The sequence below is a fragment of the Rhizobium sp. BK399 genome (assembly GCF_014194695.1).
In the GTDB taxonomy this organism is placed as follows: domain Bacteria; phylum Pseudomonadota; class Alphaproteobacteria; order Rhizobiales; family Rhizobiaceae; genus Rhizobium.
The window spans coordinates 901,260-1,013,383 of sequence record NZ_JACIAH010000001.1 but is presented as its reverse complement, the minus strand read 5'-3'; the positions used below and the strand labels follow the sequence as shown (position 1 = coordinate 1,013,383).

Sequence of the window (112,124 nt, the reverse complement as noted above, 5' to 3'; positions counted from 1 at the left end):
CCTGCGATGACGATGTCGTCGGCGCCCTGGGCGATCTTCGCCGCGCCGAAATTCACCGCGTCGAGACCGGAGGCGCAGAAGCGGGAAATCTGCATGCCGGGTGCCTTGGTGGAATAGCCTGCCTCGAAGGCCGCCCCGCGCGGGATCACCGCGCCGGCTTCCATGACAGGATCGACGCAGCCCATGACGATGTCGTCGACAGTGGCCGTATCAAGCCCGTTGCGGTCGCGGATAGCCTCTAGCGTCTTTGCGGCAAGGCGCACCGACGGTACCTCGTGCAGCGAGCCGTCCTTCTTGCCGCGACCGCGTGGCGTGCGCACGTGGTCGTAAATGAAAACCTCGGTCATTCCTCTATCTCCCTATCGGCGCGAGCGCCGTTGAACTCAAAAGGCCTCGGCGGCCAAGGTCATCATCGTTTCCGCACCGGTTTCGATCCGGGCCTTGCGCAGCGCCGTTTCCGGCATGATCCGCTCCATGAAGAAGCGCGCGGTGATCAGCTTGTTGCGAAGGAATGCCTCGCGATCCGCGTCTCCCGTAGCAAGGCCGTCCTCGGCAGCCTTCGCCATCTTCGCCCACATGTAGCCGAGCACGACGAGGCCGAAGAGGTGCATGTAGTCGGTCGAGCCGGCGCCGGCATTGTCTGGCTTGGCCATGGCGTGCTGCATGAACCACATGGTCGCCGCCTGCACGTCGTTCAACCCCTTCTTCAGGTTCTTGGTGAAGAAGGTCATCTGTTCGTCGTTACGGTTCTCCTCGCAGAAATCGCCGATTTCCTTGAACAGTGCCATGACGGCGCGGCCGCCGTTCTGGCCGAGCTTGCGGCCGACGAGATCGAGCGCCTGAATGCCGTTGGCGCCTTCATAGATCATGGCGATGCGCGCATCGCGCACATACTGGCTCATGCCGTGCTCTTCGATATAGCCGTGGCCGCCGAAGACCTGCTGGGCCATAACGGCGTGGTCGAAGCCCTTGTCGGTCAGGACACCCTTGAGGATCGGGGTGACGAAGCCGAGAATGTCGTCGGCGGTCTGGCGTTCCTTCTCGTCCGCCGAGCGGTGGGCGATGTCGGATTTCAGCGCCGTCCAGAGCAGGAAGGCGCGGCCGGCCTCGTTGAAGGCACGGATCGTCATCAGCGAGCGGCGGATATCCGGATGCACGATGATCGGGTCGGCCTTCTTCTCCGGCGCCTTCGGGCCGGAGAGCGAGCGGCCCTGGATGCGCTCGCGGGCGTAGTTGACGGCGTTCTGGTAGGCGATTTCCGAGATTGCCAGTCCCTGCAGGCCGACGCTGAGACGCGCCTCGTTCATCATCACGAACATGGCGCTGAGGCCCTTGTTCTCGGCGCCGATGAGGAAGCCGGTGGCCTCGTCATAGTTCATGACGCAGGTTGCATTGCCGTGAATGCCCATCTTGTGTTCGATCGCGCCGCAGGAGACCTGGTTGCGCTTGCCAACCGTGCCATCTGCCGTGACGAGATATTTCGGCACTATGAACAGCGAAATGCCCTTGGTGCCCTCGGGGGCGCCCTCGATGCGCGCCAGCACCAGATGGACGATATTGTCCGTCATGTCGTGCTCGCCGGCGGAAATGAAGATCTTCTGGCCTGATAGTCTGTAGCTGCCGTCTGCCTGCGGCACCGCCTTTGTACGCAGCAGGCCGAGATCGGTGCCGCAATGCGGCTCGGTGAGGTTCATGGTGCCCGACCATTCGCCGGAGACCATCTTCGGCAGATAGGTCTGCTTCTGCTCGTCCGAGCCATGCACGAGGATCGCCGCGATCGCACCCTGGGTCAGCCCGGGATACATCATCAGCGACATGTTGGCAGCGGACGTATATTCGCCGACAGCCGCATGCAGTGCGTAGGGGAGGCCCTGTCCGCCGAATTCCTCGGGAACGGCAAGCCCGATCCACCCGCCCTGGCAATAGGCGTCGTAGCCGCCCTTGAAACCATCAGGCACGGAAACCGAGCCGTCTTCGTGGCGCACGCAGCCTTGCTGATCGCCGGAATAGTTGAGCGGGAAGAGCGCTTCCTCGGCAACTTTCGCAGCCTCTCCGAGGATCGCCTCGATCATGTCAGGCGTGGCGTCGGCAAACCCCGGGAGATTGTTGTAGCGTTCCAGGCCGAGCACGTCATTCAGCACGAAGAGCGTGTCGTTAACCGGGGCCTTGTAGACTGGCATCGTTCGAATTCCTCCAATTCGGCACGCCGGATGACACCGGCATTCGAGAGTCTCTTACAAAATATTGACGTTTGCGTAAACGTCAAATTTTGCGCAGACTCGAATTTCTGATGACGATTGTGTGTGCGCTGTCGGGAAGGGCGGGCCAAGAACGTCCTAGGGCTGTCGAACCCATCATCGGAGCAGCAACGAGGAGGACAATCCATGCTCAAGGTCAGTTCGAACCTCTGGTTTGAGAAGGACGTCCGGGAGGCCGTCGAATTTTATGTGGCGACCATCCCGAATTCGTCCATGGGGCGCACGACCATCCTGCCGGCCGAAACGCCGAGCGGCCCTCCGGGCAGCGTCATCATCATCGAGTTCAAGCTCGGGCATCAGGATTTCGTGGCGATGCAGGCCGGCCCGCTCGATGCGTTCAACCACGCCTTCTCGGTCTCGGTACAGTGCGAGACACAACAGGAGATCGACAGGATTTGGCGCGCCTTCCTGGAGAACGGCGGCGTCGAAGAACAGTGCGGCTGGCTAAGGGATCGCTGGGGCTTGTGCTGGCAGATCGTTCCGCGTGTTCTGTCGGAGATGGTTGCAGATCCCGACCGCGAACGCGCCAAGCGCGTCACCGAGGTCATGCTCGGAATGGTCAAGCTCGATATCGCGAAGCTCGAGGCAGCGTATCGCTAGTCGCCCGGCTCGCGACTCCCTCCCGCAACGGCTCGCAGTCGCTGCGGGAGAACTGTTGGAGCGGCATACTATAAGGGTGCTATCTTTCGCGGGTGGCTGTGTATACAAGAAGGCGCCCACCGATAATGCGGATGCCTGATGACTTCCACCGCTGCCTTCTACCGTTCCAGTTTGATCATGCTCGCCGTCGGGGTGCTGATCCTGCTTGGCATTGTTGGCTCGTCGATCTGGCTGGTGCGTGCCAACAACAATTACTCCGAGGAGACGGCCTCGCTTCGTCGCGTGCGGAGTTCGATCGTTGGCCTTCTGACAACGGTGCAGGACGCGGAAACCGGCCAGCGAGGCTTTCTGCTGTCGAGCGACCTCAGCTATCTCGAGCCATACGACAAGGCGCTGCAGGCGTTGCCTGAACGCCGCAAGGCTCTGGTCGACAACGTCTCGCCGCTGCCAAACTACGCCCTGCAACTCGATGCACTGAGCACGGCCATAGACGGCAAGCTGCAGGAGCTTTCGACCACGGTTGCGCTTGCCAAGGAAGGCAAGCTCCCCGAGGCCGTGGCCATCGTTCGCGATGACGCCGGCCGCGAATACATGGATAAGGTGCGCGCGATCCTCGGCGATTTCCTCGAGCAGACCGACGACCGTCTGCGCGTCCTCGTGCAGGCGCAGCTCTCGGCCGCCGGCAATCTGCAATGGGTGACGATCGGCGGCGCGGTCGCGATCCTGATCGTGCTCGGCGGCGCGATCCTGATCATCGTGCAGCATGTGCGCGATCTGCAGGCGGCAACCGACGAGGTCGAACTTCTCAACGTTGGGCTGGAGACACGTGTGCGCGAGCGCACGGAGGAGGTCATCCGCGCCAACCAGGAAATCCAGCGTTTCGCCTACATCGTCACCCACGATCTGCGCGCGCCGCTCGTCAACATCATGGGCTTCCTCAGCGAGCTCGACTCTGCGATGAAGTCGGTCACGGCTTACATTCTTGCAGACGACAAGTCGCCGACTGAGGAAGAAATTCGCGAAGCGCGGCAGGCGGTCGAGGAGGACCTGCCTGAAGCTCTCGGTTTCATCCGCTCGTCGACGCGCAAGATGGACTCGCTGATCAACGCGATCTTGAAGATCTCCCGTGACGGCCGCAGGAAGCTTCAGCCGGAGCGTATTGACCTCAAATCCCTGCTGGAAACGGCGGCCGCAAACGTTCAACACCAGCTGTCCGAATCCGACGGAGCGGTGGACATCCGCGTCCGCGCGGGCGCGGTCATCACCGATCGTTTTTCGCTTGAACAGATTTTCGGCAATCTTTTCGACAATGCTGTGAAGTACCAGATGCAAGATCGGCCGCTGGCGCTTGAGATCGACGCCCGTCCGGATGGACCGGGCCGGGTACGGATCGACTTCAAGGACAATGGACGCGGCATCGGGCGTCAGGACCTCGAACGGGTGTTCGAGTTGTTTCGTCGGGCAGGGGAGCAGGATCAGCGCGGCGAAGGCATTGGCCTTGCGCATGTGCGCTCGTTAATACGAAATTTGGGCGGAGACATTACGGTCGAAGCCGAACTCGGCCAGGGCAGCACCTTCATTTTGACGCTGCCATCCGACCTCACGAAAATCGTCCGGAGCATGGAATCATGAAAGCCACGGGTCAGGAAGTAACGATCGTCATGATCGAGGATGACGAGGGCCACGCCCGTCTCATCGAAAAGAACGTGCGCCGCGCCGGCGTGCACAACGAGATCGTGCCCTTCACCCTCGGCAAGAGCGCGCTCGACTACATCCTCGGGCCGAGCCGCGATGGCGTGGTCAGCAAGGATCGTTATCTGCTTGTGTTGCTCGATCTCAACCTGCCCGACATGTCGGGCCTCGACATTCTCGAGCAGATCAAGAGCAACGAATACACCCGCCGCCTTCCCGTCGTCGTGTTGACGACGACGGACGACGAGCGGGAAATCCAGAAGTGCTACGATCTCGGCGCAAACGTCTACATCACCAAGCCGGTCGACTATGACGGTTTCGCCACCGCGATCCGCAATCTCGGCCTGTTCTTCTCCGTCATCCAGATCCCCTAACGAGTAGCCAATATCTGTGCGCATTCTTTACATCGACGATGATCCGGCTCTAGCCCGTCTTGCCACACGGGTCCTTGCGCGCAGTGATTTCGAAGTCATTCATGCCCCGTCGATCACCACCGGGCTCGAACTGTTCGAAGCCGAGGAATTCGAGGCAGTCGTTCTCGATCACTATTTCGAGAACCAGACGGGCCTGCATTTCCTCGAGGCAATCGCCGAAACCCATCGGCGAACGCCGGTTCTTTATGTGACAGGGTCGAGCGACGCCGACGTGGCGATCAAGGCGCTGAAGGGCGGCGCTGCGGACTACGTCGTCAAGACCGCGACGGACGACTTCTTCCCGCTTCTTATCAGCGCGCTCGAGCAGGCGCTGGAAAATGCGCGCCTGCGCAGCGAGAAGGAAGAGGCGGATCGACAGCTCGTGGTCGCGAAGGAACGCGCGGAACTGCTGCTCGCCGAAATGAACCATCGTATCGCCAACAGCCTTTCACTCGTTTCCGCGATGATCCGCATGCAGATGCAGATCGCTCGCAGCGATGAAACGAAGACGGCGCTTGACGAGACGCAGAACCGGATCACGGCGATCGCCGGCGTCCACCGCAGTCTCTACACGTCAAGTGACGTCGGCGAAGTGCAGCTCGACGTCTATCTGCGGCCGCTGCTGGCAGAGTTGCACGGCACAAGCAGTTTTTCGCGCGGCATAGCGGTCCAATCCGACCTTTGCCGCATATCAACGACCGCCGACAGGGCCGTTGCACTCGGCGTGATCCTGACAGAGTTGGTAACCAACGCGATGAAGTACGCCTATCCCGAGGCGGAAGGCGAGGTGCGCGTTGTCCTGCGAAGAACCGAAGACGACGGCAATGTGCTGTCCGTCGAGGACGATGGCGTCGGCTTCGATCGGGCGAGCGGGCCAAAGGGGACCGGCCTCGGCACACGCCTGATCAACGCCATGACGACGACACTCGGTGCGGAGATCACCTACGGCCGTGATGGTAAGTCGACGGGCACATATGTGGCCGTGCGCTGGCACTGAGAACGCGATCACGAACGGTCGCGACCGGCAGACCTGGCCTGTCCATGTGTTCCATCGATGCGTCGGGGCGGCGTGTTGAATCGGACAAAGCCCATAGCGCGACACAGAAATGATAATGATTGCCATGCCTGTGCGTGAAGCTTTCGTCTAACCTTTGTCGGAACTGTTTGCTTCCGGGAGAAGACACGCTAGATTTCGCAGGCAGACTGATGAAAGAGCTTTGGAGGAGCGATTTTATGAGACGGATGTGGCCGGAGGAGTTCAATTCCATTCTCGATGGAGCCGAGGAAGTCACGCTGGAACTGCCGGCTGTTGAGCACGAAGACGGCTCACGCAGCGAAGCGGTGAGCCGCAAAGCCCTGAAGGTCCGCATATCCATGGAGGACTATGAGCGCATCTGGCCGCTGGCCGAAATGCGTTACCGTCTCGACGGCAAGATGGCCGGCAAGGCGATCACCCTGATCACGACAAGCCCGCACTATCATCGCTGGCATCCCGCCGATGGCGGCAGTGTCGACAAAGTGTCCGACAGCGGCCGCCACTACACGACGAAATATGTCGTCGTGCATTTCCTGCTCGACGATGTGAGGGAAACGGCGGCCGCCTAGGCCGCCGCCCAAATCACGCGGCGTCCAGCGCCTGTTGCAGATCGGCGACGAGATCATCCGGATGCTCGATGCCGATCGACAGGCGGATCGTCGATTCCAAAACGCCGATCCGTTGGCGCACGTCGGACGGCACGCCGGAATGCGTCATCGTTGCCGGATGGCTGGCGAGCGATTCCGTGCCGCCCAGGCTGACCGCGAGCTTGAAGATCTGCAGGGCGTTCAGGAACTTGAAGGATGCCGGCTGACCGCCCTTGATGTCGAAGGAGAAGGTGGATCCGGCACCGGTGCACTGCGCCGCAAAGGTCTTTCCAAGCGGTGAGTTGGCATCGTGATAGGGCAGGTAGTGAATCTTCTCGACCTTCGGATGCTCGCGCAGGAAATCGGCAGCGACGCGGGCATTGTTGTCAGCGCGCTCCATGCGGATCTGCAGCGTTTCCAGCGAACGACCGAGCATCCAGCAGGAGTGCGGGTCGAGCTGGGTGCCGATGGCGCCGCGTAGCGCCTTGACCTGCTTCATGACTGCCTTCGAGCCGAGGGCTGCGCCGGCGATCAGATCCGAATGGCCGCCGACATATTTGGTCAAAGAATAGAGCGAAATGTCCGCCCCGTGCTCAATCGGTCGCTGGAAGACCGGACCAAGCAGCGTGTTGTCGCAGGCAATAACAGGCGTATGCCCCTGCTTCCTGCCGATCGCGTCGGCGACGCGGCGGATCATTGCGACATCGACGAGGCTGTTGGTCGGATTGGCTGGCGTCTCGACGAGGATCATTGAGACCCGGCCCTTGGCCATGGCTTGTTCCGCAGCCGATTGCACCGACGCTTCGCTGACGCCGTCGGCGAAGCCCACGGCAGCAACGCCGAGATTGAGGAAGGTCTTTGCCAGCAGCGTCTCCGTTCCACCATAGAGCGGTTGCGAATGCAGGACGGCATCACCCGGCCGGACGAAGGCCAGCAGTGTTGTCGCGATTGCCGACATGCCTGACGAAAAGAGGGCGCAGCTTTCGGTCCGTTCGTAGACCGCAAGCCGGTCCTCGACGATCTCGCTGTTGGGGTGATTGAAGCGGGAATAGACCAGCCCGGCGCCCTTGCCAGCTGGTGGCTCCTTGCGGCCGGAGACATAATCGAAGAAGTCGCGGCCATCCTCGGCAGACTTGAAGACGAAGGTCGAGGTCAGGAATACCGGCGGCTTGACTGCCCCTTCCGACAATTCCGGATCGTAGCCATAGTTCAGCATCTGCGTTTCGGGATGCAGGGCGTGGTTGCCGATGTGGGTCTTGGAAGGGTGCGGTGCGGTCATTGTCGTCTCCTCGCGCGATGCCGTGATGCTGGCAAATTATATCAGAATGCGACGGCTGTTCTTGCTATTTGCCGCGCGGTTATGCGCTTTGAAGCAACTTAGTGCGGAGAATGAAGCATTGTGACGCAGAAAATTGCTGACGAGATGGATCGGAAGATCCTCAAGGAGTTGATGAATGACGCCCGTCTGCCAAACAACGAACTTGCCGAGCGAGTCGGACTTTCTGCATCCGCTTGTCTTCGCCGTCTGCGCCGGCTGGAGGACGCGGAAATCATTCAGGGCTATACGACCCTCGTCGATCCGGCGGTCGACGGCTGGACGATGACGGCGCTGGCTTCGGTTCGGCTCAGTCGCCAGCACGAGGATGAAATCCAGATGTTCGAGAGTGCGGTTCGCGGATGGGACGAGGTGCTCGAGTGCCATCTTGTCACCGGATCACGGGACTATGTGCTGAAGGTGATGAGTTCGGGTCTCGAGGATTACGAGCGCTTCATCAAGGAAAAGATTGCCCGGCTGAAATGCGTCGATACTATCGAGACCAGCTTCGTGATGAACACGATCAAGGCGCGGCGGGTGTGATATCCGCGAGAGCTTGATCTTGCGCCCAGGTTTCGGACAAAACGACCGGAGGATAGCGATGACCGAGTTTCCCTACCGTTCCGCTTTGATCGTCGGTGCAGGCCCGGGTCTCAGCGCCTCGCTTGCACGTCAATTGACGCGGCGCGGCGTCAAGGTCGCGCTGGCGGCGCGCAACGTTGACAAGCTGAGCAAGCTCACTGACGAGACCGGGGCGAGGATGTTTGCGGCGGATGCCGCCCAGCCGGCGTCCGTCGCGGCGCTTTTCGATGAGGTCGCGGCAGCCATCGGCGATCCGGAGGTTGTCGTCTACAACGCCAGCGGCCGGCTACGTGGCCCCTTGGCCGAACTCGATCCGGCAGCGGTCGAGCAGGCAATTGCCGTCAGCGCCTATGGCGGCTTTCTCGTCAGTCAGCAGGCGGCAAGGCGCATGCTGCCGTATGGGCGCGGCGCAATCCTATTTACCGGAGCGACGGCGAGCGTGAAGGGATATGCCCAGTCGGCCGCGTTCGCCATGGGCAAATTCGCGCTTCGCGGCCTTGCCCAGAGCGCTGCCCGTGAACTCGGGCCGAAGGGCATTCACGTCGCCCATTTCATCATCGACGGTGGAATCCGATCGGAGATGCGCCGGGAGGATCCGGCCAAGCCGGATGCGATGCTCGACCCCGATGCCATCGCGCAGACCTATATCGACGTCCTGCTGCAGCACAGGAGCGCCTGGTCGCAGGAAATCGAGGTGCGACCGTGGACGGAATCGTTCTGATAGCGGCCTAACATGCGCACACCGCCTAATGTTGCGGACGCGGCACGCGCAGGCCGGTTTTGACACGGAAACCGGCCGAAAATCCTCAAAAGTTAAAAAAATCTCACGCCGATTAACGGGTTGTTTACCACGTTTCGTGAATGGTGCTGTCTGAGCATTGGCGACTTGCATTCCTTTTTTCAGTCTCGCGTTTCATGGGAATGCCGCTACGCCGTACAGGTTGAGGAAAGTCTAATTGATTATCCCTTCATGAACGGTGCTCTCGTCCGCATTCCGGTGCGGCGGTGACGGAAGCCAATGATCGGCCCTGACGAGGGCTCGGACAGATGAAGCGAGCAAGAAGATGAACGGATCGCGATCAAATTCCCCACGGCATTCCGACAGGGCGTCGCTCGATGCGCTGAACCGCACCATCGAAGGTCTGGAGGCGAGGATCGAGGGCTTGATCGGCACCAATCCACGCGATCAGCGTCAGCGCGCTCCCGCGCCGGAGCGTGAGATCTATGCCGATCCCTATGTCGCCCGCGCGCCCTATACGGCCGAAGCGCGACCCGATCCTTTCGCCGAAATTCGCCAGCGCCAGCGCATCCTCGAAGCCAGCCGCGAACGCCCGGCAGCGCGCGAGCCTGCCTCCTACACGCGCGAGCAGCCGGCGGCCGCTCCGCGTGCACCTCTTCCGGTCGCCGAACGCGCGCCGCGCGCCCCGGCTCCGCAACCGGGCAACAGAGCCGCCGAAGACACGATGACCGAGATCGCGCAAGCGCTGGTCAACCTTCGCCAGGACCTGAAGCGTGACATCTCCGATGGCGTGACCCGGGAAATGAATGCGCTGCGCGACGAAATCCGCAGCATCAAGGTTGGAGCGGAAGACCGCCGCTTCGCCGATGACATCCGCGCCGATATGAGCCGTCTCGCCAGCAGCATCGACCAGCTTGCCGGCCGTTCCAACGCGCCTGAGGCGCAAGGCTTGCGAGGTGAGTTCGAAGAGCTGCGTTCGCTGATGGACGGGCTCGCACGCGAAGATTCGATCCGCCACATGGAAACCCGCTGGGACGGATTCGAGAACCAACTGCACGCGCTCGACACCGCAGGCCTGCAGGAGGAGCTTGTCGCGCTCGCCTACCGGCTCGATGACATCAAGCGCCATATCGGTGGCATGGGCGATAGCCCGGCCGTGCGGGTTCTCGAAGACAAGCTTATCTCCATCGCGACGGCGATGGAGCAGTTCGGCAGCATGATCCAGCCGCACGACCGGGCGATGTCCGAGCAGTTTGCGGCGATGGACAGCCGCCTCGACGAAATCAGCCGCGCCATCGCCGCAACCAGTCGTGCGGCCGCAAGCGGCGATCCGGCCATGATGCATCGCCTCGAAGGCCGCCTGAATGCGCTTGGCGACCAGATCGACATGATGGGCCGCAGCGTTGCCAGTCGGGCCGCGCCGACGGATGCCCTGGCGGATCGGCTCGAAACTCTGACGCTGCGCGTCGAGGAACTTGCCAACGCCGAGGCAACGTCGCGCCTCGATGAACGTCTGGAGCACTTGTCCTACCTGCTCGAGCGAAACCACAAGGCTGCGCCGCAGCCGGAGCTGACAGGCGCACTTGCCGACATTTCGCGCAAGATCGATGCGCTCGAGACCGGTTCGGTCAATGATGCGCTGGCGCAGCGCCTCGACTATCTCGCCCGCCGCATCGACGAGATGGACTTCCAGCCGCTTCAACCTGTCGCGGCCCCAGTGGACGACAGCGCCTTCCGCCGCATCGAAAGCAGGCTTGGCGATATCGCCGCGCGCCTCGAGGAGAGCACTGCAGCACCGGCGGCCGACCCGCACGCGCTGAAGAGCCTTGAGGATCAGATCGCAAACCTGTCGGCGCTGATGAGCGAGCCACGACCTGCGGCCGAGCTGCCGGCGGAGTTCGACAGGCGGATGGGCGCCATCGAAGACTACATGGCGACCAGCGACGAATATATCATCGAGGCTGCCCGCCAGGCGGCGGAAGCAGTGGTCGAGGCCTATGCGAGAAGCGGCGCCCTGCAAGGCGGTGCACCGGCAGCCGCCGACATGTCGGCGCTGAATGCGCTTGCCGAAGACCTGCGCCAACTGGAAGATTTGAGCCGCAGCAGCGAGGAGCGCACGCACAAGACCTTCCAGGCGCTGCATGAAACGCTTGTTCAGATCGCCGAGCGCCTCGACACCATGGAAGATCGCGCCGTCGCAAGACCGGCGCCGAGAATGCCTATCGCCGATGTCGATTTCGCGGTCGATCCCTACGCGATGATGCAGGCTGGCGCCGAAGACGCCCTGAAGCCCGTTGCGTTCGGAACCCGTACATCGGTCAGCCGCGAGCCCGAGGTTGCCGAGGAAGCACCCCTCGTTCCGGTCATGGCGGCAACGGATACCAGTGTGATCGCGATCGAGGCAGCGACGAAGACGGCAGCCTCTCCCTCGAAGGGCAGCCTGCTTTCCAGCCTTGGCAAGCGTCTGCTGCCCAGCAAGAAGGCGACGGCGGAAACGGCCGTCACCGAACGGACCGTTGTCGATCCTGCGCCGTCGATCGATCCGGTCGATGTGATGCCACCGGAGGCCGCCAATGAGCCGCTTGAACCGGGCTCGGGTGCACCTGACATCAAGAAGATCCTGGAGCGGGTGCGCGCCAGCCAGAACGCCGCCCGGACAAACGCCAAGCCGGCAACGGAAAACGAGCGCGCCGACTACATAGCCGCCGCTCGTCGCGCCGCGCAGGCCGCCGCCATGGAAACCGAGCCGACCGCCAAGCCGCAGCTGGCGAAGGCCGAGAAGAAGGCAAAGGACAAGGATACGACCAAGGGCGGCGCTTTCTCGCGCTTCCGCCGTCCGATCCTGCTCGCCGTCGGCGCAGTCCTGTTGGCGATCATGGCCTTCCCGTTGGCCCGCACGCTGACCAGCGGCCAGCCGGCGCCGTCCGCCGAAGTTGCAGTACTGACGGATTCGTCCAGCAATGTCCTTCCGGTCGATAGCGAAACCGCACCCGACCAGGTGGTAGCAACCGCTCCGGCAGTCCCGGCCGAAGAAGCCCCTGTCGTGCCGCTCGCAAGCGCCGATCCAACGCCCGCACCGGCCGTACCCGACCACTTGACGGCGACAGCACCATTGAATGGCGATGCGGCCGCTCCACTTGCGCCCTCCGGCACTCCGCAGGATGCCTCCGGCTTCGTGGCCAAGGATACGGCCCCGGTTGCCGCTGGCGTGGCCGCCGCGCCCGCCCCGGCGGTGGAAACAGCCGGCATCGCCATTCCGGACGTCGTGCAGCCGAAGTCGCTTGCCGATGCCGCCAAAAGCGGCGACCCGCTGGCGCTCTTCGAGATCGGCGCCCGCTATAGCGAAGGTCGTGCCGGCATTGCCGCCGATCCGAAGGAAGCGGCACACTGGTACCAGCTTGCGGCCGACAAGGGCTTCGCGCCGGCTGAATACCGTCTCGGCAACATTTATGAAAAAGGTACGGGCGTTGACCGCGACGTCGCCAAGGCGAAGCAGCATTACGAGCAGGCCGCCAACAGCGGCAACGCAAGCGCGATGCACAATCTCGCCGTGCTTTATGCATCGGGCGCGCTAGGCCAGCAGGACTACAAGGCGGCCGCGGACTGGTTCATCAAGGCGGCCGACCTCGGCATCGCCGACAGCCAGTTCAATTTGGCGATCCTTTGCGCTCGCGGCAACGGCGTCGTGCAGGACCTGACCGAATCCTACAAGTGGTTTGCGATTGCTGCCAAGGGCGGCGACAAGGACGCCGCACAAAAGCGCGACGAAGTGGCGAACGCGTTGAAGCCTGATCAGCTGGAGAAGGCGCGTGCCAAGGCTGACCAATGGAAGGCGGCACCGCTTGACAGCAAAGCGAACGCTGTCGACGCTCCTGACGAGTGGGTCGGCAACGCCACCAAGACCTCGACCGTCGACATGAAGAAGGCGATCCGCAACATCCAGGCGATCCTCAACAACAACGGCTTCGATGCTGGTCAGCCGGACGGCGAGATGGGCGCGAAGACGGTCGCGGCGATCAAGAACTTCCAGAAGTCGGTCGGCCAGGAGCCGAGCGGCAAGATCAACGACGATACGGTGAAAGCTTTGCTGGAGCGCAATAAGGGCCCTGCCACCAAGGTCTGATGGCAGCGCGCCAGGCTCTTGGGGCGACGCGCCTGCTCGCGTGGGCAGGCCCGTGCAAGCTTCGCCGAGTATTTATGGGCAAGCTTGGAGTCCGTTCATGCGGCTCAGAGGCGGGCGGTTGTATCTATCGCAGCTCAAGAAGAATAAATTTCGCATTTGGCGCGTGTTGTTCCAAAAATGCCATTTGCAAAATATTGCAACTATGATTCTTCTTGCTGCGTAAGTGCTCTGCGTATCGTGATTCGGTGAATGTCTTTGATGCTGAATGATTTGGCGGAGATTCCGAATGATTAGTCTTGATATTGAGAGTTGGGCGCTGACGCGAGCTCACCATATCGTCCTGAACGAGGGGTTGAATCTTGCGAAGGCGGCGCAAGATCTGGATCGCAAACGGTCGCGCACACTGGTTTACGAGCTTCAGAAAGTCATTGCTGCCGCCATCCTTGAAGCGCATGCGGCCTCTTTGAATTCCGACAGGCAGCTCGCTGCCCAAGAGACCTGATCGCAGTCCGTCGCGGGAGCCGCCGGTCCAAGGGGTAGAGCCAGGCGCCTGCTTTGCGTCTTCTTCGTTGCGATTCTTTTCTGGCAGCTTGCATCGGTCGACTGGACGATCGTCTGCCTATGGTTTGCCGGCCTCCGCGTCGAGGGTATCGATCAATCTGGCCATGACGAGCCGGGCTGCCTCGAGCTCGGTGGCGATGAAGGACTGCCCGAGCCTGTCGGCCCAACCTGCTTGCGCTATTTCGATAGCGGCGAGGCGGGCTTCACCCTCCTTCGTCAGCTGTACGAGCTTGGCGCGCTGATGCTGCGGGTTGTCGACGTAGCTGATCAGCCCATCATCCTCCAACGTGTCCGCCAGCCGCTGCACACCCTGCCGGGCGACCCCGAGCATCCGGGCGATCTGCGCGACGGAATGTGTGCCGTTTCGCGCCCCCGCGAGTACCTGCCAGCGAGCGCTCGTCTGCCCGGCGGGCTTTGCCAACTCATCGCCGGCGGTGGTCAGGCGACCGGCAAGCCGCAATGCGGTGATAGCAAACAGCGAGAACGCATCGCCTTCCACCGTCCGCTTCGAATGGTTACGTTTGACAACATGTTGTCGCTTTGCTATCTCGTCAATCATGACAACATATTGTCATTATTGGGAGCTCTTGCAAAGGGCCGGAGGAGGAATTCCATGAAGAAGACCTACACGGGCAGCTGCCATTGCGGCGCGATCCGCTACGAGGTCGATGTTGACCTGCAGGCTGGCACCGGGCGTTGCAATTGCTCGGTCTGCGGCAAGCGGCGTTATTGGGGGGCCATTGCTAAGCCCGAGGATTTCCGTCTGCTATGTGAAGAGACGGCGGCTGGCGATTATCAGTTCGCAACGATGAGCGGCCATCACCGCTTTTGCACCACCTGCGGCCTGCATGCCTACGGACACGGCCATATCGAGGAGATCGGCGGGGACTACGTGTCAATCAACGTTGCCTGTCTCGACGACATATCACCAGAAGAGCTTGCCGCACTGCCCGTCCGCTTCATGGACGGGCGCCACGACAACTGGTGGAACGAGCCCGCTGTGACGAGTTACCTCTAGACGCTGAAAGGCTCTAGCCGCAGGCCGGGACTCTCGCAGCCCGGCCGCGCTCGGCGCGAAGACCGAGCAGCCCGGCTCCGCTCACGAGAATGATCGCCGTTGCATAGAGGTCGGCGGTTATTTGGTAGCCGAGCGATTTGGTCAGGAAGCCGGCGAGGATGGCCGGCAGGCTGAAGGCGAGGTAGCTCTGGATATAGAAGGCGGACAGGAGGCCGGCACGCTCATCAGCCTTTGCAAGTGGCATGATTGTGCCGATTGAGCCGAGGAAATTTGTGCCGAAGCCCGCGCCTGTCAGGAGCGTGCCGATAAGCAGCAGCGGGACGTTGCCGAGATGGACGCCTGCGACGACGGTCAAAATTCCAAGTGTGGTCGCGGCTGTGCCGAAGCCGAGATTGGCGGCGCCGGACTTGTTCCTCCTGCAATAGACAGCCACTGCGCCCGATACCATCAACGCGGTCACGATCGAGCCACCCGTGAGCGGCGCCCGGCTGCCGGTTGTGCTGGCAACCAGTGAGGGGACCAGCGAGAGGTAGAACCCGCCAAGCGTCCAGTTGGCGATGTTGATCGGCGTCACCAGGGCGAGCGGGCGTTTCACCTGCGGCGGAATTGAGATCGTCGGTTTCAGCGAGTTCCAGAAACCCGGCCGGCGACCACCGGTTTCGCCGGTCGCCCAGATCGCGGCGGCCTGTCCTGCGAAAGCAGCGAGCAGGATCGCATAGACGAGGTGAAGCGGGAACGGTCCGTACTGGATCAGAGCGCTGGTGCCGATGGCGCCGACGGCCATGCCGGAAAGCGGCGCGATCGAGTTGACGAGTTGGCCCTTGGCGCGGTCGATATCGACAAGGGCTGCGCCGATAGACGCGCCGGCAACGCCGGTTGCCAGTCCCTGGACGATCCGCGCGGCAACCAGCCAGCCGGGACCGCTTGCCACAACGAACAGCCCCATGGCGATGATCTCCAGAATGAGCGCCGTGAAGATCACCGGCTTGCGACCGAGGTGATCGGAGATCGAGCCGGCGATCAGCAATGCTGCGAGGAGCGCGAATGCATAGACCGCGAAAATGACGGTGATCAGCACCGGCGAGAGGGCAAGATTTTCCTGATAGATCCGGTAAAGCGGCGTCGGCGCGGCCGATGCGCCGAAGAAGGTTGCCAGCGTAATCGCGTGGAAGCGGATCGGATTGCGCGAGGTCTCTGTGGAATTGGCGGCGCGGAACATATAGCCTCTTAAAGCTAATTCGATGCGTTAGCCATTTAGGTCGACTCAACGCTAAAAGCAAATAATTTGCGTTAATGGATCGGTCAAAGATTTTGAACCATGCGCCGGGCAGGAAGACAGGACTTAAGAATATGGCAGCTAAGGAAAATCTCCGCCCCGGTGGCCGCAGTGCCCGAGTGCAGGCGTCCGTGCATCAAGCGGTGCGCGCGCTGCTTGCCGATATGGACCGGGCGGATGTCACGATCCCGCTGATCGCCGCAAGGGCTGGTGTCACGCCCTCAACGATTTACCGTCGCTGGGGCGATCTGCAGGAACTGCTGGCGGATGTCGCTGTCGAGCGCCTGCGCCCCGACATGCAGCCAATCGACACCGGCAGCGGTCGCGGGGATCTTCAAGCCTGGGCGGAGCAATATGCCGAAGAAATGTCCTCGGGCATCGGACGCGAGATGATCCGTGACGTGCTCGCCGCGCAAGACAACGCCAACGCCTGCCAGTGCTCTGCCTTCACGCGTGAACAGATGCAGCTGCTGAGCAACCGGGCGCTTGCCCGTGGCGAAAGCTTTCCGACTGTCGATGCCGTCATGGATCAGGTCGTTGCACCTATCGTCTACCGCATTCTGTTTGACGACGCGCCGAGTGCGGAGCGCGTGCGTGGCCTTGTGGCCGAGGTAATGACCAAGGCCTAGCCGCTCACTCGGCTGCCGCGCGTTTGTGCGCCGAAATCTGCGTAATGTGGGCCCTGAGCGCCGCCGGGCGTACCGGCTTGTGTTGGATGCCGATTCCGTGTCGCTCCGCTTCGGCGCGGACCTCCGGCGTCCGATCCGCCGTGACGATCAGCGCCGGGATGAAGGCGGCGAACCGTTCCCTCAGCGTCAGAATGGCGGCAACGCCTGTGCCGTCGCCAAGGTGGTAGTCGGCAATAACCAGGTCCGGAGGCGGCTGACGGGCACCGAGCCCGCTGATGGCGCTTAGCGAATCGACGCACTGGACCTCGCAACCCCAGCCGCTGATGAGGAGCTGCATGCCTTCCAGGATGTGCGGCTCATTGTCGACGCAGAGGACCTTCAGTCCCTTGAGGCTCTGCGCCGAATGCTCGACCGGCTGCACGGCGCCAACCGATTCGACCAGCCTGGACGTCTCGCGCGGCATGACGATGCGGAAGTCCGTGCCCTTGCCGTGCGTCGAATGCAGTTCCACCGGGTGATTGAGAACGCGCGCGATGCGGTCGACGATCGACAGGCCGAGGCCCAGTCCAGAGGCCGTCTTGGCACCCTCGTCGAGCCGAGCGAACTCCTTGAAGACCGTCCGGAACTTCGACGGCGGGATGCCGATCCCCGAATCCATCACCTGGATCACCACCTGGTTTCCGCGCCGCCGCGCGCCGACCAGCACCTTTCCGTCGACTGTGTACTTGATCGCGTTGGAAACGAGGTTCTGCACCAGGCGGCGCAGCAGGTTCGGATCGGAACGGACCCTGAGCGTGGTTGGCATCACCACCAGTTTCAGCTTCTTTTCGCGGGCGATCGGCGCGAAGTCGGTCTGAATCCGCTCCAGTAGATCGGAAAGCGGCACCGAGGCTAGCCGTGGCCGCATGGCTCCGGTATCGAGCCGCGAAATATCCAGCACGGCTCCAAGGATGGTCTCTACCGATTCCAGCGCGGAATCGATGTTGCGAACGATGGCGCTGCTGTCGGACTGGCCCATGCGCTCGACCAGCGCCGATGAGTAGAGCCTGGCGGCATTGAGCGGCTGCAGGATGTCGTGGCCGGCGGCGGCAAAGAAGCGCGTCTTGCCGAGATTGGCTTCATCCGCCGCTGCCCTTGCCTCGCCGAGTTCGTGGTTGACGCGAGTGAGCTCGGCGGTTCGTTCGGCAACGCGCTGTTCCAGCGTTTCGTTCGCCTGCTTCAGCGCCCGGTCGGCTGCAACGCGTTGGGTGATATCGGTAAAGGTCGCCACGATACCTTTGTCCGGCATTGCGTTCGAGCGCACTTCGATGATCCGCTCGCCGCCGCCGAGCACCAGCGCGAAGGGCTTGTCCAGCGTCAGGAAGTGACGGACGGTGTGGTGCACGTCGCCGGCTGGAATATCGCCGCGCTGGCTGAGGATCGCCACGATGTCAGCCAGCGGGAAGCCGACTTGTCCGGCGTTTTCGGGCAGATCGAGCAGTTGTCGGAAGCGTCGGTTCCAGATCGTCAGGTTGTTCGAGCTGTCGAAGACCGCGATGCCCTGGTCCATCTGCGAAAGCGCTGTCTGCAGCATGTCCTGGTTATATTGCAGCGCCTCGCTTGCCTGGTCGAGCAGCCAGGCCGTATCGGCGGAGGCGTCCTCCATCTTCTGAAGGATCAGCGACAGAACGAGCCGGGCGGAGGAGGATCCGATGGCGCTGCCGAGCAGCTGCTCGGTGAAGTGAATGAGCGCCATGTCCGCCGGCTGATCGTCCTCCAGCTTGCGGCCCGAATTCTGCTGATAGGTCTGGAACGACCGTTCCATGCGCTCCTCACCGAGGTAGCGCGAGATTGTCGCCTTCAGGTCGGCGATGCTGATGCGAGTTTTCCAGCCGCGCGTCGCAAACTGCGAGCGCGACTGCCGCTTGACGAAGATGCCGGCCTGGATGCGTTCGAGCGGTCGCGCATTGCGGGTCACCGAACCGATGATGAAGAAGGCCGTGTTGACGAGCAGGCTCATGACCGTGGCATTGACCAGCGGGTCGGCGTCGGGCCCGCTGAAAACCGTCGTGCCCGGAAACAGGAATCCAAGGACCGCCCTTGCGACGGAAGAGTAGTCCGGTCCGCCAAGTGATGGGAGGAACAGCAGGTAGATCCAGATCACGAAGCCGGAGGTCAGCCCCAGGATGGCGCCGCGCGCGTTGGCCCGCCGCCATAAGAGGCCGCCGAAGAGCGAAGGCGCCATCTGGGCGATGGCGGCAAAGGAGAGCAAGCCGATCGAGGCAAGCCCGGTCGTGCTGTCGGTCGATCGATAATAGGCGTATCCGAGTAAAAGCACGGCGAAGATCGCACTGCGCCTGACGTTGAGCAGGGTTTTGGCGAAGTCGTTGCGCTGTCCGGTACGGTCGGTCAGCTTCCGGTGCAGGAAGATCGGCATGATGATGTCGTTGGACACCATGATCGACAGCGCCACCGATGCGACGATCACCATGGCCGTTGCTGCCGAAAACCCGCCGATAAAGGTGATCAGCGAGACAACAGGCATCTGCCCGGCAAGCGGCAGCGAGAGCACATAAAGATCCGCATTGCCCCCACCGCCGAAGGTTAGCAGGCCGCCGATCGCTACCGGCAGCACGAAGAGATTGATGACGATGAGGTATAGCGGGAACAACAATCCCGCGAGCCGGAGCTCCCGCGCCGTCCTGTTCTCGACAACCGTGACGTGGAATTGTCGCGGCAACATAATGATGGCGAAGGCCGACAGCAGAATGAGGGTGATCCAGCGGCTGAGCGGCGTCTGATAGTGGAGAGCCGAGAGCACCAGCTGGTTTTCGGCGGCCCTCTGCCAGAGGTCGGACGGGCCGTCGAATAGGAACCAGATCACGCAGACGCCGGCCGTCAGGAAGGCGAACAGCTTGACGACCGACTCCATGGCAATGGCGAGGATCAGCCCGTCCTGGTGTTCGGTTGCATCGGTGTGGCGCGTGCCGAACATGATCGCGAAGCAGGCGAGGACCAGAGTGACCAGCAGCGGCAGGTCAAGGAAGTAGAGATTGCCGCTGCCGATGCCGTAGTCCGACGGATCGAGCATCGCCGTTACGGTGGTGGACACCGATTTGAGCTGCAGCGCGATATAGGGGATGGCGCCGACCAGCGAGATCAGCGCAACGATGGTCGCGACCGTGGAATTCTTGCCATAGCGCGCAGAAATGAAGTCGGCGACGGATGTCAGCTTTTCCGCCTTGGCGAGCTCGATGATCCGGCGCAGCAGCGGCATGCCGAGCGTGAACATCAGGACCGGTCCGATATAAATCCCCAGGAACTCCAGCCCGCGCTGCGATGCCTGTCCGACGCTGCCGAAGTAAGTCCAGGATGTGCAATAGATCGCAAGGCTGAGTGCATAGACGACCGGCCGCCCGCCTGGCGGCGTGCCGAACATCCGCCGCTTGCGATCGCCATGGCTTGCCACGGCAAAGAGCAGCAGCAGATAGCCGAATGCAGATGCGAGTATGACCCAACCTGGCAGCATCGAACCTCCGCCAGCGCACCACGCGCCGGCTCTCCCGGATGCTTCGAGACTACGGCAATTCCCCACCTTTGAACATCAGGGGGCATCTAGGCATTAAGTCAAAGGCCGCTCACCCCAGCCGATATTCTGTAATTAGCGATTGAATAATTGCATCGAAGATGTAGCTAATGAAAACAATGACCTGTCAGTGAAACTGCATCAGAGGGAGACGGATCGGATGCTCAACGAGTTCAAAGCATTTATCGCCCGCGGCAATGTCATGGACCTTGCAGTCGGTGTCATCATCGGCGGTGCGTTCGGCGGTATCGTCAAGTCGTTGGTGGACGACGTCATCATGCCGATCGTCGGGGCTCTCTTCGGGGGCTTCGATTTCTCGAACTACTTCATCGGTCTGTCGTCCAACGTCAATGCGCCGACTCTGGCCGCCGCACGCCAGCAGGGTGCGGTTCTTGCCTATGGCAGCTTCATCACGGTCATGATCAACTTCCTCATTCTCGCCTGGATTATCTTCCTGATGGTCAAGGGCGTGAATACGCTGCAGAAGCAGGTGGACAAGCAGCTGAAGCTCAAGCAGGCCAAGGAAGAGGACGCTCCGCCACCGGCCGATGTCGCGCTTCTGACTGAAATCCGCGACCTGCTGGCCAAACGCCCGGCCTGATGGCCTTGAGCCCGCCGACGAAGGCCGGGCTCGTCCATCCATCACGAAAAACGATATTGCATCACCGATTGTCATGGGATTTGCCGCCGCTTTTGCTTTAAGTAGGCGCAAACCGGAGTGATGCATGTCGATTGTGAGCAGCCTTAGCCCGCGCGCCGTCCTGGCGCCCGAAAGCGGGATCGTCGAAGTCGTCAACTATGCCCGTGGCCGTGATGGCCTGCTGCCGCTTTGGGTCGGCGAGGGGGATTTGCCGACGCCCGAGTTCATCAACAAAGCGGCGATGGATGCGCTTTCCGGCGGCGAGACCTTCTATACCTATCAGCGTGGCATTCCCGAGCTGCGTCAGGCGCTCTCTGATTACTACGCCAGGCATTTCGGCGTCACCCTGCCGGTCGAGCATTTCTTCGTCACCGGTTCCGGCATGCAGGCGATCCAGATCGCCGTGCAGGCGCTGACCTCGCCAGGCGATGAACTCGTCTACTTGACCCCTGCTTGGCCGAACATCGCGGCAGCCCTGGAAATTGCCGGCGCGCGTTCCGTCGCAGCCCAGCTGAGTTTCGAAGGTGGCAAATGGGCGGTCGATCTCGATCGCATCGCGGCGGCCATCACGCCGAAGACCAAGGGACTGTTCATCAACACGCCGTCCAATCCAACTGGATGGACCGCAAGCGAAGACGACCTTCGGGCCATCCTGGCGCTGGCGCGCACGCATGATCTCTGGATCATGGCGGATGAGATTTATGCCCGCTACTACTTTGCTGGCGGTCGCGCGCCCTCTTTCCTCGACGTGATGGAGCCGGACGACAAGGTGATGTTCGTCAACTCCTTCTCGAAGAACTGGTCGATGACTGGCTGGCGTGTCGGCTGGATTGTCGCCCCGCCGCAGGCCGGTCAGGTGCTCGAAAACCTGATTCAATACTCGACGTCGGGCGTGGCGCAGTTCATGCAGCGTGGCGCTGTAGCGGCCCTGAATGACGGCGACAGCTTCGTGCAGTCCAACATCGACAAGGCCAGGCGCTCCCGCGACATCTTGTGTGACGCGTTGATCGCCACGAACCGTGTCGAGACGCTGAAGCCGGACGGTGCCCTTTACGCATTCCTGAAGATCGACGGCGTGACCGACAGCCGCAAGGCGGCGATCGACATCGTCGACAAAACGGGTGTTGGCCTGGCGCCGGGCGCGGCCTTCGGTCCGGGCGGTGAGCTCTTCCTGCGCGCCTGCTTCCTGCGCGATCCGGCCCAAGTCCAGATCGCCGCCGACAGGCTGTGCGACTACATCCTGAAGCTCTGAGCGAATTTGCGGCATATCACGCGGCGCCAGCCAGCTCATGAGCTGGCCTCGCCGCTCCACTCGGCCCCGTCACTCTACTCGGCTTTGCCGCGACCTGCCGCGTCAAGCGCCTGCACGCTGGCGGCAGCAACTAGGCCGGTCAGGACGATTCCGGAGAGTCCGATCGGCAGGATGAGCATCCGCGCCACAGTATGCTTGGGCGCAAGGTCGCCATAGCCGATCGTGAGACCAGTTACGAAGGTGAAGTAAAGGGTTTCACCGATCCGCCAACCCTCGATCCGACCGATGACAAACCCGGATCCGATCATGATGACAAGGACTCCCGAGAAGATAGGCCAGAGTACGCGAACCTGCTGAAGCAGCGCGGCAAAGAACAGCCGTCTCATCCGTTTGGCTTGGTTCCTGGAGCCTGCCGACATCGTCATGTGCCTTTCGAGATCGCGTGCGATGCATGCTACGCCTGCAAACGGATAAATGGCCCTGCGCGACGTTGTGTCATGGAAAGGGTGCCGAGAAGGTTTCAGTCACCAGGACCGTCATCATAGTCATCGTCGTCGTCATCATCGTCGAACTCGGTAGGGTCGACCACGGCGACTAAGTAGACTCGCCAGCTTCGGTCGTCGTCGGACAAGGACGCCGTTGCTGTCGCGGGCCGCTGCTGCCAAATCTCAAGCTCCGGTGGCGAAGGTTCCCGCAGCCCTATCGGCGAAACGCCGTCCCAGAGCGAACGGCCCTCATTTTGCAGCACGCGGAGATCGCGCAGCAGTGTCCTGTCGGTGAGCCGGGTTGCGGCATCGACATCGTTTGCCGCTTCAAAGGCGATGACACCGCGCCCCGAGACTTCGGCCACATAGACGGTCATTTTCGATCCTTTCGCGAGATGACTGGACGGCATGCGAAGGCGAAGTAATTCGGCGACACGCTCGTCAACCCGCCTGCCGTGGGATGGCCCCGTGGCATCACGACGGATTAGTCGGAGGCAAGACAAATAACGTGAACGCGAAAATTGCATAAAGCGCCAGAGCCATGACGCCGACATACCAAGCCCCACGGCCGCCATTGGACAAGAGGGCCGCGGCCAAGGCGGCGACGATCATCATCGTCACGGCGCCCCGCCAAAACTGCAATGTCATGGGTTCCGGGCCGATGAAATAGCTGACGAGCACCAATACCGGCGCGACAAACAAGGCAATTTGGGCTGCACTCCCCAGCGCAATCCCGACACTGAGGTCCAGCCGATTTGCACGAGCGGCGGAAAACGCTGTGGTCATCTCCGCCGCCGCACCTACCAAAGCGACGACGATGAAACCCACAAATGCCGGCGTCATCCCGAGGTGCTCGGCGGCAGCCTGAACAGAGCCGACAAAGATCTCGCTGACCAGTGCGACCAGCAGCGTCACGACAATCAATATGGCGATGCTCAGGCCAAGCGGCCATAGCTTTTCGTCTTCTTCCGCGTGGCTGACGCTTGCGAAAAGCTCGCGGTGTGTCCGCAACGAAAACAACATGCCCAGCGCATAGACGGCAATGAGAAGGATCGCCAATCCAAGGCTCAGCTTTTGGGAGACGTCAAGTGCGGGAGGCTGGTCCACCTCGCTGATCAGTGAAGGAACCAGGACAGCAATCGTCGCGAGGAATAGCAGGCAGGCCTGAAAGCGAGCATTGACCCGGTTGAATTCCTGAACGTGATGCTTGAGCCCCCCGAGCAGGAACGACCCTCCCAGCATGAACAGGGTATTGGTGACGATCGCGCCGGCGAGCGACGCCTTGACCAACAGGTATTGTCCGGCCTGCAAAGCCGCGAGCGATATCACGAGTTCGGTCAGGTTCCCGAGCGTAGCATTGAGCAAGCCGCCGACGGCGTCTCCGGTCCTGGCCGCAACCGCTTCGGTTGCGCGGCTGAGGAGCGCGGCCAAAGGTACGATCGCGACGACCGAAGCAAGGAACAACAGCGTGTGGCGATCGGGAAAAATCCGTTCCAGAAGAATGACGACAGGTACGAAAACGATCAGCCCGAGAACCGGTGCGTGACGGATTTCGTCGATGACAACTCTTCCCACCGAAGACGGCGGCGCGATGGAAGGCCTTTCCCCAAGATTGCCCATATCTTTTGTCCGGAATCGGAGCGACCCAAGACGAAGCCTACCACCTTTCATAATTGCTGTCGCGACGTCTTGAACGTGTGGTGCAGCCTATTTCAACTTGACGACGTCATCCGGTTTCCATGTCTGGTCGAAGAACTCGACTCCAGTTCCATAGAGACGCACAGCGGCAATGAAGTCACGGCCCGCGACCGTCTGGATCCAGTTGCTGTCAGGAGCCTCCGCTGGTTTGGTCGCTCCGAAATAGAGGTCGACCGATCCGTCATCGTTGGTCTTCACCTTGTAGAAGGCATTGATCGACGGCAGGAGCTGCTTTGTCTCGGGCATCGAGCCATCGGTAACATTGTACGCTGTGACGGCCCAGAACAGCGCGGCGGGCGGGTGCGGCGGCAGGTGTAACTTGTAGGAATTCGAGCCGTTCAGGAAATCGCCATCCGCATCGCGGGCTGTGAATGGATACTTCGAACCTGCGTCGAGAGTTCGCATGACCATGGCGGGAGCTGAGGAATAGGCGAATTGGAAGTAAGAGGCGCGCTGCAAGACATCCAGATAGCTGTCCTGCATCCATTCGGCGGTGCCGCCCGCCCAGATGTTCTCGTACTGCCGATCCGTATAGTACAGATTGCGCTTATCGGGACGGCCGAGCTGGCGGCTTGCCAGGATCATCTTGGGTGCGGTTTCGATAGCTTTCTGCAGGGCGGCGTTCTGCTTGTCGGTGGGTTCAAACGGCTGGCCCTTGATGATGCCGACCGAGGCGAGCACGCCGCGGGTCACAGGATCGATCGAGGCAACGGGCTCGTAGTCGACGAACGCCTTCAGTTTCGTCCAGTAGGTGCTGCCCGTCGGATACATCATATTGACGCGCTTGCCGCTGGCGTCGGGAAACTGCATGGGCTTCACGTCCTTCTCCGGAGCCCAGAGGGGGTAGACGCGCGTCCGCTCGGCATTTGCGGCGGCGGGAGCCGGGTCAGGTCCGTTCTCTCCCTTTGCCATGATGGTGCGGAAGAACAAGAAGACGTTGTATGTCGGCGACTTGAATGCGAAGTAGCCCTTCGGTACTTCCCCGTCATAATCTGGCGGCAACAGCAGATATAGCCCGCCCCGCGCCCTGTCGGGACCAATCGCGCCGACATCGGTGAGTGTGTGCTGGTAGAAGTCAGTAAACATGCCGATGACGTTCGGGGGCGCAGCCACGACCAACGGCCCGTCCTTCTTGAGGTCGAGATAGCTCATCGAGTAGATGACGTCGGCGTTGGGTGTTGGAACCCATGTACGGCTGTCCATGCGCTCCTTCCAGATCGGCAAGACATTGTAGCCGGCGCCGAAGGTTGCTTCCGAACCGTCCCGCATGCCGATGGTGTTGAGAATGGGCAGCGTCAGGACATAGGCTTGTACGGCGTTCTGATAGTAGAACTCATCGCGAAGCGACTCCGCTTCCTGCTGCGGCAGCCAGTTTCCCTTGTTGATCTGCTCCATGAGAGGAGGGATTTTACTGTCGTCCTGCGCACGGAGCGACGAATTGCTCATGGAAAGTGCAACGCCCGTGAGCGACGTCAGAAGCGAGGCATACGCCAAAGCCGCAAGCCGGTTCATTGGGGAACTCCTAAGAATGAGGAACAGATCATTCGCCGGTGGATCGGGCCATTCTTTTCGCGTTCGCGTAAGTACGTTACGGTAAATTTTGCAACGGGTGGACGATCGTGGACGCTCGGAGCGCCGGGAGCCCGAAGACAGCGCCCTACCCAAGACCCGTCACCTCGTTCAGCCTTCGGACCCCAGACAGCCGGCATACCGGCTATACAGCTTGGACATGTTTGGTGTAGCAATTCCCTTAGAGGTTTAGGGGGTGCATCTTGGTCAGGAAGATAATTTCCCTTGTTCTGGGGACCGTTTTGGTACTCGCCGGGATCTACGGCCTTCTGTATCTGCTGTTCTTCACCGTTGATCCCGTCAGAACTCTGTACTTCCTGGTTCCCATCGGTTTGTTCGCCGTTGGGATAGCCATTCTCTGGGAAGATCTGACGGCATTCATTCGACGCGATTGAAACTTGGAAGGTTGGTTGTCGCCAACGGCGTTCACATCGCCGCTTAGGCGACCGGCGCCCCGATGGTGCATTGTCTGGTCCGTAGCAACAGGCGGTTGATCGGAGCGACGGATTTCGAAAATAGTCCCCCCGAAACGGCACATCCATAAAATTGTAACAGAGCTCGAAATCCGCCCCTAACCAAGCCGTCAAACTTACCGGCGTGGAAGCCCCTCGGGGCTCATTCGATAGGAGATTCTGAAAGGAAAAACGGCGTCAGATGCCCCGCGTGAATGAAGCGGGGATGTGGGATATGGCAATTTTAGTCACGGGCGGGGCGGGCTACATCGGCAGCCACATGGTCTGGACATTGCTGGATGCAGGCGAAGACGTCGTTGTGCTGGACAACCTTTCGACCGGGTTTCGCTGGGCGGTGGCTCCGCGCGCACGCTTCTATCTCGGTGATGTCGCCGATGCCCAGTTGCTGAAGACGATCTTCATCGAGAACGACATCGAAGCCATCATTCATTTTGCCGGCTCGGCGATCGTGCCCGTATCCGTTTCAGACCCGCTTGCCTACTACGACAACAATTCCGGCAAGACGCGGGCGCTATTGAGCGCCGCAATCAATGCGGGCATCCGTCATTTCGTCTTCTCCTCGACGGCAGCGGTTTACGGTCCGCAGATGACGTCCGAGCCGGTCAAGGAGACGGCGCCGCTCAATCCCGAAAATCCTTACGGCCAGTCGAAGCTGATGACGGAATTCATGTTGCGGGACGCGGCGGCGGCCTACGATTTCGACTATGTCGCGCTGCGCTACTTCAACGTCGCCGGCGCCGATGCGCTGGGGCGTACGGGCCAATCGACATCTGGCGCCACCCACCTGATCAAGGTCGCCTGCGAGGCGGCTCTTGGTAAACGCAGCGGCGTGCAGGTTTACGGCATCGATTATCCGACCCATGACGGCACCGGCGTCCGCGACTACATCCACGTCAGCGACCTCACCGCGGCTCACCTGAAGGCGCTGCAGCATTTGCGCCATGGCAGCGGCTCACTGGTTGCCAATTGCGGCTATGGCACCGGCTATTCGGTGCTCGACGTGCTCAACATGGTCACACGCCTGCACGGGCATTCCTTCAAGGTTCACATAGCGCCGCGGCGTCCAGGCGATGCGGCAAGTGTCGTCGCGGACTCAGGCCTTGCCCAACGCGTTCTGGATTGGAAGCCGAAGCACGATTCGCTGGAGACGATCGTGCAGAGTGCGCTCGACTGGGAACTGTTCCTGATGAACCGCAACGTCGACGATCTGCAAAGCCTTCACCGGGCGCTCGCCGCCTCGTTCTGAGAAACAAAGCCCATCCCCAGTCCCAGCCATCGACTATGCCGTCGAGTGCGTTAAGGTGGCATGACGCTTGGTAGCGCCGTTTTCGTCAAGGCGAGCCCGGATCGTGATACCAACGCGCAACGGGAAACGAGGAGGTCAGCATGCGGGACGAGGTTCAGCAGAGTGAGGTGATTGTCGAACGGCGTGCCTCGGCCGGCATCATCCGTCTCAATCGACCGCGTGCGCTGAACAGCCTGACACTCGACATGGTCCGCGCCTTTGCCGATGCAATGGACGACTTCGCGGCGGACGCCAATATCGCCACCGTGATCGCCTCGGGGGAAGGGGACCGCGGCTTCTGCGCCGGCGGCGACATCCGCGCACTGCATGAAAGCGGCCGGGCCGGTACTGATCTGGCTATGACCTTCTGGCGCGAAGAATTCCGCCTGAATCACCGGATTGCCACCTATCCGAAGCCCTATGTGGCGCTGATGGACGGCATCACCATGGGCGGAGGTGTCGGCCTCGGCTCGCATGGCCGCCACCGCGTCGTGACGGAGCGAACCAAGCTTGCCATGCCGGAAACGGGTATTGGGTATTTTCCGGATGTGGGGGCAACCTGGCTGCTGCCGCGCGCACCCGGCGAAGCCGGTACCTGGATGGGTCTCACGGGCCTGACCGTCGACGCGGCTGATATCATCTATGCCGCGCTGGCCGATCATTACATCGCGTCCTTCCGGCTGCCTGACGTCGTTGATACGCTGGCGGAATTGCCCCGAAACGCAGGGACGCGCGATGTCGAGGCGGTCCTGAAGAACCTTTCCAGCGATCCGGGGACGAGCGCCATAAAGAGCAACCGCGACCTGATCGAACGTTGCTTTCATTTTGGCACTGTCGAGGAAATCATCCATGCGCTCGAGAAGGAGCCCGGCGAATTTCCCGCCGAAACACTGCGGGTCATTCAGACGCGCTCCCCGACCAGTCTGAAGCTTGCGCTTCGTTTGTTGCGTCAGGGAAGGCAGAGCAGAAACATCGCCGAATGCCTGAACCACGAGCTCGGCGCCTGTCAGCAGATATTGAAAAGCCCGGATTTCTACGAAGGCATCCGCGCAGCCATCATCGATAAGGATCGCAACCCACACTGGATGCCGGCGACACCGGAAGCGGTCGACCAGGCGGCGATCGATGCCTTCTTCCGGCCCGCCGAGCCGCCGCTCGCGCTCTGAGCTTCAGCGCCACATGCCGCGCATGCGCGCGCCGACATCGACACGCACTTGCCGCGCCTGGTGCGACGCGCCGCCGTCGGCTCTCGATTGCGGCCAGCCGACCACCTCGAAGAACTGCAGCAAGGTTGCCGGGATGAAGCGCGTGCGCGAGGCGTAGACATGCTTATCACCCTGCGCGTTCTGGCCGTGCGTGAAGAAGCGTTGCGGCACGACGAGGTCGAGATTGTCCTTGGCGCGCGTCATCGCGACATACAGCAGTCGCCGCTCTTCCTCGATCTCGGCGCTCGTGCCGACCGCAAGGTCGGAGGGGATGCAGCCATCGACGACGTTCAACATGAATACGCGTGTCCATTCCTGCCCTTTGGCGGAATGGATCGTGGAGAGGATAAGATAATCCTCGTCGAGCAGCGGCACGCCTGCCTGGTCGCTGGTGGCATCCGGCGGGTCGAGCGTCAGCTCCGTCAGGAAGCGCTCACGGGAAGGATAGCCGCTGGCAATCTGCTCGAGTTGCAAAAGGTCGGCCTGGCGGGTCGAGGCGTCGTCGTGCAGGCGTTCGAGATGCGGCGAATACCATTCGCGGACAAGGCCGATCTCCGCCGGCCAGCCGGCCTTTCCGGTCTTCACCTCCTGCAGCATCGCAACGAAGGCCGTCCAATCCTCGCCCGAACGGGGAGGGGCCGGCAGTTCGGCAAGCGCCTGCATCGGGCTCGCATCTGCCGCCATCTGGTCGATGACGCGCTGCGCCGTCGAGGGCCCGACGCCGGGGAGCAACTGCATCAACCGGAAGCCGGCGACGCGATCGCGGGGGTTCTGGGCAAAGCGCAGGGCAGCCATCATGTCCTTCACATGGGCGCTGTCGAGGAACTTCAGCCCGCCGAACTTCACGAACGGGATGTTGCGGCGGGTGAGCTCGACCTCCAGCGCGCCGCTGTGATGCGAGGCGCGGAAGAGCACCGACTGCTGCTTGAGCGTCACGCCTTCTTCGCGGTTCTCCAGCACCTTGTCGGCGACATATCGCGCCTGTTCGGTTTCATCGCGCACGGTGACGAGCCTCGGACGCTGAGCCGACTGGCGCTCGGTCCAGAGGTTCTTGGTGAAGCGTTCCGAGGCGAGGTCGATCACGGCGTTCGCCGCAGCGAGGATTGTCTGCGTCGAGCGGTAGTTGCGATCAAGCGTGATGACGTTGGCCGACGGACTGAACGCCGCGGGAAAGTCGAGGATGTTGCGCACGGTGGCGGCGCGGAAGGAATAGATTGACTGCGCATCGTCGCCGACGACAGTCAGGCCTTGCCCGCCGGGCTTCAATGCGAGCAGGATCGACGCCTGCAACCGGTTCGTATCCTGGTACTCGTCGACAAGGACATGATCGAAGCGGTTGCCGATATCGTCCGCGATCATCGGTTCGCTGACCATCTGCGCCCAGTAGAGCAGCAGATCATCGTAATCCAGAATGTTCTGGCTCTGCTTGGCCTCGACATAGGCGCCGAAGAGGTCTCGCAGCTGGTTCTCCCAGGCCGAGCACCAGGGGAAGGCGTCGCGCAGAACGAGACCAAGTTCACCTTCCGAATTGACGACGCGCGAATAAATCGCAAGGCAGGTGCCTTTGGTCGGAAATCGGCTCTCCATCTTCGAGAAGCCGAGTTCGTGCCGGATGAGGTTCATCAGATCGGCGCTGTCTTCCCGGTCATGGATCGTGAAGGCGGGGTCGATGCCGATCTGCTCGGCGTAGTCGCGCAGGAGCCGCGCCCCGATCCCGTGAAAGGTTCCGCTCCAGGCCAGCGCATCCGCCATGATCCCGGAATTGCTGCCGAGTACCTGGGCGCAGATACGCTCGACACGCCGCGCCATCTCGGCGGCCGCCCGCCGGGAGAACGTCATCAGAAGGATACGGCGTGGATCGGCGCCCTTGACGATCAGGTGCGCAACACGGTGCGCCAGGGTGTTGGTTTTGCCCGAACCAGCGCCGGCGATCACCAACAGCGGGCCGGCAACGTGGCTGCCGTCAGTGAGCGTGCCGTATTCGACGGCCGCGCGCTGCTGCGGATTGAGCTTTTCAAGATACATTCAGCCGTCCGGTTGCTTCGGCGGAGAATCGCCCCGCGAAAATATTCGACGTTCCTTGAATGTTCTCGAACGGCGCGTGTGTCAAGAACCGCCTCGTGAGGGGAAATCGGGCACGATGACGCGTCGCACGAGCTTCAGGCTGCGATCCGGTTGAAGGATATAGGTCTCTTTGACCCTGCTGCCGGTGGAGTCATAGAACGAATTGTAGATGGCACTGCCCGGCGGAGACTTGGTCAGCTTCGTGCGCGGCTGCCCGCCATAGGTGATGCTTCCCGGAATTGGCTGAACCTCGGTCGAACTGTCCGTCGTGCAGCTCGATAGCATGACGAGCGATAGAATTGTCGGAAGCAGACGTCTCATCGTTGCAACCCCCACCCAAGCCGTTGGTATATATGGCCCGGCCGGTCGAGACGCCAAGTAGCTTGCACCGGCATCGGTGAGATTCTTTCGAGTATAGATTGGTGCAGCCCGACTAAAGCGCCAGCATGGCGTCAGTCGATGCGGGCTTTTCTATCAGAGGAAGGGTTACGTCGGACGGACCGTTTGGTCTGGCGGGAGCCTTGCTCGCAAGGGGCTATGCCCAGGGCCGCAGCTGCGGGCATTAGGCGGCCTACCCAAATATAATACTGTAAGGTCATCCGTTTTGGCGCGCGCATACAGCATGTAGCTGGGTGCCCGGAAACATCCGACTATCATTATGTAAAATCATACAATTTAGCCTGATCGAAAATACGAAGAATTAACTGTGCGAAAGTAGTAGCGGCGGCACTGGAACTAAAAGCGCTTTTCATTAGTTAATGCTTGTAATCAAAACACGGGAGAAGCGCATGCAAAGACTTCTTCGATTGGGAGTGCCGGCATTTGCGCTGGCAATAGGGACCTTCATCACCCCAGCTTCGGCTTCGCTCGAGATTACGAGCGACTACTCCGCCCTGCCTCGGGATGAAATGGCAATGAACGAATACACTGGCTCCGTGTCCTGCACCGAGCCGGCGACACACTATGTTCCCTCGTTCATTCGATCGTTTGACGGCACCATTATCGGTGTCGGCTATCTCGAGGTGCAGAGCGACGATCGTTGTTGATCGCCTCATTTCGTCATGGAATCCCTGAAATAAGGTAGCCAAGGTCGGCGCTTCCCAAGGGCGTCGATCAACTTTTCTGGTTGCGCGTTGTGCATTGCAGCACATTGCGTTAGCTTCCCGCGAAGCTGAGCCTCAACCAGAAGGATACCCTATGATCATTGAGAGCAAGCGGATCGGATGCCTCGACGGGCTACGCGGGCTAGCCGCGCTCTGGGTCCTCCTCGGCCACAGTCTGCAATTGACGGGCTGGCACCTTCCGATCCTTTCGTCGCCGGATTTGGGCGTCGACCTCTTCATTATGCTGTCCGGCTTTCTGATGGTCTTTCACTATCGGCTGCGCGAGACGGCCAACCCCTGGGAAAAGCCGGCCACCTGGTTCGGCTTCTGGTTGAAGCGCTTTTTTCGCATCGCGCCGCTCTATTATGTGATGCTGTGTGTGGCGCTGCTTCTAGGTCCGCAGCTCTATCAAGCCCGCATGGTCATCGACACGTTTCTCGCGCATGGCCCGCAATTGCCGGAGCGCTATCTGGACGACAGCCTGCGTAATCTTCTCATGCACCTGAGCTTCCTCTTCGGGCTGCATCCCGCTTACGCGTTCCGCACGGCGTTGCCGGATTGGAGCCTCGGTCTGGAAATGCAGTTCTATACCGTGTTTCCGATTGCGATGCTGCTCTTGAGGAAAACCAGATGGCTGCCGGGCGCCGCCTTGATTGCGCTTATGGGCTTTGTAATCGCAAAGGCGATCCAGGCTGCGCATATCGACTTTCCGATGCCGTCTTTCCTGCCACTGAAGATGCACGTTTTCCTGTGCGGCATGCTGATCGCCAATGGGTTGTTCGTGACGCCGCGGCAAACCGTCATGAACGGCCTCTTGGCAGTCATTCTGGTGATGATTCCGATCGGCGGCGATATGACCACGACGAAGATCGGCGTCCGGCTGCTTCTCGTCGTCGGCTTCTTCGCCTTGGTGCATTACCACCTGCTGCCGGGCCTGATTGGAAAGCTTGGCGACCGCGTTTCGTCACTCATGGGAAATCGCTTCTGCCATTGGCTGGGCGAGCTTTCGTTCGGCGTTTACCTGATCCATCTGCTGTTGCTGCAGCCGATCGCCGCGTTCGTCATCAGGCATTTCGGGGCTGGGATTTCCGCACCGGAACGATTTGCGATCGTTGTCGCCGCTCTTTTGCCGACGGCCTATGTGCTTGCATACCTGGGCTTCACCCGTATCGAGGGACCGGGTCAGAAGCTCGGGCGTAAGGTTCTTGAAAGGATCCGCGGGCGCCGGCTCGAGCCGGCGTGATGGGGCGAGCTATTGCAATCGAGGCTCGTCTGCTTTCGCAGAGGGTGACGAGCCTCTGACCATCATCATGATGGCTGCCGATGTTCTATTGAGGGACGTGCCTGAATGGCAATGAACTTCACCACGATCCCAACAGCTGGCGTCGCCGAGGGTTAAATAAAAATAAACTATTGGCCTGTTCCGGCACAGGCTATCGATAATGATGGGCCGGCGACCGCCGGCTGCTGTTGCTCAATTGACCTTCAGCTTGGCTTCTTCTGCCGCCGCTACAAATTCCGCGCGCGCCTCTTCGACCGTCTTACGACCATCGAGGGCTGCCCTGCATGTGCTTCTTGCCTTCAGGTAGCGTAGTCCGCGGGCGTTCGGCCACAGGTCCGCCAAGCACTTCAGCGCGTCCAAGGGCCCGAGGATCGTGCGCGCGCCGGTGCTTTCGAACCCCACGTGGATAGGGTCATTCCATTTCTCTACGGCCATCGGCGTCTTTCCTCCATGCTTAGGCCAAAACGTGCGAATCGGCCTCCGCGTTCCTCTAGAAGGCCTCATGCAGAAGGTATTTTAGCGATATTTTCGACGTCCGCAAACGGGAAAACCGCTGCCCGGGTCTCCCCTCATTCTCCGGCCGCCTATCCGATCTTTTTGCGTCGCGAAGCGTTATTTTCTCGTTGGCGATAGCGGATCTGTTGCTTGCACTTTTAACTGGCTGAATCCGGCACTTTGTGCAACCATCAAAAGCTCAACGTCAGTCGCCCCTTGTCAGCGTTGGAGATCGGTAATGCAGGACCTCAAAAACGTGCTGAATGCGGAATGCCAGAAGTATGTTTCCATGGTGGTATCCATGCGGCGTGGCAAGCAGCGATGGCTCGAAGTCGACGAGGCAACGGGCAGCAACGTGGACGTCACCGACGCCAAGCTTGCGACATTCGAGGAGACGGTCCGAACCCTTAGGCAGATGATCCAGGACCTCGATGCGTCCGATTATCTGTCATCCCGCCCCACGAAGGATTGGCATTTCGACGCCTGATCCTGTCGTCAAATCAGTTTGGATGTTAGGCCAACGACTTTGCGGTGCCTTCAACTCCGAATGGAAGTTGTAGACGGAATCCGGATCGTAGACGCAGGTGTAGTCGAGTAGGCATTGCTTTCCGCTGGCATCTCGCAGGCCGGTCGTGTCGCGCTTTCGGCCGGGCCGGCAGGCTTGTTGATTACGGGATAAATGTCGCCTTGTAGACCGCCACCGCGCCTCCGATCGCGACCACGACCGCAAGTGCCATGGCCACAACAATAATTGCTTTCCCTACCCATCCGGTGTTTGATGGCTGATCGTCGTTGTCATTGCTCATAGGGTCGACTTTCAGTCAGCTTCTTGTCTACACGGGCATGGGATCGCTACGCAGCCTGTGATCAGGTGTCAGTCGCTTTCGAAGCTCCCAATGCCCCTACCGCAGCCCGTCAAGTGTTGATGTCGGCCGCGTGAGGTCGAGTACCATCTCAGAACGCATGACGGCAAGCGTCTGCGGTCGCTGGACGAGAGCTATACGACGTGATCTTCAGGTTCGTGAGTGCTGTTTTGTCGATTTCGCGGGAGAAAACTGGTGCTGCCGAGTGGGATTGAACCACCGACCTCACCCTTACCAAGGGTGTGCTCTACCACTGAGCTACGGCAGCAAGGACCAGACGCGCAACCGAAGCGGCTGCATTGCGTGAACGGGGGGGCTATTGCCACAGCTTCATGATAAGCGCAAGCCGCAATTTCCATCTTTGTGTAGATTGAGGTCGGGCCACTTTTGGATTGGCGCAAATTCGGGTAAGGCTGCGGCATGACCGAGAACACCGAAAAAGGCCAGAAGAGCCGGAAGGCGGCGATCGAACGCCAGGCGGAGTTGCGCCGCGAGCGTGCTGCCGAAAAACTTCGCGAAAATCTGTCCCGCCGCAAACAGCAGACCCGCGCCCGCCGTTCGGGGCAGGCAGATGAGACGGATGGCCTGCCTGCCGCAAAAATGGACGAATCGTAATGTTCCGTTCACGGCGAATTGAAGCCCCCGCTAATTTCGTCTAAACACCCGCATCTTTTTTCAGACAGCCTTTCAGAAAGGCGGGCACCGCCCGTAAGCGCCCATGGATCGTATTAGAATTGTCGGCGGTAATGAGCTTAACGGCATCATTCCGATTTCCGGCGCCAAGAATGCCGCCCTGCCGCTGATGATCGCCTCGCTGCTCACCAGCGATACACTGACGCTCGAAAACGTGCCGCATCTGGCCGATGTCGAGCTTCTGATGCGTATCCTCGGCAATCACGGCGTCGACGTCGCCGTCAACGGCCGCCGCGAACGCCAGGAAGACGCCTACTCGCGCACCATCCACTTCACCTGCCGCACCATCGTCGACACCACCGCTCCCTATGAGCTGGTGTCCAAGATGCGCGCCTCTTTCTGGGTCATCGGCCCGCTGCTGGCGCGCGAAGGCCAGTGCCGCGTCTCGCTGCCGGGCGGATGCGCAATCGGCACGCGTCCCGTCGACCTGTTCCTTGATGGCCTGACGGCGCTCGGTGCGAACCTCGAGATCGACGGCGGCTATATCAATGCGACGGCCCCGCAAGGCGGCCTGATTGGCGCCCGCTATACCTTCCCGAAGGTATCGGTCGGTGCGACCCACGTGATGATGATGGCTGCAACCCTTGCCCGCGGCACGACCGTGATCGGCAACGCCGCCCGGGAGCCCGAAGTCGTCGACCTCGCCAATTGCCTGATCGCCATGGGTGCAAAGATTTCGGGTGCCGGCACGAGCACGATCACCATCGAAGGTGTCACCTCGCTCTCCGGCGCGCGCCACCGCGTGCTGCCAGATCGCATCGAGACCGGCACCTACGCCATGGCCGTCGCCATGGCCGGGGGGGACGTGGTTCTCGAAAACACCGATGTCGCTCTGCTCGACACGGCGCTTGAAACGCTTCGCCGCGCCGGCGCGGAAATTTCGCCGACCAACAACGGCATGCGCATCCGCCGCAATGGCGCCGGCATCAAGCCGGTCGATATCGTCACTGATCCGTTCCCGGGCTTCCCGACCGATCTGCAGGCGCAGTTCATGGCGCTGATGACGCGTTCGACCGGCATCTCGCATGTCACCGAGACGATCTTCGAAAACCGCTTCATGCACGTGCAGGAACTGGCGCGCCTCGGCGCCAAGATCTCGCTGTCGGGCCAGACCGCGAAGATCGAAGGTGTTCCGCGGCTGAAGGGTGCGCCCGTCATGGCAACCGACCTGCGCGCGTCTGTTTCGCTCGTCATTGCCGGCCTTGCCGCCGAAGGCGAGACGATGGTATCCCGCGTTTATCACCTCGATCGCGGCTTCGAACGGCTGGAAGAAAAGCTCACCCGCTGCGGCGCCATTGTCGAGCGCGTCAGCGAGTAACCAAAAGGGCGTCAAATTCGCCCTTAAGCCCGGTTGCGCATCGCGTTGCCGCGCCTTATGTCCGTTGTCTGACGCATCGCCATTCCGGCGATGCATTGGCGATGGGGTAATGCCTGCATGACTGATCTGAGGCTGGTTGCGCTCGATAGCGAAGATCTTGCCGTTGTCTCCACGCATTTGCAGGATAGCGTCTTCAAGGTCGCCGATATCGCCTGGTCGCCGCGCGAGGGGCAGTTCTCGGTCGCGGTCAATCGCTTCGCGTGGGAGGAAGCCGGCAAGAAGCGCAAGGGTTTCGAGCGCCGCCGCGCCGCTGTTGTCTTCAAACGCGTGCTTGCGGTGCGCTCCACCGGCATCGATCGCCAGAACCGCGACGACGTCTTGTCGTTGCTGGCCGTCCGCTTCGAGCAGAAGGGCGAGGGGCCTGACGGCACCGTTGAACTGGCGCTCTCCGGCACGGCGACCATTGCGCTGGATGTCGAATGCATCGAGGTTCAGCTTGCGGATATCGGCGGGGCGTGGGAAACCGCTTCGAAGCCCCGTCATCCTGGCGCTTGAGATCTGGTTAGTCTGTTATCAAGAGGAATATCGCATTGGCAATCTGGCTGGATCAGGCATCGGAAGGCTTCGAGCAACGGTTTGCCGCCTTCCTGACGACCAAGCGCGAAGTTTCCGAGGATGTGAACACGGCGGTCCGCGCCATCATCGATGACGTCAGGGCGCGCGGTGACGAGGCGCTTGCCGAGTATTCGAAGAAATTCGACGGCATCGATTTTGCCGTGACGCCGATGCGCGTGAGCGAGGCGGAGATTGACGCCGCCATCGAAGCGGTTCCGGCGGAAGTCCTCGGCGCGCTGAAGGTTGCGCAGGTGCGCATTGAATCGCACCACCGTCGCCAGCTGCCGAAGGACGATATCTACGAAGACGACATGGGCGTAGGCCTCGGTTCCCGCTGGACCGCGATCGAGGCAGTCGGCCTTTATGTGCCGGGCGGCACTGCGAGCTATCCGAGTTCGGTGCTGATGAATGCGGTGCCGGCGAAGGTCGCAGGCGTCGATCGCATCGTCATTGCCGTTCCCGCAACAGGCGGCGCCGTCAATCCTGCGGTGCTTGCCGCGGCCAAGCTCGCGGGCGTCAGCGAAATTTACCGCGTCGGCGGCGCACAGGCGATTGCCGCGCTGGCTTACGGGACGGCGACCATCGCGCCCGTCGCCAAGATTACCGGTCCCGGCAATGCCTATGTCGCCGCCGCCAAGCGGCATGTCTTCGGCACCGTCGGTATCGACATGATCGCCGGTCCCTCGGAAGTGCTCGTCATCGCCGACAAGGACAACAATCCGGACTGGATCGCCGCCGATCTGCTGGCGCAGGCCGAGCATGATGCGAGCGCGCAGGCAATCTTGGCAACGGATGATGCCGAATTCGCCAGGTCGGTGGAAGCAGCCGTCGAGCGGCAGCTGAAGACGCTGAATCGCGCCGAAACCGCTGCCACCAGCTGGCGCGACTATGGGGCGATCATTCTGGTGAAGTCTCTGCAGGACGCCATTCCGTTGGCAAACCGCATCGCGCCTGAACACCTGGAGCTTGCCGTTGCCGATCCGGACGCGCTGCTGCCGCGTATCCGCAATGCCGGCGCGATCTTCGTTGGCGCCCATACGCCCGAAGTGATCGGCGACTATGTCGGTGGTTCGAACCACGTTCTGCCGACGGCCCGCTCGGCGCGGTTCTCTTCAGGGCTTTCCGTGCTCGATTTCGTCAAGCGCACCTCGATCCTGCGCCTTGGTCCCGAGCAGCTGCGCACGCTGGGCCCGGCCGCCATCGCGCTCGCCGTGTCCGAAGGACTGGACGGGCATGCGCGATCGGTTGCGATCCGCCTCAATCTGGAAGGGTGACAGATGGCGGCGGGCGACTTTCGGCTTTGCGACGTCGTCCTTGACGACACCATCGGCCGAGCGACGCCCGACGTCGAGCACGAGCGCGCCGTCGCCATTTTCGACCTTGTGGAAGAAAACAGCTTCACGCCCGTCGGTCATTCCGGCGGCCCCTATCGCCTGAACATATCCCTGGTCGATTCAAAGCTGGTGTTCGCGATCACGACAGAGAATGGCGGTGCCGTCGCAACCCACATTCTGTCGCTGACGCCGTTTCGCCGCATCGTCAAAGACTATTTCCTGATCTGCGAAAGTTACTATGAGGCAATCCGGTCGGCTTCGCCGAGCCGCATCGAGGCGATCGATATGGGTCGGCGCGGTATTCACAATGAGGGCTCGCAGACGCTGAGGGACCGTCTGAACGGCAAGATCGAGATCGATTTCGATACGGCACGCCGGCTGTTCACGCTGGTCTGCGTGCTCTACTGGCGCGGCTGACGCCAATGGAAACGCCGGTCGGGGCAGGCGAAGGGAAGAGGCCGGGTGCCATCCTGTTCATGTGCGGCATGAACTGTATCCGCTCCCCGATGGCCGAAGTGATTGCCCGCAGCATGCTGCCGGCCAATGTCTACATCAGGTCGGCGGGCGTCCGTGCCGGAGAGCGTGATCCTTTCGTTGACGTTGCGTTGGACGAGATCGGCCTTTCGCTCGGCCGGCATCATCCACACACGCTGGAAGAACTGGAAGATGACTATTTCGACCTCATCATCACGCTCTCGCCGCAGGCGCACCATGCTGCGCTGGAACTGACCCGGTCAAACGCCATCGAAGTGATGTATTGGCCGACCCTGGATCCGACCGTTGTTCAAGGCACGCGGGAGCAGATTCTGGACAGTTACCGCGAAGTCCGCGACCACCTGATGGAACTGATTGAGAGCCGGCTGGTGAGACGAAACTCCACCGCCGCGCAATCGGCGTGAAACAAATGACAGAAACACGATCAATTAGGTTCACAAACCCCCATTGATTGTGTAGTTTCCGCGCAAATTTTTGGGCGGCTGTGGCTGCCATCTCAACCGACAGGAAGAAAACCAATATATGCCTAAAGAAGAAGTCCTCGAATTTCCGGGTATTGTAACCGAGCTTCTGCCGAACGCGACGTTCCGCGTAAAGCTCGAAAACGAACACGAGATCATCGCCCACACGGCCGGCCGCATGCGCAAGAACCGCATTCGCGTTCTGGCAGGCGACAAGGTTCTCGTCGAAATGACCCCCTACGACCTGACCAAGGGCCGCATCACCTACCGCTTCAAGTAGGCCTGGTCTCGAAAGGCCGTTGTCTCCGTCTCCCGGTGGTCGAGGTTCCATGGCGCTGAAATACAAACTCATTCTGGCTTCCGGCTCGCCCCGCCGCGTCGATCTGCTGAACCAGGCAGGGATCGAGCCCTCGCGTCTGATGCCGATGGACATCGACGAGACGCCGAAGAAGTCGGAGCACCCGCGATCGCTTGCGCGGCGCCTGTCGACGGAAAAAGCCGAGGCGGCCCTTGCTGCCATCAAGGGCGACATGACGTGGAAGGGCAGCTATATCCTCTCTGCCGATACCGTAGTTGCCGTCGGTCGCCGCATCTTGGGGAAGGCTGAGTTCGCGGATGAGGCATCGGCCTCGCTCTATCTCCTGTCTGGCCGCAGCCACTGGGTTTACACCGGCGTCTGCCTGGTCACGCCAGACCGCAAGGTCAGGCAGAAGATCGTTGAGACCAAGGTGCGCTTCAAGCGCCTTTCCGGTTTCGAGATCGAGAACTACCTTGCCTCCGGGCAATGGCGCGGCAAGGCCGGCGCTTATGGCATCCAGGGGCTGGCCGGCACATTCGTGCAGAAGATGGTCGGTTCCTACACCAATGTCGTTGGTCTGCCACTTTATGAAACCATCCTTCTGCTGACCGGCGAAGGCTTTGACGTGCACAGCCGGTGGCCCGAGGGCTGATCCTCGAAGGGACGCTGATGTCTGACGAAAACAAGACCGCCAAAGTCGAGCCGCTGCGTAAGACACGGCCCTGCCCGGAATGCGGCAAGCCGTCGAGCCGCGAACACTATCCGTTTTGCTCGAACCGCTGCCGTGAGCTCGATCTTTCACGCTGGCTCTCCGGCTCCTACGCCATCCCCGTTGCCGACGACGAAGCAAAAGCGGAGCATGAGGACAACGAATAGGCTCGTTTTCCACGGGCGAAGCCATTAAATTCGTTGATGAATCCGGAAAAATCCAAGGCGTCTCAAAAAACTGTCATTTTGACGCTTGCCATGTCCGGACAAGATGCTATAACCCCGCTCGCTTCCGGGGCGAACCAAGGTCCCCGGTTCTTTCTCAGGAAAGAATCTGCATGAAGCGGGTTAGCCCAGATAGCTCAGTTGGTAGAGCAGCGGATTGAAAATCCGCGTGTCGCTGGTTCGATTCCGGCTCTGGGCACCACTCCAAAACTTGCTTCCAAATGTTTCCGAACGAAACGCTCAGAATTAGATCCCGTTCTTTCCGAGCGGGCTGATTGACCCTTCGGGTGTCGAACAACCTACTTTGATGTTCGGCTCAGCGCTTCGGCACGATACCCAGGCTGAGGACCCACATTTCGCGGTAGCAGAAGTCGGGGTCGGAAATCAGGCGGTCCGGCTCTTCGCCAATCGCCTTCCATTGGTCATGATCCGCTTCCGGCAGGTCACAGGTTCGAGCGAGCCTGGATAAGAATTCGAGGTTGTTGCGGATATACTCGTGCTCCACGGGCTTTAGCGGCTGACGTCGCTCTGCGAGTGTCGTGATGGCAGAGACGCGCTCAAGGCCCGCCGCTCGAAACCAGGCTGGCAAGCGCGTTCCCCGCATGGCGCCGGAGATCTGCGTATCGCCGGATAGCGCATCGAGCAGCCGCCACATGAGTTTGGGATCTTGCGGCTGATATTGCCAAACCGAGATGTCGACCTCTTTCACGGCCACGAGCCCGCCTGGCTTTACGACGCGGCGAAACTCCTCGACTGCGCGGGCGAGCTGTTCGTCACTCAGATATTGGCTGGCGTTCGCGCTCCAAACCGCATCAAACGTTCCCGTCTCTTGTGGCAGCGCGGTCATGTCTCCGGTTCGCGTGCTTATCGGACAGGGAAATTGTTGATCGGCAATCAGGCTTTCGATTGCCTCGATATTTTCGGGTGCCAGATCCAGAGCCTCGATGTGTCCCTGGCTACCCAGCAATTCCGCCATCAAAGGCAGGAAGACCCCATTCCCGGCACCAGCGTCAAGCACCGACCAACCGGGTCGGATGCCGGTGGCGCGAAGCGTAGCATCGTACTCGTCCTTTAGCGCCAGGTAGTGAACATCGAGATGCCTGCCGCCACTGAGCCTGTGCCCAGCCGATGTAACGCGTTCGGGACTTGAGGCGTTGTTCATCTTGTCCCCCGGTCTGGATCCGAATGACAGCTCTCAACGCCATATTGTTATGGATATCTCGTACGCAGACAATCCCCATCCAGAGCGAGTCACGGCACCCTGATCGCTCTGCTACGATCGACCGCCAGCATCGGGCCCGATAGTGCTATTCGCGGTTGAGCCGCTGGACGAGCTCCTCGAACAGCGCTTCGCCTCGCCTCGTCAGGACAAGATCGATTGCGGCGGTAAGGGCGCGATGCCCTTCACTGCTGTCAACGTCGATCCGTTGGGCGGAACACCATTGCCGAACGGCATCGGTAACGCGCGCAACATCATGGTCTGTAAGCGATATGAGAGATTGGAGCATTTTTGTGCCCTTCGCTAAAGCGGCAAGAGCACGTAAAAACTCCCAAGCAGTCCCCGCCGATTAATCTTATGGGGCCGATTTCATTAGTGTACTCTCATTCCACGGGAATGATACAAGCTCTTCGAGCAATTTTTACGAAGGCAATTGCGACCGCCGGTGGTCCGCTGAGGTCGAGCGGAATTACGCCATCCTGCGCAGCACATCGAGCAGTGTCTGCGCGTCATCATTGGCGCCGATCCGCCTTAGGGCGTCGTCCGCGAGCGTGATGATGGCCTCGAGCGCTTCATGCTCGCTCCAGCCCGCCTCGACCGATGCTGCGACAAGATCGCGGAAGGCAAACTGCAGGGCGTCCTGGCAGCGGACGTCCCGATCGGGGTCGTCTGTGGTGACGAAGGGTTTGTAGATGTCTCTCATCTCGCTCTCCGCGAATGTGCCGACGAGACAGAATAGCGGGAATGAGTTTAAGAAAGTGCTTAAGAAATAGCTACTGGGCGGGGCTGTGGCACTTCCGCGCGGCGATGCCGGCGCGCCGCCTTCGGGACATGGCTCACGCGATGGTAACATGGTGATTTTCCGAAGGTTAAAACTCCGTTCATCTGCCGTTCTCAATCCGCTTTTGCAATGATAATACTAACGGCGCAAACGGAGGGGGATACTCTATGCCACGCATCTCGCAGCTATACTTTAAGACCGCAATTCTATTTCTGATTATCGGCATTGTCATGGGTCTCAACATGGCGATCTCCCAAGATCACACCGTCATCGGCGCCCATGCGCACTGTAATCTGTTAGGCTGGGTGACCATGGCGATCTTCGGCGGTTACCATGCGCTCAATCCACAGAAGGCGGAGACGCGCCTGGCCATGATCCAGTACTACGTCTACACGGCCGGCATCGTCCTTATGGTGCCGTCGCTCTATCTCATGCTGCAGGGCAATGCGGCGATGGAGCCGATCGTCGCGCTCGCTTCTGTCGTCACCTTTGTGGGCGTCTTGCTCTTCGCGTTCATCATCTTCTCGAGCGGAAAAGTCGTCGTCACACCGTCGGCACCCTCGTATCGCTGACATCACCCAACGCGGTGTTCGGCGGGGCGTGATCGCCTTGCCGAACGCTCTTGGTGCAGATATCCGCTCGTGATCTCAGGCTCTGACGGTGTGGTGCCGTCGGACCGGAGCTTCAGTGGATGATCTGTATGCGGATCTGTTCCTTGGCCGCGTAGTCATGGCAATCGCTGGCGGCGTCGCCGACAAAGATCACGTCGCCGTCGGAATCGAAAAGACCCCAGCAGGGGTCTTCGTCGACATAGACTTTTCTGACGTAGCCGAAGGGCTCGGCATCGATGATAACGCTGGGTGCAACAGGAACAGCCGCAAGTGCTCGCATGGATAACTCCAATGAGTCGTTTCTGTTTTAGTGCATTTGCATATTGCGCCTTGAAGCTGACTCGGAGCTATCCTCAGAAATCGGGATGGGAAACTGAGGTTGACGAGCGGGCCGATTGTCGCCGGCCGAATCACTTTTGATTGTCTGTTCCCGCCGCGAGCAGATCAAATGCGCGTTGCCGCGGCGGTTCAAAATCCCTATCTAGAGCAGGCTATCATCACCAAAGGATTTTCCCATGGCCGACCTCAAGGCGCGCCCCCGTCCCGTTGGCGCAACCGCCGTTCTCGGCCGCACCGGCTTTCCGCATGTCACGTCGGCCACTAAGGGCGAGTTGCATATCGTCACCGGCGCTTCGCAGCCTGGTTTCAATCCGCTGGACCTTCTATATGCGTCGCTGTCGGCCTGCCTGGTCCTCAGCGCCCGCATCGCTGCGAGCCAGATGGGCATTCTCGACCGCGTAACCGAGATCACTGCAGACGTGACGGGCGAGAAGGCAAGCGAGGGTCCGTCGCGGGTTCAGGCATTCAACATTGCCTTCGCGATCAAGGGTGACATCGACGAAGAGACGCGCTTGAAGATCGCTCATGCGGCCGAAGAGATCTGTACGGTCAGCAACACCATCCGCGGGACGCCCGAATTCTCGACCGTCGTTTCCGGTTGATGGGCGCAGTGCTGCAAATGCGCATCGGCGGACAATAAGATTACGCTTTTGCCTACCCTTGTCGCTCCTCGGCTATCCACTCGGTACAGCTTCTGATAGGCCCGTTCCGTCGCCTGTCTCCAGGCGGCTCAGAAAGCATCGAGAGTCATGTCGCAGGCCGCTTCCACAATCGCAGACCCCCCTACCTCCAACCGGTTGGCTCTTGCCGCCCTGATCCTCGGCGGCGCGGCGATCGGCGGCTCGCCTATCTTCGTTCGGCTGTCGGAAGTAGGCCCAATGGCAACCGCCTTCTGGCGCGTGGCGCTTGCCCTGATCCCGCTCTTCATTTTTTCGCTTGCCAAGGGCAAGAACGCCGGCCCGAAGCCTGAAAAACTCTCGGATTATGCCCTGCTGATCCTGCCGGGCGTGGTTCTCGCGATGGATCTGGCGGCCTGGCATCTCTCCATCACCATGACGTCGGTGGCCAATGCGACGCTGCTTGCCAATCTTGCCCCCGTCTTCGTCACGGTGATCGGGCTTCTCTTTTTCGGCGCGTCCGTCACCCGTGTGTTCGTTCTCGGGCTGATATTGGCGCTTGCAGGCGTGGTCATCCTGAAGGGAGGCCCTGCGGCACTCGGCAATGGCGACCTGCGTGGCGACGGTGTGGCGGTCATCGCCGCCGTCTTCTATGCCGGTTACATCCTGGCGATCGGCAAGCTTCGCAGCCGTTTCGATACTGTCCGTATCATGCTCTGGAGCACGGCATCCGCCGCTGTCTGCATCTTTCCGCTTGGATTCTTCTACGAAGGCCACATGCTGCCGCCGACGGCCTATGGTTGGGCAATCGTCTTCGGCCTTGCCTTCGTCAGTCACGCGGGAGGGCAGATGGCCATCGCCTACGCGCTCGCCTATCTGCCAGCCGCCTTCTCCTCACTGACGCTGCTGCTGCAGCCGGTGGTGGCGGCAATCCTCGCCTGGGTGCTGCTCAGCGAGCCGATCGGTCCGATGCAGGCGATCGGCGGCATTGTGGTGCTCGCCGGGATTCTGGTTGCCCGGCGAGGCTGATCTCAATCAGGCGACCGCTGCAGGAGCGACACGTCGCGCATCGAGGATCGCAAGCGCCTCGTCGACTGTCGAGGCAAGTTCCGCCTTGTCGCTGTTGCAGGTGCCCCAGGCCGCGATGAAGCTGCTGGTCTTGCCATAGCTGTTATCGAGAACGCAGTGATCCGCGCCGAGAAGCACGCACATGATGTGTCCGTGCATACGGTCGGTAATGACCTGGCGTGCCGAGCCCAATAGAGCCACGCCGCGGTCGAAACGCTGCTGCGCCCGTTCGCGATAGGCTAGCTCCGTCATCCGCGCGCGACCGCCGATGCGGCCGGTCAGAAGGCCCTTCAGGATCGCGGCGTGCTTCGTCTGGCGCTGGAAATCGGCAGGCTCGTCGGGCCAGTCCGATTTCACGGTGCCCGGACGCAAGGTTGCTGCTGTCAAGTCCTGTGCGGTACCGACCTCCTGGTCCTCGCGCAGATTGAGCAGCAGTTCGTGCTGCGGCGTCGGTCGAGCGACCGGACCGATGCAGAAGGCCATGTCGGGGCAAAGGCGCGTTTCGCACTGGAACCAGCGCTGGGCAAATTCCAGGCTTCGCTGGTCGCGGACGAGCAGCGTGAACTGACCGTGACGCTCGATCGCGCGCGCGGTGCTGTCGACGTTCGCCTGTTCCTTGAAATGAATGGTCTGCGGCATCTGCACGATCGGCCGGCCCTTGTGCTTGTCGAGCAGACCTTCGCGGAACTGGCGGTAGCCGGCCCAGATGTCACCGAAATTGCCGCCGCCGTGCAGGAAGATGCGACCGTTGCCGATCGCGCTGAGCATCCGGCCTTCATCGTAGGTCGGGATCTCGGTCACGTAGGTCGGACGGGTGCGCTTCCGGTCAAAATAGGCCAGTTCGCCAAGCCAGATGGCACTGTCGCCGATGTTGTAGTGGTTCGGGAAGTCGAGAAGCGCAAAACGCTCGGACGGATCAAAGAGATCGGAAAGGCAATTGGCGATCACACCCTGAAGACGGTTGATGATCGTAATATTGGATTCCATGGAATGCTCCTTGTTTGCGGACACTTGGGTCCATGCAAGCGGCTAGGCTTCGGCCTGTTTGCGGAATGGGTTGAGGGACATGGCAAGCGCGATGTACGGACGGATGACCGAGCGGCCGAAGATCGGCAGGAAGGCGAGGTAAATCAGTCCGCCGAGACCGATGCTGAGGCCGAGCGCCAGCCAGCGGTTTTGAATATGTGCGAGGATGACTGGATGTGCGAACCAGACGCAGACCGCCATCAGCGCCGCGCCGCAGAAGGGCAGGGCGACAGCCTTCAACGTGCTCTTGGCGTCGATATGCGCATATCGTGCAAGCACATATTGCTGATAGGGCATCGTCAGCCAGGCCCGCAATGTGTAGCCCGCGGCAACGGCCACGACGCCGTAGGGGACGAGCAGCCAGGTGAGGATCAACGTCGTCGCGAGCTGCAGGGCAGCGACGGACAGGATCGATTCCGCCCGGTTGACCGCAGAAAGCGCCGACGAGGCGAAGAAGTTCATGACGAAGGGAACCGCCATCAGCACGAGAACGGTGGCGATATCGCCGGCATTGCCCCACTTGTCGCCGAAGAGCAGGGCGATCATGTCGTTGGACAGAGCGCCGAAGCCGAGCAGCAGCGGGATGGTTCCGAGCGCGGCAGCGCCGACGATCTTGTTATAGGCATTGCGAAAGGCCGTGTGGTCGTTCTGCAGGCGCGACAGCGTCACGAGCGACACGCTGCCGATCGGCGCCAGCACCGCTTGGCCGATCAGCTCGATCAGTCGCCAGGCAATGCGGTAGCGGCCGACTTCGACCGGGCCGAACCAGCGCGAAATGAAGATGTCCTGCACGCGGGCAAGCAGCATCCACATCAGCTGGGTGACCACGAGGCTGATGCTGAAGAGGAAAACGGACCGGAACATCGGCACGTTGAAGCGAAACTTCGGCATCCAGGGATAGTAGAACCAGCCGAGGAGCACGGTCACGGCAGCGTTGACCGCGGTCTGCGCCACGAGCGCCCAGACGCCCCAGCCGAGGAAGGCGCAGACGACGGCGGTGATGCCGGACAGCAGGCTGGCGGCGATCGCCTGCCCGGCAAGGCTCTTGTGGCCGAACTCGCGGGCAAGGCGGGCATTGTGGATGACTGCCAGCGAGGAAATCGGAAGCAGTGGCGCCAGCCAGCGTAGAATGCCTGAGACCGATGGGTCGCGCACCAGATCGCCGTAGTAGGGCGCGAAGAAGAACACCAGCGAGGCAACGATGCCGCTGAAGGCGATCGTCGCCCAGAAGGCCGTGTCGGCAAGCTCCTCGTCGAGATCGAGCTGGCGCGTGACGGCATCGCCGAGGCCCGCATAAGCCAACACGCGGCCGATTTCCACGAACAGGCTCGCAAGCGCGAAGGTCCCGAAATCGCCCGGCCCGAGAATGCGCGCCAGGATGACGAAGATCACAAAGGTTGCGATCGTGCTCCAGGCCACGCGGACGACCGACCAAAGGACGGAGAGCGCGGTTTTCTTCTTAAGCTCGGCGTGCGCAATTGCCGTATCGGCCATGCATTATCCAATCGAATCTGGCTCGCGATCGGTCTCGCGTGTTTCCGTTGACGGTGAGGCGGGCGCCCTAGGCGGGCTGCTTTGCCTTCGGCGCCCGCCAGTAGGCGAGCATGCCGGTCAGGTTGTCACGAAGCTGGCTGCGATAGGTCAGGCCAAGGTCCTCGTTGAGTTTCTGGCGCCCCATGGCTTCCATGAGCGCCTGGCGGATTTCCCAGCGCAACATGCCGCGCATGTTCGAGCGACGATCGAAGAGATATTTGGCGTACAGCGCTCCGTTGCCGAAGGCGTAGCCGGTCTGCAGGCGCTTGATATCAGCGAGATCACGCCGTCCATGAAAGTGCTTGACGGCAAAATCGGGCAGATATTCGACGCGCACGCCGGCATTGAAGGCGCGGTGGACATAATCCGTGTCTTCGCCGGAGCGGAAAGGCGTGCCGGCCCCGAAACGCGTGTCGAAGAGGCCGATCCTTTCGACCAGGCCATGCGGAAACGCCATGTTGGCGCCATGAATGAAGCCGCCGGCGTGCAAGTCGCTGGTCAGCACCGCGGGTTCCATCTCAGGCTTGATCGTCACCGGCAGGTCGCGGGCATCACCGAGTTCGATCCGTCCACCGCGCATGACCATCTCGGTATCCGAGCTGAAAAGCGCCGCAAGCGTCGTGAAATAGTCTGGGAAAATCTCGCAGTCGTCGTCGGTAAAGGCAAGGATGCGGCCCCTCGCGGCGTTCAGGCCCGTGTTGCGGGCAACGGCGAGGCCGGGCTTCGCTTCGTAGATCAAGTTGGTCTTGATCGGCGCGGTCGACGCCCATTGGCGAACGACGTCCGACGTCTCGTCCGTGGATCCATTGTCCACGAAGACCAGCTCAACTCTCAGATAGTCTGCCTGCCGGGCGGCAACAGACACGGCATCCAGGCAGTTCGTCAGTCCATAGGCCCGATTTCTCGACGAGATAATCAGGCTGATGTCCACGGGCCGAGGAGGCATGCAATTTCCCCTTCTGCGATCGATGTCGAGGCGAGGATAGGGCTGAGACCCCGCTTCGGCAAGGAGCTTTTTGCGCTGCAGCAAAATAGAACAGTTGGAGCAGTTCGCAGACGAATGTGGTAATTTCTTGCCTCAAGAAGACAGAAAATAAATACAAATATAGATTTTGTCACAAATCAAAGTTAATCGTAAAAATAACAATGAAAAATAATCTTATGTAGTTCTATCTAAGCACCAAAGAATTTTTAGCTTGCCAAAATTAAAGAAGATTGGCGTGGCTTCGGTTGTTTCTATAGTATTCCCCTGTCAAAATGCAATAAGAAGTATTTTGTCGATAAGTGCTTGCAATAATCGTTGCGGCAGTCGGTAGTCCTTAACAGAAACGATCACAAACACCCTTCTGGGTAGCATTGGCCATTGCCAACGGCATGGCGCGATCACTGTGCAGATTCGAGAATAGATAGCCATCGGATCTGTTGGAGTGCCATTTCGCATGTCTTCATCGTCGTCTCATGCCGCCAACGTAGTGTTGTCCGCTACCGCCGCTGTGCGGACGTTAAAACACTACTCTGCCAACAACTGGCAAAACTGCGGGCGCCTGGGCATGGGTCGGAGCACGCGGGCAAACGCCTTGCTCGCAAGGGGGCTATTATCCCCAGTTATACCAAGGCGCTGTAGCCGAATCGCTCGACGCTGATGCCCTTCGCCACAAGGCGCTCTGCTCAGTTGATTTGCTGCGACAGCCATTTCTGGATGATCGAGACGTCCCCCTCTCCGAGGTCGTGTCCGCCGGAGATGACATCCGAATCGACTGTCGCGCCCGATTGCTTGAGGCGCGTTTCGAGTTCGTTCGCATACTTTCCGTAGGCATCCGTCTTTCCGCTGATAACAAGAAGATCCGTGCCTTTTAGATCGGCATGCGGATAGGTCTTCAAAACAGGCATGGAGCGCAACAGCACCGCACGGTGCACCAGATTCGGATGCAGATAGAGCAACGAGTTGAGCAGGTTCGCGCCATTGGAATAGCCGACATAGACGATCTTCTTGGGATCTAGACCGTATGACGACACGGCGCCCTCGATAAAGGCGGCGAAGGCCTCTGCTTCGCTCTTGATGTCATCCTGGTCGAAGGAGAACGGCGTGATGCGCTTGTACCAGCGCGGGATGCCTTCCTCGGTCGCCCGTCCGCGCACACCAAGCAGCGTGGCACGCGGGGCAGCCTCATGCAGGAGCGGCATCAGCGTTGTTTCGTTACCGCCCGAACCGTGCAACAGCACGAACACGCTGCCGTCAGGATTTGGCGGCGTATAGAAGCGGTGCACGAAAGGCAGGTCGCGATAATTGACGCGCGGCTCGCCCGGCATCGAAAACTGCGGCAGCACGACCTTGAGGTCCTTGAGGTCAGTGATCGGATCCTTGGGGACGAAGAGCTTGGTGCCGAGTGTGGCCTGCGGCTCGTCCACCATCATACCGGGCTTGTCAGTCGCCAGTTCGATTAGCGTGCCGCCCGGCTCGCGGGCGTAGAGCGATTCGAAATATTTGCGATCGTGCAGGTTCGTCGCTGCCGCGCCGCCATCCTTCAGCGCATCGTGTACCTTATGGAGCTGCTTTTCGTTGGCGGCGCGGAAAGCGACGTGGTCGGCAGTCCCTGTGCCCGGCGCGCCGGCCCAGAAGCCCTGAGCGTTTCTGACGTCGACAATATCGCCCGATTCAGAGACAAGCCGTTCGATGTTGCCGCGGCTCTCCTGGAAGCGATAGCCGAAATGCCGCTCCACGAAGTCACGGCTTTCGGCCGGTTTTTCCGTCAGCATGGTAACGCCGCGCACCCGCTGCACGGCATGCTCGATCGGCACGCCGGCGCCATCCCAGGCGGCCGGGGACTTCAGATTACGAGCACCGGCAAGCTTGACGATGATGTTGTCGGGGTCTTTCAGCCGCAGCACGGGTTCGCCAAACTCGTCGGCCGGACCTTCGGAGCGAAACCCGAAACTCATAGAGCGGGTGAGCCAATAACCGATACTGGAGGGATCGATGGCAAGCGAGAGTTCGCCGATCTGGCTATGGCCGACACGACCGGGCGAACCATCCTCCCAGACGAGGAAGGTCACCAACGAGCCGGGGCTGCCCACGGTGTCTCCGTAGAACAGATGAAGCTGCGTGGCGTCTTCGAAGCCCGCGGTCTGCTTGACCAGCCGCATGCCGAGAAACCCCGCGTAGAAATCCACGTTGGCCTGTACCTTTCGGGTCAGAAGGGTCACGTGATGGATGCCAGATACCATTGAGTTCAGTCCGGATGGCGTGGAGGGCGTCGTAAGCGCCAGAATCAGTGCGAGTATAAACGTCATGCCGTTACAATTGGAGTTTGCCTCGAAGGTTCCGCATAAAGAACTAGGCTATCTCCGCGCGGCTTCAAATCCAAACTGTCCAGTCCGGCCAAGGCCTCCTGAAACTGTTGGAGGGTTGGCGGCTTGGTCATGTAGGCGCTAGCGCCAAGTCTTTTTGCCTGCTGGATGTCGCTTTCGTCGCTAGAAGTGCTCAGGATGCAAACCGGAATGGTCTTCAGCCGCGCGTCCGCCGAAAGCGCCCCGAGAACCTCGAAACCGTCCATGATCGGCATGTTGATGTCGAGCAGCATGAGGTCGATTCCAGGGATGCCATCTGATGTCGCCCGCTCCTGCAGTAGTCGCATGGCATCGCGGCCGTTGCCGGCGACATGGAGGTTGAAGTTCACCTTGGCGCGTTGCATCAGCTTGATCTTCAGCAGTTGAACGTCCGCAGGGCTATCCTCGACGAGTAGAACCTCGGCAAGCCTGGGCGAGCCTTCGGGTGCTGGCGACAACACATTGGCAGCATGTCCATACGGCACATTTGCCGAAGCGGAGGCAGCGGGTCTGGCAAGCGGCAATTCGACGACGAAGGTCGAACCGGTGGCCTGCCTGCTTTCGCACCAGATCGCGCCGCCATGCAGCTGCGCGATGCGCCGGCAGATTGCAAGTCCGAGCCCCGTGCCCTCGATGCCGCGTCCCACCAGTCGTTTGAACGGCTGGAAGATGACCTCGCGATGCTCCGCGTCGATACCTGGACCGTTGTCCTGGACGGCTAGGCGGCATATCTCACCATCGCTTGCCGCGGAGACATGGATTTCTGGCCGATCGACGCAGTAGCGGATTGCATTCGAGACGACGTTCTGCAGCAACTGCACCAATAGCGTTGTATCGCCCATTACTTCGGGCAGGTCGCCATAGGAAAGCGACGCGCCGGAACTGGCGATCTGTTCACGAAGGTTGCTCTCCACGCGTTCGATCACTGCCGCAAGCGCGATGGGCTTCAACTCCAGCTCGCCCGAAACCTCGAGCTTGGTAAAGCCGGAAACCTTTACGATGAGATCTTCCATGTGACCCGCTGCCCCGACGACGTAGTCCAGCAATTCGCGGTCCTCGTCTGACAACGTCGGGGAAACCTGCAGGATCTTGCTGAACGACCGGATCGTGCGCAGCGGCTCCTTCAGGTCATGCGCCATCGCGCGGGTAAAGATTTCCAGCGACTGCCGCTTCTGCTCCAGCTTGGCTTCGAGGTCGCCATGCATGATGGCGTTCTGGATGCACCAATGAAGAGTTTGCGGGGAGAGCGAATCCTTCGTCAGGTAGTCGCGAGCTCCGGCCTTCATCACCTCGACGGCGATGGTTTCGCTTCCTTGGCCGGTCAGCATGACGACGTTTGCGGTCGGATCCTGTTTCAGGATTTCTTCCAGCACGCCGATGCCGTCGCGGCCGGGCAGAGAGTAGTCCAGCAAGATGCAGTCAGGACGTTTCTGAAGGCTAAGTGCGACTCCCTCGTCGCCGCTTTCGGCCTCGCGAACACTGTAGTGGGCCTCGGACACCCGCGAGAGCATGCGTCGATAGAAATCGCGGTCGTCGACGTTGTCATCGACGATGAGTATGGCGCAGTCGTCAGCCACGGTCGTCCCCATCGGCGGGTAGGATGGCGATCTCGAACCAGTATTCCTTCAGCCGTTGTATGGCGGCGAAGAGGCCATCGAGATCCACCGGCTTCTGCACATAGGTATTGGCGCCGAGCGCATAGCACCCTTCGATGTCGCGCTCGTCGTCGGATGTCGTAAGGATCACGACCGGGATCTTGCGCCATTCCGGATTAGATTTGATCGCCTCCAGCGTCTTGCGGCCGTCGAGGCCCGGCATGTTCAGATCCAACAGGATCAGGCCGGGTCGCGGCATCATGGCGGCCAGCGCTTCCAGGGCATCCTGCCCCGACGCTGCCCAGCGGATAGGATTCTTCAGCTTGGCACGCTGAAAGGCGCGCAGCGTTGCCTCGAAATCGTCTTCGCTGTCCTCGACGATGAGGATCGGCTGTGATTCACGCTGTGGCATTCTGGTCCTCTCTTTTGTGGCCCAAGGTGAAGTAGAAGGTCGTTCCACGCCCCACCTCGGACTCCAGCCAGATATCGCCCTCATGCCGGGCGATGATCTTGCGCACGAAGGTCAGCCCGGCTCCGGTACCGTCGTCGGAATCCTTAGGCTTTTCCAGCCGTTTGAAAATACGAAAAATGTCTTCGTGGAACTCAGCCGGAATGCCCTTCCCATTGTCCCTGACGAAGAAGACGTCGCGTGCCGAAGTGCCATCATTGCCCGTGAATTGCTGGAGATGTCCGATTGTTACGATGGGGTCGGGCTTGTCGTTGTACTTGACAGCATTGGTGATCAGGTTGCGGTAGACCTCCGTCAGCCGCAGAGCATCGCAGACGATCTCCGGCAGGCGACCTTCGACCTGAACCTTGGCATGGCGCTCCTCCAGATAGAGTTCCATGGTCGAAACGACGTCCCCGACGATCGCGTTGACATCGCTGCGCTTGATTGCCAGCTGCTGCCGCCCGATGCGCGAAAAATAGAGGAGGTCGTTGACAAGCTTCTCCATCCGCTGGCTAAGGAGAACGAGCCGGTTGAGACGCCTGGTGCCGTCCTCGTCGAGCTGGCTTTGATAGTCTTCCAGGAGAAAACGGGAGTGATTGTGCAGACCGCGCAGGGGCTCCTTGAGGTCATGCGAGGCGATGTAGGCGAACTCGTCGAGATCCGCATTGCTGCGCTCTAGATCGGCCGTATAGGCCTGCAATTGGCGAAACATCGTCTTCAGCTGCTCCTCATGCGCGACGCGATCGCTAATGTCGCGAAGGATGCCGACGAAGGTAATGGTCGTGTCCGTTGCCAACCGACTCACTGAGAGATCGAGAGGAAATACCTCGCCGCCCTTGCGTCTGCCGGAAACGGACCGCGTTGTTCCGAGGATATGCTTTTCGCCGGTCCGGGCGTACCGAGCAAGATAGCTCTCATGCTCGGAATGATAGGGCTCCGGCATCAGCAGTCGAACGTTCTGGCCGATAGCTTCTTTGGCGGCATAGCCAAACATTTTCTCCGCTGCCGGATTGAACAGCGAGATTAAGCCTTCCGCGTTTATGGCGATCACGGCGTTCGGCGTGTTTCTGATGACGCTGTCGAAGCGAATGCGCTCCGCATTCAGGCTGCTGTCCTTGCGGAGAAAATAGAAGACGAGCAGGGCGACCAGCCACAGCGTCGCTATGGTGATGGCCCGGTTGGTGGCCTCGTACCAGTAGCCTGCGCCCGCCCGATCGACCGCAAAGAACCCGAGTGACACGAGAACGGAACAAGCAAACGCGAAGGAAAAGGGTGCATTCTTGTTGCCGAACCACAAGGAGGCGAGCACGAGAGGCACATAGAGAATGCCGTTGGCCACGCCGAGCGGCGTATAGAGATCGACGAATAAGCCGGTAAGGCAAACGACTGCCGGCAACCAGATCGGCATGCGGCCGCGACTTTCCGGATTCAGCCACCAGGAGCGTGCCAGCATCGCCGACCCGAACAGCACCAGCCCAGCCGCGGTATGGACGGCCATGCCGATATTGGCACCCCATTGGTATCCTTGCTCAGACCGCGTCGCATAGCCGGCAAGCGCTGCCATGCCGAGCCCGATGACGACGTAGCCGACAAGCTCCTGCACAAGCTGTGTTCGCTCCGCTCGCCCGGAGAGCGCGAAAGCGAGCGAGAGGTTGGCGACGAAGAAGATGACCGCCGTATTCGGGGCCATGCCGCGATTGACCCTCGCGGTAAAGGCGGGGTCAACGATCAGGCTTGCGAGAAAGCGCTCGACGATCTGCGCCTGATTTCCGACAAACAGGATCTCGATCAGCCGCTGTCCGCTCATCGCTGCCGCAAGGCTGAAGAGCAGGAATGCCAGCATGTGACCGCGGTGACCGGGTTGAACGGAGGAGATGAGACCGAGCCCGGAGAGCGCAAAGCATAGGGCCGTGTTCAGGGCCATTGACGAGAAGCCGGGCAGCACTGAGAGAATACTCTGGACCTGCGCGATCCAGGCGACGATCACGACCGCGCCGAGCGCAACGAGGAGGGCGCTGATCGCTATAACAACGAACCGGTACTGCCGTTGGCGGCGTAGTATATCGGCGCTGGCGGCCTCGATCGGCTTTGGCACGCGGTCTCTCCCATTTGCGCGCTCATCTAGTTCTGGAAACTGGGAACTTTCAATATGGTTCGTTGCGGTTACGAGAGCTTTCCCGCGCGCTGCAGGGATGGCGTATTTCGGTTTTCCCGCCACCCGATCCTAAGGCATAGTGGCAGCCTCATGGTTCGAACGGATCGATATGCCGACGGTATTCTACGTAGATGACAACGCCGACGACCTCTTCTACGCCGATTATGTGCGCAAGAAGCAGCAGGTTGGCGTCACGCTCCTATGCTTCTCCAAGGCTGAGGATGCCGTGCAGGCGCTGGAAGAAACATATGCGAAGCATGAAGAATTGCCGGACGCCCTGATCGTCGATCTCTATATGCCGCTCGACAGCGGCCTCGACCTGATCATGCGACTGCGCGCCGACGCACGGTTTTCGCAGGTTAGGCTCGGTGTTTGCACAGGCTCGGATGCGGATGAGGATCGCCGGCGCGCGCTGGCCGCGGGTGCCGACTTCTATGTCGAGAAACCGATCGATCTCCCGGCCATGGTGGCGCGGATAGGCTGATGTTGGAAGAAAAAGCTGAGAGAGCCGGGCAACCTTAAGTTTGACGCCACAAACACAGCCAACCCCTTGACTGAAAGGCTGCCGGCTCCCTCCAATGCCGCTACGGCACCGCCTTCCGCACTCAAGGGGTGTTGGATGCGGAAAGACAAAAGACTGGGAGGAGACGGCGCGGGCCCCTAATCCGAAGATCGAGGTCTTGTTTCACGCTCTTCCTGCAATAGTCTTGCTGGTGGTAATAACTGTGCCGGTCTAGGACGTGTATCCTTAGATCTAGGGATAAGGCCGCCAAACCCGAGAGGCCCAGGACGTGCAATGAGCAGTGCCGCCGCCATTCCTTTCCATCTCGGACCGGAGCTCGGTCGGGCGATAAACCGCACCGATTTCTTTCGGTTGCTGAAGTCCGCAGCACAGCACTACCGCTTCGACTGCTTCGCCCTGGCGCGTGTCTCCGAAGCTTCGCCACCGTTCAGCAACCGCGAGATCATCATCACAAACGTTGCCGAACGGCGCGTCGCCCTGTTTCTCTACGGCATGCGCCAGGCTCTAGGCCTGCTGAAGACGAAAGCCGCGCAGTTTCTGGCGATGCCGCTCACCGGCAGCGGCAGTTTGCGGGAAGATTACCCGCGCGATCTCGTCCTCAACGAATTTGACAGTAATTCCTTCCTCCTTGTTCCGTTGTTCACTCCGGAGGGCAAGCGCTATTGCGTCGCCTTCAGCGGCAAGCGGGCGGAGCCGGATCAGGGCGAGGTCGCCGAGGTGCTGCTCGACACGATCCGAATCTTCGATAAGTTTTATGAGGAGATCCTGGCGCATGAAATGTCTGCACGTCTTACCCAGCGCGAGACCGAAGTCGTGAAGTGGACCAGTGAGGGCAAGACATCCGCCGATATCGCGATCATCCTTGGCCTGTCGGAACACACGGTCAATTCCCACATAGCGGCCGCCGTGAGAAAGCTTGAGGCTGTCAACCGCGTCCACATGGTCGCAATCGCGCTGAGGATGGGGCTGGTGTCGTGATCGGAGAAACGGGAATGACAGCCGGTGAGGGCCGCAGGGCGGTAAAGGTGCTGTTCGTCGACGACGAGTTCATCGAGTTTCGATCGCTGAAAAAGAAGCTCTCTACGTTGACCGAGCCGCCGGTCGAGATCGACTATGCACAATCGATCGGCGACGCTTTGGGCAAGCTCGGTGGCGACAGGTTCGACCTGATCCTCCTCGACAATCGGCTGCTGCCGAATGCCGATTTTCGCGAAACAATGCCTAAGCTGCGGGGCAGCGGCTATACCGGCCCGATCGGCGTCATTTCCATGGACATCTCGGACGGCTACTTCCAGCAGTTCCCAGACTACGGCGTCGACTTCCGGATCGGCAAGGACGAGATAGACGCAGACACCTTGCAATACATCATCCGCGAATATGTGACCTACAACATGCCCGACATCTGGAAGGACGACTACACCACGTAGCTCGTTTTTTATGCTCGCGAGGCGGGGAGGCGAATGGCAAAGCGACTGCCGCCCGCGTCCGACCGCTCCAGACGAATGCTGCCGCCGAGCGCCCGCAAGATTTCGCGCGAGGCCGTCAGTCCAAGCCCAGGGCCGACCGGCAGGCCCTCCTGCGGCAGCTTCCAGAAAGCATCGAAGATCTTGTCTTGATGAGTCGGGTCAATACCGGGACCGTTGTCGGAAATGCGGATTGTCACTTCGGCGGCTTCCCGCTCGGCTTCGATTGTCACGACCGGAACCAAGCTGCCGCGATGGGTCAGTGCATTGGCAATCACGTTTGTCAGCGCGATCCTGACGATCGCACCATCCGAAACGATCGTCGGGAGGCGATCGTGCTGCAAGGTCGCACCCGATGCGATCACGTCGCTCTCCATAGCGGCCCAGATCTCCCTGACAAGACCGTTTAGATCGATCTCATCCGCGGTCACCTGAGGCATGCTGGTGGCAAAGCCGATCAGCGCCTTTGTCAGTCGCTGCGCCGTCTCTGCTTTATGGAGAATGGTTTGCAGGCTTTGCAACTGCTCGCTGTCGAGCTTGTCACCCAGGTCGTCGAGCAGGATTTCCGCATACATCGCAATATGCCGCAGCGGCGACTGCAGATCGTGCGAGGCGATCGCGAGGAAGCGGCGAATGCGCTCCTCGTTCTCAGTCGATGCAAGCGATTGTTCAGACGACATGCCGCGGAATCTCCTTGCGTCAACATAGAAAGAGGGCGCCGGCTCTGCAACCGGCGCCCTCTTTTCAAGTCACGTCAGCATGTTCTCAGCCCGCGGTCTTGCGCGACTGGCCCTCTTCCGGAGGGATGATCTCCGGCGCGCTTTCTGCGGCCGCGACAGCCTTGCCGTGGCGACGACGCCAGTCGCCGAGGAAGAGCAGGATGGGTGCCGCGATGAAGACGGACGACGCGCCGGCAACGAGGATGCCGAAGACCATCGGGATCGCGAAGCTCGAGACCGCGCTGCCACCCCAGATCGCCATCGGCAGCAGGGCGAGGAAGGCGGTCGCGTTGGTGTAGAGGCTACGTGCCAGCGTCTCGTTGATCGACCGGTCGATGATTTCGCGGAGCGGCATCGACTTGTAGAGGCGCATGTTTTCACGCATGCGGTCATAGACCACGACCTTGTCGTTCACCGAGTAGCCCACCAGCGTGAGGATGGCGGCGATGGCGGTAAGGTTGAAGTCGAGGCCGGTCAACGCGAAGAAGCCGATCGCCTTTGTCACGTCGAGGATGAGCGTGACGATGGCGCCGACTGCAAACGGCCATTCGAAGCGGTACCAGATGTAGAACAGCATCGCGAGGCTGGCGATCACCACCGACAGGATGCCGGCCCAGGCAAGTTCGCCGCTGACCTTCGGACCGATGACGTCGGTGCCGGTGACAGTTGCCGACGGGTCGATCTTGATGATCTCCGCCTTCAGCTTTTCGACGGCTGCCGTCTGGGCTTCTTCACCGCCGTCCTGGCGTTGCGCGCGCACCGCCATGGTGTTGTTGTCACCATAGGACTGCAGCGACACCTCGCCGAGGCCAAGGCTGTTCAAGCCTTCGCGGAAGCGGCCAAGATCGCTGGCTTCCGCGGTCTTCACCGACATCTGGATACCACCGCGGAAGTCGACGCCGTAGTTGAGGCCCGGATGGATGAAGAGGACGACCGAGGCGATCGACAGAAGCGCCGAGACCGTCACGCCGAAGAAGCGAGCCTTCATGAACTGGATGTGGCGGCCGTAAGGGTTGAACATCATCGGGATCAGCGGCTTGATGTTCAAAACCTTCAGCTTACGGCGACGCGTGATCTCGATCATCGTGACGCGAACGAAGGCAACCGACGTGAACATCGAGATGATCAGGCCGAGCGCCATGGTGACCGCGAAGCCACGAACCGGACCGGTGCCGAACCAGAACAGGATCGCCGCTGCGATTAGCGCCGTCATGTTGCCGTCGATAATCGTCGAGTAGGCGCGGCGGAAGCCGGTGTCGATGGCTGCAAAGGCGCTCTTGCCCTTGCGCGTTTCTTCGCGGATGCGCTCGTTAATGAGAACGTTCGCGTCAACCGCAAGACCGATACCGAGAACGACACCTGCGATACCCGGCAGCGTCAGCGTCGCGCCGACGAGCGTCAGCGCCGAGAAGGTCAGGATCGTGTGGATGAGCAGCGCGAAGTTCGCGAGGAAGCCCCACTTGCCGTACAGGATGAAGATGAAGACAGCGACCAGCACGAAGCCGACGAGGCCGGAATAGATACCCATGCGGATAGCGTCCGCACCGAGGTCGGCGCCAACGGTGCGTTCTTCGATGACGGTGAGCTTGGCGGGCAGGGCGCCGGCGCGCAGCATGGCGGCAAGCGTCGTTGCGCTGTCGGCCGAGAAGCTGCCGGAGATCTGGCCGGAGCCGCCGGTGATCGGTTCGCGGATAACAGGCGCGCTCAGCACCTTGTCGTCGAGAACGATGGCAAACGGGTTGCCGACGTTCTGGCGGGTGATGTCGGCGAAGCGGGTTGCGCCGGCGCTGTCGAAGCGGAAGCTAACGACAGGCTCATGCGTGTTCGGATCGAAGGAGACGCGGGCATCCGAGAGGCGGTCGCCCGAGATTTCGACGCGATCGAGAACCGGATAGCTGTTGCCCTGCTCGTCCTTGAGCATCGTCACGCCCGGTCCCGGCTGGTTGTTCGGAGCGAGCATGTGGAAGGACATCTTCGCGGTGGAGCCGAGAAGCTGGCGAAGGCGGGACGGGTCCTGTGCGCCCGGAAGCTGCACGAGAACGCGGTTTCCGCCGATACGCTGGATCGTCGGTTCGGCAACGCCGACCTGGTCAACGCGCTGGCGAATGACTTCAAGGCTCTGCTGGACCGCGGAATCGACGTTGGCTGCGATACCGGCCGGCGAGAAGGCGACGAGGATGTTGCCGCCGCTGGTCGTCACCGCGAGATCGGACTGGCCGGCGCTGAGGCCGGTGGCGATGGCGTTGCCGAGCGTCTTCAGCTGCGTGACGGCTTCGTCGGTCTGGGCAGTATCCGTCAGGGTGACGACGATCTGGTTCTGATTGCGAACAATCGACTTCGTCTGGATATTCTTTTCACGAAGCACGCGACGCGCGTCCTGCAGAAGCGATTGCAGGCGCTCGCGGGTCAGGTCCGCCTCGTCGACTTCGAGAACGAGATGCGAGCCGCCGCGAAGGTCGAGACCGAGGGAAACCCGGTCGTGCGGCAACCACGAGGGCAGGCGGTCGAGGGTGGACTGCGGCAGTGCGTTCGGCAAAGCGATCAGAATGCCGAGGAGAATGATCACCGTATAGGTGAACACCAGCCATGGTGAATTACGCATGTTGTTGTTTATCCTTGATAACGCTTGAGCCTGCGCTCCTCGCGCAGGCGGCGTGTCTTAAAAGCCATGGAAAGCGCCGGAGGGCGCGCATTCATGCCGCGGCCGCAGGCGGGCCGTGCGAATCGTAAGCCTTCGCATCGGCGGCACGAAGCTGCGGGTGGAAGGCGACGGGATATGTAGGCTCCACGAACGAAAGGAGCGCAATTCCGGGGATTGCTCCGACTGCGGCGTTGGCGGAATCGTAAGGAATATATTTCGGTGCCGCTTTGCGCTCGGCGGTCAGAATACCGCGGACGGCGTCTCGCACGCTGAGCTGCAGCGGCTGGCCATCCTTGCTGGACGAGGAGACAGAGTTCGGGCCGCGCGTCGGGCCGATGACAAGGTTGCCACCGAACAGCAGGCCGAGATAAGCGAAGACGGCAATGACCAGAGAAATCGCAACGCGACCGCTCATGCGGCGTGCGTCGAGCCTCATCTCGTGGTCACCCAAATTTTCGGCCTCGTACCGGTTCAACGGCGCAAAAGTCTCTCATTCTTTGTCGGGAGAAGGCGCTTCCTTGGCTGCAATTGTAGCAGTCTCGGCCTCGTCTTCATAGCGCACACTGTCATGATGCACTTGAGCGAGCCGGTCAACCATGCCCATGGCAATTTCCCGTTCGCCCATGATGACGGTATCGGCGCCGTATTCCTTCAGTTCCTCGACCTCGGCGTCCGAATGCGCACGCGCGACAATCAGGATGGACGGGTTGATGTCGCGGCCCTGTTCGGCGATGCGGCAGGCCTCGAAGGCATTGGGGATGGCGATGACGAGGCTGCGGGCGCCACCGATGTTGGCAAGGTCGAGCACCTCGCGCGATACAGCATTGCCGCTGATTGCCTCGATCCCTTGATCCCTGAGTTCTCCAATGCGCTTGTCGGAGTCCTCGATGACAAGGAAGGGCGTACCTGAAGATTTCAGGTTTTGCCCGACGATGCTGCCCACACGGCCGTAACCGACGAGGATCGCGTGCCCCCGAAGCGCCGTCGGGTGCACATCGTCTTCTTCTGCCGCGGGCTCGTCAGCCGGCTCTGGTGCCGTCTCAGCAGTCAGCTCGGCGACAGGCTCTTCCCGCTTGCCACGCTCCAGCATCGGGCGCAGACGATCGCAGACGTAGAAAAGCAGCGGATTGAGGATGATCGAGATGATCGCGCCCGCCAGGATGAGGTCGCGCCCTTCCTCCGGCAGCAGGCCGAGGGCGACGCCAAGCGTTGCCAGGATGAAGGAGAATTCGCCGATCTGCCCGAGGCTTGCCGAAATCGTCAGCGCCGTGCCGACGGGCTTGCGGAACAGCAGTACGATCAGGAAGGCGGCGATGGATTTGCCGATGACGATAATGAAGATGGTTGCAAGCAGCGGCAGCGGCTTGTCGACCAGGATGTTCGGATCGAACAGCATGCCGACGGAGACGAAGAAGAGAACCGCGAAGGCATCGCGAAGCGGCAGGCTTTCCTGGGCGGCCCGGTGGCTGAGTTCGCTTTCGGCCAGAACCATGCCGGCAAAGAAAGCGCCAAGAGCCAGCGAAACGCCAAACATCTTCGAGGCGCCGAAGGCAACGCCGAGCGCAATGGCAAGCACGCCGAGGCGGAAGAGTTCGCGCGATCCGGTGTGCGCGATGCGGTGCATCGTCCAGGGAATGATGCGCCGCCCGAAGACCAACATCAGCCCAACGAACAGCGCGACCTTGATCAGCGTCATGACGATAATGCCGCCGATGCCGAGATCGAGGCCGAAAATTCGGCTGACAGCGGCTGAGAGCGGCTCGACGGTCGCATGCTCCCCACCGCCGATGCTGGCCGCGGCCGGGATGAGAACCAGCGCCAGCACCATGGCGAGGTCCTCGACGATCAGCCAACCCACCGCGATCTTGCCGCGATCGGTTTCGATCAGCCGTCGCTCCTGCAGCGCCTTCAACAAGACGACCGTCGAAGCGACGGAAAGAGCGAGTCCGAAGACGAGGCTCCCGCCCGTCGGCCATCCCATCAACGCCCCCAGTCCCCAGCCGAGCAACGTCGCAAATCCAATCTGCACGATGGCGCCCGGAACGGCGATCCCGCGAACGGAGAGGAGATCCTTGAGAGAAAAGTGCAGCCCGACGCCGAACATCAGCAGGATGACGCCGATTTCGGCGAGTTCAGGAGCAAGGTTTTGATCGGCAACGTAGCCGGGGGTATGCGGGCCGACGAGCACGCCGGCAATGAGGTATCCGACCAAGGGGGGCATGCGGAGCCTGTTGGCAAGCGCGCCGAGGATGAACGCAAGCACGAGACCTCCGACGATCGTCGAAATCAAAGGTGTGTCGTGCGGCATCACGTTCTCCTGTACTGGAAATCCCGGTTCAATTATGACATATATGGCTTATATCAACCAATATGGGTGGTTTGACATTATGGGTCAAGGCGCGAAGGAAACAATTCTGACCCCGGCACTCTGCCGGGCCGCTCGTGGATTGCTCGACTGGACGCAACTCGATCTGGCAGAGCATGCGGCCGTGTCGCGCAGCACCATCCGCGACTATGAAGGAAAGCACCACGAAATCCACCGCGCAACCGAGGCGCAGTTGCGGCTTGCTTTCGAAAACGGCGGCGTCGCGTTCGTGGATGTCGAAGGCATGGGGATCTGCCTGGGCCTGTCAGCGCCAGACGATCGCTAGATGTTAGCCTCACGAGGTTGTCCATGCCGCTTCCCGGCAGGGACCTTCGGTGCGGTATAAGGGGCACGCCGCGCCGGACCGTTAGCCGGAAGCGAGTGTAATGTCGCGAATGGCCTCCCAGTGGTCCAATGGTGCGGAGCCGAGTTCAAAGCAGACCGATACGTGACCGTCAGGCAGGTCAATGACAAGCTGGTGGAAATTGCCGTATCCGATCACGACGAAGCGCATGCCGCCACAATCGAGGTCGCCGCGTTGGCGCGCCAGCTTGAGCAGCGTGGGATTGACGAACAGTTCCTCGTATTTGTCCGATTCCGATGCAGAGGCGCCAGCCACCTGCGATTTCTGTCGCGAAACCAATTCGCCCCTTCGGTAGAGGGCGACATAGCGGATCCCATCGGACACCTCGAAAATGCGATCGATCAGCAGTGCGTCGGGCGAACTGGATGGCATGTCTCGCTCCCTCTTCGCTGGAATGTCGGTCGGCTGCGAAGCCTAGCGCTCAAGAGAATCGTGTCAATGTCAGCCCCGACGGGTGACTACATCAGCCTCCGGTCGCTGGCCGTTGCGCTTAGCGACCTCTCGGCAAGCCCTTTACGCAAATGACAGCGATAGCTCCTCCAGCCGAGGCCTTGGCGTCCGAAACCGATATACTCACTCAACGCGGTTGGTTAGGTACCGCAAGGCAATTCGGTGAAATCCGGTAAGCGAAGATCGTCTTGCCGCGATAGTAGCCTTCCGCCGGCTGCCAGCTCCGGACGAGTTCAGGCGCTTGCGCACAGTCCACCGGATGGATCGTTATGTAGAGCACGTTGTCCGCGATTTGACTCGGCAGCGCGAAGGTCTGCTCGTAATAGTTATCAGGCGCGTCGACCGGTGGCTTCGCATAGATGTGGACAGGATCGTTCCGCAGCGTATGGAACATGTCCGCCAGAAGGTCGCGGCTGTCGCTGACGATCACCGGTGTCGCCGACTGCCGCGCCAGCTCGCCGGCCTCGCGGCTTATCGCACTGCGGCCCAGGTAGCGCTTCATGACTTCGCTGCCGTTCGGCAGCACCAGCTGATGTGCAAAGACCGCGGCGAGGGGAAACAGGAGGCTGGCCGTGCCGTTGATCGCGAGCGATAAGCGCAACCCCTTCGGCCAGAGGCGGTCAAGCACCCACACAGCAAGGATCGTTCCAGCAACATAGGCGGTCACACCCCAGTTGGCGTAGGCCTTGGCGACCAGTGCCTGAAGCGTGATTAGCAGCACGACCGGGATCGACAGCCAGATCAGCAACCGTTCCTGCGGCTCGCTCTCCCCCTTGAGCGCACGCGCAACGCCCCACAGCATGGCGAAGAAGATGATCGGCCCGACAACGCCGAATTGCGCGGCGAAGAATTCGAGGCCACCGCCGATGTCAATGCCGAGCTTGCTCCAGTGTGCGATGTTTGTCGTGTGCCGGACGGTCGTGGCGTCATGCGCAAGGTTCCACCAGAGATTCGGGGCGGCGACGGCGAGGGCAACAATCACGGACAGAAAGAAGTCGCGCCAGGCGATCCGCGCGTTTGGAACAAGGATGAGCGCGATCAGCCCGCCGGGGACGACGAAGAGGATGGCGTATTTCGACAGAAAGGCGCAGCCGAACGCAAATCCCATCAGGAGAGCGAGACCGACAGAGCGCTTCTCGGTCAGGCCGAAATAGGCCCACAGCGCCACAGTCAGGAAGAAGAGAAGGACCACATCGGTGGAAAAGAACACCGATGAAAGGGCAACGCCCGGCAGCGTGATGAAGGTGGCGCCGGTCCAGCCTTCAATCTTTGGTCCGACAAAGCGCTTCGCCGTCTTCATCAGCACAATTGCCGTCGCCATATGGATCAGCGGTCCGCTGACCCTGATCCAATAGATCGATGTCGATCCGGCGATCTCGGTCATCACGCGAATGACCCAGGCGATCATCGGCGGTTTCGAGTAATAGCCGAAATCCAGATTCTGCGACCAGAACCAGTACTGCGCCTCGTCGACGAAGAGGTCGGTGGTGTCAAAATGAAGGGTGAGAACTCGCCAGAGTGTCACGCCAAGGATGATGAAGAGGCCAAGTCTGGCAGACATGAACGGAAATTCCGCTGAACGCAAACAGTAGTCGAGCCGAGGTTTAGCGCGCCGGCGTGCCGGGCGCGTGGCTGGTTTCTACTGGCGTATTATGGAAATTCAAAGAACACGGAGGGCGATTTGGCCGCGGGTCGCTTCGATGCGGTCCAGCAGCGTAACGGCTGCGAGAACAGCAATTGCGAGGAAGCACGACCCCAATCCGAGAACAATCATTGCCCAATCCTTCTGACGTCATGTCACGGTTATTTTCGGGGCTATAGCACAAAGCTTGCGCCGGACTTGTAGCAGCGCGGCAACGCAAGCCCAGTAATTCGTAGATGGTTATTAGGGTCTGCCGGAAAGTCGACATTCATAAAATACGCATTAACCTTCAGGCAAGGAATTAACCATAAACATTGCATGACACGTCGGAATGGGAAAACTCACTCGTTCCCACCAGGCATGACGCCGCACCGCCGTACCGGTCAATCCGGAATCCATCTCTTCAAGTAGCTCCGAAGTAGAAACTACTGATCGGGAGGCTTCAGGCCGCCGGCGGCCGCCGGAGGCAAGCCATCAATCAGCAGTGTGCCTGCCGCTCGGAGCGGTAGAATTATGACGGGCACCCGCCCGGCATGTGGTTGGGGGCAGGCGTTGGGGCAGGAAATGCCATCAGATCAGGCACGAGGAGCGCAGGCAGGCAGCTTGCGCGACAGGCTGCGTTTTGCCGGTCTCGATGCCGAGCACTGCGACCTGGTGCGGCGTCGCCGCCTTGATCTCCAGCAATACCTGGCTGCTGGTCTGCGCGATCTTTTCCAGCGTTTTCAATCGTTTCCCGATGCGGCCCGGAACTTCGAGAGCGAGCGCCAGGTTGAGCGGCTCCACGATCTCCAGGCGTCACACTGGGACGTTTTGACGGATGCACGCTTTGACAGTCTTTATGCCGAGCGCGTGAAGGTTCTCTCGGATTCCGAAAGCAAGATGGGTCTTGACCCGCGCTGGCATGTCGCCGGCCATGGCGTCGTTCTCGAGCACATCATTGGCGGCCTCGCCGGCGAGCTCGCGGGACGTTCCTTCCTGCCGAGCGGCCGCCGTCGGGCAAAGGAAATCTCCGACCTCATGACCGCGGTCGTCCGCCTAGTGATGGTCGATGTCGAGATTGCAGTATCTTTGCGTTTCAATGCCTTGCGGGCTAGCCAGCAGCGCGCCCTTGCCGATCAGCGCAACCATGACAAGGCCGATATCACCCGCGTTTTCGCCGATGTCATCAACGGTCTTGTCAATCGCGACCTGACGGTCAGGGCAAACGTTGAGGAAGAGGGTGCCCATCGGGACATCGCGCAGGCACTCAACGGCGCCCTCGATGCCATTCAGTCCGAATTCCAGTCGATTGCCGAAAAGACTGCGGCCGCGGAAGCGTCGGTCGGGACGCTTGGCGATTCATCAAAGCAGTTTGCCGGCAATGCCTCCGCGCATGCCCAGCGGCTGCTCTCATCTGCGGCCGCCCTTGCCGATCTCTCGGAGAGCGTACGTCACGGTGCCGCGGGCAGCCGTGCTGCGGAGCAGGCGGCAGCGTCGACGCGCACGGCAGCCGAAGAGAGCGGCCAGGTCGTCGGTCGGGCAATCGCCGCCATGGCGGACATCGAGCAGTCGGCCGAAAGGATCGGGCAGATCATCGGAGCGATCGACGAGATCGCTTTCCAAACCAACCTTCTAGCGTTGAATGCCGGCATCGAAGCCGCTCGCGCCGGTGATTCCGGACGCGGCTTCGCGGTCGTGGCCCAGGAAGTGCGCGCCTTGGCGCAGCGTTCCGCGGATGCTGCGCGGGAGATCAAGACGCTTGTAAGCACCACCAAATCGCAGGTGGGTGCGGGCGTCCAAATGGTCGGCCGAACGCAGGATTCCATTGGCAACATCGTTCGTCAGGTCACCGACATCAACGCGGCGATTGCGGCGGTCGCCAATCAGGCGGGCGAGCATGCCGCAAACCTTGATCTGGTGACGACCGACGTCAAGGATCTCGGTGTTCAGATGACCGGCAGTGCTGCCTCGGCGACACAGTCCGCGGAACGCGCCGACGACCTGCATACCGTCATTGTCGAACTCGGCCAGACGATCCGCGAATTTCGAATTGCACGGCAAAATGCCGAAGCTGCGCGCTCTGCGCCGCTGTTGTCGGCGACGCTCGATGTCAGACGCCCTGTCGACGTCGTGGCCGAGGAAGACGATTTCGGATTTGTGCAGCCCGTCGCCTCGGTCGGAGGGCGGATTGTTTACTAACACACCAGTATATGAGCCCTGCTCACCTTCGGTGAGTGGGAACGAGGAGACAAGGACGAGCTGATGGCGGCAAGAAAAACTGGGAAGACGCTGAACCTGTCGGCGGTGCTTGATCTGAACGAAGCGACCACGCTTCGCGACAAGCTTGCTGCGTTGCGCGGCAACGATCTGGCCATCGACGCCTCTGCGGTTGAACGCGTCGGTGCGCTCAGCGCGCAGGTCCTGATGGCGGCTGCCAAAACCTGGGACCAGGACAAGCTGGCCTTCAAGTTCAGCAAGGCTTCGGACGCATTTCAGAAAACCATGCAGCTGATTGGTGTCGATATCCACCATCTGCTTGCCAAGGAGATCCGGCAATGAAGAAAAAAGTGCTTACCGTGGATGATTCACGGACCATCAGGAACATGCTTCTCGTCACCCTCAACAATGCAGGGTTCGAGACAATTCAGGCGGAAGACGGCGTCGAAGGCCTCGAGGTTCTGGAAGAATCCAACCCTGACGTCATCGTCACTGACATCAACATGCCGCGCCTAGACGGCTTCGGCTTTATCGAAGGCGTTCGCCGCAACGACAAGTACCGCGCGATCCCGATCCTGGTCCTGACAACCGAAAGCGATGCGGAAAAGAAGAACCGCGCGCGCCAGGCCGGTGCCACCGGCTGGATCGTCAAGCCGTTCGACCCTGCCAAGCTGATCGATGCCATTGAGCGCGTAACCGCTTAAACCCAGGATTTTCTCCTATGGATATGAACGAAATCAAAGAGATCTTTTTCCAGGAGTGCGAGGAGCAGCTCGCCGAACTGGAATCGGGTCTTCTGAAAATGAATGATGGCGATCGCGATCCGGAAACCGTCAATGCGGTGTTCCGTGCCGTCCATTCGATCAAGGGCGGCGCTGGCGCCTTTGGTCTGGATGATCTCGTCGCTTTCGCGCATGTGTTCGAGACCACACTTGATTGCGTTCGTTCCAACAAGCTTGAGCCGACCCAGGATGTCCTGAAGGTCATGCTGAAGTCGGCAGACGTCCTGGCCGATCTGACCAATGCTGCCCGCGATGGCGGCAGCGTCGATGAAAGCCGCAGCCGCGGCCTGGTAAAGGAACTGGAAGCGCTCGCCAACGGCGAGCTGCCGATGCCTTCCGCAGCCGTGGAAGCTCCAGCAGCAAAGCCGGCGCCGGTCGCCGCACCGGTTGCCGCCACTCCAGCACCCAAGCCCACCGATGATAGCGGCTTCCAGCCGATCCCCTTCTCCTTCGACGATTTCGGCGACGAAGAGGACGGTTCCGATCTGCCCGCCTACGAAATCACCTTCAAGCCGCGCTCGGACCTTTATTCGAAGGGCAACGACGCAACCCTCCTGCTGCGCGATCTCTCCCGCCTCGGCGAGATGAGCGTCTATTGCAACATGGATGAGCTTCCCGGCCTCGACGAACTCGATCCGGAAGCCGCTTATTTCTACTGGAACGTCACGCTCAAGACCGACAAGGGCGAGGACGCGATCCGCACGGTCTTCGAATTTGCCGAGTGGGATTGCGACCTGCAGATCTCTGCCGTCGAGGAAAAGGCGGCTGCCGCCGAGACCGAAGAACTGCCGATGATCCCGGTGCCCTTCGACCTGTCGATCCTCGACGACGGCGCGACCGGTGCGCCGGCCGAGCAGCCGAAGTCCGATGTTGCTGCCGCGGTTGCCGCCGCCGAAACAGCGTCCAACGTCACGCAGATGGCTGCTGCGGCTGCTCGCGTCGAGAAGAAGGAATCGGCTGCCGCTGCTGCCGCAAGTGCAGCTGCCGCCGCCCAGAACAACGCCGCTGCCGGTGCTGGCCAGACCATCCGCGTCGATCTCGACCGCGTCGACCGCCTCATCAACCTCGTCGGCGAGCTCGTCATCAATCAGGCGATGCTCTCGCAGAGCGTCATCGAAAATGACACGACCGGAACGTCATCCATCAACATGGGCCTCGAGGAGCTGCAGCAGCTCACCCGCGAGATCCAGGATTCGGTCATGGCGATCCGCGCCCAGCCGGTGAAGCCGGTCTTCCAGCGCATGTCGCGCATCGTCCGCGAAATCGCCGACATGACGGGCAAGACGATCCGCCTGATCACCGAAGGTGAAAACACCGAAGTCGACAAGACGGTTATCGACAAGCTGGCCGAGCCGCTGACGCATATGATCCGCAACGCCGTCGATCATGGCATCGAAACGCCGGAGAAGCGCGCTGCCAACGGCAAGAATGTTGAGGGTACGGTTCGCCTGACGGCAAAACACCGCTCGGGCCGCATCCTGATCGAACTGGCCGACGACGGCGCGGGCATCAATCGCGAGAAGGTGAAGCAGAAGGCGATCGCCAACGAGCTGATCCCGGCCGATGCCAACCTCACGGACGAGGAAATCGACAACCTGATCTTCCTGCCGGGCTTCTCGACGGCCGACAAGATCTCCGACATCTCCGGACGCGGTGTCGGGATGGACGTCGTCAAACGCTCGATCCAGGCGCTCGGCGGCCGCATCAACATCACTTCGCGGCCGGGGCAGGGCTCTGTCTTTACCATGAGCCTGCCGCTGACGCTCGCCGTTCTCGACGGCATGGTCGTCACTGTCGCCGGCCAGACGCTGGTCGTGCCGCTGACGGCAATCGTCGAGACCCTGCAGCCGGAAGCGTCCGCGATCCACTCCTTCGGCGCCAGCCATCGCCTGATCTCGATCCGCAACAGTTTCTGCCCGTTGGTCGATGTCGGTCGCATCCTGAACTTCCGGGCCACCCAGGCCAATCCGGTGGAAGGTGTCGCCCTTCTCGTCGAATCCGAAGGTGGCGGTCAGCGCGCCCTCATGGTCGATGCGATCCAGGGCCAGCGTCAGGTCGTCATCAAGAGCCTTGAAGCGAACTACACGCATGTTCCGGGCATCGCTGCGGCGACCATCCTCGGTGATGGCCGCGTGGCGCTTATCCTGGACGTCGATGCGGTCGTCGGCGCTTCGCGCGGTCAGGCCTTGAAGCCTGAAATGTCTCTGGCAGCAGCGGGATAGCATCATGTCTTATGCCGCAAAAAATCTGAGCGCCGGCAGTCGCGAGTTGATCGCCTTCCGCATCGGCGATCAGGAATTCTGCGTCGACATCATGTCGGTCCGCGAAATCCGAGGCTGGACGCCGGCCATGGCCATGCCGCACTCCCCATCTTACATGCGCGGTGTGATAAACCTTCGCGGTGCCGTCCTACCGATCATCGACCTGTCGGCGCGGCTCGGCATGAAGGCCACCGAGCCTACGCAGCGTCATGTCATCATTGTCGCGCAGGTGTGCCGCAAGGTGGTTGGGCTGCTCGTCGAAGCGGTATCCGACATCCTGACGGTGACGGATGAAAATGTGCAGCCGACGCCGGAGATCGCTTCCGAACTGCAGCGGCAGTTTGCGCGCGGCATCCTGGCGATCGACAAGCGCATGATCTGCCTGCTCGAACTCGACGCAATCTTCCCCGATACGGAAAGCGAAGCTGCATGAATGTCATGAGTGCAAAAGACGTGCGGCAGGGAAGCCCGGACGAGGTGCTGGCGAGCGGCGAGTATCCGCTGACTCGTCGCGACCTCACGGAAATCGCCGCGATGATCTACTCGGACGCAGGCATCTTCCTGAACGAGACGAAGGCCTCGCTCGTCTACTCGCGTCTGTCGAAGCACATCCGCAACCTCGGCCTGTCCGGATTTCGGGAGTATTGTGCACTCGTCTCCTCGCCGGCCGGCGCGGCGCCGCGTCGCGAAATGCTGTCGCATCTGACGACGAACTTCACGCGCTTCTTCCGCGAGAACCACCACTTCGAGCATCTTCGCGAGCATGTGCTGCCGGAGTTGTTGCAGCGCGCCAAGATGGGTGGTCGGGTCCGCATCTGGTCGGCCGCTTCCTCGGATGGCCAGGAGCCCTATTCGATCGCGTTGACGGTTCTGTCGATGATGCCCAACGTCGCCGACTACGACTTCAAGATCCTAGCCACCGATATCGATCCGAAGATCCTGGCGATTGCCCGCGCCGGAGCGTACGATGAGAGCGCGCTTGAAACCGTGTCGCCTGCCATGCGCAAGCAGTGGTTCAGCGAAGTCGAGGTGCAGGGCCGCCGCAAGTTCCAGGTCGATGACCGCGTCAAGCGCCTGATCACCTACAACGAGCTGAACCTGATGGCGCAGTGGCCGTTCAAGGGCAAGTTCGACGTCATCTTCTGTCGAAATGTTGTGATCTATTTCGACGAGCCGACTCAGATGAAGATCTGGTCGCGCTTCGCCGAATTGATGCCGGAAGGCGGCCACCTCTACATCGGCCATTCCGAGCGCGTCTCCGGCGACGCCAAGCACGTCTTCGACAATATCGGCATCACGACCTATCGCTATACGACCAAGGGCGTGGGGAGGAAGGCATGAGTGCACAGGCACGTGTTCTTGTCGTCGACGACTCCGCCACCATGCGTGGCCTGATCACCGCAGTTCTCAGCGCCGATCCCGAGGTCAACGTCATCGGCCAGGCCGGCGATGCCCTCGAGGCCCGCGAGGCAATCAAGAAGCTTAATCCCGACGTCGTTACCCTCGACATCGAGATGCCGAACATGAACGGCCTCGACTTTCTTGAGAAGATCATGCGGCTCCGCCCCATGCCCGTCATCATGGTTTCGACGCTCACCCATCGCGGCGCCGATGCCTCGCTGGCGGCGCTTGAAATCGGCGCGTTTGATTGCGTCGGTAAGCCGCTTCCGGGTGATGCACGCCCGTTCGGCGATCTCGCCGAAAAGGTGAAGGCAGCCGCCCGTTCGCAGCGCCGCCAATATACGCAGCCGACGCCGGTTGTACCGCCCCCTGCGGTTGCCGACTTTCGCGTCGGACGCAAGATTGTCGCCATCGGTTCGTCGACCGGCGGTGTCGAGGCGTTGATTGCCGTGCTGCAGAAGTTCCCGGCAAACTGCCCGCCGACCGTTATCACACAGCATATGCCGCCGACCTTCACGAAGAGCTTCGCGGAACGCCTGAACCGCCTTTGCGCGCCGGTCGTGCAGGAAGCAACAGACGGGGCACGTCTGGAGATCGGCAAGATCTACCTTGCCCCGGGCGGCGAACGCCATCTGCAGGTTGTCAACGCTCACGCGCCGTGCTGCCGCCTGATCGAGCGCGATCCGGTGAATGGTCACCGGCCGTCCGTCGACGTGCTGTTCGACTCGGTTGCCGAACTGGCGGGCCGCAACGCGGTCGGCGTGATCCTCACAGGCATGGGTCGCGACGGTGCCGCCGGCCTGTTGAAGATGCGCCATGCCGGCGCGCGTACGCTTGGCCAGAATGAAAAGACCTCAGTGGTCTACGGTATGCCGAGGGTCGCCTACGAGCTCGGCGCCGTCGAGCAGCAATTGCCGTTGAATGCCATCGGCGAAGAAATTTTGAAAATGACAGCCGCCCGAAAGGAAGGAACTGACTAATGTCTATCGCAGAGAAAATCAAAGTTCTGATTGTCGACGATCAGGTTACCAGCCGTCTGCTGCTCAGCGACGCTCTGACCCAGCTCGGCTTCAAGCAGATCACGGCCGCCGGCGACGGTGAGCAGGGCTTGAAGATCATGACCCAGCAGCCGCATCACCTCGTAATCTCCGACTTCAACATGCCGAAGATGGATGGCCTCGGCTTCCTTCAGGCGGTTCGCGCCAACCCGGCGACGAAGAAGGCGGCTTTCATCATTCTGACGGCACAGGGTGACCGCGCCCTCGTCACGAAGGCAGCGCAGCTTGGCGCCAACAACGTTCTCGCCAAGCCCTTCACGATCGAGAAGATGAAGGCGGCTATCGAAGCCGTATTTGGAGCATTGAAATGAATCTCGAGGTTGCGGCCCGCCGCGTCAATATCATCCAGGGCGAATGGAAGGTCCTGAATGATCCGAACGCGGTTCTGACGACCATCCTTGGATCGTGTGTGGCTGCATGCCTGCGAGATCCCGTGGCAGGCGTTGGAGGAATGAACCACTTCCTCCTGCCGGGGACAGGAAACACGCCGATGACGGGCGGCGACGCCACGCGCTATGGCGTCCATCTGATGGAATTGCTGATCAACGGCCTCCTGAAGCAGGGCGCGCGCCGCGACCGCCTAGAGGCCAAGATCTTCGGAGGGGCGAAGACGATCTCGACATTCTCGAATGTCGGCGAACAGAACGCCGCTTTCGCCGTGCAGTTCCTGAAGGATGAAGGCATTCCCGTCGTCGGCTCCAGTACCGGTGGTGACCACGGGCGCAAGCTCGAATATTGGCCCGTTTCCGGGCGCGCTCGGCAGTACCCGTTGACGGGTGCCGAAACGCAGAGAACGGTCGCGCTCGAGCAGCGTCCGGCCGCTCCGCAGAAACCTGTCGAAACAAGCATCGAATTCTTCTGAGGGCGAGGACAGTAGTAATGACCGTGAATGCCATGACAGAGCAGCCGTTGCCGGCCGAAGCCCTGCCTGAGATCCTGATGCGCATCGTCTCGGAATTGCATGACGTCGCCTACCTGATCGAGCGGATCGAGCCGCAACTCCTTGACGTTGGAGGAGGCGCCGAACTGCTGAACTCGCCGGAAAGCATGAAGGTCATGCAGGGCATTGACCTTGCCGTGCAGAAGACGCGCGGTCTCGCAGAATTCATCGACACCATCACCGGTGAAATCCCGCAGGACTGGGCGGTCGATGTTGCGACTGCATTGAGCCTCGTGAAACTCAGTGAAATGCAGCGTGCCCTGGGTGGTGCCAGACGTCATGGCAACGTGCAGCCGCTGGCGAAGGCAGCCGGAGACTTCGACTTCTTCTGATCCCGCATTTACTCGCACGATTTTACGAAACGCTCGCACAAGTTTCGGCATCTATCGTCGGACATGAGGCAATAAGCCTGCTTTGTCGGTGACGGTCGTGCGAGAACAGAATGAATCTGTTAAATCAATTAGTTCAAATTTTTAAGAACTTCAGTTCGCTAGGGCGGAATCGCCTGTTGGCGCTGGCTGGCGTGGGCGTCGTTTCTGTCGCGCTCATCCTGGGGGCGGCCCTTTTGGTCAATAAACCGGCCCAGGAAACCCTTTATGTCGGGCTTGATCAGCCGGATCTGAACCAGATCAGCATGGCGCTTGCCGAGGCAAATATCGGCTTCGAGGTAGGAACCGACGGCTCCAGCATCACGGTTCCGGCCGGCATGACCGGCAAGGCACGCCTCCTGCTCGCCGAGCGCGGTCTCCCGAACAGCGCCAACGCTGGCTACGAACTTTTCGACAACGTCGGCTCGCTCGGCCTGACGTCGTTCATGCAGGAGGTCACGCGCGTCCGCGCACTTGAGGGTGAGATTGGCCGAACGATCCAGTCGATCTCGGGCATCACCGCAGCGCGCGTCCACATCGTCATGCCCGAAGTCGGAAACTTCCGCAAAGCCGAGCAGAAGCCGACCGCTTCCGTCATGATCCGCGCAAGTGCCGCGACAGGCCGCACGGCAGCGACATCAATCCGTCATCTGGTTGCATCAGCTGTTCCCGGTCTTGATGTCGGCGATGTCACTATCCTCGATTCCGCCGGACAACTGCTCGCCTCTGGCGACGAGGCCAGCAACAGCTCGCTGAACCGCTCCCTGAACATCGTTCAGAACGTCCAGGGCGAAGTGGAATCCAATATCGACAAGGCGCTCGCACCGTTCCTCGGCATGGACAACTTCCGCTCCAGTGTCACCGCCGAACTGAATACCGACGCACAGCAGATCCAGGAAACGACCTACGATCCGGAATCGAAGGTCGAGCGCTCGATCCGCACGACCAAGGAAGCCTCGCAGTCGCAGCAGAAGCAGTCCGACAACGCGACAACTGTCGAGCAGAACATTCCGCAGGCAGCGCCCGACTCCGGCGGCCCTACCGGCCCGGAATCGCAGGACAAGTCTGACAAAAAGGAAGAGCAGACCAACTACGAAATCAACAGCAAGACGACCGCCACGACGCGCAACAGCTACAAGATCGAAAAGCTCTCCATCGCTGTCGTTGTCAACAAGGGCCGCATTGCTCAAATGGTCGGCGAGCCGGCTGACCAGGCGAAGATGGATGCCTACCTTGCTGAAATGCAGAAGATCGTGGCATCGGCAGCCGGCATAAGCACCAATCGCGGTGACGTCGTCACCGTCACGGCCATGGACTTCCTGGAGAACCAGCTTCTCGAGGAAACGGGCGGTGGGGTTCGCGTCATGGATATGTTGAGCCGCAACCTCGCCGGCATCATCAACTCTCTCGCCTTCGTCGCGGTTGCCTTCCTGGTGATCTGGATGGGTGTACGACCGATGGTTCGCAGCGTGACGGGCAGTGGTGCCGCCGTCCTCGGCGACACCTCGCCGGAAAGTGCTGGACTCGAACTTCCAGACTTCGCTCCAGCAGCGGGCGGTGGCGCCGGTGGCGCGCTGATGGATGGCTTCGGCTCGGACTTCGGCTTCGACAGTACCGAAGACCTGCTCAGCCTTGGCGACGACGACGGAAACTTCAATCGTCGCGTCAAGGAAGGTCCAGAACGCAAGCTGGCGCGCATGGTCGAGATCAACGAGGAACGCGCTGCGAAAATCCTCAGGAAATGGGCGGTCGACAACGCCGCATAAAGAGAGGCCGGGAGACCGGCCTTTTTCTTTGTCTACGCCTACACGGCGATCCTAGTCATCTTTTGCCATCGGTCGAATGCGGGCATGAAGATTTCTGAGGATAGACTTGACAGAGGCCGGATGTAGCCACGCGTTTTACGCGAATCGTATTGTCAGAATTCCCCGAATCACTTTAAATTAAGAATTCCTTAACAAGCGGAATTTGCGTGCGAATCAGGGCACAAAAAGCAGGTAATGTAAATCCCAAGAACTCGGAGATGGTGCATTATGCTACCTATCGTAATCTTGGGTGATTCGCGGAGAGGTCGTAATTTGTTCAGGAGCATGCGGATCAAGCTTCTGTCGTAAGTGGTTTACAGCCGCGGGGTTTTGCCTATGGATATGCATATATTGCAGGCTCTCAAGAGCGATACGCACAAGGCAAACTTTGTTGGCATTGCAGCGACAAACCTCTCTTCACGTGACGAGCTGATCGCGCAGCTTTGTGAGATCTCAAGCACGGGACGGTTGCAGCCGGGGCTGCGGGCGCTGACCGATTATGTCGGCGCTTCGCATTATCTCCTGGCGCGAGCGGACCTGGTGCAGGAAGCCGGCCTCGACTTCGTGGTCTCCTCCGACTGGCCATTCGATCTTGTCACCAACCTGGCGCATGCCTTCGTTGGCGGCTTCGCCCGCGCGACGGAGCTCGAAAAATGCATGCTGCTCTTCCAGCCGCATTTCGCCCTCCTACCGGATGAGGCCGACGCGCCTGATGGCGCGAGCCGTCAATACTGTTCGCTGATGTTCAACATCGGCCGTTCGCGCCTCGTGCTGATGTTCCTGTTTGACGACGGCTTCATCCTGTCACAGGAGCGGCTGCGGGACGTGGGACTTTTAACGGCTTACTTCGCAAGCTTCCTGCAGTGCGGCGCCACCAAGGCTGACCGGGACTTCGAACTGACCGATCGCGAACTGGAGTGCCTTTTCTGGATCGCCGAGGGAAAGACCAGCGACGAGATCGCGATGATCCTCGGTATCTCCCGCAACACCATCAACAACTACATCACCAGTGTCATGCGAAAGACGGCCACGAAGACTCGTTCCGAGGCCATCGCATTCGCGGTCAGGAATAATCTCGTCTAGGGGGACGGCGTTATGGGGCAGTCATCCGGTCGCTCGATGGGACATTCAGAAACGATGCGCGCGGTGCGCGTCAACAAGGTTGCGAGCCGATCGGACCTGTTTCCACGCCTGATCGGCATGCAGAAACTCGCCGACGCTCAGAATTTTGCGGTTTACCGCATCAGCGGCGCGGGCGTGCCAGGAAAGCAGCGGCTGGTTTGCGAACTGGAGAACTGGGGTTCGACGCATAGCGGCTTCAGCCGCGCATTCGTCGACGCGCATGGCGAGGCGCTGCTCGATCATATCGAGAAATCGCTTCTGCCGGTCGTATGGGCCGGCGGGCTTGATCGCGCTGCCCCAAGACCTGCCAGCATTGCCCCCTTCATGACGCGCCTGAAGGACGGCCTGCTGCCGTTCTCGGGCATAGCTTTTCCGGTTCGCCTCGGTGCCGTCGGTAACGGCTTCATCGTCTTCACGGGCGATGATCTCGAACCAGCTAGTGATATGATCGTCGAACTGCATGCGAGGTCCTGTCAGGTCATGATCGATCTGCTCTCGCTCGACGAGCGCAGAGTGGCGGCCGCCGAAGCTCTCAGCGAACGCGAGATTGCCTGCCTGCAGCTTGCTGGAGACGGGCGTATCAGCGAAGAGATCGCCGACAAGCTTGGCCTCTCGGTGCATACCGTCAATGCCTATCTCGGCTCGGCGACGATCAAGCTGGATTCGGTCAACCGAATCCAGGCGATCGCGAAGGCCATTCGCCTCGGATATATCAGCTGATATGAGGGCGAGGGCGTCTTAGCCCGCCAGTGCCCGCAATGCGTCGACGTTATAGCGCGCGTCGCGCAGGCTCCGCTCGAGGAAAACGGTGTTTTCGTCCGGATCAGCAGATGGATCCTGGAACGCGATGTGGTTGATCTCGATGCCGGCATGTTGCTCGGCGAGCGTCAGCTGTGCGTAAATCGTGACGCCGCGTGGCTTGATTTCGAGGTCGATCACCACTTCAGGCTTGCCGCCCCATTCAAGCGTATAGCTACCGCCATGGCCAAAATTGACCGTGCCGGGGTGGAAGAAGAGCTCCGCAGCTGACGATACCAGATCGGAAAGATTGCCATAGTACTCGAAGCGCAGCAGCGAGATGAGGTCCGAAGCGTCCAGAAGCCTTAGTTCGGTGGCTACCGGGCTGATGGCTTCCGCCAGGATTTTTTCACGCTGGGTAGAGTAGGGGCATTTTTTCATTCGGCTATCTTACCCGTTTGTTCTTGGCATGCGTCGCGTAAACCCGATGGATGAGCTCCGCGACTGCCTTGTAGAATACAGACGGTATGACACTATCGACCGAGACTTGCGCAAACATGGAGCGCGCAAGAGGCGGGTCTTCGAAAACCGGAATCCCGTTCTTTTCCGCGATCTCTCTGATTTTCAACGCAATTAGATCCTGGCCCTTGGCGACGACGACAGGCGCGTCGTTCTCCTCGCGCACGTAGCGCAGGGCGACCGCAAAGTGCGTCGGGTTTGCAATCACGAGCGTGGCGCGGTCGACATTGGCAATCATACGGCGGCGGGCCCGGTCGCGCATCAGCGAGCGCTGGCGGCTCTTGACGAAGGGGTCGCCTTGCGACTGCTTGTTTTCTTCCTTGACCTCGTGCCGCGTCATCTTCAGTTCGGTGAACCAGTGGTAGCGCGTCCAGAAGAAGTCGGCGATCGCGACGACCGCTGTGGCGATCAGAACGACGATCGTGATCTTCTGCATCGACGTCATCATGCGGGTGAAGATCGTTTTCGGATCGGAAAACATCGCATCGATGGCGCCGAAGTATTCGCTCTTCAGCACGAAGAACATCACGACACCGACGATCACGATCTTCGTCAGCGATTTGCCGAACTCGACGAGGCCGGGCAGGCTGAACAACCGCGACCACCCCTTGGCAGGCGAGATACGCGAGAACTGCGGCCTGATTCGCTCGAGCACCGGCGTCGGCAGGTTCTGAGCGATGGACGCGCCGACACCAAACACCATGAACAGGATGAAGGCGGGCGCAAGCAAGGTCGCCGAAACCCAGCCGAGGTGAACGAACAGCGAAAGCGCGTCCGGCCCCGTTTCGAGCTTCCATTGGTCGGGTTGCTCGAAAATGTCCTTCAGCGCCTCCCCGACCTTACTCAGCCCGCTCGGCAGAAAGAAAATGATGTAGATGAAGGTGGCAAGAACAGTGGCAAAGAGCGGCACCTCTCGCGAAAAAGGGACGTTACCTTTCTCGGCAGCGTCACTTTTCTTTTTCGCTGTCGGGTCTTCTGTTTTGCTGTCCTTGTCGTCGTCGGCCAAGGCCGAAGCCCTCCATCAAAAAGAAATGGCCGCGCCAGGGCGCGGCCTTTCCGGAAGGGTATCTCCCTTTCGTCGCCGCGATCAACCACGGTGACCGGGAGGAGACGCTTCGTGCACAACAACAGCGGCTTAAGCCGCTGCCGAGTCTTCCGCCTCGGTCTCCTTGAGCTGGATCTGACCGGAATTCGACAGGCGAATCGCTTCCTGGGCGATGGCGCGGCGCGCGATCGCGATCTCGCGCGGGTTGATGCCAGCCGTTCCGCTCTGCAGATCCGATTCGATCATGCGGCGCTGGCGCGGGCTGATCGAGGCGAGAACCGCTTCGCGCATTTCGGTGGACGAGCCACGCAGTGCCATGGTCAGGATGTCCGCCGAGATATCGTTGAGCAGCATGACGCGGCTGCGCTGCGGCATGAGCATGAGGTCGTCGAAGAGGAAGATCTTCGGGCGCACCTTGTTGACCGATTCGCGGCTGATCGATTCGAGCGAGGTGAGCAGGGTATCGACCTGCGGCTTGTCCATCTCGTTCATCAGTTCGGCAACCTTCGTCGAGCCGATCGAGTTCTTCTCGGCATCGATCTCGGCCAGCAGGGTCATCACCTGCTTTTCGATGATCTGCGCGGCCTTTGGGCTGACGGACTTGAGATTGACCGTGCGGTTCATGATATCCGCACGGCGGCCATCCGGGATCTGCATCAGAACCTTGGCGCCAAACGACGAGGGCATCATCGAGAGAATGTAGGCAACAGTCTGCGGGTGCTCGCGCAACAGGAACTTGCCGATGAAAGCCGGATCGCCTTCGCCGAGGCGGTCCCAGATCGACGTCTCGTAGGCCTGGAACGTCGTGCGACGGCCAAGCAGACTGTCGACCTCGTCAGGGGTCAGGCCTTCCTCGAGAATGCTTTCGATCGCCTTGGCGTTGTCCATGAGACCCGCACCTTCGGTGAACAGGTCCTCGAATTCCGCGACAAGTCCAAGCAGCTCATCCGGTGGGATGGCGCGCAGCGTTTGCGCCGAGTTGATGATCGTTTGCAACTCGGCCTGCGTGAAATACTTCAACAGCCTGCCGGCGACCCCTTTCCCCATTGCGAGGAGAACGGCCGCCGCCTTTTCAGCCTGGGTCAACGGTTTCTCGGCTAGAGCGCCGCCGAAATCGTCAAAGTCCATCATGGTCTAACCTCTCCGTCCCTGCACCGGGATCAGGCTTTTTTCGTACTCAAAACTTCTATCAGCTTGACGCCAAAACGCGTGTCGTCGTTGTCCAGAACGGTGATCTCGCCGCGCGCGATCTTGCGGCCGTTCACCATGATTTCGACCGGTTCGCCGATCTTCTTGTCGAGCGCGATGGTTGCGCCTTCATTCAGGTTCATCAGGCCGGCAACCTGCATGCGGCTGCTGCCGAGCATGATTTGAACGTCGATCGGAATATCCATGATCAGGTCGAGGTTCGACTGCATGGCGCTGCCAAGCGGCGCCGGCTCGGACGCGATCGCACCGAAAGAGCTGTCGCCGAAATCGGAAGAGCCGCCAAAGTCGGATGTTGCGCCGAAATCGCTTCCACCGAATGCGGAATCGCCGGCGGTATCCTCGAAATCGCCGCCAAAGGTCGACAGATCGGTGCTGCCGCTGAACGCGTCGCTCTCACCTGCGAAGTCCGGCAGGCCGCCGTCCGCGTCGGTCTTCAGGACGCCGCGCAGGTCATCGATAGCCTGATCAAGCTCGGCCTCGTTGCCCGGGAGCTCCGTTGAAAGGTCGCTGGTCTTGGGTGTCTTCTTCGTCGCCATGAAATCACTATTCCAGTTGAAACTTGCCTCAAGCTGCCGTGCGGCGGCTCGGTTGGAAAATGGGCTAATTCATCAAGTGGCGGATGAGCTCGTCATCCGAGTTAATCGTATCCTTGACCCGGACGGTGTAATTCTCGCCCGAACGTCCAAACTCGCAGATGTACAGTTCCTTGCTGTTGGCGCTGACTTCGACGCGAACGTCGCCGCGGTCATAGAAGGGGATAACGTCGCCGGCAGCGAGCTTTGAAATGGTCCTCAGCGTCAGGTCCTGCAGACGGATTTTGGCGTTGAGCGTTACCTGCGAGCGGCGCACCTGCTCGCTGAGCTGGTCGGTCCATTCCGCGGACTTTGCCGACTGTCCCTTGGCTTTTGGAGGCGCCACCGTCGTCTTCAACAGGGCGGCCTGGGGTACGATCAGCGAGAAATCCGAAGTGATGCCGGACAGCGTGATCGACATGTTGATTGCGGCGGCAAACTCGTCGGGTTTGTCCTCGGCGGGCTTGGTTCGCGTTTCGAAGGCGTAGGGGAACTCCATGGCAGGCTCGAATCCACCGGGCGCGTTCACCGCCGAGCGGAGAACATTGGCGATCTTGTCGAAGACCATGACCGCGAGTTCGAGCTCGATTATGGAGAGCAGGCGGTCGGCCGGCTGCTCGACTGTCCCGGCATCCGCACCCAGCAAATGCTCCATCAGCGTGATGACAAAGCTGTTGCCGCAGGCGAGCGTGATATTCTGCGACCAGTTGCGGAGTGTCGCGTCGACAAGCGTGGTGTTGCCGCCCAGGTCGGTAATCAGGTCGTTCTTGTGCCCGCTGTCGCAGCCGAGATAGGTGACTTCGACGTCCAGGTTGGTCTCGCTCTTGATGACGTCCGGCAGGAAGGCCGTATAGACATCGCCGAATGCGCCGCAGATCTTCTCGATGGTAGCCTTGTCGCCGAGCCGGCCAGTCAGCTTGGCAAGAAGGGCTTCATCCATGAGGGGTTTCTTGAGGATAGCGTTCATGACCGTTTACGCCGCCTTGTTCTCGCCGCCGGGGTTCATCATTTCCTGCTCGACGGCGTCGATTGACGGACGTTCGTAGGCCGAGATGGTCTTGCGGCCGTATTCGAGCGCAACCTGCGGCACCGAGCCGTTCATGTAGGCAAGCAGTGTCTGCTTGACGATGACATAGAGGCGGTGCTGCTTGTTGCGGACGATCTTGATCTGAGAAACGATCGGCGAGCAGACGCAATAAGACAAGAGAATGCCGAGGAAGGTGCCGACGAGTGCCGAGCCGATCAGGTGGCCGAGAACTTCGGGCGAATCGTTGATGTGCGCCATCGCCTTGATGACGCCGAGAACGGCGGCGACGATACCGATCGCCGGGAAGGCGTCGCCCATGGTCTGGATCGCGTGATAGGGCTTCATCTTGTCGTGAAGGATCGTGTTGATCTCTTCGTCCATGAGCGCTTCGATCTCATGCGAACGGGCATTGCCGATGATGATCAGGCGGACGTAGTCGCAGATGAACGCCGTCAGTTCCTTGTTCTTCAGGATCGTCGGCGCGGATTGGAAGATCGAGGATTCGGCCGGATTGTCGATATGGGCTTCGATCTCGTTGCGCGATTTCGTACGAAGGTCGCGCATCAGGGAATAGAGGACACCAAGCGTATCGAGATAATTCCGTTCCTTAGGGACCGTGTGCTTGAAGGCTTCGCCGAGCGCCTTGCCGGAATCCTTCACCACCTTCATCGGGTTGCCCATGACGAAACTACCGAGGCCCGCGCCGCCGATGATGACGAGCTCGAAGGGCTGCCAGAGCGCTTCGACGTGACCGCCCATCGCCATGAAGCTGCCGATGATGCAGCCGCAGGTAATCACAAATCCGATAATGATATTCATCGTCAGTCCAAACCTGATCGTTATTTTCAACCCAAGGGATAGGGCTGCTGGCTTGCGTGAGGCTGATGGTTGCCCCTGTAAACCAAGCTTTTGCATGCCAGCTTCGCGCAAGCATTTGCTGTCAGCTTGTCGGTGACGAATGGGCATCCGTGCCCGTTTCTGAGATGCCGCCTCAGCGAGATCCGTGGTCGAACCGACTGCAAACACCCGGATCTCGTACCGTTCATCGCCAATGCAGGAGCCTATCGGGATGCAATCTGGTCTTTATGTTTCTTTGTCGTCGCAGATCGCACTCGAACGTCGCCTCACAACCATCGCCGACAATATGGCGAACGTGAACACGACGGGCTTTCGCGCGACGGAGGTGAAGTTCGACGAGATGCTTGGCGAAACAGGCAACAAGATCAATGCCAAGATCGCCTATGTGTCACAGGGCAACGACTATCTCTCTGGTGATAGCGGCGAGCTCGAGCACACCGGAAACATGCTGGACTTCGCAATCAAGGGCGACGCCTGGTTCTCGGTGGACACGCCGGCCGGCAAGGTTCTGACTAAGGACGGCCGCTTCACCATGAAGGATAACGGCGAACTCGTTTCGGTCCGCGGCTATCCGGTTCTCGATGCCGGCGGTGCGCCGGTGACGCTCAACACGGCTGCCGGCGAGCCAAAGGTCGGCGCCGATGGGCTGATCTACCAGGACGGCAAGCAGGTCGGTTCGCTGGGTCTCTTCGAGGCCGATATCAGCAAGGGTTACCTGCGCTATGAAAACAGCGGCATCATGACGACGGAGCAGCCGCGCGCCGTGACCGATCGCTTCAACGTCGGCGTCCAGCAGGGTTACCTGGAAAACTCCAACGTCAACGCCATGCGCGAAATCACGCAGCTGATCGAAGTCAATCGCGCCTTCGAGAGCATGACGTCGCTTTCGAAGGACAGCGAAGCGTCGTTCAGCGAAGCGATCAAGACGCTCGGCGGCAGCCGCTAATCGAGGTCTGACGCATGGGTAATACGCCGCTTACCGAAGCCGATCTCTCACCGAAGCTCGCGCATCTTGCCGGGCTCGTGTCGCGCTACTCGAATCCCGATTTTTCGGTCGCCGCCGGCGGCCATGTCCAGACGATCGCGGCCGGCCACTACACGGTCACCGGGCTGTCGCGCCATGTGAGGCTCGGCGAGTTCGTAGCACACAAATCGTCCACCGGTATTCACCTCGGTGAGGTCGTGCGTGTTGAGCCGGAACTGACCTATGTCTGCCCGATCGAGCCGGGCGAGCCGATTGGCATCCATGATACGGTCATCCGCAAGGGTGCCTTTCGCATTTCGCCTGATGACAGTTGGTGCGGGCGCACGATCAATTCGCTGTGCGAGCCGATCGATGGGCTCGGCCCCATCGTAGAAGGGCTCGGCCGCCGCTCCATTTCGAACACCGCGCCGCCTTCGATGACGCGAAAGCGCGTCGAGAAAGGCTTCAAGACAGGCGTTCGCGCCATCGACATTTTTTCGCCGCTCTGCCTCGGCCAGCGTCTCGGCATTTTCGCGGGTTCAGGTGTTGGTAAATCGACGCTGCTCTCGATGCTGGCGCGCGCCGACGCCTTCGACAAGGTCGTCATCGCCCTGGTTGGCGAACGTGGCCGTGAAGTACGCGAGTTCATCGAGGACACGCTCGGCGCCAACATGAGGAAGGCGATTGCCGTCGTTGCGACGAGCGATGAGAGCCCGATGCTGCGCAAGATGGCGCCGCTGACCGCCGTCACCATTGCCGAACACTTCCGCGATCAGGGCGACAATGTGCTCTTGATCGTCGATAGCGTCACCCGATTTGCCCACGCCATCCGCGAGGTTGCGACCGCATCCGGCGAACCGCCGATCGCGCGCGGCTACCCTGCTTCTGTTTTCACCGAGCTGCCACGTTTGCTGGAGCGCGCAGGTCCCGGCCCGGAGGGCACGGGGACGATCACCGCGATCATCTCGATCCTCGTCGATGGCGACAACCACAACGACCCGATCGCCGACTCGACCCGCGGTATCTTGGATGGTCATATCGTCCTGCAGCGCAGCCTGGCGGAGGAGGGACGCTACCCACCAATCGATCCGCTGGCCTCGATCTCGCGCCTCGCGCGCAAGGCCTGGACCCCGGACCAGGAAAAGCTCGTGTCGCGTCTGAAGACGCTCATCCACCGCTTCGAGGAAACCCGCGACCTTCGCCTGATCGGCGGCTATCGGCAGGGCGCCGATCCTGATCTCGACATGGCGGTCAAGCAGGTACCGATCATTTACGATGTTCTGAAACAGTCGCCGGGCGATGTCGATTCGCAGGATGCCTTTGCCGATCTGGCTGGGGCCCTGAAAGCGGCGGCCGGCATCGGCGGCCAGCCGAATATCCGCAGGTAGAGAGGCGTGACGTGACCGATTTCGATGACGATGAGAAGATCGCGCCGTTGAAGCCCTTGCGGCGCAAGACCGTGTTCCTCGACCGCGCCTTGACCATTGCCGGCCTCGCATTGGCCGGAGCGTCGGCTTTTTTCCCGTGGTACGTCTTCTTCAACGAGGACAAGTTCGGCATCAACGTCGCGCAGGGCGACCGGACGCGCGATCTTCCGGACTGGCCGGCGCGAAACGTCTTCAGCGTCTCGCCGCTGGCGATGGCCAACAAGAACCAATACGAGAAGAAGCCCGAAATTCCGGTCGATCCGCTGACGACCGCGACGGTCTCCAACATCGGCAAGGAGGATGACAAGGGTCCGCCGGCCGAAGATCAGCCGTTTCCCAGCAAATCCGGTTTTCGACTTCTCCACGTGGCAAACGGCCGCGCGCTGATCGAAGACCCGTCCGGCATGTACGTCGTGCGTGTCGGCTCCATTCTGCCGGACGAGAGCCGGCTGGCGACATTGGAGGAGCGTGATGGCAAATGGGTCATCATCACCTCCAAAGGCGATGTCTATCAGCATAATTGAGCACCGCCCACGAGGCAGCGAATCAACGGAAGGCTCAGCCGGATATGGTTGGAGCCTTCTTCGCGTTGTGGAGGCTGTGGCCAAAAAGCTCCGGGATTGCCGGACCGCATCCCCCGTAAGTCTGACGCAAGATTACCGCCCTAGGTTCGCATCAGTAAAAACGGAGAGTTCCCATGCAACCGATTCAACTTTTCGACTTGGCCTCGCGGCAGGCCGAATGGCTGACGATCCGTCAGGAGGTTGTTGCCGGCAACATCGCGAACGCGAACACGCCGAAATATCGCGCCAAGGACATCACGCCCTTCCAGGCCGCCCTCGACAAGTCGGACGTTACCATGGCGCGCACCAATGCGGCGCACTTGACCGGCAATGACCTGGGCACGAAGAGCGACATCGATGTGAAGGATGCAGCTCTCGATCAGGAGATCGGCGTCCAGGAGTCGGGCAATACTGTCGGTCTAGCCGAGGAACTTTCCAAGTCCGGTGAAATCAAGCGGCAATACGATCTGAACACCTCGCTGGTGAGCTCGTTCAATCGGATGATGCTGATGACGGTGAAGGGCTAAGATCATGGATCCTTTGTCGGCAGCACTCAAAATCGCAGGATCGGGACTCGAGGCGCAATCGACGCGCCTGCGCATCGTATCCGAAAACATCGCCAACGCCCGCTCGACGGGTGATACGCCCGGCGCCGATCCCTACCGCCGCAAGACGGTAACCTTCGGCGAAGCCGTCGACCGCGCAAACGGCGTCACCACGGTCAACGTCAAGAAGCTCGGGGAGGATGAATCGAAGTTCATCACCGAATACGACCCGAGCAATCCTGCGGCGGACGAGAAGGGCGTCGTCAAGCTCCCCAACGTCAACATGCTGGTCGAAATGGCCGACATGCGGGAAGCCAACCGCTCCTACGACGCCAACCTGCAGACCATCAAGCAATCCCGCGACCTGATCTCGGCAACGATCGATCTACTGAAGAGCCAATAATGATCAACAACGTCAATAGCGTCAGCTCCCTCTCCATGACCCGCGGCCTCGCCGCTATCGAACAGGACAGCTCGACGGCTTCGTCGGCAGCAGAAAGCGCAGCAAACGACGGGGGCTTCGGTGCTGCTCTCAGCAATGTTGCGACTGGCGCCGTGAACACCCTGAAGAATGCGGAAGGCATGTCTTTCGCCGGCATCAAGGGCACGGCCACGACGCGCGAAGTCGTCGATGCCGTCATGCAGGCGCAGCAGACGCTGCAGACCGCAATCGCCATTCGCGACAAGGTCGTTTCTGCCTTTCTCGACGTCACCCGGATGCAGATGTAATTGATTTAAGGACGAAGCCATGAGAGCGCTTGCCATTGCTGCAACGGGTATGGATGCCCAGCAGACCAATCTCGAAGTCATCGCCAACAATATCGCGAACATCAACACGACCGGCTACAAGCGGGCCCGCGCTGAATTTACCGACCTGCTGTATCAGACCGAGCGCGCCAAGGGCGTTTCCAACCGCGCGAACCAGGCGATCGTGCCGGAAGGTGCGAATATCGGTCTCGGCGTCCAGACGTCTGCTGTCCGCAACCTGCACATCCAGGGCGAACTCTCGCAGACCGGCAACGATCTCGACGTGGCGATGATCGGTCGCGGCTTCTTCCAGATCCAGGCGCCGGACGGCACGACGCTCTACACCCGCGCCGGCGCATTCAACAAGAACGAGACGGGCCAGATCGTCACGGTCGACGGCTATCTCGTGGCACCGAACATCACCATTCCGCAGGGCTCGACGCAGGTCACGATCAGCCGCTCGGGCGAAGTCTCGGCGAAGCTGCCGGGCAATACCGATCCGACCGTGCTCGGCCAGCTGCAGATCGCCGACTTTGTCAATGAAGCCGGCCTTCAGCCGCTCGGCGACAACCTCTTCCAGCAGACGCCGGCCTCCGGCGATCCCGTCGTCGGCACGCCCGACGAAGAGGGCTTCGGCTACATGAAGCAGGGCTACCTGGAGTCCTCGAACGTCGATCCGGTGAAGGAAATCACCGAGCTGATATCGGCACAGCGCGCCTATGAAATGAACTCCAAGGTCATCACCACCGCCGACGAAATGGCCTCCATCGTCAGCAAAAACCTGAAGTAATCGGGAAGGGCCGAAACATGATGTTTTGCCGGGTCAAAGGTATCCTCGGATGGGCGGCAGCCGCCGCCATTGCGATGGCCGCATTTGCCGCAGCGCAGGCAGCTGTTGCTGCCGGCATGGGCTTTGCGGTCGTTCCGACGACGACGATCTACCCCGGCGAAACCGTGTCCGGCGCCCAGCTCCAGGAAGTGGAAGTAACCAACCCGAACCTGGCCGGCGACTACGCAAAGTCGATCCGCCAGGTGGAGGGAATGATCTCGAAGCGCACGCTCCTGCCGGGACGCACCATCTCGGTCTCGGCGCTGCGCGAGCCCTTTACCGTGACACGCGGCTCGTCGATCCGGCTGATCTTCACGCTTGGCCCGATGACGATCTCGGCCGCCGGCTCGCCGCTTGAAGACGGCATGACCGGCCAGCTCATCCGCGTTCGCAACATGGATTCCGGCGTGATTGTCAGCGGCACCGTGCTCGCCGACGGCACCATACACGTGGCCGCAAAATGAAGAAGTTTTTCCGCCTTTTCGTCGCTCTCGCGTTTTTGTCTCCGAACGTCGTCGCTGTCGCGCCCGCCGCGGCGATGAATTCGCGCATCAAGGACATCGCATCCTTGCAGGCAGGACGTGACAACCAGCTGATCGGCTATGGCCTGATCGTCGGCCTTCAAGGCACTGGCGACGGCTTCCGCGCCTCGCCCTTTACCGAGCAGTCGATGCGCGCGATGCTGCAGAACCTTGGCATCTCTACGCAGAACAGCCAGTCCAACGCGAAGAATACCGCGGCCGTGATGGTCACCGCCAACCTGCCACCTTTTGCCAGCCCCGGCAGCCGCATCGACGTGAACGTCAGTTCGCTTGGTGATGCGACCTCGCTGCGCGGCGGTACGCTTATCATGACCTCGCTCTCGGGCGCGGACGGCCAGATCTACGCGGTCGCCCAGGGCTCCGTCGTTGTCTCGGGCTTTAACGCCCAAGGCCAGGCGGCAACGGTCACCGAGGGTGTCACGACCGCTGGTCGCGTGCCGGGCGGTGCCATCATCGAGCGTGAGCTGCCTTCGCGCTTCAAGGATTCCGTCAATCTCGTTCTGCAGCTGCGCAACCCCGATTTCTCGACGGCCATCCGCATCGCCGATGTCGTCAACGGCTATGCGTCCGCGCGTTTCGGTGGTCCGGTAGCCGAGGCCAAGGATGCGCAGGAGGTCATCGTCCAGAAGCCGAGAACGGCGGATCTGACGCGCCTGATGGCCGATCTGGAGAATCTCGTCGTCGAAACGGACACCCCGGCCAAGGTCGTGGTGAACGAACGGACAGGAACGATCGTTATCGGCGCGGACGTGCGCGTGTCGCCGGTCGCCGTCAGCTATGGTACTCTGACCGTCCAGGTGACCGAGACGCCGCAGATCATTCAGCCCGAGCCGTTCTCGCGTGGCGTGACCGCGGTGCAGCCGCAGACCGATATCGCGGCGCAGAAAACGGGCGGCAAGGTGGCGCTGCTGGATGGGCCTGACCTCAGGACACTGGTGGCCGGCCTCAACAATATTGGCGTCAAGCCGGATGGCATCATCGCCATCCTCCAGGGCATCAAGTCAGCCGGCGCGCTGCAAGCGGAGCTCGTTCTGCAATGATGAAGACCATGGCTTTGTCAGATTTGCTTCAGCGTCTTGCCTTGCCGGCCATGGCCGTCGTGGCGCTGTCCATTCCCGGCGCCTTCGCACAGGAGCAGCCGGCGCCGAAGGGCGAAATGACCTCGCAGGAGGAGATCAAGCAGTTCTGCACGAACATTGCCGATCCCGCCCGCGACCAACGCTACCTGCTTCAGAAGCAGGAGCTCGAGAAGCTTCGTGCCGACGTCGATTCGCGCATCGCCGAGATGAACAAGCGCAAAGAGGAATATCAGGACTGGCTGAAGCGCCGTGATGTCTTCCTCAAGCAGGCCGAAGCGGGCCTCACCGATATCTACAAGAAAATGAAGCCGGACGCAGCCGCATCACAGCTGCAAGAGGTCAAGATCGAAGTCGCAGCGGCGGTCATCATGCGGCTGAACCCGACCCAGTCGAGCCTGATCCTCAACGAGATGGATCCGCAGAAGGCTGCGGTCATCGCCAACATCATCGCCAGCGCGTCCGATCCAAATACGTCGAAGGACCCCTCATGAACAAGCGTTTCCCGGCCGCGATTGCCGCTGTAGCCCTCCTTGCAGGCTGCGCATCGCCGCAGGCCGTCAACGAGATCGGTCGCGCCCCGGCCATGAGCCCGATCGGCAGCGGTCTCGCCTACGGCCAGACCCCACAGATGGCGCTTTATCCGAAGCAGCCGCGCCAGGTGGCGCAAGGCTATTCGCTCTGGAGCGACTCGCAGGCCGCCCTTTTCAAGGATGCCCGCGCTCTCAACGTCGGCGATATCCTGACCGTCGATATCAAGATCAACGATAAGGCGAAGTTCGAGAACGACACCAGCCGCAGCCGAACCAATTCGAGCGCCATGAACTGGGACGTCAACGCCAACGTCATGGGCTGGAATCCGTCGTCGAAGACCGACCTGACCTACGGCTCCGACACGAGCACCGACGGCAAGGGTAAGATCGACCGCTCCGAAACGCTGAAGCTGCTGGTCGCCGCGGTGGTCACCGGCATTCTCGAGAACGGCAACCTTGTGATCAGTGGCTCTCAGGAAGTTCGCGTCAACCAGGAGATCCGCATTCTCAACGTCGCCGGTATCGTCCGTCCGCAGGACGTCGACGCCGACAACCTGATTTCCTACGAGAAGATTGCTGAGGCCCGCATCTCCTACGGCGGTCGCGGCCGCCTGATGGAAGTGCAGCAGCCGCCGCGCGGCCAGCAGGCCGTCGATCTCTTCTCGCCGCTCTGAGGCAGAACATCATGGCAGAGACAGAAGCCGCCGAAGGCCAGCCGAAGAAGAAATCGGCCGCAATCATGACCATCGCCGGGCTTGCGATCCTGACGCTGCTTGGCGCCGGCGGCGGCTGGGTGGTTGGTGCCATGGTCGCGCCCAACATCAAGGGTGCCGAGCAGGCGGAGCAAGCAAAGGCGGCCAAGGACGAGGCCGCGCAAAAGAAGGAAGGCGAGGCGGGACTGCCTCACATTTCCACGGAAGCCAACAACGTCGTTCAGCTTGAGCCGATCACGTCGAACCTCGCCTATCCCTCGGAGAACTGGGTTCGTCTGGAAGTCGCACTGCTGTTTTCCGGCCCGCCCGACGTGAAACTCGCGGAGGATATCCATCAAGATATTCTCGCCTATGTCCGTACGGTTTCGCTGCAGCAGATCGAAGGGCCGCGAGGCTTCGAATATCTTAAGGATGACATCCAGGAGCGTGTTGACCTTCGCGCGCAAGGCCGCGTATCGAAGGTCATGTTCAGGACCTTCGTCGTCGAATGATTCGATTCCTATTGCTGTTCGCTGCCATGATGGCGGCACCGGAGCTGGCGCATGCGCAGCAGCTCCCGACAAACCTGTTGAACTTGCCGGTCGACGGTTCGGTCGCGGCATGGATCATCAGAACATTCGGCCTGCTGACCGTCCTTTCGGTCGCGCCGGGCATTCTGATCATGGTGACGAGCTTCCCGCGCTTCGTCATCGCCTTCTCGATCCTGCGATCGGGAATGGGCCTGTCCTCCACTCCTTCGAATATGATCTTGCTGTCGCTTGCGCTGTTCATGACTTTCTATGTCATGCAGCCGACCTTCGACCAGGCATGGCAGACGGGCGTTCAACCGCTCCTGTCGAACCAGATCGACGAGCAGCAGGCCATCACGCGCATTGCGGAGCCCTTCCGCACCTTCATGACAAGCAACACGCGCGACAAGGATCTGGCGCTTTTCGTCGATTTGGCGCGGGAGCGCGGCCAGAGCGTCGAGACCGGTGAGAAGATCGACTACCGCGTCCTCATTCCTGCCTTCATGATCTCAGAGATCCGGCGCGGTTTCGAGATCGGCTTTCTGGTTGTTCTCCCATTCCTCGTCATCGACCTGATCGTTGCCACCATCACCATGGCGATGGGCATGATGATGCTGCCGCCGACATCGATTTCGCTGCCGTTCAAGATCCTCTTCTTCGTGCTGATCGACGGCTGGAATCTCCTGGTCGGAAGCCTGGTCCGCTCCTTCCACTAGAGTAGGTTCACGGCGCAACAGGCGGTCCAAATACCACGAAACAGTAAACCCGCCGCAGAGACGCGGCGGGTTTTCTGTTTGTCGGGTTGGCTCACACGGTCGTGATGAAAGGCGTTGTCCGCGGCGGCAGCGCCGGGACGTCGAGATGATCCGGCTCCAGGCCACGCTTGGCGCGGTCGATCATCATTTCGTAAGCCGTCTCGAGATGCTGCCGGAAGCGATCCGCATCAAAGAGCGGCATGATGCCGGCGTTTTGCTTAAGGCGCGCCTTGTAGGCGACGACGCGTTGCGCGTCGAGCGCCATCTCCACAGCCATCTCCTCATAGGCCTGCGTATCGGCGGCCACGAGTTCCGGCAAGCCGATGGCATTCAGCAAGCTCTCGCTGACGCGCGACGCAAAGTTGGTACCCTTGACGGTGAGGACCGGCAAACCGCCCCAGAGCTGCTCCGACGTTGTCGTGTGGCCGTTGACCGGGAAGGTGTCGAGGCCGAGATCGGCGCATTGCTGTCGGTCGATGTGCTTTTGATAGGTGACGCGTGGGCAGAAGATGATGCGGTCCGAAGTGATTCCGCGCTTGTTCGCATAGTTCCGGATATTCGTTTCGGCGCGCACTGACGACAGCATCAGCCAGAGGACGCTGTTCGGCGCCCGCCGGAGGATGTTGCACCAGATATCGAGTGTCTCAGCCGTGATCTTGCGGTTGCCGTTGAATGACGCGAACACGAATGCATCGTCCGGCAATCCGACCGCCGCCCGCGTGGTGGGGGTCGGCTTTGGGCGGTTCGTCGGATCGTTCGGCTGGTAGCTCTCAGGCATCCGAACAAATTTCTCGTGATAGTGAGGCTTGGCGCGATCGGGGAGAACAAAGTGATCGCCGACGATGTAATCGAGGTCAATGTTGACAGTGCTGCCGGGAAAGCCCAGCCAGGAGACATGGATCGGGGCGACGCTCTGGTTGAGGATATCCGGCCGTCCGTCAGTGGTATGCCCCTTCAGATCAACCAGAATGTCGATTTCCAGCTCTCGGATTTTCTCGGCGACCTCCGCGTTGGTCAGATCACGGATCAGGCAGACATTGCCCCAGGCGGATCGGTCGGCCTTGTTCGCCGCCAGATACGCTTCTCCGGAGTGGCAGAAGAGGGTAATTTCAAAGCGGTTGCGGTCATGCAGCTCGAGCACGCGCTGGAGAAGCTTCATCGTCGCATGGTCGCTCCAGAAGTCTGACGAGAGATAGCCGATCCGGATTTTCTCTCCCCACTTGTGAGGCAACGACCGCCGCTTTGCCGCGAGTTCCGGCAGTGAAAGGAGGGGGTTGAGCGAGACGATGCCGTTCAGCGCCTCGTCTCCGCACCAATGCAGATTGTAGAAGGGATTGTCCTTCCGCAGAAACTCGAGATCGCGCTTCGCGATCATGTCGGCGATCGGACCAAAGAGGCTGGCGACGCGGCCGTAGTCGCAGGTCTCCCGCGCAAAGACGAGATTGAGCAGGCGGAGCGCCGGCATTTCCGGAAATCGCTTGAAGAGGTTCGCTACGAGGGCCTCGTTCGTCGGATCCAGAATGTGGTCGGTCAACGCGTGAACCGCGAGCGCGATGTGTTCCGGATTGGAGCTTTCCGAGATGACACGCCTGAAAGGGCTGATGAGATCAAGCCGTCCCTGCTTGATGTAGATTGAGACGAGGACAAAGGCGAGATCGGCGTCGTTTTGCGCCAACTTCATCACGCGCAAGGCATGCGCCAGCGCTTCCTGTTCGTCGCCGCTCTGGAAATACAGGATTGCTGCTTCGCGTGTGTAGATCGACTCCGCCTGACCATCGAGCTTCCCGGCGAGCGAATAGGCGGCGGCGGCTTCGGCCTTGAAGCCAAGCTTTATAAGGTTTTTGGCCAGAAGCACGTAGGTCTTGACGTCCTTCTGCGTGTCGACGAGTTGGTTCAGCACCTCAAGCGACTTGAGATAGAGGCCCTTCTGGTAATCCTTGGAGGCCGCTGCGAATGAAATGCTACTGTTCAAGACCCACTCCATGCCGGGATTTCGTCGACGCACCGGACCACGAGCATATGGGCACGGTCCTAGCTGTCTCATTCTAAGCATTTGAAGCTTGCATGAAGCCGGTGTTGCAGCGGGGCGAGGCGATCTCTTCAGTCATCGTTAACCACTGCAGGCGTCGGCGGCGGTTTCCTAATGATCTTAACTGCTTGGCAATCAATGGCTGCGAAATTCAGATGGACATGACGGGTTTGGTTGCAAACAAAACGGCACCGAGTGGCATGAAGCTGGTCCGTCATCGCCGGTATAGAAGTCCGGTATGTCCTCCTTTTGTATTTTGTTTTTGGGGACAGACTTATGACAAGCATTAACACCAACAATTCTGCAATGGCGGCACTCCAGACGCTGCGCAACGTCAACAAGGGCTTGAACGAGACGCAGGCGGCCGTTTCGTCTGGCCTGCGCGTCGGCAAGGCTTCCGACAACGCTGCTTACTGGTCGATCGCCACCACGATGAAGTCGGACAACAAGGCCCTTTCGGCCGTTTCCGACGCCCTCGGCATGGGTGCTGCAAAGATCGACACGGCTTACACCGCTGTCGACAGCGCCATCGATATCGTTGGCGAAATCAAGGCCAAGCTCGTTGCCGCAACCGAAAAGGGCGTCGACAAGGCGAAGGTTCAGGACGAAATCTCCCAGTTGCAGGCGCAGCTCTACAGCGTTGCTCAGTCTGCTTCGTTCAACGGTGAAAACTGGGTCAACAACTCGGGCGGTACCGTCAGCGTTGTTTCCTCCTTCGTCCGCGGCACCAACGGCACGGTCAGCATCAAGACCACCGACTACGCTCTCAGCGCCACGAACACCCTGTTCAACAGCGCGACGGGCGGTATTCTCGGCTCGACCGGCACGAACTACACCGCCGGCTCGATCTACTCCTTCACGATCAGCTCGACGACGACCCAGGGCCAGATCGACAGCCTGCTCAGCGACGTTGAAAGCGCTCTGAAGTCGATGACCACGCTTGGCTCGCAGCTCGGTTCGCTGCAGAAGCGCGTCGACATCCAGTCCGACTTCGTTTCCTCGCTCAGCGACTCGATCGACTCCGGTATCGGCCGCCTGGTTGACGCCGACATGGAAGAAGAGTCCTCCAAGCTCAGCGCCCTGCAGACCCAGCAGCAGCTGGCGATCCAGTCGCTGTCGATCGCGAACTCCTCTTCGCAGAACATTCTCTCGCTGTTCCGCGGCTGATAACAGCCTCGCGCAGTATCAGAGAAAAGATTTACGGCCGGGGCTTGCCCCGGCCGTAAATGTTTTAATTTCCGGTTAATGCGGTGCCGCTAAGCGTTGGATTTTTTTAACTATTTTTAATTTTTCGGTTCAGAGTTTCTTAACCATGATGGGGTTTTATGTGCCTATCGAAACGGCGAGTTGACTGCGCACAGTGAGCGGTCAACAGGCATGAGGCTGACCGTCGTTCCCGGTAGTCCGGAATGTCCCTTCCTATCAATTATGCCAAAGGGGCAAATTAAAATGACCAGCATTCTGACCAACAATTCCGCAATGGCCGCTCTCCAGACGCTGCGTGATGTCAACAGCGGCCTGTCGAAGACGCAGGGCGCCGTTTCGTCTGGCCTGCGCGTCGGCAAGGCTTCCGACAACGCTGCTTACTGGTCGATCGCCACCACGATGAAGTCGGACAACAAGGCCCTTTCGGCTGTTTCCGACGCCCTCGGCATGGGTGCTGCAAAGATCGACACGGCTTACACCGCTGTTGACAGCGCCATCGACCTCGTCGGCGAAATCAAGGCCAAGCTCGTTGCCGCGACCGAAAAGGGCGTCGACAAGCTGAAGCTGCAGGACGAAATCACCCAGCTGCAGGCACAGCTCTACAGCGTTGCCCAGTCTGCTTCGTTCAACGGCGAAAACTGGGTCAACAACTCGGGCGGCACCGTCAGCGTTGTTTCCTCCTTCGTCCGCGGCACCAACGGCACGGTCAGCGTCAAGACCACCGACTACGTCCTCAACGCCACGAACACCCTGTTCAACAGCGCGACGGGCGGCATTCTCGGCTCGACCGGCACGAACTACACCGCCGGCTCGATCTACTCCTTCACGATCAGTGCAACGACGACCCAGGGCCAGATCGACAGCCTGCTCAGCGACGTCGAACTCTCTCTGAAGGCGATGACGACGCTCGGCTCGCAGCTCGGTTCGCTGCAGAAGCGCGTCGACATCCAGACCGACTTCGTCTCCTCGCTCAGCGACTCGATCGACTCCGGTATCGGCCGCCTGGTTGACGCCGACATGGAAGAAGAGTCCTCCAAGCTCAGCGCCCTGCAGACCCAGCAGCAGCTGGCTGTACAGTCGCTGTCGATCGCGAACTCCTCTTCGCAGAACATCCTCTCGCTGTTCCGCAACTAACACTAGGAGCGCCTCCGGGCGTTTCGGCAGACAGATCGCCAATCGAAAGCCGCGCTTCCCAAGCGCGGCTTTTTTAATGCTTGTTAACTTCGCGTTAACCAAACTCATGTTTTCTGCCGTCAACGAAACGGTATGTTAACCAACCTTAAGAAGCGGTTAGCGGGCATGAAGCTGATTGCCGTTCCCCGGTGGCGGACCGGAATGTCCCTTTTCAATATTTGCCAATAAGGGGCGATAATTTCATGACCAGCATTTTGACGAACGTCGCGGCAATGTCCGCCCTCCAGACCCTGCGTAGCATCAATGGCAGCCTGGAAGAGACACAGAGCCGTGTTTCGTCCGGCTACCGCGTCGCCGAAGCCAAGGACAACGCTGCCTATTGGTCGATTGCAACGACGATGCGCTCTGACAACAAGGCGCTTTCGGCCGTTTCCGACGCGCTTGGCCTTGGTGCGGCAAAGGTGGACACCGCCTATTCGGCGATGGACAGCTCTATCGACGTCGTTAGCGAGATCAAGGCGAAGATTGTTGCGGCGACTGAAAAGGGTGTCGACAAGAACAAGATCCAGGATGAAATTGCGCAGCTCCAGCAGCAGCTCTTGAGCATTGCCCAGTCTGCTTCCTTCTCGGGAGAGAACTGGGTTGCAGGCAACACGACGAAGAGCGTCGTTTCGTCTTTCGTCCGTAACGCCAATGGCCAGGTTTCCGTCCAGACAACCCAGTATGTGCTCGATGACAGCACCAGCGGTAATGTCCTCTTTGGCATGACCACTACGGGTGCCATCAGCACCACCAGCGGCATCATCGGGACGTCCTCGGGCAGCGTCGGTTCTATTTACAGCATGAACATCAGCAGCTTCAGCCCGAGCGACATCGACCTTGCCCTGACGACTGTCGAAGCCGGCCTCAGCGCAATGACGAAAGCCGCCTCCCAGCTCGGCTCGATCTCGACCCGCATCGACCTGCAGGAAAGCTTCGTTTCCGACCTCAGCGACTCGATCGACTCGGGCGTTGGACGCCTCGTCGACGCGGATATGGAAGAGGAATCGAGCAAGCTAACGGCCCTGCAGACGCAGCAACAACTGGCGATCCAATCGCTGTCGATCGCGAACTCCAGCGCGCAGAACGTTCTGACGCTGTTCAAGAACTAAGCCGTCCAGCAGTATCATAAAGAGATAGGAAAGCCGCGTCGTCGATGCGGCTTTCTCTTTGTTTTTGAAGCAATAATCAAGATTGCGCGAGGCTTGCGACACTGAAGCCGCTGCACTTGCGCCCGTGGAAGGCCTTGGTTAACTTCGTTTAACAGTTGATTTGTTTTTGCGACAAACCGGACCTGGGAAGCCAGCCGGGGGCATGACGCCAGGTCAGTCGCTGCCGGTCGCCGGCCTGTCCCGTTTCCCTACTCAGAGCCAGAAAATGACATACAAAATTACCAGCTCGGCCCAGGTAAACGCCCTCGCGGCGCTGCGCATCATTAACAAGGACGTCGCAACGACACAGCAGCAGGTCTCATCGGGCTATCGCGTCGAAACGGCTGCCGACGATGCGACCTACTGGTCTTTTGCAAGCGTCATGCGCTCGGACAGCAGCTCGCTGCAGAATGTTCACGACGCGCTCGGCGTCGGCGCATCGAAGGTCGATACCGCCTATACGTCGATGGAAAGCCTCATCGACCAGTTGGGCGAGATCCGCAAGACCTTGGTGACAGCGCAGGAGGCCGGCGTCGACAAGACGAAGCTCAATACGACGCTGACCGAGTTGAAGGGACAGTTGCAGACGACTGTCCAGACGACGAATTTTGCCGGTGAGAACTGGCTGCTCAACCGCGATACGAACCTGCCGATCTCGCGCTCGGTGATCGGCGGTTTCGTGCGTGGCACGAGCGGTGAATATCAGGCGCAGACCATTGATTTTCCGGCCGACCAGACCGTCATGATCGATATGACTGACGCCAATCGCGGTCTTCTCACGAAGACGGTCGACGCGAACACGTTGAATTCCGATGGCACGACGACTGCGCGCAACTACTACCTTCTGGATGCGGGCTCGACGACGCCCGCGAGCGGAACCGAAATAGCGCTCGACGCCAACACGACGCCGGCGCAATTGAAGGACATGATGGCGGTTGTCGATTCCATCCTGTCGAAACTGACAACGACCGCGGCCGGCCTCGGCACGATGAGTGCCCGTATCAGTGATCGTGTTTCCTATACCGCCGACATGTCCGATTTGATCGACAAGGGCGTTGGCGCGCTGGTCGACACCGATATGGATGAAGCCTCGACCCTTCAGAAGGCGCTCCAGACGCAACAACAAATGGGCGTTCAGGCAATCTCGATCCTGAACACAGCCGCCAGCAAGGTGCTGATCCTGTTGCAATAGTGGCCGGAGCTGTTGAGCTTGTCCGGCTCCACCCTTCATCCTCGCGCAAGTTTGACACCCTAGTTTCGATACAAAGGCGCAGTGCGAAAACCGTGCCGGATGAGTTGTCAGTTTCATGATGGGGTACGGCATGTCGCAGTCCTCTGCAGCGAAAGGGTGGATTCGGTGAGCGCGCTGCTCTCTCGGTACCTCAAGGATTTTGGCGAGCCTGCCGTCGTCGCTCCCGTTACGGAAGCGGATGATTTCGCGGGCGACTTTGGCGGGTTTGCCGACGTCGCCTCCGAACCCGTGATTGATCTCGAAGCAGAACGCCACAGCGCTCATGCGGACGGCTATGCAGAAGCCACCGCGGCGCTGACGGAGAAATATGAGCTGGAAGCGCAGACGGTGGCACTCGTGCACCAGCGTGAAGTCGAAGAGCTTCGCGACCGGTACGAGGTCGAGGCCGCAGAGCTGATCGCCTCCCGTCTCGACGCGATGGCGGGCGATCTCGCCGAGCTCGTCAGCGCGACGGTCGCAAAGGCGCTTGCGCCTGTCATGACCGATGTTCTGTCACAAAAGGCTGCCGTTGATCTTGCCGGCATCCTGCGTGAGGCGTTGCTGGAAGGTGATGTCGGCACCGTGACGGTCAAGGGGCCGACGCGACTGTTCGACGTGCTGAAGAATACACTCGGCGAAAAGGCTGGTCTTCTGCGCCATCATGAAACGGCTGATGTCGACCTGACCGTCGAGTTTGACGACGCCGTCCTTGTCACGCGCATGTCAGCCTGGGCGACGAGCCTGAAGAAAGTTCTGGAATGAGTGATAGCGAAAACCACCATCACGGCAAGAACGAGATTATCATCGTCAAACGGCATGGCGGCGGTGATCACGACGGTGCGCATGGTGGCGCCTGGAAGATCGCCTATGCCGACTTCATGACGGCCATGATGGCGTTCTTCCTCGTCATGTGGCTGGTCAACGCTGCGAACGAGGAAACCAAGGCCTCGGTCGCGACCTATTTCAATCCGATCAAGCTCGCCGACGAGAAGCCCACGCAAAAAGGCTTGAAGAAGCCGGTCGACCAGGCGGATGGCGACCAGAAGCAGGACAAGTCGAAGGAAAAAGAGGACGAACCGACCAAAGGCGCATCGGCCGCCAATGGCGATGACCAGACCTCGACCTCCGGCGACCAGACGAATTATTCGGAAGCCGACTTTTTCGAGAACCCCTATTCCGTGCTGGCGGAGATTGCGCAGGAAGTCGGTCAGCAGGCAAATGTCAGCGCCAAGGGCGAGGGCGGTGCCAGCGAATCGGGTCCGGCAACTGGTGCCGACGGCGGTCAGGCCTATCGTGACCCCTTCGATCCTGATTTCTGGACGAAGCAGGTGGAAGTCACGCATGCCGACAAGAAGCAGCCCGCCTCGAAGGATACGCCTGTTGATGGTGCGGCAGACGCCACCGAAGTTGCCAAGGCGGAGGCCGAGAATCCGGCGGATCTGACCGGCAAGGCTCAAAGTGAGCACGCTGAGGAAGCGGCCGAAAGCCAGTCTCCACAGGCTGAATCGTCCGTGGACACGGCGTCTGAGAATGTCGACGGCAAGGAAAAGCCGCAGACTGAGGCACAAAAGGCCGCCGAGCAGAAACGGGCTGAAGAGCTGCAAAAGGAAATCGCCCAACAGATTAGCGGCGTAGCCGGCAAGCTCGCCGAAGGTCTGACGGTAACATCATCGGAAGGCGGCCTCCTGGTCAGCATTTCCGATCAGAGCGACGATTCCATGTTCAACATCGGATCGGCCGTCCCACGCAAGGAAATGGTGCTTGCGATGGAGAAGATCGGCGAGGTCCTCAAGGGCAAGCCCGGCGCTGTCGTCATCCGGGGTCATACTGACGGTCGCCAGTACAAGGGCGAGAACGAGAACTGGCGCCTGTCCATGGATCGCGCCCAGGCTGCCTATTACATGATCATTCGTGGCGGCCTCGACGAGAAGCGGGTTTCGCAGGTCTCAGGCTTCGCTGACCGCAAATTGAAGGATCAGGCGGATCCGTTCAATGCCACCAACAGACGAATCGAAATATTGCTGCAGGCGGATCAAGGATAGTCATGATCCGTCACCACCAACGTCTTCTGCTTATGCTTCTCGGCCTCGCGGTGGGGCCTGCTGCGGTCGCGCATGCGGAAGATCAGGAGGACATCGCGCCTTACAAGATGCTGCGTTCGTTGCAGTTCGTGCAAGATTCCGTCGTGCTCGGCGATCACTCGGCCGCCGAGATGCAGCGTTTCATGCTTGGCACGATTGATCAGCGCCTGCGTACGATCGACCAGTCGGTGTTTGACGATGATCGCAACGTCGATGCGGCACTCATCTATGCGATGAGTGGCGGCAATCCGGAGACCCTCGAATACCTGGTCGCCCGGGATGTAAACGGTCACTTCGACAACCGCATCAGCGACGTGCTGCGGAAGTATCTCAGCGGCAAGGGATTGCTCGTCGCCAAGAGCCTTGTCGAGACCGCGAACGAATACAAAGACAAGAAGATCGGTCCCTATCTTGCGCTGGTCGGCGGTAACGTCACCATCGCCAAGAGTCCGATGGAAGCACTGAAGCTTTATGATCAAGCGCGCCTCACTGCGCCGGGAACGATCGTCGAGGAGGCGGCATTGCGTCGCTCCGTTTCGATCTGTGTTGAAGCCGGCATGGTGGATAAGGGACTTGATTATTCGCAACGCTATGTGCGCCGCTTCCTGCATTCACCCTATGCCAGCCAGTTCGCGGACTTGTTTGTAAGGCTGCTCGTCTATCACGATCACGAAGTGAAGGCGGACGACGTCATCAGCATCCTCTCCTTCATGGATGAGGCGAGGCAGCGTGAGGTCTATCTTCGCATCGCCCGCGCGGCTGCGATCGCCGGCAAGGGCGATCTCGCACGGATGGCCGCGGCCCGCGCCCAGACGCTCTCCGGCGATTCTGACAATGCCTTTGGGGCGCTGGCGGATTTTTATGGCGGCATGGCGTCGATCCCGACGGACAAGATCGACGCGGCCACGAAGAACATCTCATCCATCCCGGACCAGGAGTTGTCGCCACGCGACCAGGCACTGCGGGCCGCGGCAAAAGCTATTGCGGAACAAGTGCTTCGTGCGCCCGATCCGGCAAGCTTGACGCAAGCGACGACCCCTAAATCTTACAGCCAAGAAATTACTTCTGAACAGGCAGCAGCCTCACCGGAGGCGGAGCAGGGGGATATACCAAATCCAGCTCCAGGTCCTGTTGTCGGAGACGCGGATCTAACGCCGCCATCCAATGTTGGGGGACAGCAGGACGCCGACCCGTCATTCAGCGCATTCGTGACGTCAAGCCGATCGCAGCTGGATGAAATCGACGGCCTCTTGAAAAAAGAAAGTAATTGAGATGATGGACATCAGCGTTTCGGGGGGAGCGTCTGGAGCAGGGGCCGCCTCGGCGGCCGGCGCTGGCCGTCAGACGGTCAGCGGCGGTGATGCGGACGCAGGAGGGTTCTCCGACGTCCTGAACAAGGCAAGCGGCGGCAAGCATGACGCGGCAGGGCAAGCGACGGCAGACGGCAGCGGGTCCAGCGCGCCGCGTCATACGAGCACGAAGGCATTGATCGACCTTGGAGGCGCTTCGCTCGCAGCCCACACCGAGATGAAAGAGAAGGCGTCCGGCTCCGTGGACAAAGACACGAAGAAGACGGAGCGCGGCGCCACCAAGGCCGCGGGCAAGCACGATGAGGCCGTCCCGGAAGATGCTGCCGACGTGCTGGAGGATGCCGTCGCGTCCCGTCCAGCCAAAGGCGCCAAGGAGCCGAAGACTGACGCCACTGAGGTCACGAACACTGGCGACAACGACAATGCCATCTCCGATGTTCTCAGCCTATTGAAGCAGCTACCGACGGACGGAACCGCCGCAGCCGCGTTTGCGGCCATGGCGGCTGCGAACCAAAAGGCTGACGGCAAGGTAATGGCCGATCCCAAAGACAAGCAGGTGGCCGGCATCAAGCAAAAGGACGACACGTCCATTCACAACGATGCTGTCAGCGTCGATGCGACGGGTGACGTTCAACTGCCGGGCACGGATGTTGCTGGCGTTACCGACGCGACGACATTCCGGCTGAGCCGCGCCGATGGCCGCGGCCAGTCGATGGACATGCATCTTGGCTTGGACAAGGATGCCCCAGCCGAGTCCGGCGGCAAGGCCAGCATCGAGAGTGTATCCGTCCTCGACACGCGCCGCTATATCGGTCTGGCACAGAACACCAATTCTGCCGCGGTGACGGCCGCGATATCCGGTGATCCGGAATGGGCGCAGGCCATGCAGGCGAGCTCATCCCTGTCGAACGCCGCTGAGTGGTCGAGCACCGGCAAGGTGGTGAATACGCTCAAGATCCAGATGAATCCGATCGATCTCGGCCTGGTCACGGCCACGATGCGGCTTCAGGGCGACGCGCTCAACGTCGACCTGAAGGTCGAGACCGGAGCGGCCTATCGACAGCTCAAGGAAGACCACGGCAAGATCATCGAGGCTCTGCGCAGCCAAGGCTACGCTATCGACAACGTCACGATCAGCATGGCGCCCGTCGACCGCTCCGACACCGGCAATCAGGCGAACACACAAGCGCAGCAGCAGGGCCAGGCCTTTGCTCAGCAGGGCCAGGGCGAGGCCAGAGAGCGCCAAAATCAATCAGGACAGCGAACTGGCGGAGGCTTCAATGGCTCGGGCGAAAGCAGTGTTGAAGGCACTTCTCCTGGCGCCGGTGGCAGCGGCCGCAGTGGCGACGTCTATCTCTAGCGCATGGGCGTCGAACAGCGCCTGTGAGCAGGAGATTCAATCCGCCGCGTTGAAGTATGGCATCCCCGAAGGGATACTCTATTCCGTTGGTTTGACCGAGACCGGTCGCAAGGGATCGCTCTACCCTTACGCGCTGAACATCGAAGGGAAGGCCTTCTTTCCTCCCTCCGAGCAGGACGCTCTGAGGCAGGTTGACGTTGCGCGCAGGTCCGGTGCGAAGCTGATCGACATCGGCTGCATGCAGATCAACCAGTACTACCATGGTGAGAATTTTCGGTCGGCAGAGGAGATGTTCGACCCCCGCCGCAATGTGGAATACGCGGCACGGTTCCTTCGCAACCTCCATGACCGGCACGAAACATGGACAATGGCGGTCGCCCGTTATCACGCCGGACCCAACAACGACCCCGCCCAAAAGCAATATGTCTGCCGGGTCATCGCCAATCTGGTCGCCACTGGCTACGGCAAATGGACTCCCAATGCGAGCAACTTCTGCCAGAATTGACTCAATCAAAGCGAGCAGAAAACAGAACAAAGCAGAAATGTGTCATATTGTGGCGAGAATCTGTCTCAATGTGGCAAGGCAAGTCACATTTTAGACCTTGTTAACTTTTCCACGAAATTTTTGTGTGCATAATTTCGGTCTGCTACTACATCTAGATCAAATCGCGCCTCAATTCTTAATCAACTATTAATTCCCGTCGATTAGTTCCTACAGCTTGTCCCAGAATCGCGCGATTCGTACCCATAGAGCATCGAGGTACCACAAGTGATTCGGAGGCGGACGAATGATCGTAGTGGTTGATGAGCGTGAGCTCGTGAAAGATGGTTACACTTCACTTTTTGGGCGGGAAGGCATTCCCTCCACAGGGTTTGATCCAAATGAATTCGGCGAATGGGTTCAGACGGCGGCGGATTCTGATATCGCGGCTGTCGAGGCGTTCCTGATCGGCCAGGGGCAGCAGACTTTCGAGCTGCCGCGCGCGATTCGCGATCGGACGATGGCGCCGGTTATCGCTGTCAGCGACCAGCCATCCTTGGAAAACACGCTTGCACTTTTTGATTGTGGCGTCGACGACGTCGTGCGCAAGCCGGTGCATCCCCGGGAGATCCTGGCCCGAGCCGCCGCCATTCGACGTCGACTGAAAGCGATTTCCAGCCACACGGACATCGGCGCAATCCGCGTGTTCTCCGATGGCCGCGATCCGGAAATTCACGGCGAAGTCTTTGCGCTTCCCCGTCGCGAGCGCCGCATCCTCGAATATTTGATCGCAAATCGCGGTCGTCGCGTCACCAAGACTCAGATCTTCAACGCGATCTACGGAATATTCGACGACGAAGTCGAAGAGAACGTCGTCGAAAGTCATATTTCCAAGCTGCGCAAGAAGCTCCGGAAGAAGCTCGGCTTCGATCCGGTCGATTCGAAGCGCTTTCTTGGCTACTGCATTGATTGGAACTGATTTTTTAGAACGGGCCGTGTTGCCTGAGCATTGTCGCTGCATTCTCCCGACGATCGTTCAGCTCCAGACAGCTTCACGCAAGGCCCACCAAATACTTTCAAGCCTACTAAGGGAATCGAGGTTTTCAGATGAGCATTTTTGGCAGCATGAAGACGGCCGTGTCCGGCATGAACGCCCAGGCAAACCGCCTCAGCACCGTCGCCGACAACATCGCGAACGCAAACACGACGGGCTACAAGGCCGTTTCGACCGCCTTCTCGTCGCTGGTTCTACCCTCGACCTCGGGTAACTACAATTCGGGTGGCGTCCAGACATCCGTTCGCCAGTCCGTGTCTGAGCAGGGCGATATCTCCTACACGACCTCTAGCTACGATCTCGCGATCTCTGGTGACGGTTTCTTCATCGCTCAGAGCCCGGACGGCGTTCCGGTCCTGACTCGCGCCGGCGATTTCACCAAGGATCCCGAAGGTAACCTGGTCAATTCCGCCGGCTTCAAGCTGATGGGCTACTCCTACAATTCGGGCGCTCCCTCGGTCGTCGTCAACGGCTTCTCGGGCCTTGTACCGATCAACGTCAACCAGTCCGGTCTGACGGCGATCGCCTCGACGACGGGTACGTTCTCCGGAAACCTCAATTCGAACGCGAACGTTGCGACCGGCAACCTGCCGAGCTCGAACACTGCGCCAATCACCGCCGACACGAAGCAGATGTCGATGGTCGGTTACGACAAGCTCGGCAACACCGTGCAGTACGATTTCTACTTCACCAAGACCGCGGCCGGGACGCCAGCTTCCCCAGGTCCGCCGCCGGTTGCAGCAACGTCCGGCACCTGGCAGGTCGCAGTCTACCGGCACGACGACGCGGCGACGGGCGGTACGTCATCGTTCCCCTATTCGTCGGCCGCGGTTGGTACGACGACGTTGACCTTCGACGCGAACGGCAAGATGGCTTCCGCCGGCGCGATGACGCTCACCGACCCGGTAACGGGTGGCTCCATCGCGATGGACGTGAGCGGCTTCACGCAGCTTGCTTCGGAATTCGCGGGTAGCGGTACGCCGAACGGCCAGGCTGCAAGCCCTGTCAAGGACGTGACGATCGACAAGGACGGCACGGTATATGCCAAGTACGCGGACGGCACGTCTAAGCCGCTCTACCGCGTTCCGCTGGCGACTGTCGCCAGCCCGGACAACATGACGCTGATGAGCGGCAACGTTTATAGCGCCAACGGCCAGTCGGGCGTGACGGTTACCGGCTTCCCGCAGACGAACGGTTTCGGCTCGATCCAAGCGGGTGCGCTGGAGAGCTCGAACGTCGACCTCGCCGGCGAACTGACCGAAATGATCGAATCGCAGCGCAGCTACACCGCCAATTCCAAGGTGTTCCAGACGGGGTCCGACATCATGGACGTCCTCGTCAACCTCAAGAGATAAGTAGGGTACGGATAAGCCATGTCGCTCACTTCCGCACTGAATACGGCGCAGAACATATTCAACAATACCGGCACTCAAAGCAGTGTCGTATCGAACAATATCTCGAACTCCAGCAACAGCGACTACGTGCGCCGGCAGGCGATGATCACCACCTCGCTGGGTGGCGCGCAGGTTGTGAAGATCAGCCGCGCGCAGGAAGACGCGCTGATGCGTCAGTGGCTGAAGGCGAGTGCGCAGGACAGTGGCCAGCAGACGTTGCTGGGCGGGCTGACCGACCTGAAATCGATCATGGGCGGCAACGATTACGAGACGTCGCCAGCCAACTACTTGGCGACGTTCCGCGAAAAGCTGCAGGCTTTCCGCACGTCGCCGAGCAGCACGATTGCCGCGCAGAGCGCAGTTACAGCAGCCCAAGACGTTGCCAATTCGCTGAACGACGCAACGAAATCCGTCCAGGCCGTTCGTCAGGGCGCCGACAAGGAAATCGCGACGCAGGTCTCGACTCTCAACACGCTGCTTGCGCAATTCAAGACGGCGAACGACGCCGTCAAGAGCGCCACTGCGACCGGCGGCAATCCAGCCGATGCCCTGGACGAGCGGGACAAGCTGCTCAAGCAGATCTCTTCGATCGTCGGCGTTAACGCGGTCCACCGCGACAACGGCGATATGGCGCTCTACACAACCGACGGCACCGTCGTCTTCGATACGATCCCGCGCACAGTCACGTTTGTCGCCCAGAACACCTATACCGCTCAAACGAAGGGCAACGGCGTCTACATCGACGGCGTGCTGCTCGGCAGCGGCAAGGGCTCGACGAGCACGGCTCAGGGAAGCCTGCAAGCGCTGCTGCAGGTGCGTGATGATATCGCTCCTACCTTCCAGTCGCAGCTCGATGAGATCGCGAAGTCGCTCGTCACCATGTTCTCGGAAACCGGCGGCACCCCCACTACCACGCAGCCCGGCCTGTTTGTCTGGAAGACAGCGGTTGGAGCGCCGGGCGGTACCCCGACTGCGCCTGGCGTGATCGACGGCATTGCCGGCACGATCACCGTGAACGCCGCCGTCATCACCAACCAGGGCGGCGACCCGATGAAGTTGCGTGACGGCTCGATCTCGGGCCTCACCAATCTGAACACAACGGGCAGCAGCGGCTTCTCGGACAATCTCGACGCGCTCTACACGGAGATGGGCACCGCGCAGACCTTCTCGGCCACCGCCGGGCTGTCGTCCAACGTCAACATCATGGACTACGCCTCGAACTCGATCGGTTGGCTTGAGCAGTACCGAAGCGATGCAACGACGGCCTCCGAGAACACCTCCGCGGCGCTCTCGCGTTCGACGGAAGCGTATTCCAACGAGACTGGCGTTAACCTCGACGAAGAGCTGACGCTGCTTCTCGATATCGAGCAGTCCTACAAGGCGGCTACGAAGATCCTCAACGCTGTCGACGAAATGATGAAGTCATTGCTGGATATAGCGAGTTAAGCCATGAAAAGTTCATTTATTTCTAGCTCAGCCATTCAGAACGCAATGCGATTGACGATCCGCCAGTCGCAGAAGCAATTGGTTAGCGCTTCTCTCGAAGCAACGACCGGCGTTTACGCCGACATTGGTGCCTCGCTTGGTTCGGGCGCGGCGAAAAGCGTGAATTTCACGGCCGAAGTCAGCCGTATCAAGGCTCTCAAGGGCAGCAATTCCGTCGTCTCAGCGCGGTTGGAAGCATCGCAGCTCGGCCTCGACAGCATGAAGAAGGCCGGCGATGCGCTGGTCTCCAAGCTGACCGCGCTTCAGGGCAGCCAGGACAAGACAAGCATCACGGTGGCAATGCAATCTGCCGGTGACGCGCTGTCGCAGCTGATGGATACCGGCAATTCGATGCTCAACGGCGAGTATCTGTTCTCGGGTATCAACACCGATGTCCAGCCGCTCACCAATCAGCAGACCGCCGCGACGACCGCTATTCAGACCAACCTGGAGGCTTATGCAAGCGGCCTCGGCAAGCCGGTCAGCTCTCTGACGGGCGCCGAAATGGGCACCTTCATCACCAACTTTGTCGAGCCGATGTTCTCGCAGGACACCTTCAACGGCACCTCGACGCCGATCGCGTTCCCGCCGCCCGGTGCACCGACGCCGGTGGCGCCAGCGGCCTACGTGACGCCGCCTGCTTGGAGCGATTGGTCGGCTGCCTCGAACCAGAACATGACGAGCCGTATCAGCAACTCGGAAGTCGTGACGTCGTCGACCAACTCCAACTCGGACGGCATGCGCTACTTCGCGCTGGCCTCGATCACAGTATCGGCGTTGGCAAGCCAGAATGTAAGCGCTGACGCACTAAGCACGGTCACGTCGAAGGCGATTGGCTATGCGGCACAGGCAACGACTGGCATCGTGACGCAGGCGAGCCAGCTCGGCCTTTCGCAGGAGCGCGTCGAGAAGGCTAACGATGCCCTCGATGCCCAGTCCAGCATCATCCAGAACAAGCTCGTCGATCTCCAGGGCGTGGATACCTCGGAAGCATCGACGCTGGTCAACACGCTCCAGACGCAGCTGGAGACCGCCTACACCATTGTCTCGAAAATCCAGCAGTTGAGTCTCGTGAACTACCTTTGATGATCAAGGGTATGAAAGACAAAGAAGGATGCATGAATGTATCAGTTCTCTTACTCCGAGATCATGGAGGACTCGGTGGCCGATGCGAAGGAGCGGGAGCGTCAAGTTCTCGACCGGTCCATCGAGCTGCTGTCGATTGCACGGGACAAAGAGAAATACAGCCGGGAAGCCATTGATGCATTGTTCTACACCCGGCGTGTTTGGGTGAGCTTTATCGAGGATCTCAAGCATCCGGACAACCAGCTTGAAATCCAGCTGCGGGCGAACCTCATCTCCATCGCGATCTGGATCTTGAAAGAGTGCGATCGGATCAGGCGCCGGCAGTCGACAAACTACCAAGGCATTATCGACGTTACCACCATCATCAGGGATGGACTAAAATGAAAAGCACACTTCGTATCTCGCTAAAAGCCGGGGAAAAGATCTTCATTAACGGTGCGGTTTTGCGCGTCGATCGCAAGGTCGCGTTGGAATTCCTGAACGATGTAACGTTCCTTCTTGAAAACCACGTTCTCCAGCCGGAAGACGCGACGACGCCTCTGCGTCAGCTCTACTTCATCGCGCAGATGATCCTCATCAATCCGGAAGGCAAGGATCAGTCGACGGCGATGTTCCGCAAGTCGATCACGATGTTGCTGACCTGCTTCAAGAACGAGGAAGTCCTCGCCGAACTGAAGCGCATTGACGGTCTGGTTTCCACCGGACGCGCCTTTGACGCGTTGAAGGCGATCCGCGGCCTCTATTCGATCGAAGACAGCATTCTCAACAACCAGGAAATGCACCCGACGATGGTCGAGCAGATTCGCAAGGAGATCGCGCCATGGCGGTAGACGGCGTATCAAACGTCAACAATTCTTCGTCGTCGAGCAACTCGAGCGCACAGCAAAAGGCAACGCTCAACTACGACAACTTCCTGCAGCTTCTCATCGCGCAGATGAAAAACCAGGATCCGACGGATCCGGTGGATGCGAGCGAGCAGATGTCGCAGCTGGCAAGCTTTTCGCAGGTCGAGCAGACGATCCAGACGAACAGCAAGCTGGACACGTTGCTGGCAAGCTCGAGCCTGACCCAGGCAGGCAGCTACATCGGCAAATACATGACCAGCGCGGACGGCAGCGTGAAGGGCACGGTCGCCTCGGTAAAGGTTTATTCCGACGGCATCATTGCGACGACGACCGATGGCGGTAATATCCTCGTTCAGGCGGGAATCACCCTGTCCGACAAGGCGCCGACGACGACAGATACTTCGTCGTCGAGCTAGGTGAAATGACAGAGCGGTTCGGCCCAGTCGGACGAACCGCAAGGCGATATGAGGTTGCCTGAAAATGAATGAAGCTGATGCACTTGACCTCTTCCAGGCAGCGATCTGGACCGTTCTCGTGTCCGCCGGCCCGGCGGTCGCGGCGGCCATGGTGGTCGGTCTGATCATCGCGCTTTTCCAAGCGCTGACGCAGGTTCAGGAAGCAACGCTCACCTTCGTTCCGAAGATCGTGGCCGTCCTCGTGACCATCGGCATCTCTGCGCCGTTTGTCGGATCGCAGATTTCGATTTTCACCAATCTGGTGTTTTCGCGCATCCAGTCTGGCTTCTGAGCCACCTTCGCGCAAGCTTCGCCATTTAGTTCTCGTTCCGAATTGGTGGGCATCATGCCCGCACCTCTCATGAAGAGACGGAATCGAAATGGCGCAACCTCCCGCACTTCCCCTTCCGAAAGCCGGACTTAGCGTACGTGATATCGGTTTTGCCATGGGCATCATCGTTATCATCTGCGTGCTTTTCCTGCCGATCCCGCCATTCCTGATCGACATGGGCCTGGCGTTCTCGATCGCCTTCTCGGTGCTGATCCTGATGGTGGCGCTGTGGATCCAGAAGCCGCTCGATTTCTCGTCGTTCCCGACCATCCTCCTGATCGCGACCATGACGCGCTTGGCGCTCAACATCGCGACGACCCGCGTCATCCTTTCGCACGGCAACGAGGGCCATGATGCCGCCGGCGGCGTCATCGCAGGGTTTGCAAGCCTCGTCATGTCCGGCGACTTCGTGATCGGTCTGATCGTCTTTCTGATCCTGATCACCATCAACTTCATCGTCATTACCAAGGGTGCGACGCGTATTGCGGAAGTCGGCGCGCGCTT

The 112,124-nt window shown here is 60.4% G+C and carries 117 protein-coding genes and 2 tRNA genes (2 of these 119 cut by a window edge); 80 read left to right on the top strand and 39 right to left on the bottom strand.

Going from position 1 to position 112,124, the window contains the following annotated elements:
• Together FHT97_RS05050 and FHT97_RS05045 are read right to left on the bottom strand one after the other, a co-directional pair.
• Nucleotides 1-347, bottom strand: partial view of an acetyl-CoA C-acetyltransferase gene (locus tag FHT97_RS05050; RefSeq protein ID WP_153269413.1) — the 5' end (the start) only. Its footprint begins 862 nt before the window's first position; only the first 347 of its 1,209 coding nucleotides appear in the window; its start codon is at nt 345-347; its stop codon lies beyond the left edge, outside the window.
• A gap of 36 nt (nt 348-383) precedes the next feature.
• Nucleotides 384-2,180: an acyl-CoA dehydrogenase C-terminal domain-containing protein gene (locus FHT97_RS05045; protein ID WP_183860316.1), complete on the bottom strand. Its 1,797-nt coding sequence runs from the start codon at nt 2,178-2,180 to the stop codon at nt 384-386.
• A gap of 204 nt (nt 2,181-2,384) precedes the next feature.
• On the opposite strand from FHT97_RS05045, the gene FHT97_RS05040 reads away from it, so the two are divergent.
• From FHT97_RS05040 to FHT97_RS05020, 5 genes are all read left to right on the top strand, one after another.
• Nucleotides 2,385-2,858, top strand: a complete 474-nt coding sequence (locus tag FHT97_RS05040) for a VOC family protein (protein ID WP_183860314.1) — start codon at nt 2,385-2,387, stop codon at nt 2,856-2,858.
• A gap of 138 nt (nt 2,859-2,996) precedes the next feature.
• The gene (locus tag FHT97_RS05035; protein WP_183860312.1) at nt 2,997-4,490 is read left to right on the top strand and encodes a CHASE3 domain-containing protein; all 1,494 of its coding nucleotides are present in this window, start codon (nt 2,997-2,999) and stop codon (nt 4,488-4,490) included.
• Complete coding sequence (locus tag FHT97_RS05030) at nt 4,487-4,924, top strand: response regulator (protein WP_183752807.1); 438 nt, start codon at nt 4,487-4,489, stop codon at nt 4,922-4,924. Before FHT97_RS05035 ends, FHT97_RS05030 begins: the two co-directional genes overlap by 4 nt.
• A 16-nt stretch (nt 4,925-4,940) precedes the next feature.
• Nucleotides 4,941-5,960: a histidine kinase dimerization/phosphoacceptor domain -containing protein gene (locus FHT97_RS31510; protein WP_183860310.1), complete on the top strand. Its 1,020-nt coding sequence runs from the start codon at nt 4,941-4,943 to the stop codon at nt 5,958-5,960.
• A gap of 236 nt (nt 5,961-6,196) precedes the next feature.
• Entirely contained in the window at nt 6,197-6,568 is a 372-nt protein-coding gene (locus FHT97_RS05020) for a hypothetical protein (protein WP_183860308.1), read from the top strand.
• A gap of 13 nt (nt 6,569-6,581) precedes the next feature.
• Here the strand turns inward: FHT97_RS05020 and FHT97_RS05015 are convergent, their stop codons facing one another.
• Nucleotides 6,582-7,865, bottom strand: coding sequence for a cystathionine gamma-synthase family protein (locus tag FHT97_RS05015; protein ID WP_183860307.1), 1,284 nt, complete (start codon nt 7,863-7,865; stop codon nt 6,582-6,584).
• Nucleotides 7,866-7,985: 120 nt separating this feature from the next.
• On the opposite strand from FHT97_RS05015, the gene FHT97_RS05010 reads away from it, so the two are divergent.
• From FHT97_RS05010 to FHT97_RS04995, 4 genes are all read left to right on the top strand, one after another.
• A complete protein-coding gene (locus FHT97_RS05010; protein WP_183860305.1) occupies nt 7,986-8,444 on the top strand; it encodes an Lrp/AsnC family transcriptional regulator in 459 nt (152 codons plus the stop codon).
• 58 nt (nt 8,445-8,502) lie between these two features.
• On the top strand, nt 8,503-9,204 hold the full coding sequence (locus FHT97_RS05005) for an SDR family NAD(P)-dependent oxidoreductase (RefSeq protein ID WP_183860303.1): 702 nt from the start codon (nt 8,503-8,505) through the stop codon (nt 9,202-9,204).
• Between the two features lie 343 nt (nt 9,205-9,547).
• Nucleotides 9,548-13,345, top strand: coding sequence for a peptidoglycan-binding protein (locus FHT97_RS05000; RefSeq protein WP_183860301.1), 3,798 nt, complete (start codon nt 9,548-9,550; stop codon nt 13,343-13,345).
• Nucleotides 13,346-13,610: 265 nt separating this feature from the next.
• On the top strand, nt 13,611-13,847 hold the full coding sequence (locus tag FHT97_RS04995) for a hypothetical protein (RefSeq protein ID WP_176705670.1): 237 nt from the start codon (nt 13,611-13,613) through the stop codon (nt 13,845-13,847).
• A gap of 117 nt (nt 13,848-13,964) precedes the next feature.
• On the opposite strand, the gene FHT97_RS04990 is transcribed toward FHT97_RS04995, so the two are convergent.
• Nucleotides 13,965-14,465, bottom strand: a complete 501-nt coding sequence (locus tag FHT97_RS04990) for a MarR family transcriptional regulator (protein WP_183860299.1) — start codon at nt 14,463-14,465, stop codon at nt 13,965-13,967.
• Between the two features lie 54 nt (nt 14,466-14,519).
• Between FHT97_RS04990 and FHT97_RS04985 the strand changes: the two genes are divergently transcribed.
• The gene (locus tag FHT97_RS04985; protein WP_183860297.1) at nt 14,520-14,924 is read left to right on the top strand and encodes a GFA family protein; all 405 of its coding nucleotides are present in this window, start codon (nt 14,520-14,522) and stop codon (nt 14,922-14,924) included.
• Between the two features lie 13 nt (nt 14,925-14,937).
• Here FHT97_RS04985 and FHT97_RS04980 read toward each other — a convergent pair whose 3' ends face one another.
• On the bottom strand, nt 14,938-16,143 hold the full coding sequence (locus tag FHT97_RS04980; RefSeq protein ID WP_183860295.1) for an MFS transporter: 1,206 nt from the start codon (nt 16,141-16,143) through the stop codon (nt 14,938-14,940).
• A gap of 131 nt (nt 16,144-16,274) precedes the next feature.
• Here FHT97_RS04980 and FHT97_RS04975 point away from each other — a divergent pair, with 131 nt between their 5' ends.
• Nucleotides 16,275-16,829, top strand: a complete 555-nt coding sequence (locus FHT97_RS04975) for a TetR/AcrR family transcriptional regulator (protein WP_183860293.1) — start codon at nt 16,275-16,277, stop codon at nt 16,827-16,829.
• Nucleotides 16,830-16,833: 4 nt separating this feature from the next.
• On the opposite strand, the gene FHT97_RS04970 is transcribed toward FHT97_RS04975, so the two are convergent.
• Nucleotides 16,834-20,337, bottom strand: a complete 3,504-nt coding sequence (locus tag FHT97_RS04970; RefSeq protein ID WP_183860291.1) for a PAS domain-containing hybrid sensor histidine kinase/response regulator — start codon at nt 20,335-20,337, stop codon at nt 16,834-16,836.
• Between the two features lie 217 nt (nt 20,338-20,554).
• Between FHT97_RS04970 and mscL the strand changes: the two genes are divergently transcribed.
• The gene (gene mscL, locus FHT97_RS04965) at nt 20,555-20,995 is read left to right on the top strand and encodes a large conductance mechanosensitive channel protein MscL (protein WP_183752784.1); all 441 of its coding nucleotides are present in this window, start codon (nt 20,555-20,557) and stop codon (nt 20,993-20,995) included.
• A 124-nt stretch (nt 20,996-21,119) separates the two neighbouring features.
• A complete protein-coding gene (locus tag FHT97_RS04960) occupies nt 21,120-22,286 on the top strand; it encodes a pyridoxal phosphate-dependent aminotransferase (RefSeq protein ID WP_183860289.1) in 1,167 nt (388 codons plus the stop codon).
• 74 nt (nt 22,287-22,360) lie between these two features.
• On the opposite strand, the gene FHT97_RS04955 is transcribed toward FHT97_RS04960, so the two are convergent.
• From FHT97_RS04955 to FHT97_RS04940, 4 genes are all read right to left on the bottom strand, one after another.
• Nucleotides 22,361-22,672 carry a potassium channel family protein gene (locus FHT97_RS04955; protein WP_183752780.1) on the bottom strand — a complete coding sequence of 104 codons (312 nt, stop codon included), beginning with the start codon at nt 22,670-22,672 and terminating at the stop codon, nt 22,361-22,363.
• A gap of 134 nt (nt 22,673-22,806) precedes the next feature.
• A complete protein-coding gene (locus tag FHT97_RS04950; protein WP_183860288.1) occupies nt 22,807-23,148 on the bottom strand; it encodes a hypothetical protein in 342 nt (113 codons plus the stop codon).
• Nucleotides 23,149-23,245: 97 nt separating this feature from the next.
• A complete protein-coding gene (cax, locus tag FHT97_RS04945) occupies nt 23,246-24,391 on the bottom strand; it encodes a calcium/proton exchanger (RefSeq protein WP_183860286.1) in 1,146 nt (381 codons plus the stop codon).
• 87 nt (nt 24,392-24,478) lie between these two features.
• Nucleotides 24,479-25,981 (bottom strand): DUF1254 domain-containing protein, encoded by a 1,503-nt coding sequence (locus FHT97_RS04940; protein ID WP_183860284.1) that lies wholly within the window; start codon nt 25,979-25,981, stop codon nt 24,479-24,481.
• Nucleotides 25,982-26,241: 260 nt separating this feature from the next.
• On the opposite strand from FHT97_RS04940, the gene FHT97_RS04935 reads away from it, so the two are divergent.
• The 3 genes from FHT97_RS04935 to FHT97_RS04925 all read left to right on the top strand — a co-directional run bounded on the left by FHT97_RS04935 (nt 26,242) and on the right by FHT97_RS04925 (nt 28,962).
• A complete protein-coding gene (locus FHT97_RS04935) occupies nt 26,242-26,433 on the top strand; it encodes a hypothetical protein (RefSeq protein WP_183860282.1) in 192 nt (63 codons plus the stop codon).
• Between the two features lie 292 nt (nt 26,434-26,725).
• Nucleotides 26,726-27,757 carry a UDP-glucose 4-epimerase GalE gene (gene galE / locus FHT97_RS04930; protein ID WP_183860280.1) on the top strand — a complete coding sequence of 344 codons (1,032 nt, stop codon included), beginning with the start codon at nt 26,726-26,728 and terminating at the stop codon, nt 27,755-27,757.
• A 140-nt stretch (nt 27,758-27,897) separates the two neighbouring features.
• Nucleotides 27,898-28,962, top strand: a complete 1,065-nt coding sequence (locus FHT97_RS04925) for an enoyl-CoA hydratase/isomerase family protein (protein ID WP_183860278.1) — start codon at nt 27,898-27,900, stop codon at nt 28,960-28,962.
• A gap of 3 nt (nt 28,963-28,965) precedes the next feature.
• On the opposite strand, the gene FHT97_RS04920 is transcribed toward FHT97_RS04925, so the two are convergent.
• Entirely contained in the window at nt 28,966-31,026 is a 2,061-nt protein-coding gene (locus FHT97_RS04920) for an ATP-dependent helicase (RefSeq protein WP_183860276.1), read from the bottom strand.
• Nucleotides 31,027-31,107: 81 nt separating this feature from the next.
• Nucleotides 31,108-31,386, bottom strand: a complete 279-nt coding sequence (locus FHT97_RS04915) for a hypothetical protein (RefSeq protein WP_183860274.1) — start codon at nt 31,384-31,386, stop codon at nt 31,108-31,110.
• A gap of 467 nt (nt 31,387-31,853) precedes the next feature.
• Here FHT97_RS04915 and FHT97_RS04910 point away from each other — a divergent pair, with 467 nt between their 5' ends.
• Both FHT97_RS04910 and FHT97_RS04905 read left to right on the top strand, forming a co-directional pair.
• On the top strand, nt 31,854-32,111 hold the full coding sequence (locus FHT97_RS04910) for a hypothetical protein (protein ID WP_183752764.1): 258 nt from the start codon (nt 31,854-31,856) through the stop codon (nt 32,109-32,111).
• A gap of 151 nt (nt 32,112-32,262) precedes the next feature.
• Nucleotides 32,263-33,411 carry an acyltransferase gene (locus FHT97_RS04905; protein WP_183860272.1) on the top strand — a complete coding sequence of 383 codons (1,149 nt, stop codon included), beginning with the start codon at nt 32,263-32,265 and terminating at the stop codon, nt 33,409-33,411.
• A gap of 231 nt (nt 33,412-33,642) precedes the next feature.
• Here the strand turns inward: FHT97_RS04905 and FHT97_RS04900 are convergent, their stop codons facing one another.
• Nucleotides 33,643-33,885: a DUF982 domain-containing protein gene (locus FHT97_RS04900; protein ID WP_183752760.1), complete on the bottom strand. Its 243-nt coding sequence runs from the start codon at nt 33,883-33,885 to the stop codon at nt 33,643-33,645.
• A 298-nt stretch (nt 33,886-34,183) separates the two neighbouring features.
• Between FHT97_RS04900 and FHT97_RS04895 the strand changes: the two genes are divergently transcribed.
• Nucleotides 34,184-34,432 carry a hypothetical protein gene (locus FHT97_RS04895; RefSeq protein ID WP_016552701.1) on the top strand — a complete coding sequence of 83 codons (249 nt, stop codon included), beginning with the start codon at nt 34,184-34,186 and terminating at the stop codon, nt 34,430-34,432.
• Nucleotides 34,433-34,613: 181 nt separating this feature from the next.
• On the opposite strand, the gene FHT97_RS04890 is transcribed toward FHT97_RS04895, so the two are convergent.
• Both FHT97_RS04890 and FHT97_RS04885 read right to left on the bottom strand, forming a co-directional pair.
• Complete coding sequence (locus FHT97_RS04890; RefSeq protein WP_183860270.1) at nt 34,614-34,751, bottom strand: hypothetical protein; 138 nt, start codon at nt 34,749-34,751, stop codon at nt 34,614-34,616.
• Nucleotides 34,752-35,001: 250 nt separating this feature from the next.
• Nucleotides 35,002-35,076: transfer RNA gene (locus FHT97_RS04885), tRNA-Thr, on the bottom strand.
• A gap of 152 nt (nt 35,077-35,228) precedes the next feature.
• Here FHT97_RS04885 and FHT97_RS04880 point away from each other — a divergent pair.
• The 10 genes from FHT97_RS04880 (at nt 35,229) to FHT97_RS04835 (ending at nt 41,157) form a co-directional block, all read left to right on the top strand.
• Nucleotides 35,229-35,423, top strand: a complete 195-nt coding sequence (locus FHT97_RS04880) for a hypothetical protein (RefSeq protein WP_016552704.1) — start codon at nt 35,229-35,231, stop codon at nt 35,421-35,423.
• A gap of 103 nt (nt 35,424-35,526) precedes the next feature.
• Entirely contained in the window at nt 35,527-36,819 is a 1,293-nt protein-coding gene (murA, locus tag FHT97_RS04875; RefSeq protein WP_016552705.1) for a UDP-N-acetylglucosamine 1-carboxyvinyltransferase, read from the top strand.
• A 117-nt stretch (nt 36,820-36,936) separates the two neighbouring features.
• Nucleotides 36,937-37,374, top strand: coding sequence for a DUF2948 family protein (locus tag FHT97_RS04870; RefSeq protein ID WP_183752756.1), 438 nt, complete (start codon nt 36,937-36,939; stop codon nt 37,372-37,374).
• A 35-nt stretch (nt 37,375-37,409) separates the two neighbouring features.
• Nucleotides 37,410-38,708: a histidinol dehydrogenase gene (gene hisD, locus FHT97_RS04865; protein WP_183860268.1), complete on the top strand. Its 1,299-nt coding sequence runs from the start codon at nt 37,410-37,412 to the stop codon at nt 38,706-38,708.
• A gap of 3 nt (nt 38,709-38,711) precedes the next feature.
• Nucleotides 38,712-39,185 carry a UPF0262 family protein gene (locus tag FHT97_RS04860; protein WP_183860266.1) on the top strand — a complete coding sequence of 158 codons (474 nt, stop codon included), beginning with the start codon at nt 38,712-38,714 and terminating at the stop codon, nt 39,183-39,185.
• Between the two features lie 5 nt (nt 39,186-39,190).
• Nucleotides 39,191-39,667, top strand: coding sequence for a low molecular weight phosphatase family protein (locus FHT97_RS04855; RefSeq protein WP_183860265.1), 477 nt, complete (start codon nt 39,191-39,193; stop codon nt 39,665-39,667).
• A 118-nt stretch (nt 39,668-39,785) separates the two neighbouring features.
• Entirely contained in the window at nt 39,786-40,004 is a 219-nt protein-coding gene (infA, locus tag FHT97_RS04850) for a translation initiation factor IF-1 (RefSeq protein WP_003545338.1), read from the top strand.
• Nucleotides 40,005-40,053: 49 nt separating this feature from the next.
• Entirely contained in the window at nt 40,054-40,674 is a 621-nt protein-coding gene (locus FHT97_RS04845; protein WP_016552710.1) for a Maf-like protein, read from the top strand.
• 17 nt (nt 40,675-40,691) lie between these two features.
• Nucleotides 40,692-40,898 carry a DNA gyrase inhibitor YacG gene (gene yacG, locus FHT97_RS04840; RefSeq protein WP_114712461.1) on the top strand — a complete coding sequence of 69 codons (207 nt, stop codon included), beginning with the start codon at nt 40,692-40,694 and terminating at the stop codon, nt 40,896-40,898.
• Nucleotides 40,899-41,081: 183 nt separating this feature from the next.
• Nucleotides 41,082-41,157 (top strand) — tRNA-Phe (locus FHT97_RS04835).
• A gap of 114 nt (nt 41,158-41,271) precedes the next feature.
• Here FHT97_RS04835 and FHT97_RS04830 read toward each other — a convergent pair.
• The 3 genes from FHT97_RS04830 to FHT97_RS04820 form a co-directional block, all read right to left on the bottom strand.
• Nucleotides 41,272-42,117: a class I SAM-dependent methyltransferase gene (locus FHT97_RS04830; RefSeq protein ID WP_183860263.1), complete on the bottom strand. Its 846-nt coding sequence runs from the start codon at nt 42,115-42,117 to the stop codon at nt 41,272-41,274.
• A gap of 145 nt (nt 42,118-42,262) precedes the next feature.
• The gene (locus tag FHT97_RS04825; RefSeq protein ID WP_183860261.1) at nt 42,263-42,463 is read right to left on the bottom strand and encodes a hypothetical protein; all 201 of its coding nucleotides are present in this window, start codon (nt 42,461-42,463) and stop codon (nt 42,263-42,265) included.
• Between the two features lie 180 nt (nt 42,464-42,643).
• On the bottom strand, nt 42,644-42,877 hold the full coding sequence (locus tag FHT97_RS04820; protein WP_183860259.1) for a hypothetical protein: 234 nt from the start codon (nt 42,875-42,877) through the stop codon (nt 42,644-42,646).
• A 245-nt stretch (nt 42,878-43,122) separates the two neighbouring features.
• On the opposite strand from FHT97_RS04820, the gene FHT97_RS04815 reads away from it, so the two are divergent.
• The gene (locus FHT97_RS04815; RefSeq protein WP_183860258.1) at nt 43,123-43,527 is read left to right on the top strand and encodes a hypothetical protein; all 405 of its coding nucleotides are present in this window, start codon (nt 43,123-43,125) and stop codon (nt 43,525-43,527) included.
• Nucleotides 43,528-43,639: 112 nt separating this feature from the next.
• Here FHT97_RS04815 and FHT97_RS04810 read toward each other — a convergent pair whose 3' ends face one another.
• Nucleotides 43,640-43,846 carry a hypothetical protein gene (locus tag FHT97_RS04810; protein WP_016552716.1) on the bottom strand — a complete coding sequence of 69 codons (207 nt, stop codon included), beginning with the start codon at nt 43,844-43,846 and terminating at the stop codon, nt 43,640-43,642.
• Nucleotides 43,847-44,081: 235 nt separating this feature from the next.
• Between FHT97_RS04810 and FHT97_RS04805 the strand changes: the two genes are divergently transcribed.
• Nucleotides 44,082-44,507, top strand: coding sequence for an OsmC family protein (locus FHT97_RS04805; protein ID WP_183860256.1), 426 nt, complete (start codon nt 44,082-44,084; stop codon nt 44,505-44,507).
• Nucleotides 44,508-44,654: 147 nt separating this feature from the next.
• Nucleotides 44,655-45,551: a DMT family transporter gene (locus FHT97_RS04800; RefSeq protein ID WP_183860254.1), complete on the top strand. Its 897-nt coding sequence runs from the start codon at nt 44,655-44,657 to the stop codon at nt 45,549-45,551.
• 6 nt (nt 45,552-45,557) lie between these two features.
• Here the strand turns inward: FHT97_RS04800 and FHT97_RS04795 are convergent, their stop codons facing one another.
• The 7 genes from FHT97_RS04795 to FHT97_RS04765 form a co-directional block, all read right to left on the bottom strand.
• The gene (locus FHT97_RS04795; protein WP_183752738.1) at nt 45,558-46,577 is read right to left on the bottom strand and encodes a polysaccharide pyruvyl transferase family protein; all 1,020 of its coding nucleotides are present in this window, start codon (nt 46,575-46,577) and stop codon (nt 45,558-45,560) included.
• A gap of 42 nt (nt 46,578-46,619) precedes the next feature.
• The gene (locus tag FHT97_RS04790; protein ID WP_016552720.1) at nt 46,620-48,110 is read right to left on the bottom strand and encodes a lipopolysaccharide biosynthesis protein; all 1,491 of its coding nucleotides are present in this window, start codon (nt 48,108-48,110) and stop codon (nt 46,620-46,622) included.
• A gap of 67 nt (nt 48,111-48,177) precedes the next feature.
• Nucleotides 48,178-49,095, bottom strand: coding sequence for a glycosyltransferase family 2 protein (locus tag FHT97_RS04785; protein ID WP_183752736.1), 918 nt, complete (start codon nt 49,093-49,095; stop codon nt 48,178-48,180).
• A gap of 722 nt (nt 49,096-49,817) precedes the next feature.
• Nucleotides 49,818-51,440 carry a VOC family protein gene (locus FHT97_RS04780; protein ID WP_183860252.1) on the bottom strand — a complete coding sequence of 541 codons (1,623 nt, stop codon included), beginning with the start codon at nt 51,438-51,440 and terminating at the stop codon, nt 49,818-49,820.
• Entirely contained in the window at nt 51,437-53,053 is a 1,617-nt protein-coding gene (locus FHT97_RS04775) for a response regulator (protein ID WP_183860250.1), read from the bottom strand. Before FHT97_RS04775 ends, FHT97_RS04780 begins: the two co-directional genes overlap by 4 nt.
• Nucleotides 53,046-53,483, bottom strand: a complete 438-nt coding sequence (locus FHT97_RS04770) for a response regulator (RefSeq protein ID WP_183752730.1) — start codon at nt 53,481-53,483, stop codon at nt 53,046-53,048. The genes FHT97_RS04775 and FHT97_RS04770 overlap by 8 nt, the downstream gene beginning before the upstream one ends.
• Nucleotides 53,470-55,617 carry a PAS domain-containing sensor histidine kinase gene (locus FHT97_RS04765; protein WP_183860248.1) on the bottom strand — a complete coding sequence of 716 codons (2,148 nt, stop codon included), beginning with the start codon at nt 55,615-55,617 and terminating at the stop codon, nt 53,470-53,472. Before FHT97_RS04765 ends, FHT97_RS04770 begins: the two co-directional genes overlap by 14 nt.
• 169 nt (nt 55,618-55,786) lie before the next feature.
• On the opposite strand from FHT97_RS04765, the gene FHT97_RS04760 reads away from it, so the two are divergent.
• The 3 genes from FHT97_RS04760 (at nt 55,787) to FHT97_RS04750 (ending at nt 57,627) form a co-directional block, all read left to right on the top strand.
• A complete protein-coding gene (locus FHT97_RS04760; protein WP_183752726.1) occupies nt 55,787-56,161 on the top strand; it encodes a response regulator in 375 nt (124 codons plus the stop codon).
• A 312-nt stretch (nt 56,162-56,473) separates the two neighbouring features.
• Nucleotides 56,474-57,178, top strand: a complete 705-nt coding sequence (locus FHT97_RS04755) for a helix-turn-helix transcriptional regulator (protein WP_183752724.1) — start codon at nt 56,474-56,476, stop codon at nt 57,176-57,178.
• Nucleotides 57,179-57,192: 14 nt separating this feature from the next.
• Nucleotides 57,193-57,627 (top strand): response regulator, encoded by a 435-nt coding sequence (locus FHT97_RS04750; RefSeq protein WP_183860246.1) that lies wholly within the window; start codon nt 57,193-57,195, stop codon nt 57,625-57,627.
• An 8-nt stretch (nt 57,628-57,635) separates the two neighbouring features.
• On the opposite strand, the gene FHT97_RS04745 is transcribed toward FHT97_RS04750, so the two are convergent.
• The 4 genes from FHT97_RS04745 to ybaL form a co-directional block, all read right to left on the bottom strand.
• Nucleotides 57,636-58,343, bottom strand: coding sequence for an ATP-binding protein (locus tag FHT97_RS04745; protein WP_183860244.1), 708 nt, complete (start codon nt 58,341-58,343; stop codon nt 57,636-57,638).
• An 85-nt stretch (nt 58,344-58,428) separates the two neighbouring features.
• Nucleotides 58,429-60,984, bottom strand: coding sequence for a protein translocase subunit SecD (secD, locus tag FHT97_RS04740; protein WP_183860242.1), 2,556 nt, complete (start codon nt 60,982-60,984; stop codon nt 58,429-58,431).
• Between the two features lie 91 nt (nt 60,985-61,075).
• The gene (locus FHT97_RS04735; RefSeq protein ID WP_183860240.1) at nt 61,076-61,459 is read right to left on the bottom strand and encodes a hypothetical protein; all 384 of its coding nucleotides are present in this window, start codon (nt 61,457-61,459) and stop codon (nt 61,076-61,078) included.
• Between the two features lie 54 nt (nt 61,460-61,513).
• A complete protein-coding gene (gene ybaL, locus FHT97_RS04730) occupies nt 61,514-63,331 on the bottom strand; it encodes a YbaL family putative K(+) efflux transporter (RefSeq protein ID WP_183860238.1) in 1,818 nt (605 codons plus the stop codon).
• Between the two features lie 34 nt (nt 63,332-63,365).
• Between ybaL and FHT97_RS04725 the strand changes: the two genes are divergently transcribed.
• On the top strand, nt 63,366-63,674 hold the full coding sequence (locus FHT97_RS04725) for a transcriptional regulator (protein WP_183752712.1): 309 nt from the start codon (nt 63,366-63,368) through the stop codon (nt 63,672-63,674).
• A gap of 81 nt (nt 63,675-63,755) precedes the next feature.
• On the opposite strand, the gene FHT97_RS04720 is transcribed toward FHT97_RS04725, so the two are convergent.
• Together FHT97_RS04720 and FHT97_RS04715 are read right to left on the bottom strand one after the other, a co-directional pair.
• A complete protein-coding gene (locus FHT97_RS04720; RefSeq protein WP_183860236.1) occupies nt 63,756-64,124 on the bottom strand; it encodes a hypothetical protein in 369 nt (122 codons plus the stop codon).
• Between the two features lie 205 nt (nt 64,125-64,329).
• Complete coding sequence (locus FHT97_RS04715; RefSeq protein WP_183860234.1) at nt 64,330-65,763, bottom strand: glycosyltransferase family 39 protein; 1,434 nt, start codon at nt 65,761-65,763, stop codon at nt 64,330-64,332.
• Between the two features lie 645 nt (nt 65,764-66,408).
• On the opposite strand from FHT97_RS04715, the gene FHT97_RS04710 reads away from it, so the two are divergent.
• The 13 genes from FHT97_RS04710 (at nt 66,409) to FHT97_RS04650 (ending at nt 78,497) form a co-directional block, all read left to right on the top strand.
• Entirely contained in the window at nt 66,409-68,022 is a 1,614-nt protein-coding gene (locus FHT97_RS04710; RefSeq protein WP_183860758.1) for a globin-coupled sensor protein, read from the top strand.
• A 63-nt stretch (nt 68,023-68,085) separates the two neighbouring features.
• Nucleotides 68,086-68,382, top strand: coding sequence for an STAS domain-containing protein (locus FHT97_RS04705; RefSeq protein ID WP_183860232.1), 297 nt, complete (start codon nt 68,086-68,088; stop codon nt 68,380-68,382).
• Nucleotides 68,379-68,744 (top strand): chemotaxis response regulator CheY1, encoded by a 366-nt coding sequence (gene cheY1, locus FHT97_RS04700; RefSeq protein WP_007530053.1) that lies wholly within the window; start codon nt 68,379-68,381, stop codon nt 68,742-68,744. Before FHT97_RS04705 ends, cheY1 begins: the two co-directional genes overlap by 4 nt.
• Before the next feature lie 17 nt (nt 68,745-68,761).
• Nucleotides 68,762-71,044: a chemotaxis protein CheA gene (locus tag FHT97_RS04695; RefSeq protein ID WP_183860230.1), complete on the top strand. Its 2,283-nt coding sequence runs from the start codon at nt 68,762-68,764 to the stop codon at nt 71,042-71,044.
• A 4-nt stretch (nt 71,045-71,048) separates the two neighbouring features.
• On the top strand, nt 71,049-71,516 hold the full coding sequence (locus tag FHT97_RS04690; RefSeq protein WP_183752702.1) for a chemotaxis protein CheW: 468 nt from the start codon (nt 71,049-71,051) through the stop codon (nt 71,514-71,516).
• On the top strand, nt 71,513-72,424 hold the full coding sequence (gene cheR, locus FHT97_RS04685) for a protein-glutamate O-methyltransferase CheR (protein WP_183860228.1): 912 nt from the start codon (nt 71,513-71,515) through the stop codon (nt 72,422-72,424). The genes FHT97_RS04690 and cheR overlap by 4 nt, the downstream gene beginning before the upstream one ends.
• A complete protein-coding gene (gene cheB / locus FHT97_RS04680; RefSeq protein WP_183860226.1) occupies nt 72,421-73,464 on the top strand; it encodes a protein-glutamate O-methylesterase CheB in 1,044 nt (347 codons plus the stop codon). Before cheR ends, cheB begins: the two co-directional genes overlap by 4 nt.
• The gene (locus FHT97_RS04675) at nt 73,464-73,853 is read left to right on the top strand and encodes a response regulator (RefSeq protein WP_007530058.1); all 390 of its coding nucleotides are present in this window, start codon (nt 73,464-73,466) and stop codon (nt 73,851-73,853) included. The genes cheB and FHT97_RS04675 overlap by 1 nt, the downstream gene beginning before the upstream one ends.
• Nucleotides 73,850-74,404 (top strand): chemoreceptor glutamine deamidase CheD, encoded by a 555-nt coding sequence (gene cheD / locus FHT97_RS04670; RefSeq protein WP_016552743.1) that lies wholly within the window; start codon nt 73,850-73,852, stop codon nt 74,402-74,404. Before FHT97_RS04675 ends, cheD begins: the two co-directional genes overlap by 4 nt.
• A gap of 17 nt (nt 74,405-74,421) precedes the next feature.
• A complete protein-coding gene (locus FHT97_RS04665) occupies nt 74,422-74,814 on the top strand; it encodes a hypothetical protein (protein ID WP_016552744.1) in 393 nt (130 codons plus the stop codon).
• Nucleotides 74,815-74,924: 110 nt separating this feature from the next.
• On the top strand, nt 74,925-76,616 hold the full coding sequence (gene fliF / locus FHT97_RS04660) for a flagellar basal-body MS-ring/collar protein FliF (protein ID WP_183752696.1): 1,692 nt from the start codon (nt 74,925-74,927) through the stop codon (nt 76,614-76,616).
• A 375-nt stretch (nt 76,617-76,991) separates the two neighbouring features.
• Entirely contained in the window at nt 76,992-77,738 is a 747-nt protein-coding gene (locus tag FHT97_RS04655) for a helix-turn-helix transcriptional regulator (RefSeq protein ID WP_114711407.1), read from the top strand.
• Nucleotides 77,739-77,750: 12 nt separating this feature from the next.
• Entirely contained in the window at nt 77,751-78,497 is a 747-nt protein-coding gene (locus tag FHT97_RS04650) for a helix-turn-helix transcriptional regulator (RefSeq protein WP_183860224.1), read from the top strand.
• Between the two features lie 18 nt (nt 78,498-78,515).
• Here the strand turns inward: FHT97_RS04650 and FHT97_RS04645 are convergent, their stop codons facing one another.
• From FHT97_RS04645 to motA, 6 genes are all read right to left on the bottom strand, one after another.
• Nucleotides 78,516-78,956 (bottom strand): hypothetical protein, encoded by a 441-nt coding sequence (locus FHT97_RS04645; RefSeq protein ID WP_183860222.1) that lies wholly within the window; start codon nt 78,954-78,956, stop codon nt 78,516-78,518.
• Nucleotides 78,957-78,960: 4 nt separating this feature from the next.
• Nucleotides 78,961-80,040, bottom strand: a complete 1,080-nt coding sequence (flhB, locus tag FHT97_RS04640) for a flagellar biosynthesis protein FlhB (RefSeq protein ID WP_183860220.1) — start codon at nt 80,038-80,040, stop codon at nt 78,961-78,963.
• A 129-nt stretch (nt 80,041-80,169) separates the two neighbouring features.
• Nucleotides 80,170-81,210 carry a flagellar motor switch protein FliG gene (fliG, locus tag FHT97_RS04635; protein WP_183860218.1) on the bottom strand — a complete coding sequence of 347 codons (1,041 nt, stop codon included), beginning with the start codon at nt 81,208-81,210 and terminating at the stop codon, nt 80,170-80,172.
• 29 nt (nt 81,211-81,239) lie between these two features.
• Nucleotides 81,240-81,824 carry a flagellar motor switch protein FliN gene (fliN, locus tag FHT97_RS04630; RefSeq protein WP_183860216.1) on the bottom strand — a complete coding sequence of 195 codons (585 nt, stop codon included), beginning with the start codon at nt 81,822-81,824 and terminating at the stop codon, nt 81,240-81,242.
• 64 nt (nt 81,825-81,888) lie between these two features.
• Complete coding sequence (locus FHT97_RS04625; RefSeq protein WP_183860214.1) at nt 81,889-82,827, bottom strand: FliM/FliN family flagellar motor switch protein; 939 nt, start codon at nt 82,825-82,827, stop codon at nt 81,889-81,891.
• Between the two features lie 6 nt (nt 82,828-82,833).
• A complete protein-coding gene (gene motA, locus FHT97_RS04620) occupies nt 82,834-83,706 on the bottom strand; it encodes a flagellar motor stator protein MotA (RefSeq protein ID WP_007796569.1) in 873 nt (290 codons plus the stop codon).
• Between the two features lie 250 nt (nt 83,707-83,956).
• On the opposite strand from motA, the gene flgF reads away from it, so the two are divergent.
• The 13 genes from flgF (at nt 83,957) to fliP (ending at nt 92,909) form a co-directional block, all read left to right on the top strand.
• Nucleotides 83,957-84,691 (top strand): flagellar basal-body rod protein FlgF, encoded by a 735-nt coding sequence (gene flgF, locus FHT97_RS04615; protein WP_016552754.1) that lies wholly within the window; start codon nt 83,957-83,959, stop codon nt 84,689-84,691.
• 14 nt (nt 84,692-84,705) lie between these two features.
• Nucleotides 84,706-86,097 carry a flagellar protein export ATPase FliI gene (fliI, locus tag FHT97_RS04610; protein WP_183752684.1) on the top strand — a complete coding sequence of 464 codons (1,392 nt, stop codon included), beginning with the start codon at nt 84,706-84,708 and terminating at the stop codon, nt 86,095-86,097.
• A gap of 11 nt (nt 86,098-86,108) precedes the next feature.
• On the top strand, nt 86,109-86,660 hold the full coding sequence (locus FHT97_RS04605) for a flagellar protein (RefSeq protein ID WP_183752682.1): 552 nt from the start codon (nt 86,109-86,111) through the stop codon (nt 86,658-86,660).
• Nucleotides 86,661-86,833: 173 nt separating this feature from the next.
• Nucleotides 86,834-87,226: a flagellar basal body rod protein FlgB gene (gene flgB / locus FHT97_RS04600; RefSeq protein ID WP_114711419.1), complete on the top strand. Its 393-nt coding sequence runs from the start codon at nt 86,834-86,836 to the stop codon at nt 87,224-87,226.
• Between the two features lie 4 nt (nt 87,227-87,230).
• Nucleotides 87,231-87,647, top strand: a complete 417-nt coding sequence (gene flgC / locus FHT97_RS04595; RefSeq protein WP_037114251.1) for a flagellar basal body rod protein FlgC — start codon at nt 87,231-87,233, stop codon at nt 87,645-87,647.
• Nucleotides 87,647-87,973 carry a flagellar hook-basal body complex protein FliE gene (locus FHT97_RS04590; RefSeq protein ID WP_183860212.1) on the top strand — a complete coding sequence of 109 codons (327 nt, stop codon included), beginning with the start codon at nt 87,647-87,649 and terminating at the stop codon, nt 87,971-87,973. The genes flgC and FHT97_RS04590 overlap by 1 nt, the downstream gene beginning before the upstream one ends.
• Nucleotides 87,974-87,992: 19 nt before the next feature.
• Complete coding sequence (flgG, locus tag FHT97_RS04585; protein WP_016552760.1) at nt 87,993-88,781, top strand: flagellar basal-body rod protein FlgG; 789 nt, start codon at nt 87,993-87,995, stop codon at nt 88,779-88,781.
• 17 nt (nt 88,782-88,798) lie between these two features.
• Complete coding sequence (gene flgA, locus FHT97_RS04580) at nt 88,799-89,284, top strand: flagellar basal body P-ring formation chaperone FlgA (RefSeq protein WP_183860210.1); 486 nt, start codon at nt 88,799-88,801, stop codon at nt 89,282-89,284.
• On the top strand, nt 89,281-90,402 hold the full coding sequence (locus tag FHT97_RS04575) for a flagellar basal body P-ring protein FlgI (RefSeq protein WP_183860208.1): 1,122 nt from the start codon (nt 89,281-89,283) through the stop codon (nt 90,400-90,402). The genes flgA and FHT97_RS04575 overlap by 4 nt, the downstream gene beginning before the upstream one ends.
• Complete coding sequence (locus tag FHT97_RS04570; protein ID WP_183752674.1) at nt 90,399-90,932, top strand: MotE family protein; 534 nt, start codon at nt 90,399-90,401, stop codon at nt 90,930-90,932. The genes FHT97_RS04575 and FHT97_RS04570 overlap by 4 nt, the downstream gene beginning before the upstream one ends.
• Nucleotides 90,929-91,645 carry a flagellar basal body L-ring protein FlgH gene (gene flgH / locus FHT97_RS04565; protein ID WP_016552764.1) on the top strand — a complete coding sequence of 239 codons (717 nt, stop codon included), beginning with the start codon at nt 90,929-90,931 and terminating at the stop codon, nt 91,643-91,645. The genes FHT97_RS04570 and flgH overlap by 4 nt, the downstream gene beginning before the upstream one ends.
• Before the next feature lie 11 nt (nt 91,646-91,656).
• Nucleotides 91,657-92,175 carry a flagellar basal body-associated FliL family protein gene (locus FHT97_RS04560; RefSeq protein ID WP_183752672.1) on the top strand — a complete coding sequence of 173 codons (519 nt, stop codon included), beginning with the start codon at nt 91,657-91,659 and terminating at the stop codon, nt 92,173-92,175.
• Nucleotides 92,172-92,909: a flagellar type III secretion system pore protein FliP gene (gene fliP / locus FHT97_RS04555; protein ID WP_183752670.1), complete on the top strand. Its 738-nt coding sequence runs from the start codon at nt 92,172-92,174 to the stop codon at nt 92,907-92,909. The genes FHT97_RS04560 and fliP overlap by 4 nt, the downstream gene beginning before the upstream one ends.
• 91 nt (nt 92,910-93,000) lie before the next feature.
• Here fliP and FHT97_RS04550 read toward each other — a convergent pair whose 3' ends face one another.
• Nucleotides 93,001-94,932: a glycosyltransferase family 41 protein gene (locus FHT97_RS04550; RefSeq protein WP_183860206.1), complete on the bottom strand. Its 1,932-nt coding sequence runs from the start codon at nt 94,930-94,932 to the stop codon at nt 93,001-93,003.
• Between the two features lie 321 nt (nt 94,933-95,253).
• Between FHT97_RS04550 and FHT97_RS04545 the strand changes: the two genes are divergently transcribed.
• The 18 genes from FHT97_RS04545 to flhA all read left to right on the top strand — a co-directional run.
• On the top strand, nt 95,254-96,144 hold the full coding sequence (locus tag FHT97_RS04545; protein WP_183860204.1) for a flagellin: 891 nt from the start codon (nt 95,254-95,256) through the stop codon (nt 96,142-96,144).
• Between the two features lie 282 nt (nt 96,145-96,426).
• Nucleotides 96,427-97,317, top strand: coding sequence for a flagellin (locus FHT97_RS04540; RefSeq protein WP_183752664.1), 891 nt, complete (start codon nt 96,427-96,429; stop codon nt 97,315-97,317).
• Between the two features lie 242 nt (nt 97,318-97,559).
• Complete coding sequence (locus FHT97_RS04535; RefSeq protein WP_183860202.1) at nt 97,560-98,468, top strand: flagellin; 909 nt, start codon at nt 97,560-97,562, stop codon at nt 98,466-98,468.
• Between the two features lie 265 nt (nt 98,469-98,733).
• Nucleotides 98,734-99,699 (top strand): flagellin, encoded by a 966-nt coding sequence (locus FHT97_RS04530; protein WP_183752660.1) that lies wholly within the window; start codon nt 98,734-98,736, stop codon nt 99,697-99,699.
• A gap of 165 nt (nt 99,700-99,864) precedes the next feature.
• Nucleotides 99,865-100,500 carry a hypothetical protein gene (locus FHT97_RS04525; protein WP_183860200.1) on the top strand — a complete coding sequence of 212 codons (636 nt, stop codon included), beginning with the start codon at nt 99,865-99,867 and terminating at the stop codon, nt 100,498-100,500.
• A complete protein-coding gene (locus FHT97_RS04520) occupies nt 100,497-101,780 on the top strand; it encodes a MotB family protein (RefSeq protein WP_183860198.1) in 1,284 nt (427 codons plus the stop codon). The genes FHT97_RS04525 and FHT97_RS04520 overlap by 4 nt, the downstream gene beginning before the upstream one ends.
• A gap of 2 nt (nt 101,781-101,782) precedes the next feature.
• Nucleotides 101,783-103,090 carry a chemotaxis protein MotC gene (motC, locus tag FHT97_RS04515; RefSeq protein WP_183860196.1) on the top strand — a complete coding sequence of 436 codons (1,308 nt, stop codon included), beginning with the start codon at nt 101,783-101,785 and terminating at the stop codon, nt 103,088-103,090.
• A gap of 1 nt (nt 103,091) precedes the next feature.
• A complete protein-coding gene (locus FHT97_RS04510; RefSeq protein ID WP_183860194.1) occupies nt 103,092-104,489 on the top strand; it encodes a flagellar hook-length control protein FliK in 1,398 nt (465 codons plus the stop codon).
• Nucleotides 104,431-104,994 (top strand): transglycosylase SLT domain-containing protein, encoded by a 564-nt coding sequence (locus FHT97_RS04505; protein WP_183860756.1) that lies wholly within the window; start codon nt 104,431-104,433, stop codon nt 104,992-104,994. The genes FHT97_RS04510 and FHT97_RS04505 overlap by 59 nt, the downstream gene beginning before the upstream one ends.
• A gap of 283 nt (nt 104,995-105,277) precedes the next feature.
• Nucleotides 105,278-105,949, top strand: a complete 672-nt coding sequence (locus tag FHT97_RS04500) for a response regulator transcription factor (protein WP_016552777.1) — start codon at nt 105,278-105,280, stop codon at nt 105,947-105,949.
• 128 nt (nt 105,950-106,077) lie between these two features.
• On the top strand, nt 106,078-107,379 hold the full coding sequence (locus FHT97_RS04495; RefSeq protein ID WP_183752650.1) for a flagellar hook protein FlgE: 1,302 nt from the start codon (nt 106,078-106,080) through the stop codon (nt 107,377-107,379).
• An 18-nt stretch (nt 107,380-107,397) separates the two neighbouring features.
• Nucleotides 107,398-108,864 (top strand): flagellar hook-associated protein FlgK, encoded by a 1,467-nt coding sequence (gene flgK / locus FHT97_RS04490; RefSeq protein ID WP_183860192.1) that lies wholly within the window; start codon nt 107,398-107,400, stop codon nt 108,862-108,864.
• A gap of 3 nt (nt 108,865-108,867) precedes the next feature.
• Complete coding sequence (locus FHT97_RS04485; protein WP_016552780.1) at nt 108,868-109,989, top strand: flagellar hook-associated family protein; 1,122 nt, start codon at nt 108,868-108,870, stop codon at nt 109,987-109,989.
• A 36-nt stretch (nt 109,990-110,025) separates the two neighbouring features.
• Nucleotides 110,026-110,373, top strand: a complete 348-nt coding sequence (gene flaF / locus FHT97_RS04480; protein WP_007530128.1) for a flagellar biosynthesis regulator FlaF — start codon at nt 110,026-110,028, stop codon at nt 110,371-110,373.
• Nucleotides 110,370-110,819 (top strand): flagellar biosynthesis repressor FlbT, encoded by a 450-nt coding sequence (gene flbT, locus FHT97_RS04475; protein WP_016552781.1) that lies wholly within the window; start codon nt 110,370-110,372, stop codon nt 110,817-110,819. Before flaF ends, flbT begins: the two co-directional genes overlap by 4 nt.
• Complete coding sequence (flgD, locus tag FHT97_RS04470) at nt 110,810-111,250, top strand: flagellar hook assembly protein FlgD (RefSeq protein WP_183752646.1); 441 nt, start codon at nt 110,810-110,812, stop codon at nt 111,248-111,250. Before flbT ends, flgD begins: the two co-directional genes overlap by 10 nt.
• A 64-nt stretch (nt 111,251-111,314) precedes the next feature.
• The gene (gene fliQ, locus FHT97_RS04465) at nt 111,315-111,581 is read left to right on the top strand and encodes a flagellar biosynthesis protein FliQ (RefSeq protein WP_016552783.1); all 267 of its coding nucleotides are present in this window, start codon (nt 111,315-111,317) and stop codon (nt 111,579-111,581) included.
• An 88-nt stretch (nt 111,582-111,669) separates the two neighbouring features.
• Nucleotides 111,670-112,124 carry the 5' portion of a flagellar biosynthesis protein FlhA gene (gene flhA, locus FHT97_RS04460; protein WP_183752644.1) on the top strand. Its footprint extends 1,633 nt past the window's final position, so the window shows 455 of its 2,088 coding nt (coding positions 1-455); it begins with the start codon at nt 111,670-111,672; its stop codon lies beyond the right edge, outside the window.

Coding starts and splice junctions, on each gene's coding strand:
- FHT97_RS05045 (WP_183860316.1), bottom strand. CDS start 2,180: ATGCCAGTCTACAAGGCCCCGGTTAACGACACGCTCTTCGTGCTGAAT.
- FHT97_RS05040 (WP_183860314.1), top strand. CDS start 2,385: ATGCTCAAGGTCAGTTCGAACCTCTGGTTTGAGAAGGACGTCCGGGAG.
- FHT97_RS05035 (WP_183860312.1), top strand. CDS start 2,997: ATGACTTCCACCGCTGCCTTCTACCGTTCCAGTTTGATCATGCTCGCC.
- FHT97_RS05030 (WP_183752807.1), top strand. CDS start 4,487: ATGAAAGCCACGGGTCAGGAAGTAACGATCGTCATGATCGAGGATGAC.
- FHT97_RS05020 (WP_183860308.1), top strand. CDS start 6,197: ATGAGACGGATGTGGCCGGAGGAGTTCAATTCCATTCTCGATGGAGCC.
- FHT97_RS05015 (WP_183860307.1), bottom strand. CDS start 7,865: ATGACCGCACCGCACCCTTCCAAGACCCACATCGGCAACCACGCCCTG.
- FHT97_RS05005 (WP_183860303.1), top strand. CDS start 8,503: ATGACCGAGTTTCCCTACCGTTCCGCTTTGATCGTCGGTGCAGGCCCG.
- FHT97_RS05000 (WP_183860301.1), top strand. CDS start 9,548: ATGAACGGATCGCGATCAAATTCCCCACGGCATTCCGACAGGGCGTCG.
- FHT97_RS04995 (WP_176705670.1), top strand. CDS start 13,611: ATGATTTGGCGGAGATTCCGAATGATTAGTCTTGATATTGAGAGTTGG.
- FHT97_RS04990 (WP_183860299.1), bottom strand. CDS start 14,465: ATGATTGACGAGATAGCAAAGCGACAACATGTTGTCAAACGTAACCAT.
- FHT97_RS04985 (WP_183860297.1), top strand. CDS start 14,520: ATGAAGAAGACCTACACGGGCAGCTGCCATTGCGGCGCGATCCGCTAC.
- FHT97_RS04980 (WP_183860295.1), bottom strand. CDS start 16,143: ATGTTCCGCGCCGCCAATTCCACAGAGACCTCGCGCAATCCGATCCGC.
- FHT97_RS04975 (WP_183860293.1), top strand. CDS start 16,275: ATGGCAGCTAAGGAAAATCTCCGCCCCGGTGGCCGCAGTGCCCGAGTG.
- FHT97_RS04970 (WP_183860291.1), bottom strand. CDS start 20,337: ATGCTGCCAGGTTGGGTCATACTCGCATCTGCATTCGGCTATCTGCTG.
- mscL (WP_183752784.1), top strand. CDS start 20,555: ATGCTCAACGAGTTCAAAGCATTTATCGCCCGCGGCAATGTCATGGAC.
- FHT97_RS04960 (WP_183860289.1), top strand. CDS start 21,120: ATGTCGATTGTGAGCAGCCTTAGCCCGCGCGCCGTCCTGGCGCCCGAA.
- FHT97_RS04955 (WP_183752780.1), bottom strand. CDS start 22,672: ATGAGACGGCTGTTCTTTGCCGCGCTGCTTCAGCAGGTTCGCGTACTC.
- FHT97_RS04950 (WP_183860288.1), bottom strand. CDS start 23,148: ATGACCGTCTATGTGGCCGAAGTCTCGGGGCGCGGTGTCATCGCCTTT.
- cax (WP_183860286.1), bottom strand. CDS start 24,391: ATGGGCAATCTTGGGGAAAGGCCTTCCATCGCGCCGCCGTCTTCGGTG.
- FHT97_RS04940 (WP_183860284.1), bottom strand. CDS start 25,981: ATGAACCGGCTTGCGGCTTTGGCGTATGCCTCGCTTCTGACGTCGCTC.
- galE (WP_183860280.1), top strand. CDS start 26,726: ATGGCAATTTTAGTCACGGGCGGGGCGGGCTACATCGGCAGCCACATG.
- FHT97_RS04925 (WP_183860278.1), top strand. CDS start 27,898: ATGCGGGACGAGGTTCAGCAGAGTGAGGTGATTGTCGAACGGCGTGCC.
- FHT97_RS04920 (WP_183860276.1), bottom strand. CDS start 31,026: ATGTATCTTGAAAAGCTCAATCCGCAGCAGCGCGCGGCCGTCGAATAC.
- FHT97_RS04915 (WP_183860274.1), bottom strand. CDS start 31,386: ATGAGACGTCTGCTTCCGACAATTCTATCGCTCGTCATGCTATCGAGC.
- FHT97_RS04910 (WP_183752764.1), top strand. CDS start 31,854: ATGCAAAGACTTCTTCGATTGGGAGTGCCGGCATTTGCGCTGGCAATA.
- FHT97_RS04905 (WP_183860272.1), top strand. CDS start 32,263: ATGATCATTGAGAGCAAGCGGATCGGATGCCTCGACGGGCTACGCGGG.
- FHT97_RS04900 (WP_183752760.1), bottom strand. CDS start 33,885: ATGGCCGTAGAGAAATGGAATGACCCTATCCACGTGGGGTTCGAAAGC.
- FHT97_RS04895 (WP_016552701.1), top strand. CDS start 34,184: ATGCAGGACCTCAAAAACGTGCTGAATGCGGAATGCCAGAAGTATGTT.
- FHT97_RS04890 (WP_183860270.1), bottom strand. CDS start 34,751: ATGAGCAATGACAACGACGATCAGCCATCAAACACCGGATGGGTAGGG.
- FHT97_RS04880 (WP_016552704.1), top strand. CDS start 35,229: ATGACCGAGAACACCGAAAAAGGCCAGAAGAGCCGGAAGGCGGCGATC.
- murA (WP_016552705.1), top strand. CDS start 35,527: ATGGATCGTATTAGAATTGTCGGCGGTAATGAGCTTAACGGCATCATT.
- FHT97_RS04870 (WP_183752756.1), top strand. CDS start 36,937: ATGACTGATCTGAGGCTGGTTGCGCTCGATAGCGAAGATCTTGCCGTT.
- FHT97_RS04860 (WP_183860266.1), top strand. CDS start 38,712: ATGGCGGCGGGCGACTTTCGGCTTTGCGACGTCGTCCTTGACGACACC.
- FHT97_RS04855 (WP_183860265.1), top strand. CDS start 39,191: ATGGAAACGCCGGTCGGGGCAGGCGAAGGGAAGAGGCCGGGTGCCATC.
- infA (WP_003545338.1), top strand. CDS start 39,786: ATGCCTAAAGAAGAAGTCCTCGAATTTCCGGGTATTGTAACCGAGCTT.
- FHT97_RS04845 (WP_016552710.1), top strand. CDS start 40,054: ATGGCGCTGAAATACAAACTCATTCTGGCTTCCGGCTCGCCCCGCCGC.
- yacG (WP_114712461.1), top strand. CDS start 40,692: ATGTCTGACGAAAACAAGACCGCCAAAGTCGAGCCGCTGCGTAAGACA.
- FHT97_RS04830 (WP_183860263.1), bottom strand. CDS start 42,117: ATGAACAACGCCTCAAGTCCCGAACGCGTTACATCGGCTGGGCACAGG.
- FHT97_RS04825 (WP_183860261.1), bottom strand. CDS start 42,463: ATGCTCCAATCTCTCATATCGCTTACAGACCATGATGTTGCGCGCGTT.
- FHT97_RS04820 (WP_183860259.1), bottom strand. CDS start 42,877: ATGAGAGACATCTACAAACCCTTCGTCACCACAGACGACCCCGATCGG.
- FHT97_RS04815 (WP_183860258.1), top strand. CDS start 43,123: ATGCCACGCATCTCGCAGCTATACTTTAAGACCGCAATTCTATTTCTG.
- FHT97_RS04810 (WP_016552716.1), bottom strand. CDS start 43,846: ATGCGAGCACTTGCGGCTGTTCCTGTTGCACCCAGCGTTATCATCGAT.
- FHT97_RS04805 (WP_183860256.1), top strand. CDS start 44,082: ATGGCCGACCTCAAGGCGCGCCCCCGTCCCGTTGGCGCAACCGCCGTT.
- FHT97_RS04800 (WP_183860254.1), top strand. CDS start 44,655: ATGTCGCAGGCCGCTTCCACAATCGCAGACCCCCCTACCTCCAACCGG.
- FHT97_RS04795 (WP_183752738.1), bottom strand. CDS start 46,577: ATGGAATCCAATATTACGATCATCAACCGTCTTCAGGGTGTGATCGCC.
- FHT97_RS04790 (WP_016552720.1), bottom strand. CDS start 48,110: ATGGCCGATACGGCAATTGCGCACGCCGAGCTTAAGAAGAAAACCGCG.
- FHT97_RS04785 (WP_183752736.1), bottom strand. CDS start 49,095: ATGCCTCCTCGGCCCGTGGACATCAGCCTGATTATCTCGTCGAGAAAT.
- FHT97_RS04780 (WP_183860252.1), bottom strand. CDS start 51,440: ATGACGTTTATACTCGCACTGATTCTGGCGCTTACGACGCCCTCCACG.
- FHT97_RS04770 (WP_183752730.1), bottom strand. CDS start 53,483: ATGCCACAGCGTGAATCACAGCCGATCCTCATCGTCGAGGACAGCGAA.
- FHT97_RS04760 (WP_183752726.1), top strand. CDS start 55,787: ATGCCGACGGTATTCTACGTAGATGACAACGCCGACGACCTCTTCTAC.
- FHT97_RS04755 (WP_183752724.1), top strand. CDS start 56,474: ATGAGCAGTGCCGCCGCCATTCCTTTCCATCTCGGACCGGAGCTCGGT.
- FHT97_RS04750 (WP_183860246.1), top strand. CDS start 57,193: ATGACAGCCGGTGAGGGCCGCAGGGCGGTAAAGGTGCTGTTCGTCGAC.
- FHT97_RS04745 (WP_183860244.1), bottom strand. CDS start 58,343: ATGTCGTCTGAACAATCGCTTGCATCGACTGAGAACGAGGAGCGCATT.
- secD (WP_183860242.1), bottom strand. CDS start 60,984: ATGCGTAATTCACCATGGCTGGTGTTCACCTATACGGTGATCATTCTC.
- FHT97_RS04735 (WP_183860240.1), bottom strand. CDS start 61,459: ATGAGGCTCGACGCACGCCGCATGAGCGGTCGCGTTGCGATTTCTCTG.
- ybaL (WP_183860238.1), bottom strand. CDS start 63,331: ATGCCGCACGACACACCTTTGATTTCGACGATCGTCGGAGGTCTCGTG.
- FHT97_RS04725 (WP_183752712.1), top strand. CDS start 63,366: ATGACATATATGGCTTATATCAACCAATATGGGTGGTTTGACATTATG.
- FHT97_RS04720 (WP_183860236.1), bottom strand. CDS start 64,124: ATGCCATCCAGTTCGCCCGACGCACTGCTGATCGATCGCATTTTCGAG.
- FHT97_RS04715 (WP_183860234.1), bottom strand. CDS start 65,763: ATGTCTGCCAGACTTGGCCTCTTCATCATCCTTGGCGTGACACTCTGG.
- FHT97_RS04710 (WP_183860758.1), top strand. CDS start 66,409: ATGCCATCAGATCAGGCACGAGGAGCGCAGGCAGGCAGCTTGCGCGAC.
- FHT97_RS04705 (WP_183860232.1), top strand. CDS start 68,086: ATGGCGGCAAGAAAAACTGGGAAGACGCTGAACCTGTCGGCGGTGCTT.
- cheY1 (WP_007530053.1), top strand. CDS start 68,379: ATGAAGAAAAAAGTGCTTACCGTGGATGATTCACGGACCATCAGGAAC.
- FHT97_RS04695 (WP_183860230.1), top strand. CDS start 68,762: ATGGATATGAACGAAATCAAAGAGATCTTTTTCCAGGAGTGCGAGGAG.
- FHT97_RS04690 (WP_183752702.1), top strand. CDS start 71,049: ATGTCTTATGCCGCAAAAAATCTGAGCGCCGGCAGTCGCGAGTTGATC.
- cheR (WP_183860228.1), top strand. CDS start 71,513: ATGAATGTCATGAGTGCAAAAGACGTGCGGCAGGGAAGCCCGGACGAG.
- cheB (WP_183860226.1), top strand. CDS start 72,421: ATGAGTGCACAGGCACGTGTTCTTGTCGTCGACGACTCCGCCACCATG.
- FHT97_RS04675 (WP_007530058.1), top strand. CDS start 73,464: ATGTCTATCGCAGAGAAAATCAAAGTTCTGATTGTCGACGATCAGGTT.
- cheD (WP_016552743.1), top strand. CDS start 73,850: ATGAATCTCGAGGTTGCGGCCCGCCGCGTCAATATCATCCAGGGCGAA.
- FHT97_RS04665 (WP_016552744.1), top strand. CDS start 74,422: ATGACCGTGAATGCCATGACAGAGCAGCCGTTGCCGGCCGAAGCCCTG.
- fliF (WP_183752696.1), top strand. CDS start 74,925: ATGAATCTGTTAAATCAATTAGTTCAAATTTTTAAGAACTTCAGTTCG.
- FHT97_RS04655 (WP_114711407.1), top strand. CDS start 76,992: ATGGATATGCATATATTGCAGGCTCTCAAGAGCGATACGCACAAGGCA.
- FHT97_RS04650 (WP_183860224.1), top strand. CDS start 77,751: ATGGGGCAGTCATCCGGTCGCTCGATGGGACATTCAGAAACGATGCGC.
- FHT97_RS04645 (WP_183860222.1), bottom strand. CDS start 78,956: ATGAAAAAATGCCCCTACTCTACCCAGCGTGAAAAAATCCTGGCGGAA.
- fliG (WP_183860218.1), bottom strand. CDS start 81,210: ATGATGGACTTTGACGATTTCGGCGGCGCTCTAGCCGAGAAACCGTTG.
- fliN (WP_183860216.1), bottom strand. CDS start 81,824: ATGGCGACGAAGAAGACACCCAAGACCAGCGACCTTTCAACGGAGCTC.
- FHT97_RS04625 (WP_183860214.1), bottom strand. CDS start 82,827: ATGAACGCTATCCTCAAGAAACCCCTCATGGATGAAGCCCTTCTTGCC.
- motA (WP_007796569.1), bottom strand. CDS start 83,706: ATGAATATCATTATCGGATTTGTGATTACCTGCGGCTGCATCATCGGC.
- flgF (WP_016552754.1), top strand. CDS start 83,957: ATGCAATCTGGTCTTTATGTTTCTTTGTCGTCGCAGATCGCACTCGAA.
- fliI (WP_183752684.1), top strand. CDS start 84,706: ATGGGTAATACGCCGCTTACCGAAGCCGATCTCTCACCGAAGCTCGCG.
- flgB (WP_114711419.1), top strand. CDS start 86,834: ATGCAACCGATTCAACTTTTCGACTTGGCCTCGCGGCAGGCCGAATGG.
- flgC (WP_037114251.1), top strand. CDS start 87,231: ATGGATCCTTTGTCGGCAGCACTCAAAATCGCAGGATCGGGACTCGAG.
- FHT97_RS04590 (WP_183860212.1), top strand. CDS start 87,647: ATGATCAACAACGTCAATAGCGTCAGCTCCCTCTCCATGACCCGCGGC.
- flgG (WP_016552760.1), top strand. CDS start 87,993: ATGAGAGCGCTTGCCATTGCTGCAACGGGTATGGATGCCCAGCAGACC.
- flgA (WP_183860210.1), top strand. CDS start 88,799: ATGATGTTTTGCCGGGTCAAAGGTATCCTCGGATGGGCGGCAGCCGCC.
- FHT97_RS04575 (WP_183860208.1), top strand. CDS start 89,281: ATGAAGAAGTTTTTCCGCCTTTTCGTCGCTCTCGCGTTTTTGTCTCCG.
- FHT97_RS04570 (WP_183752674.1), top strand. CDS start 90,399: ATGATGAAGACCATGGCTTTGTCAGATTTGCTTCAGCGTCTTGCCTTG.
- flgH (WP_016552764.1), top strand. CDS start 90,929: ATGAACAAGCGTTTCCCGGCCGCGATTGCCGCTGTAGCCCTCCTTGCA.
- FHT97_RS04560 (WP_183752672.1), top strand. CDS start 91,657: ATGGCAGAGACAGAAGCCGCCGAAGGCCAGCCGAAGAAGAAATCGGCC.
- fliP (WP_183752670.1), top strand. CDS start 92,172: ATGATTCGATTCCTATTGCTGTTCGCTGCCATGATGGCGGCACCGGAG.
- FHT97_RS04550 (WP_183860206.1), bottom strand. CDS start 94,932: ATGGAGTGGGTCTTGAACAGTAGCATTTCATTCGCAGCGGCCTCCAAG.
- FHT97_RS04545 (WP_183860204.1), top strand. CDS start 95,254: ATGACAAGCATTAACACCAACAATTCTGCAATGGCGGCACTCCAGACG.
- FHT97_RS04540 (WP_183752664.1), top strand. CDS start 96,427: ATGACCAGCATTCTGACCAACAATTCCGCAATGGCCGCTCTCCAGACG.
- FHT97_RS04535 (WP_183860202.1), top strand. CDS start 97,560: ATGACCAGCATTTTGACGAACGTCGCGGCAATGTCCGCCCTCCAGACC.
- FHT97_RS04530 (WP_183752660.1), top strand. CDS start 98,734: ATGACATACAAAATTACCAGCTCGGCCCAGGTAAACGCCCTCGCGGCG.
- FHT97_RS04520 (WP_183860198.1), top strand. CDS start 100,497: ATGAGTGATAGCGAAAACCACCATCACGGCAAGAACGAGATTATCATC.
- motC (WP_183860196.1), top strand. CDS start 101,783: ATGATCCGTCACCACCAACGTCTTCTGCTTATGCTTCTCGGCCTCGCG.
- FHT97_RS04510 (WP_183860194.1), top strand. CDS start 103,092: ATGATGGACATCAGCGTTTCGGGGGGAGCGTCTGGAGCAGGGGCCGCC.
- FHT97_RS04500 (WP_016552777.1), top strand. CDS start 105,278: ATGATCGTAGTGGTTGATGAGCGTGAGCTCGTGAAAGATGGTTACACT.
- FHT97_RS04495 (WP_183752650.1), top strand. CDS start 106,078: ATGAGCATTTTTGGCAGCATGAAGACGGCCGTGTCCGGCATGAACGCC.
- flgK (WP_183860192.1), top strand. CDS start 107,398: ATGTCGCTCACTTCCGCACTGAATACGGCGCAGAACATATTCAACAAT.
- FHT97_RS04485 (WP_016552780.1), top strand. CDS start 108,868: ATGAAAAGTTCATTTATTTCTAGCTCAGCCATTCAGAACGCAATGCGA.
- flaF (WP_007530128.1), top strand. CDS start 110,026: ATGTATCAGTTCTCTTACTCCGAGATCATGGAGGACTCGGTGGCCGAT.
- flbT (WP_016552781.1), top strand. CDS start 110,370: ATGAAAAGCACACTTCGTATCTCGCTAAAAGCCGGGGAAAAGATCTTC.
- flgD (WP_183752646.1), top strand. CDS start 110,810: ATGGCGGTAGACGGCGTATCAAACGTCAACAATTCTTCGTCGTCGAGC.
- fliQ (WP_016552783.1), top strand. CDS start 111,315: ATGAATGAAGCTGATGCACTTGACCTCTTCCAGGCAGCGATCTGGACC.